This is a genomic window from Rhizobium sp. 1399 (genome assembly GCF_031455475.1).
In the GTDB taxonomy this organism is placed as follows: domain Bacteria; phylum Pseudomonadota; class Alphaproteobacteria; order Rhizobiales; family Rhizobiaceae; genus Rhizobium.
On record NZ_JAVDSU010000001.1, the window covers coordinates 384,594 to 496,109 of the forward strand.

Annotated in this window: 115 protein-coding genes, 1 tRNA gene and 1 pseudogene (2 of these 117 running past the window's edge); 48 read left to right on the forward strand and 69 right to left on the reverse strand. The window is 60.2% G+C overall.

The window, feature by feature from the left end; all coding sequences use genetic code 11:
- From J2X71_RS02075 to moaB, 4 genes are all read left to right on the forward strand, one after another.
- Window positions 1-655, forward strand: partial view of a polyprenyl synthetase family protein gene (locus J2X71_RS02075; protein ID WP_007814299.1) — the 3' portion only. It extends 362 nt beyond the left edge of the window; 655 of the gene's 1,017 nt are visible here — the last part of the coding sequence; its start codon lies beyond the left edge, outside the window; the stop codon is at window positions 653-655.
- A gap of 202 nt (window positions 656-857) precedes the next feature.
- Window positions 858-2,690, forward strand: a complete 1,833-nt coding sequence (locus J2X71_RS02080; protein ID WP_310378529.1) for a tetratricopeptide repeat protein — start codon at window positions 858-860, stop codon at window positions 2,688-2,690.
- Window positions 2,691-2,696: 6 nt separating this feature from the next.
- Window positions 2,697-3,590, forward strand: coding sequence for a 4-(cytidine 5'-diphospho)-2-C-methyl-D-erythritol kinase (locus J2X71_RS02085; RefSeq protein WP_310378531.1), 894 nt, complete (start codon window positions 2,697-2,699; stop codon window positions 3,588-3,590).
- Window positions 3,590-4,141, forward strand: a complete 552-nt coding sequence (moaB, locus tag J2X71_RS02090) for a molybdenum cofactor biosynthesis protein B (RefSeq protein WP_310380028.1) — start codon at window positions 3,590-3,592, stop codon at window positions 4,139-4,141. The genes J2X71_RS02085 and moaB overlap by 1 nt, the downstream gene beginning before the upstream one ends.
- Before the next feature lie 22 nt (window positions 4,142-4,163).
- On the opposite strand, the gene J2X71_RS02095 is transcribed toward moaB, so the two are convergent.
- Both J2X71_RS02095 and J2X71_RS02100 read right to left on the reverse strand, forming a co-directional pair.
- Window positions 4,164-4,478 (reverse strand): hypothetical protein, encoded by a 315-nt coding sequence (locus J2X71_RS02095; protein ID WP_113321858.1) that lies wholly within the window; start codon window positions 4,476-4,478, stop codon window positions 4,164-4,166.
- Between the two features lie 178 nt (window positions 4,479-4,656).
- Entirely contained in the window at window positions 4,657-5,175 is a 519-nt protein-coding gene (locus tag J2X71_RS02100; RefSeq protein WP_113321887.1) for a glycosyltransferase family 2 protein, read from the reverse strand.
- Between the two features lie 138 nt (window positions 5,176-5,313).
- Between J2X71_RS02100 and J2X71_RS02105 the strand changes: the two genes are divergently transcribed.
- Window positions 5,314-6,471, forward strand: coding sequence for a PA0069 family radical SAM protein (locus J2X71_RS02105; protein WP_310378534.1), 1,158 nt, complete (start codon window positions 5,314-5,316; stop codon window positions 6,469-6,471).
- A gap of 227 nt (window positions 6,472-6,698) precedes the next feature.
- Window positions 6,699-7,391 carry a ribonuclease HII gene (locus J2X71_RS02110; protein WP_310378536.1) on the forward strand — a complete coding sequence of 231 codons (693 nt, stop codon included), beginning with the start codon at window positions 6,699-6,701 and terminating at the stop codon, window positions 7,389-7,391.
- A gap of 236 nt (window positions 7,392-7,627) precedes the next feature.
- Here the strand turns inward: J2X71_RS02110 and J2X71_RS02115 are convergent, their stop codons facing one another.
- The 11 genes from J2X71_RS02115 to J2X71_RS02165 all read right to left on the reverse strand — a co-directional run bounded on the left by J2X71_RS02115 (window position 7,628) and on the right by J2X71_RS02165 (window position 18,755).
- A complete protein-coding gene (locus tag J2X71_RS02115; RefSeq protein ID WP_113321861.1) occupies window positions 7,628-8,119 on the reverse strand; it encodes a F0F1 ATP synthase subunit B in 492 nt (163 codons plus the stop codon).
- Between the two features lie 3 nt (window positions 8,120-8,122).
- Window positions 8,123-8,743 (reverse strand): F0F1 ATP synthase subunit B, encoded by a 621-nt coding sequence (locus J2X71_RS02120; RefSeq protein WP_310378538.1) that lies wholly within the window; start codon window positions 8,741-8,743, stop codon window positions 8,123-8,125.
- A gap of 78 nt (window positions 8,744-8,821) precedes the next feature.
- Window positions 8,822-9,049 (reverse strand): F0F1 ATP synthase subunit C, encoded by a 228-nt coding sequence (locus J2X71_RS02125; protein WP_003588243.1) that lies wholly within the window; start codon window positions 9,047-9,049, stop codon window positions 8,822-8,824.
- A 67-nt stretch (window positions 9,050-9,116) separates the two neighbouring features.
- Window positions 9,117-9,869 carry a F0F1 ATP synthase subunit A gene (locus tag J2X71_RS02130; RefSeq protein WP_037105789.1) on the reverse strand — a complete coding sequence of 251 codons (753 nt, stop codon included), beginning with the start codon at window positions 9,867-9,869 and terminating at the stop codon, window positions 9,117-9,119.
- 59 nt (window positions 9,870-9,928) lie between these two features.
- Window positions 9,929-10,267, reverse strand: coding sequence for an AtpZ/AtpI family protein (locus J2X71_RS02135; RefSeq protein ID WP_113321863.1), 339 nt, complete (start codon window positions 10,265-10,267; stop codon window positions 9,929-9,931).
- A gap of 283 nt (window positions 10,268-10,550) precedes the next feature.
- Window positions 10,551-11,729, reverse strand: coding sequence for a cell wall hydrolase (locus J2X71_RS02140; RefSeq protein WP_310378541.1), 1,179 nt, complete (start codon window positions 11,727-11,729; stop codon window positions 10,551-10,553).
- A gap of 216 nt (window positions 11,730-11,945) precedes the next feature.
- Window positions 11,946-13,844, reverse strand: coding sequence for a potassium transporter Kup (locus J2X71_RS02145; RefSeq protein WP_113321865.1), 1,899 nt, complete (start codon window positions 13,842-13,844; stop codon window positions 11,946-11,948).
- Window positions 13,845-13,862: 18 nt separating this feature from the next.
- Window positions 13,863-14,840 carry a magnesium transporter CorA family protein gene (locus J2X71_RS02150; protein ID WP_113321888.1) on the reverse strand — a complete coding sequence of 326 codons (978 nt, stop codon included), beginning with the start codon at window positions 14,838-14,840 and terminating at the stop codon, window positions 13,863-13,865.
- Window positions 14,841-15,245: 405 nt separating this feature from the next.
- Entirely contained in the window at window positions 15,246-16,397 is a 1,152-nt protein-coding gene (locus tag J2X71_RS02155) for an Mrp/NBP35 family ATP-binding protein (protein WP_310378546.1), read from the reverse strand.
- Window positions 16,398-16,950: 553 nt separating this feature from the next.
- Complete coding sequence (locus J2X71_RS02160; RefSeq protein WP_310378547.1) at window positions 16,951-17,682, reverse strand: autoinducer binding domain-containing protein; 732 nt, start codon at window positions 17,680-17,682, stop codon at window positions 16,951-16,953.
- A gap of 260 nt (window positions 17,683-17,942) precedes the next feature.
- Entirely contained in the window at window positions 17,943-18,755 is an 813-nt protein-coding gene (locus J2X71_RS02165) for an IclR family transcriptional regulator (protein WP_310380031.1), read from the reverse strand.
- 125 nt (window positions 18,756-18,880) lie between these two features.
- On the opposite strand from J2X71_RS02165, the gene J2X71_RS02170 reads away from it, so the two are divergent.
- The 5 genes from J2X71_RS02170 to J2X71_RS02190 all read left to right on the forward strand — a co-directional run bounded on the left by J2X71_RS02170 (window position 18,881) and on the right by J2X71_RS02190 (window position 22,965).
- A complete protein-coding gene (locus tag J2X71_RS02170; RefSeq protein WP_310378549.1) occupies window positions 18,881-19,651 on the forward strand; it encodes an SDR family oxidoreductase in 771 nt (256 codons plus the stop codon).
- Window positions 19,651-20,568, forward strand: coding sequence for a 2-dehydro-3-deoxygalactonokinase (locus tag J2X71_RS02175; RefSeq protein ID WP_310378551.1), 918 nt, complete (start codon window positions 19,651-19,653; stop codon window positions 20,566-20,568). The genes J2X71_RS02170 and J2X71_RS02175 overlap by 1 nt, the downstream gene beginning before the upstream one ends.
- Before the next feature lie 14 nt (window positions 20,569-20,582).
- The gene (locus J2X71_RS02180) at window positions 20,583-21,215 is read left to right on the forward strand and encodes a 2-dehydro-3-deoxy-6-phosphogalactonate aldolase (protein WP_113321870.1); all 633 of its coding nucleotides are present in this window, start codon (window positions 20,583-20,585) and stop codon (window positions 21,213-21,215) included.
- Between the two features lie 4 nt (window positions 21,216-21,219).
- Window positions 21,220-22,107, forward strand: coding sequence for an SMP-30/gluconolactonase/LRE family protein (locus J2X71_RS02185; protein ID WP_310378553.1), 888 nt, complete (start codon window positions 21,220-21,222; stop codon window positions 22,105-22,107).
- Between the two features lie 237 nt (window positions 22,108-22,344).
- Window positions 22,345-22,965 (forward strand): PRC-barrel domain-containing protein, encoded by a 621-nt coding sequence (locus J2X71_RS02190; RefSeq protein WP_310378555.1) that lies wholly within the window; start codon window positions 22,345-22,347, stop codon window positions 22,963-22,965.
- A 66-nt stretch (window positions 22,966-23,031) separates the two neighbouring features.
- Here the strand turns inward: J2X71_RS02190 and J2X71_RS02195 are convergent, their stop codons facing one another.
- Both J2X71_RS02195 and J2X71_RS02200 read right to left on the reverse strand, forming a co-directional pair.
- Entirely contained in the window at window positions 23,032-24,399 is a 1,368-nt protein-coding gene (locus J2X71_RS02195) for an EAL domain-containing protein (protein WP_310378557.1), read from the reverse strand.
- 128 nt (window positions 24,400-24,527) lie between these two features.
- Entirely contained in the window at window positions 24,528-26,243 is a 1,716-nt protein-coding gene (locus tag J2X71_RS02200; protein ID WP_310378558.1) for a response regulator, read from the reverse strand.
- 183 nt (window positions 26,244-26,426) lie between these two features.
- Here J2X71_RS02200 and mutL point away from each other — a divergent pair, with 183 nt between their 5' ends.
- Window positions 26,427-28,244 carry a DNA mismatch repair endonuclease MutL gene (gene mutL / locus J2X71_RS02205; RefSeq protein ID WP_310378560.1) on the forward strand — a complete coding sequence of 606 codons (1,818 nt, stop codon included), beginning with the start codon at window positions 26,427-26,429 and terminating at the stop codon, window positions 28,242-28,244.
- Between the two features lie 67 nt (window positions 28,245-28,311).
- The gene (locus tag J2X71_RS02210) at window positions 28,312-28,539 is read left to right on the forward strand and encodes a DUF2093 domain-containing protein (protein WP_007814243.1); all 228 of its coding nucleotides are present in this window, start codon (window positions 28,312-28,314) and stop codon (window positions 28,537-28,539) included.
- Here J2X71_RS02210 and lpxK read toward each other — a convergent pair.
- From lpxK to J2X71_RS02240, 6 genes are all read right to left on the reverse strand, one after another.
- Window positions 28,536-29,579: a tetraacyldisaccharide 4'-kinase gene (gene lpxK, locus J2X71_RS02215; RefSeq protein WP_310378563.1), complete on the reverse strand. Its 1,044-nt coding sequence runs from the start codon at window positions 29,577-29,579 to the stop codon at window positions 28,536-28,538. The genes J2X71_RS02210 and lpxK overlap by 4 nt on opposite strands.
- A 104-nt stretch (window positions 29,580-29,683) precedes the next feature.
- On the reverse strand, window positions 29,684-30,406 hold the full coding sequence (locus tag J2X71_RS02220; protein ID WP_310378565.1) for an HAD family hydrolase: 723 nt from the start codon (window positions 30,404-30,406) through the stop codon (window positions 29,684-29,686).
- Between the two features lie 9 nt (window positions 30,407-30,415).
- Window positions 30,416-31,735 carry a lipid IV(A) 3-deoxy-D-manno-octulosonic acid transferase gene (gene waaA, locus J2X71_RS02225; protein ID WP_310378567.1) on the reverse strand — a complete coding sequence of 440 codons (1,320 nt, stop codon included), beginning with the start codon at window positions 31,733-31,735 and terminating at the stop codon, window positions 30,416-30,418.
- 168 nt (window positions 31,736-31,903) lie between these two features.
- Complete coding sequence (locus tag J2X71_RS02230; protein ID WP_007814234.1) at window positions 31,904-32,152, reverse strand: DUF4170 domain-containing protein; 249 nt, start codon at window positions 32,150-32,152, stop codon at window positions 31,904-31,906.
- A gap of 61 nt (window positions 32,153-32,213) precedes the next feature.
- On the reverse strand, window positions 32,214-33,020 hold the full coding sequence (locus tag J2X71_RS02235; protein ID WP_310378569.1) for a 3'(2'),5'-bisphosphate nucleotidase CysQ: 807 nt from the start codon (window positions 33,018-33,020) through the stop codon (window positions 32,214-32,216).
- 16 nt (window positions 33,021-33,036) lie between these two features.
- The gene (locus J2X71_RS02240; protein WP_310378571.1) at window positions 33,037-34,386 is read right to left on the reverse strand and encodes a TldD/PmbA family protein; all 1,350 of its coding nucleotides are present in this window, start codon (window positions 34,384-34,386) and stop codon (window positions 33,037-33,039) included.
- Between the two features lie 114 nt (window positions 34,387-34,500).
- Between J2X71_RS02240 and J2X71_RS02245 the strand changes: the two genes are divergently transcribed.
- The gene (locus J2X71_RS02245; RefSeq protein WP_310378574.1) at window positions 34,501-36,312 is read left to right on the forward strand and encodes a monovalent cation:proton antiporter-2 (CPA2) family protein; all 1,812 of its coding nucleotides are present in this window, start codon (window positions 34,501-34,503) and stop codon (window positions 36,310-36,312) included.
- A gap of 12 nt (window positions 36,313-36,324) precedes the next feature.
- Here the strand turns inward: J2X71_RS02245 and J2X71_RS02250 are convergent, their stop codons facing one another.
- The 3 genes from J2X71_RS02250 to J2X71_RS02260 are packed head-to-tail and all read right to left on the reverse strand — an operon-like array spanning window position 36,325 to window position 39,862.
- Window positions 36,325-37,206, reverse strand: a complete 882-nt coding sequence (locus J2X71_RS02250) for a patatin-like phospholipase family protein (protein ID WP_310380033.1) — start codon at window positions 37,204-37,206, stop codon at window positions 36,325-36,327.
- Between the two features lie 18 nt (window positions 37,207-37,224).
- The gene (rsmD, locus tag J2X71_RS02255; protein ID WP_037105838.1) at window positions 37,225-37,785 is read right to left on the reverse strand and encodes a 16S rRNA (guanine(966)-N(2))-methyltransferase RsmD; all 561 of its coding nucleotides are present in this window, start codon (window positions 37,783-37,785) and stop codon (window positions 37,225-37,227) included.
- Window positions 37,766-39,862: a pseudouridine synthase gene (locus J2X71_RS02260; protein WP_310378577.1), complete on the reverse strand. Its 2,097-nt coding sequence runs from the start codon at window positions 39,860-39,862 to the stop codon at window positions 37,766-37,768. The genes rsmD and J2X71_RS02260 overlap by 20 nt, the downstream gene beginning before the upstream one ends.
- Window positions 39,863-39,952: 90 nt before the next feature.
- Between J2X71_RS02260 and J2X71_RS02265 the strand changes: the two genes are divergently transcribed.
- Both J2X71_RS02265 and J2X71_RS02270 read left to right on the forward strand, forming a co-directional pair.
- Window positions 39,953-40,390: a nucleoside deaminase gene (locus J2X71_RS02265; protein WP_310380035.1), complete on the forward strand. Its 438-nt coding sequence runs from the start codon at window positions 39,953-39,955 to the stop codon at window positions 40,388-40,390.
- Entirely contained in the window at window positions 40,387-40,692 is a 306-nt protein-coding gene (locus J2X71_RS02270; protein ID WP_310378579.1) for a hypothetical protein, read from the forward strand. The genes J2X71_RS02265 and J2X71_RS02270 overlap by 4 nt, the downstream gene beginning before the upstream one ends.
- Window positions 40,693-40,758: 66 nt before the next feature.
- Here the strand turns inward: J2X71_RS02270 and J2X71_RS02275 are convergent, their stop codons facing one another.
- Window positions 40,759-41,388 carry a hypothetical protein gene (locus J2X71_RS02275; RefSeq protein WP_113321884.1) on the reverse strand — a complete coding sequence of 210 codons (630 nt, stop codon included), beginning with the start codon at window positions 41,386-41,388 and terminating at the stop codon, window positions 40,759-40,761.
- 131 nt (window positions 41,389-41,519) lie between these two features.
- The gene (ileS, locus tag J2X71_RS02280) at window positions 41,520-44,426 is read right to left on the reverse strand and encodes an isoleucine--tRNA ligase (RefSeq protein ID WP_310378583.1); all 2,907 of its coding nucleotides are present in this window, start codon (window positions 44,424-44,426) and stop codon (window positions 41,520-41,522) included.
- A 598-nt stretch (window positions 44,427-45,024) separates the two neighbouring features.
- Here ileS and J2X71_RS02285 point away from each other — a divergent pair.
- Window positions 45,025-46,239, forward strand: a complete 1,215-nt coding sequence (locus J2X71_RS02285; protein WP_310378585.1) for an MFS transporter — start codon at window positions 45,025-45,027, stop codon at window positions 46,237-46,239.
- Between the two features lie 2 nt (window positions 46,240-46,241).
- Here the strand turns inward: J2X71_RS02285 and J2X71_RS02290 are convergent, their stop codons facing one another.
- Both J2X71_RS02290 and J2X71_RS02295 read right to left on the reverse strand, forming a co-directional pair.
- Window positions 46,242-47,225, reverse strand: a complete 984-nt coding sequence (locus J2X71_RS02290) for a bifunctional riboflavin kinase/FAD synthetase (RefSeq protein WP_310378587.1) — start codon at window positions 47,223-47,225, stop codon at window positions 46,242-46,244.
- A 14-nt stretch (window positions 47,226-47,239) separates the two neighbouring features.
- Window positions 47,240-48,088, reverse strand: coding sequence for a TIGR01459 family HAD-type hydrolase (locus tag J2X71_RS02295; RefSeq protein ID WP_310378589.1), 849 nt, complete (start codon window positions 48,086-48,088; stop codon window positions 47,240-47,242).
- Between the two features lie 307 nt (window positions 48,089-48,395).
- On the opposite strand from J2X71_RS02295, the gene groES reads away from it, so the two are divergent.
- The 4 genes from groES to J2X71_RS02315 all read left to right on the forward strand — a co-directional run bounded on the left by groES (window position 48,396) and on the right by J2X71_RS02315 (window position 52,656).
- Entirely contained in the window at window positions 48,396-48,692 is a 297-nt protein-coding gene (gene groES / locus J2X71_RS02300; RefSeq protein WP_007814205.1) for a co-chaperone GroES, read from the forward strand.
- A 55-nt stretch (window positions 48,693-48,747) separates the two neighbouring features.
- Window positions 48,748-50,385 carry a chaperonin GroEL gene (groL, locus tag J2X71_RS02305; RefSeq protein ID WP_310378591.1) on the forward strand — a complete coding sequence of 546 codons (1,638 nt, stop codon included), beginning with the start codon at window positions 48,748-48,750 and terminating at the stop codon, window positions 50,383-50,385.
- 756 nt (window positions 50,386-51,141) lie between these two features.
- Window positions 51,142-51,588, forward strand: a complete 447-nt coding sequence (locus tag J2X71_RS02310) for a hypothetical protein (RefSeq protein ID WP_310378593.1) — start codon at window positions 51,142-51,144, stop codon at window positions 51,586-51,588.
- Window positions 51,589-51,648: 60 nt separating this feature from the next.
- Entirely contained in the window at window positions 51,649-52,656 is a 1,008-nt protein-coding gene (locus tag J2X71_RS02315; protein ID WP_310378596.1) for a serine hydrolase, read from the forward strand.
- A gap of 47 nt (window positions 52,657-52,703) precedes the next feature.
- Here J2X71_RS02315 and J2X71_RS02320 read toward each other — a convergent pair whose 3' ends face one another.
- Complete coding sequence (locus tag J2X71_RS02320; protein WP_310378598.1) at window positions 52,704-53,414, reverse strand: glutathione binding-like protein; 711 nt, start codon at window positions 53,412-53,414, stop codon at window positions 52,704-52,706.
- 204 nt (window positions 53,415-53,618) lie between these two features.
- On the opposite strand from J2X71_RS02320, the gene J2X71_RS02325 reads away from it, so the two are divergent.
- Window positions 53,619-54,047: a DoxX family protein gene (locus J2X71_RS02325; RefSeq protein WP_310378600.1), complete on the forward strand. Its 429-nt coding sequence runs from the start codon at window positions 53,619-53,621 to the stop codon at window positions 54,045-54,047.
- A gap of 71 nt (window positions 54,048-54,118) precedes the next feature.
- Here J2X71_RS02325 and hisG read toward each other — a convergent pair whose 3' ends face one another.
- Genes hisG through hisS form a run of 3 tightly spaced genes read right to left on the reverse strand, consistent with a single transcriptional unit; the run spans window position 54,119 to window position 57,448 of the window.
- Complete coding sequence (gene hisG / locus J2X71_RS02330; RefSeq protein ID WP_007814195.1) at window positions 54,119-54,814, reverse strand: ATP phosphoribosyltransferase; 696 nt, start codon at window positions 54,812-54,814, stop codon at window positions 54,119-54,121.
- Window positions 54,811-55,932: an ATP phosphoribosyltransferase regulatory subunit gene (locus tag J2X71_RS02335; RefSeq protein ID WP_310378602.1), complete on the reverse strand. Its 1,122-nt coding sequence runs from the start codon at window positions 55,930-55,932 to the stop codon at window positions 54,811-54,813. The genes hisG and J2X71_RS02335 overlap by 4 nt, the downstream gene beginning before the upstream one ends.
- Window position 55,933: 1 nt before the next feature.
- Entirely contained in the window at window positions 55,934-57,448 is a 1,515-nt protein-coding gene (gene hisS, locus J2X71_RS02340; protein ID WP_113323885.1) for a histidine--tRNA ligase, read from the reverse strand.
- A 135-nt stretch (window positions 57,449-57,583) separates the two neighbouring features.
- Here hisS and J2X71_RS02345 point away from each other — a divergent pair, with 135 nt between their 5' ends.
- The 3 genes from J2X71_RS02345 (at window position 57,584) to J2X71_RS02355 (ending at window position 59,180) form a co-directional block, all read left to right on the forward strand.
- Window positions 57,584-58,342 carry a hypothetical protein gene (locus J2X71_RS02345; RefSeq protein ID WP_310378604.1) on the forward strand — a complete coding sequence of 253 codons (759 nt, stop codon included), beginning with the start codon at window positions 57,584-57,586 and terminating at the stop codon, window positions 58,340-58,342.
- 40 nt (window positions 58,343-58,382) lie between these two features.
- Entirely contained in the window at window positions 58,383-58,748 is a 366-nt protein-coding gene (locus tag J2X71_RS02350; protein ID WP_310380037.1) for a hypothetical protein, read from the forward strand.
- Between the two features lie 72 nt (window positions 58,749-58,820).
- Window positions 58,821-59,180, forward strand: coding sequence for a DUF305 domain-containing protein (locus J2X71_RS02355; RefSeq protein WP_310378606.1), 360 nt, complete (start codon window positions 58,821-58,823; stop codon window positions 59,178-59,180).
- Between the two features lie 65 nt (window positions 59,181-59,245).
- On the opposite strand, the gene J2X71_RS02360 is transcribed toward J2X71_RS02355, so the two are convergent.
- Complete coding sequence (locus J2X71_RS02360) at window positions 59,246-60,295, reverse strand: aldo/keto reductase (protein WP_310378608.1); 1,050 nt, start codon at window positions 60,293-60,295, stop codon at window positions 59,246-59,248.
- A 246-nt stretch (window positions 60,296-60,541) separates the two neighbouring features.
- Between J2X71_RS02360 and J2X71_RS02365 the strand changes: the two genes are divergently transcribed.
- Window positions 60,542-61,246: an HAD family hydrolase gene (locus J2X71_RS02365; protein WP_113323880.1), complete on the forward strand. Its 705-nt coding sequence runs from the start codon at window positions 60,542-60,544 to the stop codon at window positions 61,244-61,246.
- A 64-nt stretch (window positions 61,247-61,310) separates the two neighbouring features.
- Here the strand turns inward: J2X71_RS02365 and J2X71_RS02370 are convergent, their stop codons facing one another.
- Together J2X71_RS02370 and J2X71_RS02375 are read right to left on the reverse strand one after the other, a co-directional pair.
- On the reverse strand, window positions 61,311-61,793 hold the full coding sequence (locus tag J2X71_RS02370) for a hypothetical protein (RefSeq protein ID WP_310378611.1): 483 nt from the start codon (window positions 61,791-61,793) through the stop codon (window positions 61,311-61,313).
- Window positions 61,790-62,419, reverse strand: coding sequence for a DNA-3-methyladenine glycosylase I (locus tag J2X71_RS02375; RefSeq protein WP_310378613.1), 630 nt, complete (start codon window positions 62,417-62,419; stop codon window positions 61,790-61,792). The genes J2X71_RS02370 and J2X71_RS02375 overlap by 4 nt, the downstream gene beginning before the upstream one ends.
- Before the next feature lie 210 nt (window positions 62,420-62,629).
- Here J2X71_RS02375 and J2X71_RS02380 point away from each other — a divergent pair, with 210 nt between their 5' ends.
- The 3 genes from J2X71_RS02380 (at window position 62,630) to J2X71_RS02390 (ending at window position 64,988) form a co-directional block, all read left to right on the forward strand.
- Complete coding sequence (locus tag J2X71_RS02380) at window positions 62,630-63,379, forward strand: L,D-transpeptidase (RefSeq protein ID WP_310378615.1); 750 nt, start codon at window positions 62,630-62,632, stop codon at window positions 63,377-63,379.
- 135 nt (window positions 63,380-63,514) lie between these two features.
- Window positions 63,515-64,186: a L,D-transpeptidase gene (locus J2X71_RS02385; protein WP_113323884.1), complete on the forward strand. Its 672-nt coding sequence runs from the start codon at window positions 63,515-63,517 to the stop codon at window positions 64,184-64,186.
- Between the two features lie 121 nt (window positions 64,187-64,307).
- The gene (locus tag J2X71_RS02390; protein ID WP_310378617.1) at window positions 64,308-64,988 is read left to right on the forward strand and encodes an outer membrane beta-barrel protein; all 681 of its coding nucleotides are present in this window, start codon (window positions 64,308-64,310) and stop codon (window positions 64,986-64,988) included.
- Between the two features lie 78 nt (window positions 64,989-65,066).
- Here J2X71_RS02390 and J2X71_RS02395 read toward each other — a convergent pair whose 3' ends face one another.
- From J2X71_RS02395 to J2X71_RS02410, 4 genes are read right to left on the reverse strand one after another with little or no spacing between them, the layout of a single operon-like run.
- Entirely contained in the window at window positions 65,067-65,507 is a 441-nt protein-coding gene (locus J2X71_RS02395) for a hypothetical protein (protein ID WP_310378619.1), read from the reverse strand.
- A gap of 51 nt (window positions 65,508-65,558) precedes the next feature.
- On the reverse strand, window positions 65,559-66,869 hold the full coding sequence (gene glcF / locus J2X71_RS02400) for a glycolate oxidase subunit GlcF (protein WP_310378621.1): 1,311 nt from the start codon (window positions 66,867-66,869) through the stop codon (window positions 65,559-65,561).
- Between the two features lies 1 nt (window position 66,870).
- Window positions 66,871-68,076, reverse strand: a complete 1,206-nt coding sequence (locus J2X71_RS02405; protein ID WP_310378623.1) for an FAD-binding protein — start codon at window positions 68,074-68,076, stop codon at window positions 66,871-66,873.
- Window positions 68,073-69,512 (reverse strand): FAD-linked oxidase C-terminal domain-containing protein, encoded by a 1,440-nt coding sequence (locus J2X71_RS02410; RefSeq protein ID WP_310378625.1) that lies wholly within the window; start codon window positions 69,510-69,512, stop codon window positions 68,073-68,075. The genes J2X71_RS02405 and J2X71_RS02410 overlap by 4 nt, the downstream gene beginning before the upstream one ends.
- Window positions 69,513-69,648: 136 nt before the next feature.
- Here J2X71_RS02410 and J2X71_RS02415 point away from each other — a divergent pair, with 136 nt between their 5' ends.
- Window positions 69,649-70,545: a LysR family transcriptional regulator gene (locus J2X71_RS02415; protein ID WP_310378627.1), complete on the forward strand. Its 897-nt coding sequence runs from the start codon at window positions 69,649-69,651 to the stop codon at window positions 70,543-70,545.
- An 18-nt stretch (window positions 70,546-70,563) separates the two neighbouring features.
- Here the strand turns inward: J2X71_RS02415 and J2X71_RS02420 are convergent, their stop codons facing one another.
- Window positions 70,564-71,415: a LysR family transcriptional regulator gene (locus J2X71_RS02420; protein ID WP_310378629.1), complete on the reverse strand. Its 852-nt coding sequence runs from the start codon at window positions 71,413-71,415 to the stop codon at window positions 70,564-70,566.
- A 104-nt stretch (window positions 71,416-71,519) separates the two neighbouring features.
- Here J2X71_RS02420 and J2X71_RS02425 point away from each other — a divergent pair, with 104 nt between their 5' ends.
- Window positions 71,520-72,506: a zinc-dependent alcohol dehydrogenase family protein gene (locus J2X71_RS02425; RefSeq protein ID WP_310378631.1), complete on the forward strand. Its 987-nt coding sequence runs from the start codon at window positions 71,520-71,522 to the stop codon at window positions 72,504-72,506.
- Window positions 72,507-72,627: 121 nt separating this feature from the next.
- On the opposite strand, the gene J2X71_RS02430 is transcribed toward J2X71_RS02425, so the two are convergent.
- Window positions 72,628-73,785, reverse strand: coding sequence for an adenosylhomocysteinase (locus J2X71_RS02430; RefSeq protein ID WP_310378633.1), 1,158 nt, complete (start codon window positions 73,783-73,785; stop codon window positions 72,628-72,630).
- 91 nt (window positions 73,786-73,876) lie between these two features.
- Window positions 73,877-74,755 carry a LysR substrate-binding domain-containing protein gene (locus J2X71_RS02435; protein ID WP_310378635.1) on the reverse strand — a complete coding sequence of 293 codons (879 nt, stop codon included), beginning with the start codon at window positions 74,753-74,755 and terminating at the stop codon, window positions 73,877-73,879.
- A gap of 269 nt (window positions 74,756-75,024) precedes the next feature.
- Here J2X71_RS02435 and J2X71_RS02440 point away from each other — a divergent pair, with 269 nt between their 5' ends.
- From J2X71_RS02440 to J2X71_RS02460, 5 genes are all read left to right on the forward strand, one after another.
- The gene (locus tag J2X71_RS02440; RefSeq protein WP_007819215.1) at window positions 75,025-75,537 is read left to right on the forward strand and encodes an NUDIX hydrolase; all 513 of its coding nucleotides are present in this window, start codon (window positions 75,025-75,027) and stop codon (window positions 75,535-75,537) included.
- A gap of 62 nt (window positions 75,538-75,599) precedes the next feature.
- Window positions 75,600-77,096, forward strand: coding sequence for an inorganic phosphate transporter (locus J2X71_RS02445; RefSeq protein WP_113324146.1), 1,497 nt, complete (start codon window positions 75,600-75,602; stop codon window positions 77,094-77,096).
- Window positions 77,097-77,110: 14 nt separating this feature from the next.
- Window positions 77,111-77,848: a 16S rRNA (uracil(1498)-N(3))-methyltransferase gene (locus J2X71_RS02450; protein ID WP_310378638.1), complete on the forward strand. Its 738-nt coding sequence runs from the start codon at window positions 77,111-77,113 to the stop codon at window positions 77,846-77,848.
- 144 nt (window positions 77,849-77,992) lie between these two features.
- Window positions 77,993-79,366: a glutamate--cysteine ligase gene (locus tag J2X71_RS02455; RefSeq protein ID WP_310378640.1), complete on the forward strand. Its 1,374-nt coding sequence runs from the start codon at window positions 77,993-77,995 to the stop codon at window positions 79,364-79,366.
- Between the two features lie 95 nt (window positions 79,367-79,461).
- Window positions 79,462-80,334, forward strand: coding sequence for a DUF937 domain-containing protein (locus J2X71_RS02460; RefSeq protein WP_310378642.1), 873 nt, complete (start codon window positions 79,462-79,464; stop codon window positions 80,332-80,334).
- Window positions 80,335-80,420: 86 nt separating this feature from the next.
- Here the strand turns inward: J2X71_RS02460 and J2X71_RS02465 are convergent, their stop codons facing one another.
- A complete protein-coding gene (locus tag J2X71_RS02465) occupies window positions 80,421-80,720 on the reverse strand; it encodes a DUF1127 domain-containing protein (protein WP_310378644.1) in 300 nt (99 codons plus the stop codon).
- A gap of 206 nt (window positions 80,721-80,926) precedes the next feature.
- On the opposite strand from J2X71_RS02465, the gene J2X71_RS02470 reads away from it, so the two are divergent.
- The gene (locus J2X71_RS02470) at window positions 80,927-81,886 is read left to right on the forward strand and encodes a LysR substrate-binding domain-containing protein (protein WP_113325684.1); all 960 of its coding nucleotides are present in this window, start codon (window positions 80,927-80,929) and stop codon (window positions 81,884-81,886) included.
- A 6-nt stretch (window positions 81,887-81,892) separates the two neighbouring features.
- On the opposite strand, the gene J2X71_RS02475 is transcribed toward J2X71_RS02470, so the two are convergent.
- The 4 genes from J2X71_RS02475 to J2X71_RS02490 form a co-directional block, all read right to left on the reverse strand.
- Window positions 81,893-82,534, reverse strand: coding sequence for a TetR/AcrR family transcriptional regulator (locus tag J2X71_RS02475; protein WP_310378648.1), 642 nt, complete (start codon window positions 82,532-82,534; stop codon window positions 81,893-81,895).
- A gap of 260 nt (window positions 82,535-82,794) precedes the next feature.
- Complete coding sequence (locus tag J2X71_RS02480) at window positions 82,795-83,670, reverse strand: dienelactone hydrolase family protein (protein WP_310378650.1); 876 nt, start codon at window positions 83,668-83,670, stop codon at window positions 82,795-82,797.
- Between the two features lie 116 nt (window positions 83,671-83,786).
- The gene (locus J2X71_RS02485; RefSeq protein ID WP_310380039.1) at window positions 83,787-84,203 is read right to left on the reverse strand and encodes an MAPEG family protein; all 417 of its coding nucleotides are present in this window, start codon (window positions 84,201-84,203) and stop codon (window positions 83,787-83,789) included.
- 100 nt (window positions 84,204-84,303) lie between these two features.
- Window positions 84,304-85,077 (reverse strand): SDR family oxidoreductase, encoded by a 774-nt coding sequence (locus tag J2X71_RS02490; protein ID WP_310378652.1) that lies wholly within the window; start codon window positions 85,075-85,077, stop codon window positions 84,304-84,306.
- A gap of 97 nt (window positions 85,078-85,174) precedes the next feature.
- On the opposite strand from J2X71_RS02490, the gene J2X71_RS02495 reads away from it, so the two are divergent.
- Entirely contained in the window at window positions 85,175-86,092 is a 918-nt protein-coding gene (locus tag J2X71_RS02495; RefSeq protein WP_310378653.1) for a LysR family transcriptional regulator, read from the forward strand.
- Between the two features lie 67 nt (window positions 86,093-86,159).
- Here the strand turns inward: J2X71_RS02495 and J2X71_RS02500 are convergent, their stop codons facing one another.
- The 3 genes from J2X71_RS02500 to J2X71_RS02510 form a co-directional block, all read right to left on the reverse strand.
- Window positions 86,160-86,708: a hypothetical protein gene (locus J2X71_RS02500; RefSeq protein WP_310378656.1), complete on the reverse strand. Its 549-nt coding sequence runs from the start codon at window positions 86,706-86,708 to the stop codon at window positions 86,160-86,162.
- A gap of 2 nt (window positions 86,709-86,710) precedes the next feature.
- Window positions 86,711-88,195, reverse strand: coding sequence for an IMP dehydrogenase (gene guaB, locus J2X71_RS02505; RefSeq protein WP_310378657.1), 1,485 nt, complete (start codon window positions 88,193-88,195; stop codon window positions 86,711-86,713).
- 175 nt (window positions 88,196-88,370) lie between these two features.
- Window positions 88,371-89,363, reverse strand: a complete 993-nt coding sequence (locus tag J2X71_RS02510) for an MBL fold metallo-hydrolase (RefSeq protein WP_310378659.1) — start codon at window positions 89,361-89,363, stop codon at window positions 88,371-88,373.
- 249 nt (window positions 89,364-89,612) lie between these two features.
- On the opposite strand from J2X71_RS02510, the gene J2X71_RS02515 reads away from it, so the two are divergent.
- Entirely contained in the window at window positions 89,613-91,037 is a 1,425-nt protein-coding gene (locus J2X71_RS02515; protein ID WP_310378661.1) for a DHA2 family efflux MFS transporter permease subunit, read from the forward strand.
- A gap of 64 nt (window positions 91,038-91,101) precedes the next feature.
- Here J2X71_RS02515 and J2X71_RS02520 read toward each other — a convergent pair whose 3' ends face one another.
- From J2X71_RS02520 to J2X71_RS02535, 4 genes are all read right to left on the reverse strand, one after another.
- Entirely contained in the window at window positions 91,102-91,815 is a 714-nt protein-coding gene (locus J2X71_RS02520; RefSeq protein ID WP_310378663.1) for a hypothetical protein, read from the reverse strand.
- Window positions 91,816-92,366: 551 nt separating this feature from the next.
- Entirely contained in the window at window positions 92,367-92,765 is a 399-nt protein-coding gene (locus J2X71_RS02525) for a VOC family protein (protein WP_310378665.1), read from the reverse strand.
- Window positions 92,766-92,821: 56 nt separating this feature from the next.
- Window positions 92,822-93,541: an RlmE family RNA methyltransferase gene (locus J2X71_RS02530; RefSeq protein WP_113324850.1), complete on the reverse strand. Its 720-nt coding sequence runs from the start codon at window positions 93,539-93,541 to the stop codon at window positions 92,822-92,824.
- Between the two features lie 2 nt (window positions 93,542-93,543).
- Window positions 93,544-95,097 carry a Ppx/GppA phosphatase family protein gene (locus tag J2X71_RS02535; protein ID WP_310378668.1) on the reverse strand — a complete coding sequence of 518 codons (1,554 nt, stop codon included), beginning with the start codon at window positions 95,095-95,097 and terminating at the stop codon, window positions 93,544-93,546.
- Window positions 95,098-95,343: 246 nt separating this feature from the next.
- On the opposite strand from J2X71_RS02535, the gene J2X71_RS02540 reads away from it, so the two are divergent.
- Window positions 95,344-95,417, forward strand: a tRNA-Gln gene (locus J2X71_RS02540).
- Between the two features lie 59 nt (window positions 95,418-95,476).
- Here J2X71_RS02540 and J2X71_RS02545 read toward each other — a convergent pair.
- The 5 genes from J2X71_RS02545 to J2X71_RS02565 all read right to left on the reverse strand — a co-directional run bounded on the left by J2X71_RS02545 (window position 95,477) and on the right by J2X71_RS02565 (window position 97,204).
- Window positions 95,477-96,106: a tyrosine-type recombinase/integrase gene (locus J2X71_RS02545; RefSeq protein WP_310378670.1), complete on the reverse strand. Its 630-nt coding sequence runs from the start codon at window positions 96,104-96,106 to the stop codon at window positions 95,477-95,479.
- Between the two features lie 171 nt (window positions 96,107-96,277).
- Complete coding sequence (locus J2X71_RS02550; RefSeq protein ID WP_310378672.1) at window positions 96,278-96,514, reverse strand: hypothetical protein; 237 nt, start codon at window positions 96,512-96,514, stop codon at window positions 96,278-96,280.
- Window positions 96,501-96,692, reverse strand: coding sequence for a hypothetical protein (locus J2X71_RS02555; protein WP_310378674.1), 192 nt, complete (start codon window positions 96,690-96,692; stop codon window positions 96,501-96,503). Before J2X71_RS02555 ends, J2X71_RS02550 begins: the two co-directional genes overlap by 14 nt.
- Window positions 96,689-96,991: a hypothetical protein gene (locus J2X71_RS02560; RefSeq protein ID WP_310378676.1), complete on the reverse strand. Its 303-nt coding sequence runs from the start codon at window positions 96,989-96,991 to the stop codon at window positions 96,689-96,691. Before J2X71_RS02560 ends, J2X71_RS02555 begins: the two co-directional genes overlap by 4 nt.
- Before the next feature lie 39 nt (window positions 96,992-97,030).
- Window positions 97,031-97,204, reverse strand: coding sequence for a hypothetical protein (locus J2X71_RS02565; protein ID WP_310378679.1), 174 nt, complete (start codon window positions 97,202-97,204; stop codon window positions 97,031-97,033).
- 107 nt (window positions 97,205-97,311) lie between these two features.
- Between J2X71_RS02565 and J2X71_RS02570 the strand changes: the two genes are divergently transcribed.
- The 3 genes from J2X71_RS02570 (at window position 97,312) to J2X71_RS02580 (ending at window position 98,999) form a co-directional block, all read left to right on the forward strand.
- A complete protein-coding gene (locus tag J2X71_RS02570; protein WP_310378681.1) occupies window positions 97,312-97,752 on the forward strand; it encodes a hypothetical protein in 441 nt (146 codons plus the stop codon).
- A 101-nt stretch (window positions 97,753-97,853) separates the two neighbouring features.
- Entirely contained in the window at window positions 97,854-98,804 is a 951-nt protein-coding gene (locus J2X71_RS02575; protein WP_310378683.1) for a DUF2971 domain-containing protein, read from the forward strand.
- Between the two features lie 60 nt (window positions 98,805-98,864).
- A complete protein-coding gene (locus J2X71_RS02580; protein WP_310378685.1) occupies window positions 98,865-98,999 on the forward strand; it encodes a hypothetical protein in 135 nt (44 codons plus the stop codon).
- 685 nt (window positions 99,000-99,684) lie between these two features.
- On the opposite strand, the pseudogene J2X71_RS02585 reads toward J2X71_RS02580, so the two are convergent.
- From J2X71_RS02585 to J2X71_RS02615, 7 genes and pseudogenes are all read right to left on the reverse strand, one after another.
- Window positions 99,685-100,322 (reverse strand): annotated as a pseudogene (locus J2X71_RS02585) (IS630 family transposase); the annotation flags it as partial.
- Between the two features lie 141 nt (window positions 100,323-100,463).
- Window positions 100,464-100,976 (reverse strand): hypothetical protein, encoded by a 513-nt coding sequence (locus tag J2X71_RS02590; RefSeq protein WP_310378687.1) that lies wholly within the window; start codon window positions 100,974-100,976, stop codon window positions 100,464-100,466.
- 43 nt (window positions 100,977-101,019) lie between these two features.
- Complete coding sequence (locus J2X71_RS02595) at window positions 101,020-101,925, reverse strand: hypothetical protein (protein ID WP_310378689.1); 906 nt, start codon at window positions 101,923-101,925, stop codon at window positions 101,020-101,022.
- Window positions 101,926-102,248: 323 nt separating this feature from the next.
- Complete coding sequence (locus J2X71_RS02600) at window positions 102,249-103,520, reverse strand: phage major capsid protein (protein ID WP_310378691.1); 1,272 nt, start codon at window positions 103,518-103,520, stop codon at window positions 102,249-102,251.
- A gap of 217 nt (window positions 103,521-103,737) precedes the next feature.
- Complete coding sequence (locus J2X71_RS02605; protein ID WP_310378693.1) at window positions 103,738-104,019, reverse strand: hypothetical protein; 282 nt, start codon at window positions 104,017-104,019, stop codon at window positions 103,738-103,740.
- Between the two features lie 298 nt (window positions 104,020-104,317).
- Window positions 104,318-105,166, reverse strand: a complete 849-nt coding sequence (locus J2X71_RS02610; protein ID WP_310378694.1) for a hypothetical protein — start codon at window positions 105,164-105,166, stop codon at window positions 104,318-104,320.
- Window positions 105,166-105,375, reverse strand: coding sequence for a hypothetical protein (locus tag J2X71_RS02615; RefSeq protein ID WP_310378696.1), 210 nt, complete (start codon window positions 105,373-105,375; stop codon window positions 105,166-105,168). Before J2X71_RS02615 ends, J2X71_RS02610 begins: the two co-directional genes overlap by 1 nt.
- A gap of 447 nt (window positions 105,376-105,822) precedes the next feature.
- Here J2X71_RS02615 and J2X71_RS02620 point away from each other — a divergent pair, with 447 nt between their 5' ends.
- Both J2X71_RS02620 and J2X71_RS02625 read left to right on the forward strand, forming a co-directional pair.
- Window positions 105,823-106,419: a TetR/AcrR family transcriptional regulator gene (locus J2X71_RS02620; RefSeq protein ID WP_310378698.1), complete on the forward strand. Its 597-nt coding sequence runs from the start codon at window positions 105,823-105,825 to the stop codon at window positions 106,417-106,419.
- Between the two features lie 27 nt (window positions 106,420-106,446).
- Entirely contained in the window at window positions 106,447-107,475 is a 1,029-nt protein-coding gene (locus J2X71_RS02625; RefSeq protein WP_310378700.1) for an NAD-dependent epimerase/dehydratase family protein, read from the forward strand.
- Here J2X71_RS02625 and J2X71_RS02630 read toward each other — a convergent pair.
- Window positions 107,466-107,861, reverse strand: a complete 396-nt coding sequence (locus tag J2X71_RS02630; protein WP_310378702.1) for a MerR family transcriptional regulator — start codon at window positions 107,859-107,861, stop codon at window positions 107,466-107,468. The genes J2X71_RS02625 and J2X71_RS02630 overlap by 10 nt on opposite strands.
- 70 nt (window positions 107,862-107,931) lie before the next feature.
- Between J2X71_RS02630 and J2X71_RS02635 the strand changes: the two genes are divergently transcribed.
- The 3 genes from J2X71_RS02635 (at window position 107,932) to J2X71_RS02645 (ending at window position 110,517) form a co-directional block, all read left to right on the forward strand.
- Window positions 107,932-108,915, forward strand: coding sequence for an aldo/keto reductase (locus J2X71_RS02635; RefSeq protein ID WP_310378704.1), 984 nt, complete (start codon window positions 107,932-107,934; stop codon window positions 108,913-108,915).
- 149 nt (window positions 108,916-109,064) lie between these two features.
- Complete coding sequence (locus J2X71_RS02640) at window positions 109,065-109,625, forward strand: hypothetical protein (protein ID WP_310378707.1); 561 nt, start codon at window positions 109,065-109,067, stop codon at window positions 109,623-109,625.
- Window positions 109,626-109,866: 241 nt separating this feature from the next.
- A complete protein-coding gene (locus tag J2X71_RS02645; RefSeq protein ID WP_310378708.1) occupies window positions 109,867-110,517 on the forward strand; it encodes a hypothetical protein in 651 nt (216 codons plus the stop codon).
- Window positions 110,518-110,548: 31 nt separating this feature from the next.
- On the opposite strand, the gene J2X71_RS02650 is transcribed toward J2X71_RS02645, so the two are convergent.
- Window positions 110,549-111,343 (reverse strand): anti-sigma factor, encoded by a 795-nt coding sequence (locus J2X71_RS02650; protein WP_310378710.1) that lies wholly within the window; start codon window positions 111,341-111,343, stop codon window positions 110,549-110,551.
- Window positions 111,340-111,516 carry the 3' portion of an RNA polymerase sigma factor gene (locus tag J2X71_RS02655; RefSeq protein WP_310378712.1) on the reverse strand. It continues 429 nt past the right edge of the window, so 177 of the gene's 606 nt are visible here — the last part of the coding sequence; the start codon falls outside the window, past its right edge; its stop codon occupies window positions 111,340-111,342. Before J2X71_RS02655 ends, J2X71_RS02650 begins: the two co-directional genes overlap by 4 nt.

Sequence of the window (111,516 nt, forward strand, 5' to 3'; positions counted from 1 at the left end):
AAGCGTTCTCGTCGGCGACTTCCTGCTCGGCCAGGCCTTCCGCATGATGGTCGAAGTCGGCTCGCTGGAGGCACTCGACGTGCTTTCCTCTGCCGCTTGCGTCATCGCCGAAGGCGAGGTGCTGCAGCTTTCCGTCGCCAAGAACATGGAAACGACCGAGGACGATTACCTCTCTGTCATCCGCGCCAAGACGGCCGCTCTCTTTGCCGCTGCTGCAGAAGTCGGACCCATCGTTGCCGAGACCAGCAAATCCAACCGCAACGCGCTGAAATCCTACGGCATGAATCTCGGCCTCGCTTTCCAGCTCGTCGACGACGCGCTCGATTACGGCGGAAAGGCTGCCGATCTCGGCAAGAATGTCGGCGACGACTTCCGCGAAGGCAAGATCACCCTTCCGGTCATCCTGGCCTATCGCCGTGGCACGCAGGACGAGCGCGCTTTCTGGCGCGATGCGATCGAAGGCGGTAACAGCAGCGATGCCAATCTGGAAAAGGCGCTCGGCCTGATCACCAAATACGGCACGCTGAACGACACGATCCAGCGGGCCGTCCACTACGGCACGATCGCACGGGATGCGCTGGCGCCGCTGCCGGACAGCCCCTGGAAATCGGCCCTGATAGAAGTCATCGATTTCTGCATCGAGCGCGTGAACTGACGCGTGCCTCCGCGAGGGCCATGTCTTTGCAGCAAAGCCGCCGCACGCCTTTGCGCGGCGGCGCTCTAATCAAACGTCCTTGAACGTGGGCTGAATTTCTTGCAGGGCCGCTTCAAAAAAGCCATCCTGTTGTGAATCAGTGTTTGCAACTGATTTTGCGGTTGGCCCATTGAGTCGGCCGTCCCTGAAGAAAGGTTTTCTAATGCGGCAGAGATTTGTCACCCGTCTCCTTTCGAGCGCAGCCCTGGCGGCGGTGCTTTCGCTCGGCGGGATCGGCGGTGTGAACGCCGAAGACGCGGCCAAGGCGGATGATGCCGGCAAGACCGTGACTTTCGATCCAGACAGCGTATCCACCTTCTCGGGCGCGTTTCTCGCTGCCCGCACGGCCGATGTGGATCACGACTATCCGACCGCGATCGAGCTCTACAAGAAAGCTCTGCAGATCGAGCCAGGCAATCCTGAAATCCGCCAGCGCCTGATGATCTCGCTGCTGCTCAACGGCGATATCAAGGACGGCGTGAAATATGCCAACGACCTGAAGGGTGACCCGACCGTCGAGCGGATCACCACGATCGTGCGTGGCATGGACGCGATGCGCCGCGGCGAGTTCAAGACGGCGGAATCGATCCTGAAATATGACGGACCGAACGATCTCGACCGCATGATGAACGACCTTCTGCTGGCCTGGGCGCGGGTCGGCGCCGGCCGCGGCAAGGAAGGGCTCACCATGGTTGAGAAGATGAAGGGACCGGATTGGGTTCGCATCTTCCAGAACTACAATGCCGGGGCGATCGCGATCGTCAACGGCGACGTCAAATCCGCCCGCCAACATCTCAATGATGCCGTGCTGGACAAGGAAGGCGGCGCGACTGCGCCAGACACCTTCATGCGCGCCATCATGGCGCTCGCCCGCCTCGAAGCCTCGCAGGGCAACAAGCAGAAGGCGCTCGACGCTGTTTCTGTCGGCGACAATCTGCTGCCGAACTACACGCCGCTGAACGCGCTGCGCGACAGCATCGAAAAGGGCGAGAAGCAGGAGCAGCAGGTCAAGAGCGCCGAAGAGGGTGCGGCTGGCGTGCTCTTCTCGGTCGGCGGCGCGCTGAACCGCGATGGCGCCGAGGACATTGTCTCGCTCTATCTGCAGACGGCCAATGCACTCGATCCGAACAGTGCCGACACGCTGGTGCTGCTCGGCGGCATTGCCGAAAAGCAGAACCAGATGGACCGAGCGATTGCGCTTTACCAGAAGGTGCCGGCGAATTCGCCGATGCGCCGCATCTCCGAGCTGCAGTTGGGCCTCGCGCTCGCCCAAGGCGGCAAGGTGGACGAAGCCCGCAAGCACCTGCAGGCGCTGATCGCTTCCGACCCGACCGATATCAGAAGCTACCTCGCCTATGGCAGCGTGCTTTCCGATGCCAAGGATTATCAGGCGATGGCCGATAATTACGACAAGGCTGTCGAAGTGATCGGGCCGCTGCCGGGCCGCGCCGACTGGAGCGTCTTCTTCCAGCGCGGCATCGCCTATGAGCGGCTCAAGAAGTGGGACCAGGCGGAGCCGAACTTCCGCAAGGCGCTGGACCTCAATCCCAATCAACCGCAGGTTCTGAATTATCTCGGCTATTCCTGGATCGACATGAACCGCAACCTCGATGAGGGCCTTGATATGATCAAGAAGGCCGTCGAGCTGCGTCCTGACGACGGTTATATCATTGACTCGCTCGGCTGGGCCTATTTCCGCCTCAACCGTTACAACGATGCTGTCGATGAGCTGGAACGCGCGGCGCAGATCAAGGCTGGCGACGCGACGATCAACGACCATCTCGGCGATGCCTACTGGCGGGTCGGCCGCAAGCTGGAAGCCGTCTATCAATGGAACCGGGCGCTCGCCTCCGAACCCGAGGAAGCCCAGGTCCCGAAGATAAAGGAAAAGGTCGCCAACGGCCTGCCTGCACAGGATGACGACTCCAAGACCGTCGACAAGAAGCAGCCGGACCCGCAGCCGGTGACGCCGCCGCCGGTCGACAAGAAATCCTGAGGCCACATGCCTGACACGGGCATGCCACTTTCCGTGACAGGCGATTTCGCCGTCACCGAAGATGCCTGCGCAAAAATCAATCTGGCCCTGCATGTGACGGGCCAGAGGCCTGACGGCTATCACCTTCTTGAAATGCTTGTGACATTTGCGCGCCATGGCGACCGGCTGGGCTTTGCGCCAGCCGATACCGATGATTTCACGCTTTCCGGCCAGTTCGCCGATGTGCTTGCCGATGACCCCGGCACCAATCTGGTACTGAAGGCGCGTGACCTGTTGCGGGAAGCGGCAGGCGGTGCTCTACCCGTGCGTATCCATCTGGAAAAGAATCTGCCGGTCGCTTCCGGAATCGGAGGCGGCTCTGCCGATGCGGCAGCGACGCTGCGCGGGCTGATGCGCCTATGGGACGTGACGCTTCCCGCTGAGACCGTTGCCGCCCTCGCGCTGAAGCTTGGGGCCGACGTGCCGATGTGCCTGAAAAGTACACCGCTGATCGCACGCGGTATCGGCGAAAAGATAGAGACGGCAGATGCCCTGCCCTCCTTCGCCATGGTGCTTGCCAATCCGCTGAAAGGCGTTTCCACGCCCGAGATCTTCCGGCGGCTTGTCACCAAGAATAATCCTCCGCTGGTCCTGAAGAAGACACCGCACTGGATGGAAGCCATACGGGCGACACGCAATGATCTTGAGATGCCGGCGCGGGAGCTGGTTCCCGAAATCGCCGAGATTTCAGACATGCTCGCGGCAGAAGGCGCGCTTTTCACCCGCATGTCCGGCTCTGGCGCGACCTGCTTCGGCATCTTCGAGACACCCGTTGCTGCGCTGCGCGCCGCTGAGCGTCTTCACGCGGGCCGCCCGGACTGGTATTTCCAGTCGACGGAGACTTTCGCAGGAGGTGCATGATGGCAGGCCTGGACGAAAAACGAGCTTTTATCCCCCTCGGCATTGCGGTTCTGACCGTTTCGGATACGCGCAAGCTGGCGGACGACAAGTCCGGCGACACGCTGGTGGCACGGATTGCGGAAGCCGGACATCAGCTGATCGACCGCGACATCGTGCCTGACGACCGCGAGAGGATCACCGCGCGCGTGCGCGCCTGGACTGAAGCCAAGGAGATCGACGTCGTCATCACCACGGGCGGGACCGGCTTCACCGGCCGCGACGTGACGCCCGACGCACTAGAACAGCTCTTCGAAAAGCGGATGGACGGGTTTTCGGCCGTGTTCCACCGCATTTCCTACGACAAGATCGGCACCTCTACGATCCAGTCCCGCGCTACGGCAGGTGTTGCCAACGCCACCTTCATCTTCGTGTTGCCGGGCTCGCCCGGCGCCTGCAAAGATGCGTGGGACGGTATCTTGAAGGCGCAGCTCGACTATCGCCATATGCCCTGCAATTTCGTGGAGATCATGCCGCGGCTGGACGAACACCTCAAGCGCGGCGCGACGAAATAGACTGCCTACAACAGCAGCATCGCTATGTCGCGAGGCCCGGCAGGGCGGGCATCGTTTCCCAGCTATCACCGGACAGCAGCACGCAGCTTATCCCGTGAACGTCCGTGACGACGAGCGTCCAGGTGCCGCTTTCGGCGGCATAGACTTCGAGAATGGCGTTCTGGTTAATCAGTCCGACTGCAGTGAGCTTTTCACCAAAGTTGCTGTCCAGGAAATTGACGATCTCGGATCGGCCTGCGCAACTGCGCATCATCTGCGATGCTGCCGGATGCGGATGCGCGATCACCAATGTCGTCAATATGACGGCCAGCAGGCCGTGGACCATATTGCGTAGCATGACGCACCTCCTTTCGCCGGAAACCCGGCAGAAGAGGAGATTCTCGCTGACCTGTTCTGCCGTTCACCGGCATTCCATGGCCATCCGTTACGAAGCGAGGCGCTTCGGTGGCGCCATACCCGAATTATAGCGCGAAATCCTATTGGGCGCCATCTTTTCGCAATGTCGAAGAGTGCAGCTATCGTGCGGCGCGGGCGACCCAGGAGGGAATCAATTCGCTGGAGAGTTGGCGCGGCTTCTGCGCCTTGACGAATTCGGTAAGGCGCATGCCGCTCTTTGCAGCTGAAATGGCGAGTTTCTTCGGCATGAGCAGACCGAGTTCCAGTGGTGGCCTGGCACGGCCGACGCGCTGGAAAAAGGGGCGTCGATAGCCGCGCGAGGCGGTGAAGCGCGCAGGCACCTTATTCAAGGCTACGTATTCCGCGACTTCGTCGATCCAGCCTGCCTGCGGTCTTGCGCCCGGTTCGACGAAGAGCAGCCATTCACCGCGAGCGGAACGGATGATGTCCTTGATATCCCACTGCGAATGGAAACGGCAGCCGGCGGCATCCGCCACCCGCGAGGTGCCGTCGCGGGAGCCGTGATCGAGCACGACCACGTCGCTGACGAGGCCCTCGACGGCGCCCGCCACCAATACCGATAGAGTCTGGGCCAGCTCAGGTTCCTGATCCTGGCATTCAAGAACGACAGTCAACATTGCCTGTTTATAGAGCGCCGCACAAAATTTTGCCAGCACCACTTTCCCCACTTTGTTCTTGCATTGTTCTCTTTTTGCGGATAGGAATATAATCATTAAAACGAGCGGGATCGAGCGTTTCCGCCGCTGGAGAATCCGATGAGACCACAGTCCCTTGCAGGGCAGGCCGCATTTGCGCCTGCCAATACGGCAGATATTGCCGACGCGATGATCGCGGCCTCGGGGCTGCGCATCGAGGTTGACCGGCGGCGTGGCCGCGGTGCGGGGCTTAATCCCAGCGGCCGCTTCGAGTCAACGCAGCGCGAGACCTTCGATGATGGCTGGCAGACGCTCGAGGAACTGCCGCCCTTCAAGACGGATGTGCAGATCGAGAAGCCGCGCACGGCGATCACCCGCAACGAGTCCCCCGACCTTTCCTTCGATCGGTCGATCAATCCCTATCGCGGCTGCGAGCATGGCTGCATCTATTGTTTCGCCCGGCCGACGCATGCCTATATGGGCCTCTCGGCGGGACTGGATTTCGAAAGCAAGCTGTTTGCCAAGCCGGACGCGCCGAAGCTTCTGGAGCGCGAGCTCGCCAAGCCTGGCTACAAGGTCCGCGTCATCGCGATCGGCACCAACACCGATCCCTACCAGCCGATCGAGAAGGAATGGCGCATCATGCGGCAGATCCTCGAAGTGCTGAACAAGGCGAACCACCCCGTTGCGATCGTCACCAAGTCGGCGATGATCCTGCGCGATCTCGATATCCTCACCGAGATGGCGGCGAAGAACATCGTGCGTGTCGGCATTTCGGTTACGACGCTCGACCGCAAGCTCGCGCGGCTGATGGAACCACGCGCCTCGACGCCGACGCGCAGGCTGGAGGCGGTCCGCGGGCTTTCCGAGGCCGGTGTGCGCACGTCAGTGATGGCGGCGCCGATCATCCCGGCGCTCAACGATCACGAGCTGGAGCGCATTCTGGATGCCGCGAAGGCGGCAGGCGCAGAAGAGGCAAGCTATGTGCTGCTGCGGCTGCCGCTGGAGGTGAGCCCGCTGTTCCGCGACTGGCTGCTGCAGAACTATCCTGACCGTTATCGCCACGTCATGTCGCTGGTGCGCTCAATGCGCGGCGGTAAGGATTATGATGCCGAGTTCGGCAAGCGCATGAAGGGCGCCGGGCCTTACGCCTGGCAGATCGCCCGCCGCTTCGAGATGGCAGCAAAGCGGTTGGGGCTAACTAGGCGAAGCCTTGCCCTGCGCGACGATCTCTTCGTACCGCCAAATGGCAGCGGCGTGCAACTTTCGTTGCTCTGACTGGTTGTTTTACGCAATTCCGGACGCAAAGCCGCTGCGCACTTTTGATGGAATTGCTTTTGTTAACGAGCTTGCGTGAGGCGTGAAGAAGACCTGCCCTGCGTCTTCTGTCTTGCGCAATTCCTGCGGATGGCCCTGACCGCACCATCCGCCGGACCGCCCCCGGTCGTCGCCGCCCTGATCCGGGGGCTTGCAGGAAATCGGGTTGGCGTGCGAGTTTCAACCGCATGAAACGTCGCACGTCACCCGATTCTCCTCTGCTCTTTGAAGAGGTACCCCTCGTGCCGGATTTCCGGCTGGAGCTGAAAGCCCGCAAGGCTGGCCACTGGCCTGTCGCGGGCGCCGACGAGGCAGGGCGCGGACCGCTTGCAGGCCCTGTCGTGGCTGCAGCCGTGATCCTCGATCCCAAGCGCATTCCCGAGGGCCTCAACGATTCCAAGCAGCTTTCGGCGCAGAGACGCGAGGAGCTGTTCGTCCAAATTCTTGCGACCGCCACAGTCTCCATCGCCTCGTCCAGTTCCACACGCATCGACGAAACCGATATCCGCAAAGCAAGCCTCGACGCCATGCGCCGCGCAATCTGCGGCCTTTCCATCCCGGCAAGCTATGTGCTGACGGACGGACTGGACGTGCCTGTTGGCCTCGACTGCCCCGGGCAGGCCGTGGTGAAGGGTGACGCGCGATCCGTTTCTATCGCCGCCGCCTCCATAGTGGCGAAGGTGACGCGCGACCGAATGATGGCGCGCGCGCATCTGGTGTTTCCCGAATATGGTTTTGCCGCTCATGTCGGATATGGCACAGCACAGCATCGCTCCGGCATCGAGAAGCACGGGCCGTGCTCGCTGCACCGGATGAGCTTCCGGCCACTCCGCAAGGACGGCGTCGTGGAAGAGCTGAATGGGGAGATGCTGGAGGAGTAAGCTCCAGCGCGGGATCCGCTCCGTTTCCCCGCAAGCCCTGGGGATGGGGAAGTGTCAGAGACACTCGATTGCTGTACCGGCATCGAGGGTTTCTGCAGGAGCTTCCGAAAAGGGTGATCCGTTGCTTTCGGCGCAGCCCATCACAGTTTCAGACATCACACTAAGCACAACAGCATCCGCCGAAAACGGAAAAGCCCCGCTGAGGCAGGGCTTTTCTAATCCTATAGAGCAGCAGCTCAGTTCAGGCGGGTCTTCACTTCGCCGACGGCCTGGCCGAAAAGTTCGGACTGGACCTTGGCATCCGCCTGCTTGCCGATGACGGCTTCGGCGGCTGCGATGGCGAGATCGACGGCAGCAGAGCGAACAGCCTTTATCGCGTCGGCTTCAGCCTGCTTGATCTTCTGCTCGGAAAGAGCCGTGCGGTTAGAGACGAATTCTTCCGTCTTCTTCTTCGCCTCGGCGGTCAGCATTTCAGCTTCGCGCTCGGCAGCGGCCACGATGTGCGCTGCTTCAGCTTCAGCTTCCTTGCGCTTGCGCTGATATTCCGCGAGCAGGTGCTGGGCTTCCTCGCGCAGACGCTTGGCTTCCGCCAGCTCGTTGCGGATCTGGTCGGCGCGGTCGTCAAGCGACTTCGCCATCATGCCCGGAACCTTCAGGTAGACGATCAGCGCCAAGAAGAGAACGAGGCCAACGAAGGCGAAGAAAGTTGCATCAAAAGCAAATTCCATCGATCAAGCCTCCTTTTTGGCGGCTGCAACGGCAGCGGCGACATCAGACTGGGCAGTGGAGCCGCCGATGAGCTGTTCGACAACAGCTGCTGCGGTTTCCTCGGCGATGGCACCCACATCGGCAAAAGCCTTTGCCTTCACATCGGCGATACGGGCCTCGGCAGCCTTCAGCTTTTCGTTGAGGCTAGCCTCGACTGCGCGACGATCACCCTCGGCCTTTACCTTGGCAGCATCGCGAGCGGCAGTGCCGATCGAGTTTGCCTTGGCACGGGCAGCGGCGAGTTCGCCTTCGTAAGTTGTGACAGCGGCATCGGCCTCAGCCTTCAGGCGGCCAGCTTCTTCGACATCCTGCGAGATGCGGTTGTGACGCTGCTCGAGGATCGCGCCGATGCGCGGTGCGATGACCTTTTGCATGAGCAGGTAGAAAATGACGAACGTAATCACCAGCCAGAGAAGCTGGGATGCGTAGGTCGACGAATCGAAAGGCGGGAAAGGCCCACGCGCGTGGCCGCCTTCGGCAACGCCGGTCTCGGTATGGACCTCGCCGGCAGCCGGAGCGGCATGCGCATCCGTCGCGGTTCCCGCCGGTGCCTCTTCAGCGTAGGCCGGGGTCACAAAGTACATGCTCACCTCCAGGTGTACTGCAAATGCAAAGGATCACGGCTCGCTGTTCGCAGGCCGTGATCCATCAATCCACCGATATTAAACGGCGAAGAGGAGGAGAAGAGCGACGAGCAGCGAGAAGATGCCCAGAGCTTCCGTAACGGCGAAGCCGAATACCAGACGGCCGAACTGGCTGTCAGCAGCAGACGGATTGCGCAGAGCGCCGGAGAGGTAGCTGCCGAAGATATTGCCGAGGCCGAGAGCCGTACCGGCCATACCAAAGCAAGCCAGACCTGCACCGATGAACTTTGCTGCTTCCGCTTCCATGTTGAACTCCTTTGAAATGGTTGTTGCGGCGAATGACTGACGCCCTTTGACGTCGATGTCGTTATCCTTAGTGCCCGCCCGGATGGATCGCGTCATTGAGGTACATGCAAGTCAGCACCGCAAAGACGTAAGCCTGGAGGAAGGCAACGAGGAACTCGAGACCGGTCAGGGCGACGGTCATGATGAGAGGAAGAACGGCTCCGCCGACACCGACAGCACCGAGGGCTCCAAGCGAGGCGACGAAGCCTGCGAACACCTTCAGCGTGATGTGACCAGCGAGCATGTTTGCGAAAAGACGAACCGACAATGAAATCGGACGAGACAGGAAGGAAATGATCTCGATCGAGACAACCAGCGGCAACAGAATGCCCGGCACGCCCGAGGGCACGAAGACATTAAAGAAGTGGAAGCCGTGCTTATAGAAGCCGTAGACCAGAACCGTGCCGATGACGAGGATCGCCAACGCGAAGGTGACGATGATCTGGCTGGTAATCGTGAAGAAATACGGGAACATGCCGAGCAGGTTTGCCGTCAGCACGAACATGAAGAGCGAGAAGACCAGCGGGAAGAACTGCATTCCCTTGGTGCCCGCACCTTCCTTCAGCATGCCGGCAATGAACTCGTAGGACATTTCGGCGAGTGACTGCGAACGGCCCGGAACAATGGCGCGATTCGTGGTCGAGAAATAAAGGAAGCCAGCAGCGACGGCAGCCGAAGCCACCATGAAGAGAGATGCGTTGGTGAACGAGAAATCAATCCCGCCGATCTCGATCGGCACAATCTTGAAGATCTGGAACTGATGGGTCGGATCGTTTGACACCGGTTGCTCTCTCTCTTTGGCCCGCCCAAAAGGCGGAAATTGCACTGGGCCAGACGGCCCTATTTATCAGCGTTTTGGCGATCCAGGGGTTGGGCGACCTTCCCCGCAGCGCGCAAAACATTCAAAACGCCGGCACAGAATCCAAGAAGCAGAAGAACAATCAACCCCCAAGGCGTCGTGCCAACAAAATGGTCGAAGAGCCAGCCGAGTACAGCACCGACGACGATGGCGGAAATGAATTCGCTCGAGAGCTTCATCGCCTGGGCATAACCTTTACGGCTCTGCTCGGCACTGGCCTCTCGCGCCTCTTCCTTCCTGTCATCGACATGTCTGGAGGCTAGTTCCGCTTCCAGCTGCCGACGGCGCTGCTCAAGACTTTCTTCGCGGTCATCCGCCATCGTGCTCTCCTCCGCTCCCGTCGCCCGCAATCCCGCTACCCCGGTTTTCCGAACCACGGACGCAAAGGTTAAAGAACCCTCCGGCCCGTTCTGAAGTCGCGCGCAACATAGTTTTAGGGATTAGCATAGTCAAGGCGTAGAGAGCTTGTGTCCAGCCATAAAATAACCGCAAAAAATCAAAGATTTAAGCGGAATTTGGCCACTCGCACCCGATTTCATCGAAAGAATCCGTCTTCGAACGGCGCCGGGCAGCGAAAAATCGGCAATCGGCCACCCTTTTGCCTCAGCTCCAGCCACCACCATAAGTGCGGTAGAAGACATGCATGCCGATACGGCCGACCTTTTCCATGCTCCTGGCCCAATTCGGCCGGACGTAGACGGCATGGTAATGCGTGGCCGACCCCACTTGCGGCAGCCAGATCTTGCCGGCGGTCACGGCCATGGCAACATCGCGGGCGACGCGCCAATGATACTGCGAATTCACACGATCCTTGATGTTGTCGCAGGCAAAGGAGAACTGGCAGCGATTGCGCCAGTCTTCGTTCTGGTAGACGACGCCGCAAATAGTCTTGGGATAGGCTGGGTTGCGGACGCGGTTGAGAATGACCTGAGCGACGGCCGCCTGCCCCTTCACGGATTCGCCGCGCGCCTCGAAATAGATGCCTGAAGCCAGGCACTGCTGCTCGCGGGCTGAGAAGACGCTGGGCGGCAGGATGCTCGCAGCCCAGGCATGATCCTTCGGGCCGATCTGCGGCGCGAAACGGCCTTCATCCTTGTCGGTCAGGATGGAATCGAAAGGCGACTGGCGGGAATAATCCGGTGCGGCAGGCGCATAGGCCGTCGCCAGCACATCCGCCTTATTGCTGGTCACGAGGCTCGCCAGAATTGCCGGTACAGCAGTGTCCCCTTGTGGCGCCGGCTGCGTCTTGTAGAAGGCCGTGGCGATCTCGATCTCCTTGCCCTCGATCGACGGCTTCACGAAGGCGGACTTGTCCTTGAGATCGAAAACCGGGCGGAAGAGGAGCCTGGTGCGCTCAAGGATGGAGCCGGCCGAGAAATCCTTCGGCGGCTGCACCTTTTCCACTGCAATGACCCGGCCCTTCTTGGCATTGCGATTGACGCGATCCTCGTCCGGGGTGCCGTCATTGCCCTTCTCACCAGAGACGAAGGCAACCTTGCGGCCGTCGGGCAGCACCATGCCCGCACCGGCGGCGATCGAGCCGGTAAAAGCGGGATCGGCAAAGGCGAGTTCTGCCTGGTGGATGGAGCCTGCGGGCGAATTGGTCAGAACCATGCGCCAGCTTTCGCGATCATTGTCGAGACCGGCGAGCATGGTGGCAAGATCGGCATGGGAGGCGACGCTCGGGAAGATCAGCCATCCGGCCACGCCGAAGATCGCGGGAGAGACCCAATTCTGGGGCAAGAGACGCAGCTTGCTGCGGAAGCGGCCATTTCGACGCAACGCGGACTCCGGGCATGGGACGCGGGAACAGTCCCAAGAAAATCTCGCATTAACCTTGATAGCTGGTTAACGACCTGTCCCGGAATATGCCCATGAGGATTTCTGCATATTCCAATGCGGCTGACATTTTCGTGAGATGGAGCATCTCGCCCCGTTCATTCCCGGCCGGCCACAGAAATGGGAGAGGACGAGATGGCGCCCTCTCCTTGCTTCCCGTCAAATGATGACGTGCGAACCCAATTCCACCACGCGGTTGGCCGGCAGGCGGAAGTAGTCGGAGGGGTTGGCGGCCGCATTGGCGAGCGCGATGTAGAGGCGGTCCTGCCAGTAGGGCATGCCGGACTTGGCATCAGGCACCAGCTTGCGGCGGCCGAGATAAAAGGAGGTCGTCATAATGTCGAACTTCAGGCCGGTCTTGCGCAGCGCCGCCAGCGCCTGAGAAACGTTCTGCGATTCCATGAAGCCGAAGAGCAGTTCCACGCGCGAGAAGCGTTCGGAGATCTGCTCAACCTTGTAGCGTTCCTGCGGCGAGACGCGCGGCTTGTTGACCGTGCGGATTGTCAGAATGACGTTGCGATCATGGAGCACGTGATTGTGCTTGAGATTGTGCAACAGTGCGGCGGGTGCCGAATCCGGATCGCTGGTCAGGAAGATCGCGGTACCCGGAACATGGGCCGGCGAATGCTCGCTCTTGCGCTCGATTGAGCTCACGAACGAGGCAAGCGGAATATCCGTATGACGGGTCTTTTCCGTCAGGATCGCCGTGCCGCGACGCCAGGTCCACATAATGACGGTGAAGGCCGTCGCAATCAGGATCGGGATATAGCCGCCGTCATGGATCTTCAGGAGGTTGGCGCCCAAGAAGATCAGTTCGAGAAGGACGAGCGGCAGCAGCGCAATGATGGCAACCGGAAGCGACCAGTTCCAACGGACGCGGACGAATTCGAAGGCCATGATCGAGGTGACGACCATCGCGCCGGTGACCGAGATGCCGTAGGCGGTCGCCAGCGAATCCGAGGTCTTGAAGCCGAGCACGAGGAAGATGACGCCGAAGAACAGCACCGCGTTGACCGAAGGCACAAAGATCTGCCCGGTATTGGTCTCTGACGTGAAGAGAATTTCCATGCGCGGCAGGAAGCCGAGGTTGATTCCCTGGCGTACGAGCGAGAAGGCGCCCGTAATGACGGCCTGGCTGGCGATGATCGTGGCGCAGGTCGCGAGGATAACGACCGGCAACAGCGCCCACTGCGGATACATGAGATAGAAGGGGTCGGACATCGTTGCCGGATTGCCGAGAACGAGCGCGCCCTGCCCCAGATAGTTCAGCGTGAGCGACGGGAAGACCAGCGCGAACCATGCCCACTGGATCGGGCGGCGGCCGAAATGGCCGAGGTCTGCGTAGAGGGCTTCCGCGCCTGTCACCGTCAGGAAGACAGCGCCGAGAACGACGACGCCATAGAAACCCTCGTGCAGCAGGAAGCTGATGGCATAATAGGGGTTGAAGGCGGCGAGGATGCCGTAGTCATCGGAAATATGAGCGATGCCGGCGGCGGCCATGACGAGGAACCAAAGCGCCGTGATGGGGCCGAAGAATCGTGCGACCGCCCCCGTGCCATGCGACTGCACGACGAAGAGCAGTGCCAGAATCGCCACCGATATGGGCACGATATATTCCGACAGCTGCGGCGTGACGAGCTTGATACCTTCGACCGCTGACAGAACCGAGAGCGCCGGGGTGATCATCGCGTCGCCGAGGAAGAGTGCCGCGCCCATCAGGCCGAGCAGCATCAAAAGCGCTGTGTGGCCATTGGCGGTTTTCATCAGGAGGGCAAGCAGCGACAGCGTGCCACCTTCGCCGTCGTTGTCGGCGCGCAGCAGAAAGAGCACGTATTTGATGGTGACGATGATCGTCAGCGCCCAGATCATCAGGGAAATGAGGCTGATGACCTCGAAACGGGTGAGACCATCATGGGCGACCGGCTTCAGCGCTTCGCGGAAGGCATAAAGCGGGCTCGTGCCGATATCCCCGTAAACGACACCTACGGAGCCTAGCGCAAGATAAAAGAGCTTGCGCGGCGTAAGGTTGCGTTCTTGAGAATGGCTTTCTTCAGACATGAAGTAATTACAGGCTCCTCAGAGCCAGCCTTTCCAGCGGAAAAAGAAGAAGGGAATGACGGCGGAGATCACCATGAGGCCCAGCGAGTAAGGATAACCCGCGGCCAGGTGCAACTCCGGCATAAACTCGAAATTCATGCCATAGATGGAGGCGACCAGCGTCGGCGGCAAAAACACGACCGAAGCGATCGAAAAAATCTTGATGATGGCATTCTGCTCGATGTTGATGAGGCCGAGCGAGGCGTCGAGCAGGAAGGTAATGTTGCCGGCGACGAAGGACGCATGTTCCGAAAGGGACTGGATGTCGCGCGAAATCGTCCGGCAAAGTTCCTTGGTTTCCTGATCGTGCTGCACGACAGGGATCGTATAGAAGAAGGTGAGAAGGCGCGAGAGCGAGCCGAGACTGTCGCGCAGCTTGCTGATCATGCGGTGATGGCCGGCAATGTCCTTCAGCTTCTCTTCCAGATAGTTCGACGGCTTGCGCACCTTCTTGGCGCGGTCACCGAACACGTGCACCGACAGGATGTCCAGGCGGGACACCGACATTTCCAGAACTTCGGCGGTGCGATCGACGATCGTTTCCAGGAGCTTGGCAAGAAGGGCGGCGCCGCTGCGCCACTGCTCCGGTATGCGATGCAGCGCGGCGATGAAGAGTGCGAAGGACTTCGGATGAGCGTAGCGGATGGTCACCAGCTTGTCGCCGGCAAGAATGAAGGCGACATCCGTCAGGGTCGGCGCTTCCGTTTCCGCTTTCCATATCAGCGAAGCGGTCATGTATACGGCGTTATTTTCGACATAGAGGCGGGCTGACGGCTCAATCGCCCTGAGATCGTCGCGGGTCGGCACTTCGATGCCAAGGATCGTTTCGACATGCAGTTCCTCCTCGCGAGTCGGCTCGACCATGTCGATCCATACCACATCCGCCGGAAACTCCGGAGGATTGGCAAGATCACGGATCTCGACCGACTTGCAGTTGGAACAGTATGCGGTGATCACAGCCCGCATCTCCGGCGCCGGCAGCGCCCAGCCGTCGTAGCCCTTTTCATCGAAAGTCCTTCCATGCCTACGCGAGCGCGGTGACGCCAGGGCGCACTTGCCATCGATCGTAACGGAAGCGGATAAAGAAAGTTCATACAACTCCGGTCATGTCCGGCCTTATCGGCCGGGTTGCTCCACCGCATCGCAGTCACCAATCCTTCGATCGACAAGTCAACTCCGAATATGCAGGGAGGCCGGAACCTTCATCGACAGGCGGCCATCACAGAGCATTTGCAGACGCGCCATCATGACGCCGGCGCGCATATGAAGCAAAGCCGGAAAATAATCAAGACATCTTACGTGAACTGCGCCCTTTCATCTCATTTCCCCCACAATTCGAGGTGAGCGGCCAAGTGATTCGCACTATTCGAAGACGATCGCGGGGGCTTCGCGCTGCGGCTTTTCACCGAGCTGTTCCCAGACCTTGGCAGCGATGGCACGGTAGATGCCGGCAACGACGCCATTCGGATCGGAGGCAACAAGCGGCGTTCCGGCATCCGAAGTCTCGCGGATGTTCATGGTCAGCGGCACTTCGCCGAGGAAGGGCACACCGATACGCTCGGCCTCCCTGCGGGCGCCGCCGTGGCCGAAGATATCGTAACGAGTGCCAGTATCGGGCGCGACGAAATAGCTCATGTTCTCGACAATGCCGAGAACCGGCACTTCGACCTTGCGGAACATGTTGAGGCCCTTGCGGGCATCGATCAGCGCCAGATCCTGCGGCGTGGAGACGATCACGGCGCCGGCGAGCGGCACCTGCTGGGCCATGGTGAGTTGGGCGTCACCGGTGCCGGGCGGCATGTCGACGACGAGAACGTCGAGCTCGCCCCAGGCGACTTCGCGCAGCATCTGCAGGAGGGCGGACTGGACCATCGGTCCGCGCCAGATCATCGCGGTTTCCTCATCGACGAGGAAGCCCATGGACATGACCTTGAGGCCGTAATTCTCCATGGGATTGATGATGCGGCCGTCGATCTGGGTCGGGCGGCCGGAAATCTTCAGGAGGCGTGGCATCGAGGGGCCGTAGATATCGGCATCGAGAATGCCGACGCGAAGACCATTCGCCTGCAGGCCGAGTGCCAGATTGACCGCCGTCGTCGACTTGCCGACGCCGCCCTTGCCCGATGCGACGGCGATAATGGCGCCGATGCCGGGAACGCCGATCTTGGCGGTGCGCGGCTGCTGTTGCGGGGCGTGGGAGTGGCCGTGATGGGCGTGGTCAGCCTGCGGAGCGGGGCGCGCTGCGGGCGCATTTGCGGCGGCCTTCTTGTCTGCCGTCAGCGCCACGAGCGCACCTTTCACGCCTGGCATTTCCTTGATCACACGCTCGGCAGCCAGCCGCAGCGGCTCCAGTTCCTTGGCGCGTTCCGCCGGCACGGTGATCGAGAAATAGACCTTGCCATCGGAGATGAAGACATCGGAAACCATGCCGAGTTCGACGATGTTGTGCTCCAGATCCGGCCCGCGCACGGTCTTCAGCGTTTCCAGAACCCGTTCCTTGGTGACCTCGGTCATTCCGCCCTCACTGCTTTTTCGTCTTCAGTAAATAGTGGAGGCCAGCAGCTTCGCCAAACAAAATCGGGCGGCAGGCACATCTTGCGTTAAAGGAAAGGCAGCGCGTTCTCTCTCCGTTGCGGTCATCAAGTCCGCTGGGCTCTCGCCCTGATGACCGCAACGGACTCCCCGAGAACCGGCGCAATTCGGGGCGAAGTAGAGCAAGCGGAAAAAAAGGCCAGAAAAAAATGAACGATATCGTCCGGTTTCGGAACAGGGCAAAAGGTGGTTGCCCAAACGCAACAACCGCCGCCGATATCGGAACGCCGGGAGAAAAGCGGCAGCGATATCAGACGGCGGCGTGTCGGTCGCGCCGTTGAGCTGGCGCTGTTTTCAAAGTCCCCTCTGGACCTCTGCTGATAACGATGCACGAAGTATGCCAACTGCGGAATCCGGTGAAAAGGATGATAATTGTTCAGTCCAGGGCCACCAGCAAAGGGAATGGCGCTCACATATTGAGCAAGGCGGCAGCGACTGACGATATTTTAGGCCGGCAATGCCTGCTAATCGGAGCCTACTTGATGAGGCCGATGCGTAGCGCCTTGGCGACGGCCTGCGTGCGGTTGACCGTATCAAGCTTCTTGGTGGCGCGGTTCAGGTAGTGATTGACCGTATGCTCCGAGAGATCGAGGATTTCGGCGATCTCGGCACTGGTCTTTCCCGCCGCAGTCCAGTTGAGGCAATCGATCTCGCGGTCGGTCAGCGTATCGGTCATGCGCGTATCGAGATTGCGGATCTCGGCCAGCCGGTCGAAGACATGGATCGCGATATAGCTGAGTTCGCGCATCTCTACCGGGGTGAAAGGCTCGCGATCACCAGCGAAGGAGACTGCACCGCGCGCGCCTGACGGTTCGTGCGTCGGAAAATAGGCGCAGCGCATCATCCTGAAGCGTTCGAAAAGGGTTGCAACGACACCTGTCTTGCCGTCGTCGCGGGGCCAGTTGGTGCGCGACGTATCGTAGAAGAAAGGCAGGGTCGACGTGCGCAGCCGCCGCAGGACCGGGCTGTTCACCATCAGCCCTTCCTGATCGTAGATGGACAGCAGTTCAGCGGGCCAGCTGGTGATGATCGTATTGCCCTGAAGATCGAAGGAGGTAATCGGCGGCAGGTTCAAAACCATGAACGCCCGGCTGCGATAGGCCTCCGTCACCCGCTTCATGAAGCGGAAAATGTCGAACTGCGTCTTTAGACTGGCGACCTCCTGGACATAGGCGTCCTCCACCGAAGTTTGCGGTAAGCTTGCCATCAGATTTTTTCGCCTTCAACCGGGCTTTGGGTAAACCTCTGGCAGCCTGTGCGGAAAAACGGTCAGGTACAGGGTGGGTTACACAACGCCCGTCAGATCAATAGGATTCAGCCTCGGCATGCAGCGCGTTCGGCCGGTGAATTGTCGATGATTTCGCGGACGACCCCAGTTGGCGTGATTCGCCGTCAAATCTCAATAACGCACTCATCATAAGCATGCTATGTATACGACGTCCAGCAATGACCGCCGCCAAATCGGTTTCAACGCCTCGGCCCGAGGCGGATGCGCATTTCATCCATGATTTTCCGTGCTGTCATCTGAACCGGAACGGCCCATTCCTGAAGAAGTTCCATCGAGAGCCGGTAAGCGGGACCGGTGACAGAGACCCCGCCGATGAAGGAGCGGTCGTCCGACCAGATGGGGGCGGCGACACAGCGGATGCCCGCCTCGTGCTCCTCGCGATCGAAAGCATAGCCGGTCGCGGCGATTTCTCCGATCTCCGCCAGCAGGCTTTCAGCGCTCACATGCGTCGCCGAGGTGAAGCGGTTAAAATGCAGACCGGGTAGCAGTTCACCGATTTTGTCGAGTGGGAGCACCGAAAGGGCCGCCTTGCCGACACCGGTGCAATAACAGGGCGAAGCATTGCCGATCTGTGAATACATGCGCACCGGCTGGTGCCCTTCGACCTTGTCGAGATAGATGATGGAGGAGCCGCGCAGCACACCGAGATGGACGGTCTCTCCCGTCTCACGATGAAGGGCGGCCAGATGCGGCGCGGCAATCAGGCGGAATTCGTTGCGCGCCCAGCTTCGTGAGGCGAAGTCGAGCAGCCGGAGGCCAGGCGCATAACGGCCTTCAGCGTCAAACTCAAGGAGCCCTTCCTCCACGAGATGGCCGAGCTGTCGGTGCAGCGTGCCACGCGGCTGATTGGCAAGTGCGAGGATATCGGTGAAACGCAAGGGAGCATCGGCATGGGTGACGAGATCGAGCAGCACCATAAGCTTGCCGAGCGTGCCGGTGTCACGCGGCACGCTAGTATCACCCGACGCGCCTTTGTCATCCGCCTGCGCCATGCTGTCGCCGCTGGAGCTCATTGCCTTTCCTACTCTTGACAGGAAAGGCAGCCTAGTCGGATAATTCCATATAGTCAAATTAAGTTCCAAATAATGGAATAATTAGCATACCCGGAGGAGAGACGATGAGCGCTATGTCTGCACAATTCCCCGAATTCCGGGATCGCACGGTGTTGGTGAGCGGCGGAGGTTCCGGCATCGGCGCTGCCCTCGTCGAAGGTTTCGCAAGGCAGGGTGCAAAGGTTTCCTTCCTGGACATCGCCAAGGCGGAAAGCCGGGAATTGGCGGAACGGCTTTCTGGAGAGACTGCGCATCCCGTCAGCTTCTACCACACCGACCTGCGCGATATCGATGCCATCAGGCGCGCGGTGAACGAGGCTGTCAAAAAGTCCGGGCCGATCCGGGTGCTCGTCAACAACGCCGCCTGGGATGACCGGCACGAATTCGACGATGTAACCGAGGACTATTGGGACAATAATCAGGCGGTCAATCTGCGCCATGTCTTCTTTACCTCGCAGGCGGTCGCCCCTTCGATGCGGGCAGCGGGCGGCGGAGCGATCATCAATATGTCGTCGATTGCCTTCAAACTGAACATGGGCGTCTTTCCCGCCTATGCCGCCGCCAAGGCGGCAGTCGTCGGCCTCACGAAGAGCATGGCCGGAAGGCTTGGCCCTGAGAATATCCGCGTCAACTGCATCCTGCCGGGCATGGTGGTGACCGAGCGGCAGATGAAGCTATGGCTGACAGAGGAAAGCATTGCCCGCTCCGTGCAGGGGCAATGCCTGAAGATCGTATTGAAGCCTGACGCGATTGTCGGTCCGGCTCTGTTTCTTGCATCCGACTGCGCAGCCGGCATGACCGCGCAGTCCCTTATCGTCGATGGAGGTGTTCTCTAATGGCAAATCCCGCTTATGTCGCGGTGGACTGGGGCACCAGCAGTTTCCGGCTCTGGCTTATCGCTGCCGATGGAGCCGTTCTTGCCGAACGTCGTAGCGGCGAAGGCATGACGACGGCCGCCAAGACTGGTTTTTCCCAGGTTCTCGAAGGACATCTTGCAGCAGTCGAAGCGACAGATGACCTTCCGGTCATCGTCTGCGGCATGGCAGGCGCGCGGCAAGGCTGGGTGGAGGCGGGTTATATAGACGTGCCGGCTTCGCTTTCCTCTATTCTATCAGCTGCGGTCTCCGTGCCCGGCGAAAGCCGCGACATACGCATCCTACCGGGCCTTGCCCAGCGCGATGTAGCGACGCCGGATGTCATGCGCGGCGAGGAAACGCAGCTTCTCGGCGCGCTCGGGCCTGACAGTCAGGGTACGCAGGCCGTCTGCATGCCGGGCACGCATTCCAAATGGGTGCATGTCAAGGATGGCAAGGTTACCGGTTTCTCCACTTTCATGACCGGTGAGCTGTTCGACGCCATCACCAAACATACGATCCTCATGCATGCCGTTGCCGGCGCCGAGGACCAGCCGGCCGACACCGACGCCTTCGAAGCGGCGGTTGCAGCCGCCTTCCAGCGGCCGGCGCTCGCGTCGAACCTGATTTTCACCGCCCGCTCCGGCCAGCTTCTGCACGGTATTTCGGCTGCCGCTGCCCAAGCCAAGCTCTCGGGTACGCTGATCGGCCTCGAAATCGCCGGCGCGCTGCAGAATGCCGGAAAGGATACGGCCATTACCCTTGTCGCTTCCGGACGCCTGCAGGCGCTTTACGAGCAGGCCTTCCGCACGCTCTCCCTTTCCTTCACCGCCATCGATGCCGATGTCGCCGTTCGCGGTGGGCTTTCGGCCGCTGCCCGGGCCATCTGGCCGAACTGAGAAAGATACCTCCCATGAACCGTATCCCCTTCCCCGCCATGAAGCGTCCGCTGATTGCCATTCTGCGCGGCATCAAGCCCGAGGAAACCCAAGCCGTGGTCGGCGCGCTGATCGAAAATGGTCTGACGGCAATCGAAATCCCGCTGAATTCGCCCGAGCCCTTCAAGTCTATCGAGATCGCCGCCAAGATGGCGCCTGACAATGTGCTGATAGGCGCCGGCACTGTGCTGACCACCGGGGCCGTCGACAGCCTGCATGCGGCCGGCGGCAAGCTGCTGGTGACACCGAATGTCGAGCCCGACGTCATCATTCGCGCCCGCGACTACGGCATGGTGACCATGCCCGGTGTCTTCACGCCCACAGAAGCGCTGCAGGCAGCTCGCGCGGGTGCGACCGGCCTCAAGTTCTTCCCCGCCAGCGTTTTGGGACCGTCAGGCATCACCGCGATCCGCGCCATCCTGCCGCCGGAGCTGGTAATTGCGGCGGTCGGCGGTGTGTCGGACAAGAACTTCTCCGACTACACCAAGGCCGGCATTCTGGCCTTCGGTCTCGGCACCAGCATTTACAAGCCTGGAATGACTGATGCAGAGGTTGCCGAGCGCGCCAAGGCAACCATCTTAGCCTATGACGCAGCCATAGGAGCATAGGCATATGACTGATATTTATGAATTCGAGGGCAAAACACTTTGTAATACCAATTCGGTTCTCGGTGAAGGCCCCACCTACGATCCCGGCACTAACACGGTCTGGTGGTTCAATATTCTTGGCAAGGAACTGCACGAACTCGATCTTTCGACCGATGAAAAGAAGGTACATTCGCTGCCGATGATGGCAAGCGTGCTCGCCCGCATCGATGCCGGCCGCCAGTTGCTGGCGACCGAAGAGGGGCTGTTCGTGCGCGACGTCGCCAGCGGCAACCTGACTTTCTATGCTGCGCTCGAAAACGATAGACCGGAAAACCGCTCCAATGACGGACGCACGCATCCCTCGGGCGCACTCTGGATCGGCACGATGAGCAAGCGCGCCGAGAACCAGGCCGGCGCGATCTATCACGTAGCTGCCGGCAAGGTAACCAAGCTCTTCAGTGGCATCAGCATCCCGAACTCCATCTGCTTTTCGCCCGACGGCACGGTCGGCTATTTCACCGACACGCGCCTCAGCCGCCTGATGCGTGTGATGGTCGATCCGCAGACCGGCCTTCCCTCCGGCGAGCCGATCGTCATGGTCGACAGCATGGATGAGCCGGGCGGCCTGGACGGATCGGTCTGCGATGCCGACGGCTATATCTGGAACGCCCGTTGGGGCGCTGGCGTCGTCGATCGCTACAGCCCGGATGGCTTGCGCATCGCCCGCTACAAGGTACCGGCTGCACAGCCTTCATGCCCAGCCTTCATCGGCGTCAACGCCGACCGGCTGGCGGTGACCACCGCCTGGGAAGGGCTGGATGAGGATGCCCGCTCCACGCAGCCGAGCGCCGGCGCCCTGCTCGAACTCGGCGTTGCCGTGAAGGGCGTTTTCGATCCCGCCTATGTGATCTGAAGCACGAACTGCGGGCAGAGCCGGCAGTCTCGAGGGCGCTCCAATCCGGGGCGCCTTTTTGCTTTTGCGGGCCTATCTCCCGGTAAAGGTTCCGTAAAAACCGTAAAATTTTCCGTGTCTTCGTCCGGAACCAATAAGCAAATCGGTCATTTCACTCTTGAACCGGCGCGGCAGGAATGCCTGAAAAACGGGCGCTGCCACGCCAGGGATCACTCAAGGAACGAAGGTAGGTTCGAAATGACACGCAAACTTCTGACGACCGTTGCCGCTGGCGCACTGTTTGCCACGGCTTTCGCACCGGCGGCATTTTCGCAGACGGCTCCGCAGCCGGCGAACCCTGCTGCCCCGACCCAGTCTGCGCCCGCCGACCCGGCCCCGGCAGAGCCGGTCAAGCCGATGGCGCCCGCAGGTGATGCCGCACAGGCTCCGGCCCCGGCACCGAGCACTGATACGGCTCAGGCAGGTGGCGACAGCTATCTGACGCAGCAGGCCGCGGACCAGATCAGCGCCAACACGTATATCGGCCAATCGGTCTATAACGGCAACAATGAGAGCATCGGCAGCGTCAATGACCTGATCATGAAGAAGGACGGCGGCCTTGTTGCAGCCGTGATCGGTGTCGGCGGCTTCCTGGGCATTGGCGAAAAAAATGTCGCCGTTCCGATGGAGAAGGTAACCGTTGCGCAGAATACGCAGGACGGCTCCGTCAAGCTGACGACCACCGAAACCGCCGAATCCCTGAAGGCAGCTCCGGAATTCAAGACGCTGGCTATGCAGTCAGCTGAAAAGGCTCCGGCAGCAACCGGCACTGCCCTGCCGACGGACAATACGTCGACAGGTTCGACGACGAACAAGTAATCCGTACGGAGAGTAGAGCGTAAGCGATGGCGTCCCATGGGCGCCATCGTTTCTTTGCTTCTGCCGCTATGCGCTCGCGCGTTCGGTTGCGCTTGTGTCGTAATAATAGTTCTCGTGCAGGAAGCGCAGTGTAGCGATGCCATCGGCCGGCCGGCCGAAATGGTAGCCCTGGCCCATACCGCAGCCGAGCATGCGCAGCTTGACCGCTTCCGAATAATCCTCGATGCCCTCGGCCACGACTTCCAGGTCGAGACCTTCGCACATGGCCAGGATCGCCTTGATGATGTGCTCGGAGGCACGGTCAGAATTGATGCGCGAGACGAAGGCCCGGTCGATCTTGATCTTGTCGAAGATGAAATCGCGCAGGCGCCCGAGGCTCGACTGGCCCGTGCCGAAATCGTCAAGCGAGATGCGCACGCCTGCAGCTCTCAGATCGGCAATGATCCGGTGCGCTGTGTCGGCAGAGCTCATGACAGCCGTCTCGGTGATCTCAAGCTCAAGACGATGCGGGTCGAAGCCGACGCGGCCGAGGATCGACAGAATGCTGCTGCTCGTGCCCGGATCCATGAGCTGGGCTGAAGACAGATTAAAGGACAAGAAGAGTTCTCGCGGCCAGGAGAGCGCCGCTTCCGCAGCCTTGCGCAGCAATGCTTCCGACAGGGCATCGATGAAACCGCGCTCTTCGGCGAGGGGCACGAAGACGCCGGGGGAGACGAAGCCGAGGTCGGGATCGTTCCAACGGGCAAGTGCCTCGAAGCCCACCACCTGATTGTTGGCGAGCGAGACGATCGGCTGGAAATGCACGTCGATCGCATCGGAAATGATGGCGTTTCGAAGCGCTTGTTCGAGTTGGGTCGCCCGTTTCATCTCCTGCGCGATCTCGCGCGAATAAACGGTGATCTGCCCACGGCCGCGGCGCTTGGAACGATAGAGTGCTGTTTCGGCACTCTTCAGCAGTTCCTCGCAATCCTCGCCGGCAAAGGGATAGATCGCAAAGCCGAAGGAGGCGGAAAGGCGCACATTGCGGTCGCCGAGATCGTAGGGCGCCGACAGCACCTCGCGGATCATCTGGCCGAACTTTTCCGCACTGGCGCGCTCGAAGATCAGCGGCAGGACGAAGGCGAACTCGTCGCCGTCATGACGGGTGACCACCGCACCATCCGGAATGCAGGCTTTCAGACGATGAGCGACCTGGCACAGGATTTCGTCACCGGCGGCGGAGCCGAAGAGATCGTTGATCGGCTTGAAGCTGTCGAGATTGGCGATACCGATGGTGAAGGGCGCCGGATCGCTGGCCCGCTCGGCAGAAATCTGTATCACCTTGTCCCGCATGCGATTGCGGTTTCCCAATCCGGTCAGCGGATCAGTATAGGCCATCGCCTGGAGTTCGTTTTGACTCACAGTCATGAATGGTATTTCCGCAGACACCATCACTCCAAACCCAGGGTTTTCCTCCACACCTTGGTGAAGAATGACGGCCAAATCTTAACAATTCGATAGTAAATCGGCGGAACTACAACCCGAAGCATTCCCAAATTCTGGGGAGTTGACGGGTATTCTATTCAGATTTGAGCCTTGATCGGCTCATCTATCAGGTGCTTCTGAAATACCGTTTCCAGGATGTCAGGGCTGACCGGTTTCATGATGACGTCATCCATGCCGGCCTTGGCGCATTCCGCTCGATCGCGCTCGAATGCCTGTGTCAGCACGCCGATAATCGGGGTCCGCGTGCCCTGCCCCTCTTCCATCTGGCGAATGAGGCGCGAGGCTTCAAAGCCATTGAAGACCGGAAGCGAAATATCCATCAGCACGATCTGTGGCCGGTGTTCGGCCCAGAGACGAACGACCTCTTCGCCGGTCGCTGCGATCCGATGGCGATAACCGAGACCTTCGAGGATCTGCGTGAAGACGATCTGGTTGATGTCGTTATCCTCGGCGACAAGAACCTGCAGGCCTACGGTTTCTTCAGTCGTGGTGATTTCCCAGTCACCTTCAGTGCCGCCGCCGCGTCCGCTGCGATTGAAGTGGCGGGCGATCTGGAAGGTCAGCTCGTTGGCGATCTGGAAGCCATCCATGACGAGGGCCGGAATGCCGTATTGTTCGGTGAGCTCCAGGCAACGCATGCCCATCTGGTTATCGATGATCAGAAGATCGAGCGAGATGCCGGAGGAGCTGGCAATCTCGAGGAAACGTTCCTCCTCGTCCTCGCCGCGGACCGAGCAGGCTTCGAAGCCGTATTTGGCGAGCGTGCGCAACGCGGCAGCCTCGGCGGCGAGATCCGAGGTGACGACGAGGATCTTTCGGCCGGAGAAGTTTTCCGGAACGATCGCCTCCATCGCCGCCGGCTCGCGGCGCTGCGATGCGCTCGGCACCGGCACATAGGCGCGGCGGTAGGTCTGGTTGCTGGAAGTGGTGATCTCGGAGGCCCGATTGAATTCGTCGAGATCGTCGCCGTCGCGCGGCAGGTCTTGCATGGTCGAGACGAGAAAATAACGTCCAGGCTTACCGATCCTGTGCTTGCGGCTGACGATGTCGCGCTCGGTGCCGTCGCGGGCAATTTGGCGCTGGCGCGAGACCGACATTTCACCGGTTTCCAGTACGTGGCGGTCGCTTTCCTCGAAGCGCTTGGCAATGTCAGGCGAAAACAGATCCCCGCTCTTGCGGCCGAGAACCTCGTCCGGCGTCGTCTGGTACTTCTCGCAGAAGGCCTTGTTGACGGCGACGTAGGCGAGGTTGCGATCCTTGACGAAGAGCGGGAACGGCAGATGGTCGAGAATGTCCTCGGTGAGCTGTACGCGCTCGAGATCGTAGCGCCACTGTTCCTCGCGCTTACGCGCTTCGGAAATATCGGAGATGATGGTCACGCCGTAGCCGTTCGGCAGCCGGCGCTTCAAAAAGCGCACCCAGCGGTCGGCGCCGTGGCGTTCGACGGATTCGAAACGTTCGCGCCAATGGGAGGCGATACGCTGAGACAACCAGTCCTCGCGGCTGAGCGAACCCGCCTCGCGCAAGAGGGTCTGCTCGCGGATGCCGGTATCGTAGACCGCACCGAGGAAATCACGAAGCCGGGCGCCCGGCCGCAGCACATCCTCGGGCACCGGAAAGAATTCCATGACCTGACGGCTGGCAAAGATAAGAAGATCGTTGCGATCATAGATGACGAATGCAGCAGAAAGACTGTCGCATGCGGCGTCGAAAAGCACCGTCTGAAGGTCAGCCTCAGGCGGCAACGCGTCACTCGCAGATGATGTGTCCGCCTTTTCGAAGCCGGCACTCATTCATTCACATCCCACATCTGTCCGATTTTCGCAGTTTCGGAGGTATATGAATAAAATGCCGTTTTTGTCTTAAGAGCCGCTTAACAGTAGTGACCCCCAAATCTGGGGGAGAAGCCTCCAGTGTCCTCTGACGGGCTGATGAAAACCCTTTCCTCCCGGCCGCGAATCCTCGAAAATAGGGATATGGCCATCAGACAGCTCTCCGAAACGCTCATCAACCAGATCGCCGCCGGTGAAGTCATCGAACGGCCGGCGAGTGCTGCAAAAGAACTGATCGAAAACGCGCTCGACGCAGGCGCGACCCGTATCGACATCGCAACCGCCGGCGGCGGCAAGGCGCTGCTGCGCGTCAGCGACAACGGTGCCGGCATGGATGCCGCCGATCTGGAACTTGCCGTCAAGCGGCACTGCACCTCGAAAATATCGGAGACGCTCGACGATATCCGCACGCTCGGCTTCCGGGGCGAAGCATTGCCGTCCATCGGTTCGGTGGCGCGGCTCAGCATCTCAAGCCGCAGGCGTGACAGCACGGCCGGCAACGAAATTTCCGTTGCCGGCGGCAAGATCGTGCATCTGCGCCCGGCAGCCGGCAATCCGGGAACGGTCGTCGAAGTGCGCGACCTGTTTTTCGCCACGCCGGCGCGGCTGAAATTCCTGAAGACGGAGAAGGCGGAAGCGGCGGCAATCACCGAGATCGTCAAGCGCATGGCGATCGCCTTTCCGGGTGTGCGCTTCGTGCTGTCAGGCCCCGACCGTTCGACGCTGGAATTTCCGGCAACCGGCGAGGATCATCTGGCGCGTATGGCGCAGATACTCGGCAAGGACTTCCGCGACAATGCCATCGCCATCGACGCCGAACGCGAGGATGTACAGCTGACCGGCTTTGCCGGCGTGCCGACCTTCAACCGGGGCAATTCGGCCCATCAATATGCTTTCGTCAACGGCCGCCCCGTGCAGGACAAACTCATCCTATCAGCGATCCGCGGCGCCTATGCCGAAACGATCCCGGCCGGCCGTTATCCCGTCGCGGTGCTGTCGATCACGCTCGATCCGGCGCTGGTGGACGTCAATGTGCATCCGGCGAAATCCGACGTCCGCTTCCGCGATCCGGGACTGGTGCGCGGGCTGATCGTCGGCGCAATCCGCGAAGCACTTGCCCGTGACGGCAGCCGGGCGACAACGACTGGCGCAAGCGACATGCTGCGCGCCTTCCGCCCCGGCTTCCAGGCTGCACCACAGCGGCCGCAGGCACCATGGTCGGCGGCAACCTCCCCATCCCGGCCGTATCAGCCGAGTGCCGGTTTCGGTGAAAGGCCGCAGGCTTCCTTCGACGGGCTCGTCCATCCGACGGCCCGTTCCGAATCGGCTTTCCAGCCCGCACCACAGCCTCATGCCGCTGCCGCCGCCGAACCTTTGGCGCGCTATCCGCTTGGTGCTGCCCGGGCGCAGATTCACGAAAACTATATCGTCGCCCAGACCGATGACGGCATCGTCATCGTCGATCAGCACGCGGCTCACGAACGGCTGGTCTTCGAAGCCATGCGTAAGGCCTTACACTCCAAGAGGCTCGCCTCGCAGGTGCTGCTGATCCCCGAAATCGTCGACATTCCCGAAGAGGATTGCGACCGGCTGATCGCGCATGCCGAGGAATTTTGCGAGCTTGGCCTTGCGATCGAACGCTTCGGGCCGGGCGCCATTGCCGTGCGCGAGACGCCGGCCATGCTCGGCGAAGTGAATGCGCAGGGCCTCATCCGCCAGCTTGCCGATGAGATCGCCGAATGGGATACGGCCCCCGGTCTCACCACCAAGCTCGAATATGTGGCGGCGACCATGGCCTGCCATGGCTCGGTGCGATCAGGGCGACGGCTGCGGCCGGAAGAAATGAATGCGCTTTTGCGCCAAATGGAAGTGACCCCAGGCTCCGGCCAGTGCAATCACGGACGCCCGACCTATATCGAACTCAAGCTTGCCGATATCGAGCGGCTCTTCGGCCGGAGCTGAAAAAGCTGGCAAAACGGCTTCTCGGGGAGTATGGCAGACAGATGACAGACTGCAGGGAATGGAGCGCATGAACTTGTTCGAAGGACACGGAAACCGCGAGGCGAAGATCCGTTATCTCGACGGCGATTTCCAGATTCTATCGCCCGGCTCCTATGTCGTCTGCGCACTGACAGGCAAACACGTCCCGCTTGACGAACTTCGCTACTGGAGCGTGGCGCGACAGGAGCCCTATGTCGATGTCGCCTCCGCACTGGAAGCCGACCGGCGCGCCGGTGTTCTGCCGACCCAGCGCTAAGTTTTTGCCTTTCCCTCCTTGAGCCTTCGCTCACGGCAGGCTTCAAAGGCTCGGTCGATCATGAGACCTGGGGCAAGCGGGTCGGTGAAGGCCATTTCCACCTCGACGACATGGCAGCGGGCCGCAAGCTGCTCCGCCTTGCCGTGATGACCGGCGAGACGCACGAAATCCTTCGACGTCGTGACGATCGTCAGGTTCTGCTGGTCTGCGGTCATCAGAAGACCGTCGATCTCCTCCTCGCTCAAATGCTCGTGATCGCCGAAGGAGGTCGCGACCTTGATGGTTGCTCCAAGCGAACGGACCGTGCGGAAGAATTTTTCCGGATCGGCAATACCGGCAAAGGCGAGTACCTTGAGGCCTTCCAGAGAATTCTTGCCGGACACTTTCAGCGCGGCGGTGAAATAGGGCTTGGCAGCACGTGCCGCGATGCGGACGATACGGTCAGCCGCATTCCCGTCTCCGACCTTCAGAAGCGCGGTCGCCTGGCGAAGTTGCAGGCGAACCGGCGCGCGCACCGGGCCACCCGGCACGATATGGCCGTTGCCGAGACCGCGCGTCGCATCGATCACCAGAAGCGCGTAGTCGATTGCGAGCCGCGCACTCTGGAAACCATCGTCCATGATAATGAAATCGGCACCTTCTTCGACGAGCCTCACAGCACCATCGACACGCCTGCGGGAGATCACCGTCAGGGCTTCCTGCGCCAGCAACAGCGGCTCGTCACCGACAGCGACTGCGCGGTGGTGGGTAGGATCGACGACGGTGGTGACATCCAGCAAGCCGCCGTGACCGCGGCTTAAGAAACCGGGCTTGAGACCCTTGGCTTTGGCGGCACGGGCAATGGCAATTGCCGTCGGCGTCTTACCGGCGCCGCCGACCGTGAAATTACCGACGCAGATGACGGGGATCGGAACCGAGGCGCGGCGCGCATGGACCATGCGGTAGCCCGCCACGCGACCATAAAGGAAAGAAAGGGGCGACAGAGCCCATGCCTGCCAACTTGCCCGCCTCCACCAGAAAGGCGGCGCTTCGGATATCATGATGCCGTCCCGTTTCCCTTGCCCTCACCCCCAGGCGAGGTCTCACAAAATCGACCGGGGCGGATTGAGAAGCCAAAACGCGTGAAAATGCAAGTCTTTGCGCGTCAGGCCAGCTGCAGATCCGGCAGCAGGGCTTCGATGTGGGTGATGTCATCTAAAACATGATCGGCGGCGGCGGAGAGTGATTCACGCGAGCCGGTACCGGTCAGAACCGCGATCGTCAGGCCGGTTTTTGCATTCCTGCCCATATGGAGATCGTGGTTGTTATCACCAACCATGGCGATTTCTTCTGGCTGCAGACCCGTCGCAGCACAGAAGCCGAGCACCATGCCTGGCTCAGGCTTGCTGCCGAAGCCGCTGTCGTAGCCGGCGATGTAGTCGACATAGTCGGAAATGCCGAAGCGCTGGGCCGTTTGGCGGATCGAGCGCTCATTGTCGCTGGAGGCGATGCCGAGCTTGAAGCCGCGCTTGTGCAGGCGGCCAAAGAAGGCTGCGAGATCGGTGACCGGCACAGAGAATTCTGCGGCATTGGCAAAGAGATTGTCGAGCTTGATCGTCAGCTCGATCACATCGAGTTTCGAGCCGGCGGCGACGAGGCCTTCCGCGATCTGGTGGGTATTGCCAGCAGCAAGCAGGCTGTCGGGAACGATATGGCCCGTGACGGGGTCCATGCCGCATGCGGCAAGCAGGTGATCGGCGAGCGCCGCGTCGCCTTCGGCGGCGATGCGGGCAAGCTCGCGGTTTACTGGCAGCCAGCTTTCATCATAGTCGAGCAGCGTACCGTCCTTGTCGAAGAGGATGCCCCTGATCTTCGCCTCTGCCGACATGACCGCTCCTCAGGCCTGCGCCACGGCCTTCGGCAGCAGACGCGCCTTCACCGTCAGCGGATTGATATAGGGCTCCAGCCCCTTCAACGTGGCGCTGAGCGCGCCGCGCATTTCATGCACGGCCGCGATACCGGCCTGGATCATCTTGCCGCGCGCCTCGTCATTGGTCAGCAGGTAATGCACGCCCTTCGCCAGCATCTCGGTATCACGCACCATGCGGGCGCTGCCGCTGCGGGCGAGCTTCTGATAGGCCTCGCGGAAATTCTGCACATTGCCGCCCGACAGGATGGCACAGCCGAGCATGGCCGGCTCGAGCGGGTTCTGGCCGCCTTCGGCAAAGAGCGAGCGGCCGACGAAGGCGACTTCCGTCAGGCGTAGATAAAGGCCCATTTCGCCGATCGTATCACCAAGGAAGATATCGACATCCGGGGTCAGAACATCGTCACGCGTACGGCGGGCGACCTTCAGCCCCTGCTTGACGAGGGCTGCCTCGATCTCGTCAGCGCGCTCGGGATGGCGCGGCACGATAATGGTCAGCTGCTTGTCACGGTCGCGCAGCGCCCGATGGACGATGCCGGCGGCATTTTCCTCGCCGTCGAAGGTGGAGATCGCCGCCCATGTCTTGCGGTCGCCGATCTGCTTCTTATAGCGGGCGAAAACAGCGCTGTCATAGGGCGGAGCGTCGGTATCGACCTTCAGGTTGCCTGAGGTGATGACCGGTACAGCGCCGAGATCGCGGAAACGCTCTGCATCCAGATCTGACTGGGCAATGACGAGCGCCAGATTTTCGAAGAGCGCCTCGGCAAGCGACGGGCGGCGGCGCCAGCGGGCGAACGAGCGGTCGGACATGCGGGCATTGACGAGGATCTGCGGAATGCGGCGACGACCAAGTTCAAGCACGGTCGCGGGCCAGATTTCGGATTCGGCAATGATGGCGCAATCCGGCTGCCAGTAGTCGAGGAAACGGCCGACAGCAGGTTTCAGGTCGAGCGGCACATATTGATGGATCGCGTCATTGCCGAGACGTTCAGCTGCAAGCCTTGCCGAGGTGATGGTGCCCGTCGTCAGGATGACATGGATGTCGCGGCGGCGGATTTCACGGATCAGGGGAATGACAGCGTTGGTTTCGCCAACGCTTGCGGCATGAAACCAGACAAGCGGGCCTTGTGGCCGATTGGCGCTCGCATAGCCGAAGCGCTCCAAACGGCGGGCGCGGTCTTCCTTGCCCTTGGCCGTGCGGTAGGTGATGTAGAGGCCGACGACCGGCGACGCCACAGTTCCCGCCAGACGGTACGCGTTCAGACCGATCCGCGCCATCCGGGAGCTCATTCGGCAGACCTCCGACCTATGCAGATCGACATCAATCCAATTCCCTAATTATCGTTGCGGCCGCAATGACCGATCAATTTGTTCAGAATGCGTCGATCAAGGGCAAGGAACCGATGCGCAAAGGCCTCCGCTGCGGACAGCGGAGGGCCAGCGGCTTGCTGCTAGGGCTCACTTGCTCCCAGTCGTATCCTGCGGATCGAGCAGACGATGCATGTGGACGATGAAATAGCGCATATGCGCATTGTCGACCGTCTGCTGCGCCTTGGCCTTCCAGGCCGTCAGTGCCGTGGCATAGTCGGGGAAAATACCGACAATATCGAGATCCCCAAGATCCCGGAACTGGATGCCTTCAAGGTTTTCGAGTTCGCCACCGAAGACGAGGTGCAGGAGCTGCTTTTTACCGCCGGAGTCCGTCATTTTTATTCTCTTTCTGCCTATTCTCCTCCGGCCCTTCATCTGAGGGATTTTGACGAAAACGTCAACCGTCTCTTAGCTGAGTGAACAAGTCCAGATATTCACGGAGACGCGGGACAGGCGAAGCGCAGAGCGCCTCGTGGCTGACTTTCTCTCTATTATAGGTTGTCGGGTGACCCGAGAGGTCGACGAGACCACCGCCGGCACGTTCGAGAATAAGATCGGCTGCCGCAATATCCCAGTCGTGGGCATTCCGCCCGACAAACGTCGTGTCCAGCCGGCCATCGGCCACCATGGCGATGCGGTAGGCGAGCGAGGGGATATATTTGACGCGCTCGCTGCGTTCGCGAACCGCCGCCGGCAGAATCTTGAACAGCTCCTCGCTGACAGCAAGCTGGCTGAGATCGGCTTCGCCGCGCGTGGAGACGGAAATCGGCTCGCCGTTTTTCAGCGCAGGGCCGCCTTCCGTCGCTTCGTAGAGTTCATCGAGCGCCGGCGCATAAAGCGCGCCCGCAACGGGACGGCCGCGATGGACGATGCCGACGCTGACGCACCAGAGATCCTTGCCGGCGAGGAATGCCCGTGTGCCATCGATCGGATCGACGATGAACAGCGTCTCGTGTTCCAGACGGCCGGCATCGTCGTCGGTCTCTTCCGACAGCCAGCCATAGTCCGGCCGCGCCCCGCGCAGGATGGTTTCAAGCGTTTCATTGGCGGCGAAATCGGCGGCGCTGACGGGCGAGCGTTCCTCATTCTTCCACCAGACTTCCGGTGACTTGTTGAAGAAGCCAAGTGCGACGGCGCCCGCCTGTCTTGCAGCATCGGCGATCAGTGCGAGATCGCTCTGCCAGCGGTTGTCCGTGTCGCTCATCGCGTCGATCCGTTCGTCAGCGGCCGGCAAGCGTCATGCCTTCAATGGCGAAGGTCGGAGCCGCCACACCGAATTTACGGTCGATGTCGTTGGCGAGCGTCAGCCGCATGAACATGTCCTTGAGGTTGGAGGCGATCGTCACCTCCGATACCGGGAAGGTGAGTTCGCCGTTTTCGATCCAGAAACCAGTCGCGCCCCGGCTGTATTCGCCGGTTATCATGTTGACGCCCTGGCCGATCAGCTCGGTCACATAGAAACCGTTGCCAACGCTGCGGATCAGCTCTTCGGGCGAGATGTCGCCCGGCTCCAGCGCCAGATTGGTGGAGGCGGGCGTAACCGATGTGCCGCCGCGCACGCCGCGGCCATTGGTTTCCAGACCGCCGATCTCGTTTGCGGTGGAGGTCGACAGGAACCAGTGCTTGAGTACCCCGTCCTCGATCATGACCAGCCGCTCGCCGGAAACGCCCTCACCATCGAAGGGACGGGAGGACGGGCCGCGCACGATCAGGGGGTCGTCGGTGATCGACAGGCCCGCTTTCAGCACCTGCTGGCCCATCTTGTCGCGCAGGAAACTCGTCTTGCGGGCAACCGACGCACCATTGATGGCGCCGGCAATATGGCCGACGAAACCACGAGCGATGCGGGGATCGAAGATGACGGTAATACCCTTGCCGGTCGGCACCTGCCGGGGATTAACGCGTTTGATGGCGCGCTCGCCGGCCCTGCGGCCGATCTCGGCGGCATCGTCCAGTTCGGAATAATAGAGGCGGCTGTCAAAATCATAGTCGCGCTCCATCCCGGTGCCTTCGCCGGCGATGACGCTGACGGAGTTGCCAAAGCGCGATGCCATATAGCTGCCTTCGAAGCCATGCGAGGTGGCGAGCACCAGCCCGCCCATTCCGGCAGAGGCGCCAGCGCCGGAGGAATTGGTGACACCTTTCACTGCAAGAGCCGCCGCTTCGGCGGCAAGAGCCGCTTCCCGCAACTGATCGGCGCCGACTTCGGTCGTGTCGAGAAGCTGCAGGTCGGGATAGGTTTTTGCGAGCCTGTTCTCATCGGCGAGGCAGGCAAACGGATCTTCCGGCGAGACCTTGGCCATGGCGACAGCGCGTTCAGCCAGCGCCTGCAGGTCGAAACCCGGATTGGCGGAAACGCTTGCCACCCGTTTGCCGACGAAGACGCGCAGCGAAAAGTCGTCGCTCTCGGAGGACTCCGTGCCTTCGACCTTGCCCAGGCGTACGCTAACCGATTGAGCGCGCGAGCGAACGACGACAGCGTCGGCGGCATCAGCACCTGCCTTTTTCGCCAGATCGATCAGTTGACTTGCACGGGAAAGAAGTGTCGAGGAATCGATTTCAGAGGACATGATTTGGCCTTTCCTTCCCGTTCCATTTATTGTGCACTCCCGAAAGCATCAAGGCCGTGGATGCCGATTCTTTTCCTGGCTGCCTGCTTGCCCCGCCATCGAAAGAAATGAAGCATGTCCGCACCCAACGCTCTTTTCACCGAAACGATCCTGCTGCTCGGCGGCGCGGTCGTCGCCGCACCGATCTTCAAGAAGCTCGGGCTCGGCACGGTTCTCGGCTATCTGGCGGCGGGTATCGTCATCGGGCCGATCTTTCATGGCATTACCGATGGCGAGCAGATCCTTGATGTCGCCGAACTTGGCGTCGTCTTCCTGCTGTTCATCATCGGGCTTGAATTAAAGCCCACTCGCCTCTGGCAGATGCGGCGTGACATCTTCGGTCTTGGCACCGCGCAGGTGGTGGTGACGGGCCTGGTGCTGACAGCGCTTGCCTGGTTTTCCGGCGTGCTCGAATGGCGCGGCAGCATCGTCGCCGGCTTCGGGCTGGCGCTTTCTTCCACAGCATTCGCCATGCAGATCCTCGAAGGCGACGGCGATGTCAATACCCGCTACGGGCAGCGCTCCTTCTCTATGCTGCTGTTTCAGGATCTGGCGATCGTCCCGCTTCTGGCCGTCGTCACCATCCTCGACGGCGACAAGGGCAGCGGCAATCCGCTTGTCGATTTCGGCATTTCCGTCGCGGCGGTCGGTGCTATGATCATCATGGGCCGATACCTGCTGACGCCCCTCTTCCAGATCATTGCGCGCACCGGCGCGCGCGAAGCGATGATCGCGGCCGCGCTCTTCGTCGTGATGGGATCGGCAAGCCTGATGCAGTTTGCCGGGCTCTCGATGGCGATGGGCGCTTTCCTGTCCGGCGTCATGCTGGCAGAATCCTCCTACAGGCATGAGCTGGAAGCCGATATCGAACCGTTCCGCGGCGTGCTTCTCGCTATCTTCTTCATTGCCGTCGGGCTGTCGTTACAGCTTCAGGTGCTGCTCGACAACGTGCTCTTCATCATTATCGCCGTGCCTATTATCATGGCTGTGAAAGCACTCATCATCTATGTGCTCTGCCGCGTGGCGCACTCCTCACATAACGATGCAGTACGCATCGCCTTCCTGCTGCCGCAGGGGGGCGAATTCGGCTTCGTCCTCTTCACCACGGCTGCCGTCGCGGGGCTGATGTCCAACAGTACAGCTTCGCTGCTCGTTGCGATCGTCACCCTTTCCATGGCGCTGACGCCGCTGGGTGCCGCCCTTTCCAAACGGATGCTGTCGGGAGAGGAGCATGAAGAACTCGACGAGGATTTCGAGGGCGCCGGCGCAGACGTGCTGATGGTCGGTTTCTCGCGTTTCGGCCAGATCGCCGCGCAGATCCTGCTCGCCGGCGGCCGGAGCGTGACCGTCATCGATTTTTCCGCCGACCGCATCCGGCAGGCATCCTCCTTCGGTTTCCGCATCTATTTCGGCGATGGCACCCGTAAGGATGTGCTGCGTTCGGCCGGCATTGATAGGGCCAAGATCGTGCTCGTCTGCACCCAGAAGAGGGAGATTACCGACAAGATCGTCGAACTGATCCAGGCCGACTACCCGCAAACGACGCTCTTCGTGCGCTCCTATGACCGCATTCACTCCATCGAACTGCGCAACAAGGGCGTCGATTACGAGCTGCGCGAAACGCTGGAATCCGGTCTGCTCTTCGGCCGGCGCACACTGGAGGCGCTCGGTGTCGCCGAAGTCGATGCCTATGAGATCGGCGAGGACATTCGCAAGCGCGACGAAGCGCGGCTGGTGCTGCAGGTTTCGGAGGGCCTGCAAGCGGGACAGGACCTGCTGTTTTCGAAGCCGATCCATCCGGAGCCGCTGGTCAAGCCCAAGCGTACGCCCGGTCCCTTCGACAACGATCCGCTGGCAAATACGGCCGATGTGACGGCGGACGCCTGAAGCGATACCGGTTTACCGCTTCAGCCGCGCCTCGATTTCCCGATCGAGCGCATATTTCAGCTCGTCCTTGACGCCAACCGACATGGCAAGCACATCGCGCGCCTTCAGGAAATCCATGACGCCCGTGCGGCCGACGATAGGGCGCAGGAAGATATGCGGCCGCAGGAGCTTCAGCTTCAGGGAAATCGCCGCCTGCATCATCAGCTGGCCGGAGCCGAAGATGCTTTCCATCCGGTTCGGGATATGGGTGCCGTCGCCTTCGGGCGCGCCGACGACATCGATGCCGATGACGATATCGGCGATGTCCATCAGGCATTCGTAAGGAACGGGATTGGCAATGCCGCCATCGATCATCACCCGACCGTGCAGCCTGACCGGCATGAAGACCGCAGGAATAGCCGATGATGCGGCAAGTGCCGGAAAAAGCTGGCCTTCTTCGACGATGACCTCGGCCTGGCCGTAATAGTCGGTGGTGATCACTTTCATCGGCACCAGCAGATCTTCGAAGCGCGCCGGAAGCTCTGAGGGCAGGAAGGCTTTCAGGATGCGTTCGAGATTGAACTGGCCGATGCGGATGCCCTTGGCCACGGCATCGCGTACGGTCGTCGGGCGCAGCCCCCAGATACGGCTGACGACGGCTGCCTTGTTGCCGACTGTTGCCAGCGCATGTTCGCGGATCTCCGCACCCGACATGCCGGCCGCCATACCGGCGCCCATAATGGCGCCGATGGAGGAACCAGAGATCGCCACCGGGCGGATGCCGAGTTCATCCAGCGTTTCGATGATGTGGATATGCGAGAGGCCGCGTGCGCCACCGCCGCCAAAGGCGACGGCAACCGTCGGTAGGTCGCTGATCGCAGGCGATTTCGGACTGATGATTTCCGCCTGCACGATCTGCCCCCAACGCGCCCGCTACTGCGGCTGATACCGGAAGAAATGTACTCTTGTATCGCCGAATATTCGGCTTTCGAGGAAAACATAGGAAGGATGAACCGAAACGGCAACATCCGCGCGTTCTTCCAGAACGGTAATCGCGCCAGGCTTGAGCCAGCCGCCTTCGGCCGCCGCCGCAAGCGCCTTTTCGCCGAGTCCCCGGCCATAGGGCGGATCGGCAAAGAGCATGTCGAAAGGCTCGAGATTGCCGATGCTGCCGAGATCGGTCGCATCACGGCGCAGGATTCGCGTCCTACCATGCAGGCCGAGCGCATCGATGTTTTCCCAGAGAAGCGCCCTGCCCTCCACGCTGTTTTCAACGAAGAGCGCATGACGGCAGCCGCGCGAGACGGCTTCGAGGCCGACCGCGCCCGTACCGGCGAAAAGATCGAGTATCCGGGTGCCGTCGATGCATTCCGGATAGGCATGGCTCAGAATGTTGAACAGGCTCTCACGCGTCCGGTCCGCAGTCGGCCGGATGTCGTTAGATTTTGGTACGGCAAGCGGCCGTCCGCGAAACTCACCGCCGACGATCCGCACCGCGTGTCATTCCCTTGCCTTTCGCACCACCTCTGGACGGCCCGCCCGAAGGCTTGCCACCACCGCCCGGTCGATCGCCCTTCGGCTTGCCGGAAAAATTCTTTGGCCCGCGGGGTTTGTCACCGAAGGGCTTGTCGCCTTGGGGACGTTCCGAGCGGCCCTCGCTGCCATAGTTTCTGGCCGGACGTGAAGCACGTTCACCTCCGTCTTCGCGCGGTCGATCGCGGAAGGAACGCGGACGTTCTTCCCCCTCGGTACGCGGACGACGTTCGCCACGCGGCTTGTCGCCGAAAGGTTTGTCGCCGCGCGGGCGCTCGGAGCGGCCTTCGCCGCCGAAAATTCGGGCCGGACGCGAAGCACGTTCGCCTCCGTCCTCACGCGGCCGGTCGCGGAAGGAACGCGGACGTTCTTCCCCTTCCGTGCGCGGACGACGTTCGCCACGCGGCTTGTCGCCAAAGGGTTTATCGCCGCGAGGACGATCGGAGCGGCTTTCGCCGCCGAAGCTTCTGGCTGGGCGCGCAGAACGCTCGCCGCGCGGCTTGTCGCCAAAGGGCTTGTCGCCGCGGGGGCGTTCGGAGCGGCCTTCGCCGCCAAAGCTTCTGGCCGGACGCGAAGAACGCTCGCCACCCTCTTCGCGCGGACGGTCGCGGAAGGAACGCGGGCGCTCCTCTCCGTCCGTACGAGGACGACGTTCACCACGCGGCTTGTCGCCGAAGGAACGCTTGCGGCCGAAACCTTCATCCTCATCGCGCTTGCTGGACGTCTCGCTCGAACGGATCCACTCGCCATCCTCTTCGTGGACGCGATTGATCTGCGGGCGCAGGCGATCGGCTGCAGGATCGAAGCGCTGCTCCTTCACTGGGGCCGTTTCACCGCGACGGCGTGCGGTCTGAGCATTCTTGGCAGCCTTGGCGGCGGCCTTCTCGCCGAGCGGACGGGCACCGGGCGCCATCCACACATTGGCGTTGCGGCGGCTGCCGAGGGCCGGACGCTTCGGCCGGTCATCTTCGCTGCGGCGGTCATCCCGTCGTTCGTCCCGCTTATCATCACGACGGTCGTCGCGCTTGGTATCGAGGCGGCTCAACGCCCGTTCGCGCTTGTCTTCCTCGCGACGCGGACGCTCGCGGCGCTCCGGCGCCGGTTCCTCGGGCTCTTCGGCGGCAACGGCCGGGGCATTGTAGAGCGGCGCATCGAAATTCGCCTTGGCATCCTCGATGAGGCGCGGACCGAGCTGGTCGCGCAGCGTGCGGCCGCGCACCTCGACCACGTGACCTTCGGGCAATTCGCCAAGCTGGAAGGGGCCGTAGGAGATGCGGATCAGGCGGTTGACCTCAAGACCAAGCGCGCCGAGCACGTTCTTGATTTCGCGGTTCTTGCCTTCGCGCAGGCCCATGGTGATCCAGACATTGGACCCCTGCGTGCGATCGAGCGTCGCTTCGATGGAGCCGTAGAGAACGCCGTCGACGGCAATGCCATCCTTCAGCTTGTCCAGCGCATCCTGATCGATATCGCCGTGGGCGCGGACGCGGTAGCGACGCAGCCAGCCGGTGGTCGGCAGTTCCAGCGCACGGGCCAGACCGCCGTCATTGGTGAGCAGCAGCAGGCCTTCTGTGTTGATGTCGAGACGACCGATCGACATGACACGCGGAAGTTCTTCCGGCAGATTGTCGAAGACGGTCGGGCGTCCCTCGGGATCGGAATTCGTCGTCACAAGTCCCTGCGGCTTGTGGTAGAGCCACAGGCGCGTGCGCTCGATGCCGCGGATCGGCACGCCATCGACTTCGATCTTGTCTTCGAGCGTGACGTTGACGACGGGCGTGTCCAGGAGCTTGCCGTTCAGCGTGACGCGGCCGTCCATGATCATGCGTTCGATATCGCGACGGGAGGCGACGCCAGCGCGCGCCATCACCTTGGAGATGCGTTCCGCCTTGGCATCGCCATCCGCTTCGTTAGCAGCGACTTTCGCGGCAGCAGCCTTCAACGGCTTCTCGCTGCCGGTCTTCGGGCCGCTTCTGGACCGGGCTTCGCGCGCGGGGGCCTTGGTGCCGGGGCGTTTTGGCTTGTCTTTGGGTGTCATTTGTTGTTTGCCTGCCTTTTCGGCCTGTCTATCAGGTCATGCACCTGCGGTTAAGTGGAAATTCTTGCGAACGTGAAGACAAATCGATTTATGGAGATGGCGCTCGAGGAAGCCCGCGCTGCCGGGGAGCGCGGCGAAGTGCCGATCGGCGCCGTCGTCGTCGTCGATGGCTCGGCAGTCGCCGCCTCCGGAAACCGCACGCGGGAGCTCAACGACGTCACCGCCCATGCCGAGATCGCCGCCATTCGCATGGCCTGCGAAAAGCTTGGCCAGGAACGGCTTGCCGGCGCCGACCTCTATGTCACGCTGGAGCCTTGCACCATGTGTGCGGCGGCCATTTCCTTCGCCCGCATCCGCAGGCTCTATTACGGTGCGGAAGACCCGAAGGGCGGGGCGGTCGATAGTGGCGTGCGCTTCTATACCCAGCCGACCTGCCATCATGTGCCGGAGGTCTATTCCGGCTTCAACGAGACCGAGTCGGCGGATATGCTGAGGGCATTCTTTTCCGAAAGAAGAGACGTGCCATGATCCTTGCCATTGGAATCATCATCGTCATGGGCGTGCTTGCCGCCTACGCCAACCGGACAGTTGCGCCCGGCGTGGCGAAGCTGCCGATGCAATGGTCACTGAAAGGGAGCGTGAACTGGACGGCGCCGCGGACGATCGCTTTCGCCTTCATTCCAGGGCTTGCAGCTATCATCATGGCCGCGATCCTGCTCAGCGACCAAGTGCGCAATGCCGATATTGCCTTGATGGGTGGCGTCTTTCTCGCGTGCCAGCTTCTGCATATCACGCTGACGCAACGCTGGTTTAACGCGTCGCGCCGCTAAGCATTTCCGTTTTGCTTCTACGCAATTCCGGACGCAAAACCGCTGCGCACTCTTGCTGAATTGCTTTTACTGAAGGATCTGCCACCACTTGGTGCCGCTATTGGCGACCGCTGCATCCTTCTTGCGCTGCTTCGCCTTCTTCTGCTCCGGCGTGCCGAGGTCATCGAGCTTGGCAGGATCGTCGACGGCGCGATATTCGGTCGGCGGATCGGAAATGTAGCGGCGCTGGTCGATATAGGCGCCCTTCTGCAGGGCACGGGCTTCGCGATAGGCCTTGGTCTGGGCTTCGGACGTCTGGCGGCCGCCCTCGATGGCGGAGCTGGCGAGCGGCGAACGATAGCTCGGATTGTCCGAATTCTCGTCGGCTTCCTTCACGAGGCGTGCGCGGGCCTCTTCCGGGGATTCAACCCACTCAGGATTGTCCTTGTTGGCGACATTCTGCTGCGGCGCGACGAGCGTTTCCTTCTGCGCGGGCGCAGGCATGACCAGCGTCGGGCGCGGCGTATATTTCACACCGGTGTTCTTCGGGCCGGGACCGGTCAGCGAAACGGACTGGCCGAGGTCGTCGGCAAGCTGTTCCATGGCGGTCTTGTCGGTACCGTAGGTCGGGCTGCTGGCGCAGCCGGACATCGTGGAGCTTGCCGCCAGAACAAGAGACAGGCAGGCGCCCAAACGGAACCAATGCGTCGCTAACATGAAAACCCTTCCCGCATGCCGGAATCAGTACTGCCCACCGGACAATCGTCCCCCTGACGCAAAAATCCGGCCATTTTCAGGCAGCTTTTACCGGATGAACGCCATAAAGGCAATTCACCCGGCAAATATCTTCAGGCACGGATGCCGAGTTCGCGGAGTGCCGCTGCGTCACGCGCCGAAACGTCGGGATAATCAGGATCGGAACCGACATCGGTGGTGATGCGCCAGGAACGGGCACATTTTACGCCTTCGGCAAGCTTCGGAACGACGGCGACTTCAGGCACTTCCGGCAGACGGAAAGCCTCAGCCGGGCCGGCGTCCGCCTTGATGGTGATGCCGGAGGTGATGCAGACCTCGCTGAAATCCTGGCCCTCAAGTGCCTTGCGCAGTTCCGCGTCGGCAACATATACGACGGGGGCTGCTTCCAACGACGAGCCGATGCGCTTGTCCTTGCGCTCGATTTCGAGAGCGCCGGTAACGACGCTGCGGATCGCGCGGATCTGCTTCCACTTTTCGGCCAGAGCATCGTTGCGCCATTCCTTGGCGACGGGAGCAAAGTGCTCCAGATGCACGGAGACGGCCGAAGGATTGCGCGAGAGCCATGCTTCTTCCGTGGTGAAAGGCAGCATCGGAGCAAGCCAGGTCACCATGCAATCGAAGATCATGCGGATGACATAGAGTGCCGAACGACGGCGAAGGCTGGAGGGCGCATCGCAATAGAGCGCATCCTTGCGGACGTCGAAATAGAAGGCCGAAAGCTCGACATTCGAGAAATCGATGAGCGCACGGGCGATCTTCTTGAACTCGAAGCTGTCGTAGCCATCGCGCACGAGCTGATCGAGCTCGGAGAGGCGATGCAGCATCAGCTGTTCCAGTTCGGGCAGATCGGCAAGCGCGATAACCTCGCCCCTGTCATGCGCCAGCGTGCCGAGCATCCAGCGGATGGTGTTGCGCAGCTTGCGATAGGCGTCGACATTGGTCTGGATGATCGTCTTGCCGAGACGCTGATCTTCCCAATAGTCCGTGGTCATGACCCAGAGGCGCAGGATATCGGCGCCGGCATCCTTCATCACGTCCTGCGGAGAGACGACGTTGCCCTTCGACTTCGACATCTTCTCGCCCTTCTCATCCATAGTGAAACCATGGGTGATAACGGCGTTGTAAGGCGCGCGGCCACGCGTCGCAGCTGATTCCAGCAGCGAGGAATGGAACCAGCCGCGATGCTGGTCGGAACCTTCCAGATAGACATCGGCCGGCCATTTCAGGTCGGGCCGGTCTTCCAGCGTGAAGGTGTGCGTGGAGCCCGAGTCGAACCAGACGTCGAGGATATCCATGACCTGCGACCACTTGGCCGGGTCATGCTCGTTGCCGAGGAAACGTTCCTTGGCGCCTTCGGCAAACCAGGCATCGGCGCCTTCGGCGTCGAAAGCATCGAGGATGCGCTGGTTGACGGCATCGTCCTGCAGCACCTCGCCCTGCTCGTCGACGAAGACGCAGATCGGCACGCCCCAGGCGCGCTGGCGGGACAGTACCCAGTCCGGGCGCTGCTCGATCATGGCGCGGAGACGGTTCTGGCCGGCAGCCGGCACGAAGCGGGTATCGTCGATTGCCTTCAGGGCGCGGGTGCGCAGCGTCGTGCCGTCCGCCAGGGTCTTGTCCATATAGACGAACCACTGCGGCGTGTTGCGGAAGATCACCGGCTTCTTGGAGCGCCAGGAATGCGGATACTGATGCTTCAGGCGGCCGCGGGCAAAGAGCGCGTTGCGCTCGATCAGCGCCTTGATGACGCGGTCGTTGGCATCGCCCTTCTTGCCGTTGTCGTCGATGACGCGTGCGCCTTCGAAGCCGGGCGCATCGGCGGTATAGAAGCCGCCGTCGTCAACCGGGAACGGGATCTTGGTCTCAATACCGCGTCCCTCGATTTCTCGGGCATGCGCCATCCAGACATCAAAGTCTTCGCGGCCGTGGCTCGGCGACGTGTGAACGAAACCCGTACCGGTATCGTCGGTGACGTGATCGCCTTCGAGTAGCGGTACCAGAAATTCGTAGCCGCCTCCGAGGCCATGCAGCGGATGGGCGCAGGTGATGCCGGCGAGATCGGCAGCCGTGACGTCGGCGAGACGCTTATACTGCAGCTTTGCCTTGGCGAAGGATTCTTCGGCGAGCTTGTCGGCGAAGATCATCTTCTCGCCCGGGCGCGGGCCAAAATCGTTCTCAGCAGCCGTTACCTCATAAAGGCCGTAAGCAACACGCGAGGAATAGGCGATCGCCCGGTTACCAGGGATCGTCCAGGGCGTGGTGGTCCAGATGACGACGGAAGCATCCTTGAGGCTATCAGGGCCCTTCGCGACTGGGAACTTCACCCAGATCGTGTCGCTCTCATAGTCGTGGTATTCAACTTCGGCTTCCGCCAGTGCAGTGCGCTCTACGACCGACCACATGATCGGCTTGGAGCCACGGTAAAGCTGGCCGCTCCTGGCGATCTTCAGAAGCTCGCCGGCGATCCGGCTTTCCGCATGAAAGTTCATCGTCAGATACGGGTTTTCGAAATCGCCGACGATACCGAGGCGCTGGAACTCGCCGCCCTGGATGGCGATCCACTTTTCGGCATAGGCGCGGCATTCGCGGCGGAATTCGATCATCGCCGACGGCTCGGTCAGGTCAGGCTTGGCCTTGCCCTTGGCGCGGTAGTTTTCTTCCTCGATCTTCCATTCGATCGGCAGGCCGTGGCAATCCCAGCCGGGAACGTAGTTGGAGTCGTAACCGCGCATCTGGAAGGAGCGGGTGATGACGTCCTTGAGGATCTTGTTCAGCGCGTGGCCGATATGGATGTTGCCATTGGCATAGGGCGGGCCGTCGTGCAGGACGAACTTTTCGCGGCCGGCGGCCGACGCACGCAGCTTCTTGTAGAGGTCCATCTGTTGCCAGCGGGCAACGAGTTCCGGCTCCTTCTGCGGCAGGCCGGCGCGCATGGGGAAATCCGTCTCGGGCAGATAGAGGGTCTTCGAGTAATCGATCTTTTCGGCTGTGTCGGTCATGTGTGACAATCGCTTCTGGCGGCCCGACAAGGGCACGCGGATATGAAATCTGTGGTGACGGAAAGCGCTCGCGCAAGCCAAGCGCCGAAAACCCGGACCTTCCGGCCGCTCAGCGCGCGCGGAAGACCGGGCCGATAATTCGTATCGAATGCGCCAGCCGGAATTTACTCATTGCGCCGGTTCATAAGCGCTTTTCAGCGGAAAAGGAAGAGGGATTTCAGTCTCCCAGCCTCACGAAAAGCCGCAGGCCGGATGCCTGCCGCTTCGCTCCAACGAGATTCAGGAACTACGCTCAGGCTCTCGCAGCTCCCCGTGCCGGCGCTGGCAGATTGACGATGACGGCAACGAGGGCGTTCACTGTCTCACCGTTCCAGAACCCTTGTCCATGTCGAGATTGCCTTTCGGCGCCTGGGCACGGTCAACGCGCGGGCGATCGGTTGGCAAACGCCTGGGACAGGCGATGGCTGCAGTTTTGCTGGTCCCAATGCAAAAAATCCCAAAACCCCTGTCGAATTCCCCGTTGCCCGAACGTCTTTGACTCGCAGGCATGGGAAATTCATCATGCCTATCAAACCCGCCCGCAAGGAGTGATGTGGATATGAGCAGTTCCTATCGTTGGGTAATCGTCGCGGCCGGCGCACTGATGACGTGCGTTGCTCTCGGCGCCATGTTTTCTCTCGCAATCTTCCAGCAACCAATCGCCGACGCGACCGGCTGGTCGCATGCCGGCATCGCCAGCGCCATGACGCTGAATTTCATCGTCATGGGCGTAGGCGGCTTCTTCTGGGGTGCTGCCAGCGACCGATACGGACCGCGCCCGGTGGTGCTGATCGGCTCCGTCATCCTCGGGCTGGCGCTGATGCTTGCCAGCCGCGCGGAAACGCTTCTGCAGTTCCAGCTGACCTACGGCGTGCTGGTCGGGCTTTCGGCCAGTGCCTTTTTCGCACCGATGATCGCCGCGACGACGGAGTGGTTCGACGAGAACCGCGGCCTTGCCGTCTCCTTGGTTTCGGCGGGTATGGGTGTTGCACCGATGACGATCTCGCCCTTCGCGCGCTGGCTGATCACCACCTATGAATGGCGCCCGGCGATGATGATCATCGGTATCGGAGCGCTCATCCTGATGATCCCGGCAGCACTTCTCGTGCGTCGGCGGCCGTCGCCACCGCAGGATGCGCATGAGGCCATAGTGTCAGCCGATGGCAGCGCCCCCAATCTGTGGAAGGTTTTCCGCTCCCCGCAGTTCATCGTGCTCGGGCTGACCTTTTTCGCCTGCTGTGCCGCCCATTCCGGACCGATCTTCCATATGGTGAGCTACGCAACGTTCTGCGGCGTTGCGCCGATGGCTGCCGTCAGCATCTACAGTGTCGAGGGTCTTGCCGGTCTCGGCGGGCGTCTGCTCTATGGCACGCTGGCGGACCGGATCGGCGTGAAGCCGGTCATCATCGCAGGCCTGCTGGTGCAGGCGGCGGCCCTTGCCACCTATCTTGCCGTCAGCAAGCTCGGGGACTTCTATGCGCTCGCCGTCATCTTCGGCAGCGCCTATGGCGGGGTGATGCCGCTCTATGCCGTGCTGGCGCGTGAATATTTCGGCCCGCGCGTCATCGGCACGGTGTTCGGGGCGGCGACAATGCTCTCCAGCATCGGCATGGCCTTCGGCCCGCTGATCGGCGGCTGGATCTACGATACCTATGCCAACTATTCGTGGCTCTTCATCGGCTCCGCGCTGGTCGGGCTCGGTGCGGCGGCAATTGCACTCGCTTTCCCGCCTTTGCCGCGCCGGAAATCACAGCCCGCGCTCGGCACGGCCTGAGGTCAATCGAAACAGAGCTTGCGGTCGAGCTCGCCGAGCGGTCTCACTCCTGCCAGCAGTGCCCTCGCCTCCTCCTCGTCGCGCTTGATCTGCGCGACGAGCGGATCGAGCCCATCGAATTTTAGTTCGGGGCGCAGATAGCCGAAGAAGGAGACCGAACAGGTCTGGCCGTAGAGATCACCGCTGAAATCGAAAAGATAGGTTTCGAGCAACGGCACGCCGTTTTCTGTCACCGTTGGACGCCGGCCGTAGCTTGCCACCGCATCATAGAGCCCGCCGTTTTCGAGGCGGAAACGAACGGCGTAAATGCCGGCTGCAAGTTCCGCTTCCGGCGGCAACTGCATGTTGGCGGTCGGGAAGCCGAGCTGGCGGCCGAGCTTCTCTCCGTCGATGACCTTCGACTGGACCGTATAATGATAGCCGAGCATGGCGGCGACCGAGGAGACATCGCCTTCCTTCAGCAGCGCGCGGATATGGCTCGATGAGACGACATCGGTATTCTCGTCGCGGAAGGCGTCGATCAGTGTGACGCCGAAACCATACCTGTTACCGGCATCCATCAGGAAGGCAGGCCCACCTTCGCGGCCGCGGCCGAAATGGAAATCGAAGCCGGTCACCACCTCGGACGCGCCAAGCCAGTCCTTCAGGATGGAATGGATGAACTCTTCCGCCGAGCGCTGCGAGAACTCGTAATCGAAGGGATATTCGATGACCGCGTTGAAGCCGAGCTCTTCCAGGATGCGCGCCTTGAACGGTGCGGGCGTCAGGCGGAAGACCGGCGCATCCGGCTTGAAGACGGTGCGCGGATGCGGCTCGAAGGTCAGTACCAGGGCGGGGATACCGCGCTCTTTTGCGATATCGAGAGCCCGGTTCAGCACCGATTGATGGCCGCGATGGACGCCGTCGAAATTGCCGATGGCGATGACACCGCCCTTCAAATGCTCGGGCAGCGGATCACGGGTTTCATTGCGGTGGAAAACGGTCATCGGCTTCAATTCTCTTATGCGAGGCGCGGCATCCACCACTTCGGCGCTGCCTTTTCCCGTTCGAGATAGGCGTGCAGGATCGCCTCGTCGGTCTCACCGTGCAGCGTATATTCCTTAGCGTGAATACCGCCGCTGATGTAAAGAAGGTCGAGGCCATAATTCAAGGCGCCGCGAACATCCGTCGGCATGCCGTCGCCGATCGCCAGCACACGGTTAACAGGGAAATCACCACGGACCTCGCGGGCAGCGGCAAGTGTGGCCTCATAGATCGGCCGGTGTGGCTTGCCTGCGATCCGGGTGGAACCTCCGAGTTGCTCATAATAGGCGGCCATGGCGCCGGCGCAGGGAATGATGCGGTGACCGCGCTCGACCACGAGGTCGGGATTGGCGCAGATCATCGGCACATTGCGGGCTTTGAAATCCAGCAGCATGTCCGTGTAGTCCTCGGGCGTCTGCGTCTCGTCGTCGAAAAAGCCGGTGCAGACGACGGAAGTGGCGTCGCCGGCGGCAGCGCGCTCGATATCGAGGCCTTCAAGGATCGGATTGTCGCGCTCCGGGCCGAGCAGGAAGACCTGCCGTGGGCCTTCGGCAATCAGCGCACGGGTGACATCGCCCGAAGTGACGATGCGATCATAGGCGTCGTCGGGTACGCCGATCTGGCGGAGTTGCTCGACGACCTGCCAGGAGACGCGCGGCGAATTGGTAATGAGAACGACAGTGAGGCCAGCGGCACGGGCGGCCTGGAGCGCTTCCCCGGCCTTCGGAAAGGGATCGACGCCGTTGTGCACGACGCCCCAGACATCGCAGAGCACCGCATCGTATCGATCGGTGATTTCGGAGAAGTTCGCAATCCGCTTTGCCATTCCGCTTTCCTGCTTCGCTTTCAGTCACCGGTGACATTGCAAAGGCGGGCTTCAATGGCAAGGCATTTTCTGCGTCAGGCGAAGAACGCCGGAGGTTCAAAGCTGGACGGGAGCGAAGCTCGGTAACCACGCCGGACAAATCCCGCCTGTCTCCACAATTCCGGCACAAAAATCCGTGATGGCTCTTCTTGACTCCTTCTGGAGCCATCCCTAAATGCACGGCGGTAGCACTCACGGGAGTTGAGTGCTAACACCTTCATTGTGGACCAACCCGGTCCGCGAATGTCATTTGATCGAGGGATTAGCAATGGCAAGCACCAATTTCCGCCCGCTTCACGATCGCGTCGTCGTCCGTCGCGTTGAATCCGAAGCGAAGACCAAGGGTGGCATCATCATCCCGGACACCGCCAAGGAAAAGCCGCAGGAAGGCGAAATCGTCGCTGTCGGTTCCGGCGCTCGTGACGAATCCGGCAAGGTCGTTCCGCTGGACGTCAAGGCCGGCGACCGCATTCTGTTCGGCAAGTGGTCGGGCACGGAAGTCAAGATCGACGGCGAAGACCTTCTGATCATGAAGGAAGCCGACATCATGGGCATTATCGGCTAATCGGCCGATTGTCTTTCATCGAAATCGCTGACACCCCTTTTCAGGAGTTCTCAAAATGGCAGCTAAAGAAGTAAAGTTCGGCCGCAGCGCGCGCGAAAAGATGCTGCGCGGCGTCGACGTCCTCGCTGACGCAGTGAAGGTCACGCTTGGTCCAAAAGGCCGCAACGTCGTTATCGACAAGTCCTTCGGCGCTCCACGCATCACCAAGGACGGTGTTTCTGTCGCCAAGGAAATCGAACTCGAAGACAAGTTCGAAAACATGGGCGCCCAGATGGTCCGCGAAGTTGCTTCGAAGACCAACGACATTGCCGGCGACGGCACCACGACCGCCACGGTTCTCGCACAGGCCATCGTTCGCGAAGGCAACAAGGCCGTTGCAGCCGGCATGAACCCGATGGACCTGAAGCGCGGCATCGACCTCGCCGTTGCTGAAGTCGTCAAGGATCTCCAGGCCAAGGCCAAGAAGATCTCCACGTCGGAAGAAGTTGCCCAGGTCGGCACGATCTCCGCAAACGGCGACAAGCAGGTCGGTCTCGACATTGCTGAAGCCATGCAGAAGGTCGGCAACGAAGGTGTTATCACCGTCGAAGAAGCCAAGACCGCTGAAACCGAGCTCGAAGTCGTCGAAGGCATGCAGTTCGACCGCGGCTACCTGAGCCCGTACTTCGTCACCAACCCGGAAAAGATGGTTGCTGACCTCGAAGACGCCTTCATCCTGCTGCACGAAAAGAAGCTCTCGAACCTGCAGTCCATGCTCCCGGTTCTCGAAGCTGTCGTTCAGACCGGCAAGCCGCTCCTCATCATCGCTGAAGACGTCGAAGGCGAAGCTCTTGCGACCCTCGTCGTCAACAAGCTGCGCGGCGGCCTGAAGATTGCCGCTGTCAAGGCTCCGGGCTTCGGCGATCGCCGCAAGGCCATGCTGGAAGACATCGCTATCCTCACGGGCGGCACTGTCATCTCCGAAGACCTCGGCATCAAGCTCGAGTCTGTCACCCTCGACATGCTCGGCCGTTCCAAGAAGGTTTCGATCTCCAAGGAAAACACGACGATCGTCGACGGCGCCGGCGCCAAGTCCGACATCGAAGGCCGTGTTGCCCAGATCAAGGCCCAGATCGAAGAAACCACCTCTGACTACGACCGCGAAAAGCTGCAGGAACGTCTTGCCAAGCTCGCTGGCGGCGTTGCCGTCATCCGCGTCGGCGGTTCGACGGAAGTCGAAGTGAAGGAAAAGAAGGACCGCATCGACGACGCTCTCAACGCGACGCGCGCTGCTGTTCAGGAAGGTATCGTCCCGGGCGGCGGTATTGCTCTCCTGCGCTCCTCCACGAAGATCAAGGCCAAGGGTGAAAACCAGGATCAGGAAGCCGGCGTCAACATCGTTCGCCGCGCCCTGCAGTCGCTGGTCCGCCAGATCGCAGAAAACGCTGGTGACGAAGCTTCGATCGTTGTCGGCAAGGTCCTCGACAAGAACGAAGACAACTACGGCTACAACGCCCAGACGTCCGAATATGGCGACATGATCGCCATGGGCATCGTCGACCCGGTCAAGGTTGTCCGTACGGCTCTGCAGAACGCAGCTTCGGTTGCTTCGCTGCTGATCACCACGGAAGCCATGATCGCCGAGCTGCCGAAGAAGGACGCTCCGGCAATGCCAGGCGGCATGGGCGGCATGGGCGGTATGGACATGATGTGATAGGCCAACGGCCTTTCACAGCATCGTCCATGAAACCGCCCATCATCATCCAAGATGGTTCAGCGCGTCGAGCGCGCTGAACTGGCGGTATGGACATGATGTGATGGGCGTAAGCCATCCCTGATATCCATTCCGGTCTCCGGAATAGAAAGGGCGGTCTTCGGGCCGCCCTTTTTTATTCAGTCGATTCGAAAATAACCGCGGCTTAAGCTACGACTTAAGGCGCGGTTTTTGGTCCGAAACTTTCGCGAGGCTTGCGCACTTAGCATTTTCCCCTTCAATGAAATTCGGTCTCAGAGCTGTCTAATTTACGAAAACCGCATGCTATGGTGTGTGTGAAACCGTTTCCACAACGCATAAATGAGACTTTTGAACACAAAACTAGCGGATAACGCGCAATCCGGGCAAAATCCAATCATAACGTCAACCTAACGCCCCGGAAAAAGCCGTTGCCGTTTGCGCAAAAGCTCCTATAAATCCGCGCTGCAATTGACGTTCGCCCCGGAACAATTCTCGCCACAGACGAGAACGGACACGCCAAAGGCCATGCGTGAACATTCGGGATTCCGAAGGTCTCCGCGAACATACGAGATTAAATCTTGCGGGAGACATTCGAGCGGCGACCATCAAATGCGCAGCCGAACAGCTGTTCCCGCAAGGTGAAAGCACAGGCATGATGCCTGGCGCTATGTGATCCTGTTTCTTTGTGTTTGCCGAGCGTGTGGCAGGGGAGCCACACCCAAACTGGGGAACGCCTTGTTTAAGATCGCCAAAGCCAATGCTGCCGCACCCTTGATGCCCGGCTCGCTGGACTACAACAATCATAATCACGACATGTTGGCGCAGTTTTCCGTCTCCGAAAGCTGGATCGGAGACTTTTCGACTGGAGTCATCAGGCTCGGCGAGTGGAGCGCGATGCTGCACGGTCTCTCGGCGCAGGAATGCGGCCTGTTGAGCCTGGTGCGCTGTTACGATCCCAAGGACCGCAACCACGTTCTGCAGCTCTTCGAGCAGGCTGCGACGCTTTCCTCATCCTTCTGCTTTTCGACGACCATCATCATGCCGAACGGCTTTCGCCAGCCGCTCTTCTGCATGGGCGAATCCAACGGGCTGGAAGAAAAGTACAGCGGCAGCATGGTCGGCGTTTTCGTCTTCCCGCGCTTCAAGCTGGAAGGTGCCAGCCAGATCGCCAGCCGGCAGTAAGCGCGCTTTAAACGTGGGCTTGCTCCTCGTGCTGCCGACAGGATCAATCCGGAGAGCCTCATGGGCAGGGAAAGCGCATCTCCGACCGATGCGGGTCACATCTTTCCCGGGATACGATGGGAGGATGCCGCCAGCGAAAGTTCCGGCTGGTCGCCGACTGGCCTTGCCGCACTTTCCCTTAGATTGAGTGAGAGCGAATCCACCGCATTCATGATCGTCCAGGCGGGACGGCTGGTCTATCAGTGGGGCGATCTTACGCTCAAATCCAGCGTCGCCTCGGTGCGGAAAAGCCTGATCAACGTGTTATACGGCATCTTCATCGCCGAGGGCCGGATCAACGCGAATGCGACGCTCGCAGATCTTGATATTGACGACACCGAGCCCCTGACGCCGGCAGAGCGGCAGGCAACCGTCATGAACCTGCTGATGGCCCGATCCGGTGTCTATCTGCCTTCGGTCTACGACACGGAGAAGGGACGCCCGGCGAGAGGAAGCCATCCGCCGGGAACGCACTGGTTCTACAATAACTGGGATTTCAACGTCCTCGGCACGATCATCCAGCGCGCAACAGACCAAAATCTGTTTGACGCCTTCGTGTCGCGGCTCGTCCTTCCGCTCCAGATGGAAGATTATGCGCCGGGAGACGGCTGGTTCCAGCATGGTCCTCAATCATTGCACCCGGTCTATAAGATCAGTATGTCGGCCCGCGATCTTGCGCGGGTTGGGCTGCTTTATCTGCGTTCCGGCTGCTGGGGAGACAAGCAGATCGTTCTCGAAAGCTGGGTCAGCGACAGCACCGCCATTCATTCAGAAGTCGGCGCCGGGCATGGTTATGGCTATCTCTGGTGGGCCACAGAAGCGCACGCCGGGGGCGACAGCATGGCGACACATGTGCCGATGTTCTACGCCAGTGGATGGGGTGGTCAGTATCTGATCGTGCTGCCGACGCTCGATCTTGTCATCGTTCACAGATCCGCCTCGTCCAAAGGGAGCGGCAGCGGTGCCAGCCATGTCCAGATGGGCGCAGTATTGCGCCTCGCGCTAGCTGCGATGAATGGGCAAGGTTAGGCCGACCCAAGACCGGCCTAACGTTCAATCCAAAATCGGGCCAAAGCTCAGGCCGGCTTGACCGGAATGTTGAGGCCCTTCTCGCTCGCCGGGCGGGCGATGCAGCGCTGCAGCCAGTCCATGACGGCGGGGAATTTCGCATAGTCCAGCACTTCACGGCCGCCATAGAAGATATCGGCGCCGCGGATCCACGGGAAGGTGGTGATGTCGGCGATGGTGTATTCGTCGCCCGTGATCCACTGGCGGCCCTGCAGGCGGCTTTCCAGCACGCCCAGCAGGCGCTTGGCCTCATCGCGGTAGCGCTCCACCGGGTAGGAATTGTTGGCGACCTTGTCGGCGGCGAATTTGTAGAAATGGCCAAACTGGCCGAACATCGGCCCAATGCCGGCCATCTGGAAAAAGACCCACTGGATGGTTTCATAGCGGCCCGCGGCATCCGCCGGGATCAGCTTGCCGGTCTTTTCCGCCAGATAGAGCAGGATGGCGCCGGATTCGAAGAGCCCGATCGGCTTTCCATCCGGGCCATTGGGATCTACGATCGCTGGGATACGGCCGTTTGGGTTCAGCGATACGAATTCCGCCGTCTTCTGATCCGTCATCGCGAAGGACACATAATGGGGCTCATAGGGCAGAGCGAGCTCCTCCAGCGCCACTGAAATCTTCACGCCATTCGGCGTCTGAAGCGAATAAAGCTGGATAATGTCGGGGTTTTTCGTCGGCCAGCGGCTGGTGATCGGAAATGCGGAAAGATCTGCCATCGGTTTCTCCTTGGGTGAGGCGGCGACCATAAAAGACAGCCGCCATGCAAGGCAAGCCAACCGATCGTTTCATATTAGTGAACAAACTGTCCGCTGACGTTTATCTTTCCCCAACGTCAGAAAAAGGCGAAATAGAGGGCATCCGAGGTCCAACACGGTGCCGGGGCATCAAGACCTCAAGAGCCATTCAACGGAGCAACGTTCATGTCGAATACGAATAACGCCCTCATCCTTCTCGCCCGCATTCTTCTGTCCTTCATGTTCATCCTTGCCGGCTTCGGCAAGGTGACCGATGCTGCCGGTACTGCCGGCATGATCGCCGGTGCCGGCCTGCCGGCAGCAACCCTCCTGGCCTATGTTGCAGGCCTCTTCGAACTGCTGGCCGGCCTTGCGGTTCTCACGGGCTTCCAGGTCCGCATTGTCGGCTGGCTGCTCGCCGGCTTTTGTGTCTTCACGGCCGTTGTCTTCCATCTGCCCTACGCAAGTGGCACCGAACTCGTGAATATCCTCAACCAGATCATGGTCATGAAGAACATCACACTGGCCGGCGCATACATCCTGCTCGCCACCGTCGGTGCCGGTGCCTATTCGATCGACGCACGCCGCGGCCTGCAGGCCGTTGCCGCCCGCTAATCCCATTTCCTCCCAAACACAAAAACCCGCCGTCTCTCCTGACGGCGGGTTTTGCATGTTCAACAACGTGATCAGAGAACCGAGCGGACAGCCTCGACGATCGCCGTCACCGTGGGCGTATCGGCATGGGCATCCTTGCGGGCGCGCACGAGGCAGGCTTCCGAACGCAGGATGACGCCATCGGAGAGCACCTTGAGGTGATTGGCGCGCAGTGTGGAGCCGGTAGAGGTGATATCAACGATGATATCGGCCGAGCCCGAGGCAGGAGCACCCTCCGTGGCGCCGAGGCTTTCGACGATGCGGTAAAGCTGGATGCCGTGCTGGCTGGAGAAGAACTGCTGAGTCAGGCGCCAGTATTTCGTGGCGATTGCCAGACGACGGCCATGACGGGCGCGGAAGTCGGCAGCGACATCCACGAGGTCCGCCATCGTGTCGACGTCCAGCCAGATTTCCGGCACGGCGACGACGACATCGGCATGGCCGAAGCCGAGGCGGGCGCAGAATTCCACCCGCTTGTCGGCTTCCGCCAGTCCCTCGCGCACGAGGTCTTCGCCGGTGACGCCGAAATCGATGGAGCCGTTGCCGAGTTCGCGAGAAATTTCCGAGGCCGAGAGGAAGGCGATTTCCACATCGTCCCAGCCTTCGACGCGGCCGCGATAGGAGCGGTCATTGCCGACGGCATAAATTTTCAGGCCAGCGCGCTCGAAGATATCAGAGCAGTCGTCCTTCATGCGGCCCTTGGAGGGAAGCGCAATGGTGATCGTCATGCGGCTGCCCTTTCGGTTTCGATACGGTCGAGCCAGAGGGAGAAGCCTACGGCGGGAATACGGTCCTTGGCGCCGAGGAAGGTCATCAGCCTGTCGAAACGACCGCCACCGGCCAGAACCGCCGACGAGCCCTCGACCATCACCTCGAAGACGAGGCCGGTATAATAATCAAGCGGGCGGCCGAAAGCGGCGCGGTATTCGATGAGCGAGAGATCGACGCCGGCATTGGAGAGTGCAGCGACACGGCCATCGAAGCGGGCCAACGCATTGCCGAGCTTCAGCCCCGCCGCGTCGGCGAAATGCGAGAGTGCTGCCGAAGCATTGACCAGCGGTACGTTGAGCGACAGGAACTTTTCCAGCACCTGGAAGGCCGCATCATCGAGACGGGTCTCGGAGAGGACGAGCTTTTCCTTGAGCCGCCGGGCGATCTCCTGCGGCGAGCGGCTGGCATTGGTGGAATAGCCGGTCGCCTGCATCGTCTCGTCGATATAGGAAATCAGCGCCGTTTCATCCTCGAGGCCGACAAGGCCTGCGACATGATCGTCGAGGCCGGTGACGAATTGCGGGCTCACGAGACCCGCCAGCAGGCTCTCAAGCTGGATCATATTGCCGAAGGCATGGATCAGCCGCTTCTGCCAACCGAGCGGCAGGCCAAGAGCCTGCACGACGGCCTCGAATACGGCCTGATCGCCGATCGTGACGGCGAGCTGCCGGCCTGGTAGCAGGCGAGAGAGAATGCCAACGGCATCGCCGATTGCGCGGGCATCGGCGCTGGCGAGATTGATATCGCCGAGATCTTCGATGCCGGCCTGATAGAACTCGTTGCTGCCGTCGCGGCGCTGGCGGAAGACTTCGCCGAGATAGGAATAGCGCTTCGGCGTGCCCGTTGCGCTCTCGATATGGCGCAGACAGACGGGGATGGTGAATTCCGGGCGCAGGCAGAGGCTGGCGCCGGTTTCGCTTTCCGTCATGAAGATACGCCGGCGAAGATCTTCGCCGGCGATATCGAGAAAGGGTTCGGCCGGCTGGATGACCGGTGTGTCGATACGCTCCGCCTTGCGGGCGGAAAATTCGTCTAGAAGCTCGCCGGAGAAATCAGGAAGGTTGATCAGGGCCATATCAGCCCGCCCTCTTCCGGTCCTCCGCCTGGGCGGCGAGGATTTCCTTCACCTTGGCGATCAGATCGGCTTCCGCAACGGTTTCCTGTGCCACGCGCGCCTCGCGCCAGGTCGTATTGTCCTCGATCTCGCCGGAGAGGCGCTTGCCTTCGATCAGATCCTTGATCTGCACGACGCCCTGCGCACGCTCGTCGCCGCCCTGGATGATGGCGATCGGGCAACCGCGGCGGTCGGCATATTTCAGCTGATTGCCGAATTTCTTCCAGTTGCCCTGGAACATCTCGGCGCGGATGCCGGCGGCACGAAGCTCCTGCGTGAAGCGCTGGTAGCGGCCCATCGCCCCGACATCGCCGTCCATGACGGTGACCAGCACCGGCTCGATAATATCCTGCTGGCCGAGCTTGCCAAGGTTCTTCAGCGCCGTCATCAGGCGCGAGACGCCGATCGAGAAGCCAGTGGCCGGCACCGGCTGGCCCATGAAGCGGGAGACGAGACCGTCATAGCGGCCGCCGCCGCCGACGGAGCCGAAGACAACCTTTTCGCCCTTTTCGTTGGTGACGTCGAAGAGCAGTTCAGCCTCATAGACCGGGCCGGTATAATATTCGAGGCCGCGGACAACAGAGGGATCGATCTTGATGCGGTCGGACTGATAGCCGGCGCTGGTGACGAGCGCGCCGATGAAATTCAGCTCCTCGACGCCTTCGACGCCCTTCCCGGTGCCGGCGACTAGCTCTGCCAGCTGGGCGGCACTTTCAGCATAATCCTTGATGCCGACGAAGAAGAGAACCTTCTCGATCTGGCTCTGGTCAAGGCCGGCACCCTTGGTGAAGTCGCCGGATTCATCCTTGCGGCCGGGGCCGAGCAGCAGGGCCACACCTTCCGGGCCGAACTTGTCGAGCTTGTCGATCGCGCGCAGCACATTGAGGCGCTGGCCGGCCTTGTCGTCGCCGCCGAGGCCGATCGCTTCCAGCACGCCGTCCAGAACCTTGCGGTTGTTGACGCGGATGACATAGTCGCCGCGCTTGATGCCGAGAGCTTCCAGCGTATCGGACATCATCATGCACATTTCGGCATCGGCCTGAACGCCCGGTGCGCCGACAGTATCGGCATCGAACTGCATAAACTGGCGGAAGCGGCCCGGACCCGGCTTCTCGTTGCGGAAAACGTAGCCGGCGCGATAGGTGCGGTAGGGAAGCTGGATCTCGTTGAAATTCTCGGCGACATGACGGGCGAGCGGCGCCGTCAGGTCGTAACGCAGCGACATCCACTGCTCGTCATCGTCCTGCAGCGAGAAGACGCCCTCGTTCGGGCGGTCGCTGTCCGGCAGGAACTTGCCGAGCGCATCGGTATATTCAAGCAGCGGCGTTTCGACCGGATCGAAACCATAATGCTCGTAGACCTCGCGGATCTTCGCGGTCATTTCGTTGACGGCGCGGAGATCGGCTGCTGAGCGGTCGACGAAGCCGCGCGGAAGGCGGGCCTTGAGCTTTTGCGGTTTCTTCTGCTTGTCGTTCATTTCGGGGAAATTCCACATATGTGACAGTGGCGGTTTCCTAGCGGATTGGGCGGGTAGCGGCAAGGGCAAGGGCCTTGATATGGCGACCAGAATCGATGGAACGATGCGGAAAGAACCTGTTATCAGGATATAGCCATGATCGCGGAAGCGCTTCAGTATCTCGCCACAGCAGCGCTTACGGGCAGCGCGCACCGCCGCTTCGTGCGCTATTCGGTCAATCTGTGGTCGCGCGCCGGCCGCTGCAGCCGCGATTGGGCGGCCCATGAGGCCAACAGCAAGAAGGCCATTTCCGCCGCGATATCAGGCCTGTCGCAGCGGCGGACCGCTGTCGTGCTCGGGTCCGGATTGCTCCGGGACGTGCCGATCGAGGAACTGGCTGACAGTTTCGATACGGTGGTGCTCGTCGATCTCGTACATCTGGCATCGGTGCGCCTGCGGCTGAGGGGCAAGCGCTATCGGAACGTGCGGCTGATCGAACGCGATCTCTCGGGCTATGGCGATCTCAAGGCAGGACAAGATCCCGAGCCGCTCGGCTTCCTGCGCAGCGTGCCCTATCTCGACTTCGTCGTTTCCGCCAACCTGCTCTCGCAGATCGGCCGGGGCGTCAAACGACAATATGAGGCGGAAGCTCCATCCGGGATGCCTGACGATACCGTTGAGAGGCTGATAGCGGCGCATATCGAGGGACTTGCAGCGCAGCCCTGCCGCACCTGCCTGGTGACCGATATCTCCTACATGGTCATCGACCGGACTGGCAAAGTACATGAGGAAGCCGACCTGCTGCATGGCGTGGCGCCGCCCGAGGCGAAGGCCGGCTGGGATTGGCCCGTCGCACCGCTTGGCGAAGAAAGCCGTGACTACCAGATCGTTCACAAGGTCATTGCTGCCTGGTGAGCGGCTTGGCTTTTCGCCTGGGCTTGCCTATGTTTCTCGCATGCGCGCATTGGCTCTCATGACGATGTTTTTCGGCTGGCTGGTCTACAGCACCCTGTCGGCATGGGCTGGCTGCCCGACCTGCGCATCGATGAGCACTGCGGTTCAGACCGAAGCCAGCATGACGCATCATCACATGGAGGGCATGGCCATGCCCGACATGGCGGCTAAGGCCGATTCTGCGAAAGACCCTTGCTCCACAGGCGTTGCCCATATGCCGCTTTGCGCCGCCTGCATGGTGCTGCCGCCGGCCGATCTGCTTGCCGATGGCGGCAAGCATGTTTTCGCCTATCCGTCTCCTGCGCTCGACCGGGCGCTCAGGGACAACAGGCCCACACCACAGGCGCCGCCTCCCCGCTTCGTCTGACGATCCCTTTTTGCAGAACGGCAGCGATGCGCTGCCATCAGACCCTATTGTCAGACAGAGGAAGGAATACTCATGTCTCTGAAAATCATCGCCCTTTCCGCCAGCATCGCCGTTGCCGCACCCGTCTTTGCCGAGGACATGCCGACCATGGATATGTCCAAGCACATGGGCGGCCACGGCCCGTCCAGCCAGGCTTTCACGGAGGCCAATGACAGGATGCACAAGGATATGATGATCAAACTGAGCGGCGATACCGATGTGGATTTCGTCCGCAGCATGATCCCTCACCATCAGGGAGCGATCGACATGGCAAAGATCGAGCTGCAGTACGGAAAGGATCCGGAAATCCGCAAACTTGCCGAGAGTGTCATCAAGGCGCAGGAGGCTGAAATCGCCGAGATGAATGCCTGGCTGAAGGCGCACGCCAAATAAGTCGGCAGCAAAGAATAAGGGCCACCGTCGGAACGGCGGCCCTCTTCAATCAGTCCTTTGCTTGATCAGGCTTTGGGCTCGAAATCGACCGGGCGGCGGCCGGCGGCCTGGCGGGAAAGCATCCAGCCCGGATATTCCGGAGCAAGGGCGCTGACCTCATCGAGTTTTTTGATCTCCTCGGCATCGAGCTTCAGCTTGACGGCAGCAAGGTTCTGGTCGAGCTGATCGACGCGCTTGGCGCCGATGATGACGGTCGTGACGAAGGGCTTCGCGAGGATATAGGCAAGCGCCACCGTGGCGACGCTGACGCCATGCTTTTCGGCGATTTCGCGCATGACGGCAACGCAGCCCCAGGCCCGATCCTTGTCGACAGGCGGGAAGTCGAAATTGGCGCGGCGGCCTTCACCATTGCCCGGTGCGCCCGGACCGTATTTGCCCGAGAGCAGGCCGCCAGCGAGCGGCGACCAGACCATGAGGCCGAGCTTTTCTTCCTGCAGCAGCGGCACGATATCGCGTTCGAGGTCACGGCCGGCAATCGAATAATAGGCCTGGACGGTCTCAAAACGGGCATAGTCCTTACGCTCGGAAATGCCGAGCGCCTTGGCGATGCGCCATGCCTGCCAGTTGGACACGCCGACGTAGCGGACCAGGCCGCGGGAGACGAGATCGTCGAGCGCGCGAAGCGTCTCGTCGATCGGCGTGACCGGATCGGTGGCATGGATCTGGTAGAGATCGATATGATCCGTCTGCAAGCGCTTGAGGCTTGCCTCGACGGAATCCATGATATGGCCGCGCGAGGCGCCGCGGTCGTTCGGCTTGTCGCCCATAACGCCATAGACCTTGGTGGCGATGACGACATCCTTGCGCGGCACGCCAAGGTTCTTCAGTGCCTGGCCGAGCAGCCGCTCGGATTCACCAAACGAATAGACGTCTGCGGTATCGATGAAATTGACGCCGGCATCCAGTGAACGCTGGACGATCTCATCGGCCGCCTTCTGGTCGACATCGGCAATGGCGCCCCAGGGGGTGCCTTGCTTGGCCTCCCCGAATGTCATGGTTCCAAGGCAGATTTCAGATACGAAAAGTCCGGTATTTCCGAGTTGATTGTAACGCATGTCGAGAAATTCCCTTGTGTCTGCCGCAATAGGGGCTTGCGGACTGCTGAACTCTATTTTTTGATTATTGGCCTGCGCGTAACAGGCACAGCCGGGGCTGGCTGCAAGGTGAGGCACTCTTCATGTAGGTCGCCGGCCCGCGTTTTTCAACGGAACACGGCCCCGTGGAGACGCCCTTGTCTCGACACAGGCTGGGAATAGATTGCCCGCCTTATATCGACAGGGCGTATTTCTAGAGGTGCGTATATGACCGCCCGACCATTGACGACGATCGGTTTCGATGCCGATGACACACTCTGGCAGAACGAACATTATTACAGACTGACGGAAGAGCATTTTACCCGGCTTCTCGCTGATTTCGCCGAGGGCGCGAAGATTTCCGAGCGGCTTCTCGAAGCCGAAAAACGCAACCTCGCCCATTACGGTTTCGGCATCAAAGGCTTCACGCTGTCGATGATCGAAACGGCGATCGAAATCACCGAGGGCAAGGTGCCGGCGAGTGTAATCGCCAAGATCCTCGATACCGGACGCGACCTTCTGTCCCATCCGGTCGAAACCCTGCCGCATGTGCGCGACACACTGGAAACGCTTGCGGGAAAATATCTGCTGGTGGTGATCACCAAGGGTGATCTCTTCGATCAGGAGCGCAAGCTCGCCCAGTCTGGACTTGGCGACTATTTCGATGCTGTCGAAATCGTCTCCGACAAGACGGCCGTCACCTATCGGCGCATCTTCTCCAAGGTCGGCGACGGGCCGGAGCGGGCGATGATGGTCGGCAATTCGCTGAAGTCCGATATCGTGCCGGCCATTGCCGCCGGCAGCTACGGTGTCTTCGTGCCCCACGAGCTCACCTGGGTCCTGGAGCGGGTCGAGGAGCCGAAAGACGCGCCGCGCTTCCGCAGGATTGTCCATCTCGGCGAATTGCGCGGGCTGATCGACGGGCTTGGCTAAAGCATCCTTACGCAATTCCGGACGCAAAACCGCTGCACAGTTTTGCTAAAATTGCTCTCGGTTATTACCGCTTCGGAAAAAGCGACGGCCGCTCCTCCTGTTGAGGCGCCGGCTTCACCGGCTGAGGAGCCGCGGCAAGCGGTTCGATCAGGATGCTGTAGGGCGCGCCCAGCCCGCGGCGCGGCGAGACCTTGGAATAGTAAGGGCGCAGCAGCCAGGTAGCGTTTTCCTTGACGGTCGTCTCGTAGCTGGTGCCGTCCTCGTCCGTCCCGAAAAAGGCTTCGTCATCGGGTTTCGACAGATCGAAGATCGCGAGATAGGCGAATTTGCTCTTTGTCTCGAAGCTGATCTTCACATGCTGGTCGACGCGCACGGGCAGCGTATAGACGTGGCTGTTGCCGAACTTGGTCCAACCCTTCAATTGCATGGTCACGGCGGGGAACTGCAGCTTTTCGATTTTCTCGCCCGGGTCGAGTTGCGGCGTCTGCGCAATGGCTGCGGAGGCGGACAGGAAAAGTGCTGTGGCAAACACAAGAAGCGGCTTCATGGGCGCGCCAATGCTGCGCGCATTGCCTCCACTTCAGCGCGACAGAAGCAGCCTTCGAGATGATCGTTGACGAGACCCATAGCCTGCATGAAGGCATAAACTGTGGTCGGTCCGACAAAGGTCCAGCCGCGCTTCTTCAAATCCTTGGAAATCCTGACTGACGTGGCGGTGGTCGGATTGGCGACGATATGCTGGCGGTCGACGACGGCAGGACGATCTTCCTGGCGCGGCTCATAGTTCCAGAAGTAGCGGGCGAGAGTGCCGAATTCGCTCCTGAGATCGATTGCGCGACGCGCATTGTTGATCGTCGATACGATCTTGCCGCGATGGCGGATGATGCCGGCGTCAGCAAGGCAGCGAGCGATATCCTCGTCGCCGAAGCGCGCCACCTTCTCGAAATCGAAGCCGGCGAAAGCGGCGCGGAAATTCTCGCGCTTGCGCAGGATCGTCAGCCAGGAAAGACCGGACTGAAAGCCTTCGAGACAGATCTTTTCGAAGAGCCTGATGTCATCGGTGACCGGCCTGCCCCACTCCTCATCGTGGTAGCGCAGGTAGTCGGGCAGATTCGCATGCCAGTGGCAGCGGCTCTTGCCATCCTCGCCGATGATGATGCCGGTTTCGCTCATATTTTCTTCTCGTTTTGCGGCTGCGAATCCGGCTTTACCATTTGCAAACCTTCTTTCCAAACCGAACGGTAACCCTGACGAAAAGTTTATTCCGTCCGTCGCCTTTTAATGAATCCGTATTTACCATTCGCTGGCGAACGCGGTGGCAGCATGACCGCAGGCGGACAATTCCGCCAGCGCATTTTCGGTCATTTGTAGAGAGTTCGTCCGATGATGAAACCCCTTGTCCTTGCCGCAGCCATGCTCGGCATTCTGTCCACGGCCGCCCTTGCAGACGACCGCTACGCCTCCCGTCCGCCCGTGGTGTTGAGCCCCGATCTCACCGCCCCCTGGATCAACCAGCTCGGCGGCGGTTCGGTTCGTCCCGTCGTCTACCAGCGGCCGGTCGTCGTACAGCAGCGCGGCCTTTTCCAGCGCCGGACGTACATCCAGCGCGCGCCGCAGCCGGCACCGCAGACCGTGTCGGCCATCCGTCCCGGCGTCCCCGTCATCCGTGGGCAGGTCGAGCCGCAGTTCCTGCCGCAGATCGTCGATTACGATACGAAGGAAAGGCCCGGCACGCTTATCATCGACACCAACAACCGCTTCCTCTACCTCGTCGTGGATGGCGGCAAGGCCCGCCGCTACGGCGTCGGCGTCGGCAAGCCCGGCTTCGAATGGGCAGGCGCCCACAAGATCACCCGCAAGGCGGAGTGGCCGGATTGGACGCCACCCTCGGAAATGGTGAGCCGCGAAGCCGCCAAGGGCCATTATCTTCCCGCCCGCATGGATGGCGGCCCGGAAAATCCGCTCGGCGCCCGTGCCATGTATCTCGGTTCCACGCTCTACCGCATTCACGGCACCAATGCGCCCTGGACGATCGGCAGCGCCGTCTCCTCCGGCTGTATCCGCATGCGCAACGAGGACGTGGTCGACCTTTATGATCGCGTCAACATCGGCACCCGCGTCATCGTGATGTAAAGGCCAAATAACGCCAGCGGACGGCAAGAACAGCCGCCCGCTTGACAACAAAAAACCGTGTCCCTCAGCTCTCCGACTTGAAATTCAAACCGATTTGACTAGCCTCTACGCGGTCTGAAGGAGAGGGTATCGAAAATGAAGCAGTTTTTTAGGCTCGCAGCGGCGGCTGCCGTTGCGCTGTCCTGTACAGTTGTGACCGTCAGCGCGGAACCGGTCATGACGGCTACGGACGCCGTGCGCGGCGTCAAGCAGACCCGCGAGATCAAGCCACAGTTCCGCAAGCGTGTCGTCCGTCTTGCCACCAGCGAAAAGCCCGGCACCATTATCGTCGACACCAACAACAAGTTTCTCTACCTCGTCGAAGGCAATAACCGCGCCACGCGCTACGGCATCGGCGTCGGCCGCGACGGTTTCGGCTGGTCGGGTGTCGTGACGGTCGGCCGCATGGCCGAGTGGCCGAGCTGGACGCCGCCGGCTGAGATGCGCGCCCGCGAGGCCCGCGAAGGTCACAATCTTCCCGCCGTTCAGCCCGGCGGCCCTGATAATCCGCTCGGTGCGCGCGCCATGTATCTCTACAAGGGCGGCCGCGACACGATCTTCCGCATTCACGGCACGAACCAGCCCTGGACGATCGGCCTCAACATGTCCTCAGGCTGCATCCGCATGATGAATAACGACGTCTCGCATCTTTACAGCCGCGTCTCCGTCGGCACCAAGGTCATCGTCGTCGGTCCCGGCAACAAGCAGGGCAATGTCGCCTTCCAAGACAAGGGCATCGATATCCTGCGCACCATGTTTGGCGGTTGAGCCACACTTTCAACAAAAAAATAAAGGCGCACCTCGTGCGCCTTTTTGTTTGTTAAGATTGTGACACAGAACCCTGCCACAGAATCGACCTGATCACCTTTCGGTACTTCGGGGATATTCAATGGCATATGCATTGCGTCTTTCCACCATGCTTCTGGCAGGCATTGCGTTTTCCGCACTTGCGTCGGTGGCTGGCACAGCTTCGGCCGAGGATCTGGAATTTTCTATCTATGGCGGTTACCAGACGGCGCCGCATAGCCACGTCGATGTTTCCGACGGCACCTCCTTCAGCGCCGGCTGGGAGGGCAAGTCGTTCGGCAGCCCGCCCTATTACGGCGGCCGCGTTACCTGGTGGCTGGGCGACTTCAACCTGCCGAACTGGGGCGTGTCGCTCGACTATACCCATGACAAGGTCTATGCCGATGACGAGACCATGGCACGCTCGCCGGGCTGGACGCATTTCGAATTCACCGACGGCCTGAACCTCCTGACGGTCAACGGCCTCTACCGCTTCAAGGACCCGGCCCGCCGCTGGACCCCCTATCTCGGCGCCGGTGTCGGGGTAAACATTCCGCACGTCGAAGTCACCCGTCCCCAGGGCACGACCTTCGACTATGAATTCGGCGGCGTGATCTTCCAGGCGCAGGCTGGCGTCGACTTCCGCGTCACCGACAACTGGTCGACCTTCGTGGAATACAAGGGCACCTATTCGCGCGTCGACGTTCCGATCGACAGCGGCGACCGCCTGAAGACGAACATCGTCACAAACGCCGTCAACGTCGGTATTTCCTACCACTGGTAATCTGGAGCAATTCCAGCAAAAGCGTACAGCGGTCTTGCGTCCGGAATTATGTAAAAACAAAGAGATAGAAATGCGGGACTATTTGGTGCCGCAGCTAACCTTGCCATCGACGACGAAGAAGCTTGTGCTGCCTTCGATGCGCAAAGCATAAGTGCCGCTGAAATTCGGCGAAGCCTTGCCGTGCTCGCCGGCGAGAACCGCGAGATCTAGAGACTCGCTTTCAGCGTCAGTACCGTCCGTCGTGAAAACTTCCAGGCGCAGATCGCCATCGCGCGACCAGCGGTTTGTCAAATCCTTCGATTCGAGGATCCGCTTGCCGAAGTTTTTGGATTTATTGGCGTCCTTGAGCATCAGCGCGCCACGGAAATGGATCAGCTTGTGACCGCCTCCATCTTCAAAAGCGCTTTCGAGCGTGAAGCGCACATCCTTGTCGTCTGCAGAACAGAAATAGCGACTGTCGGCGCGCGCCGCACCAGCCGCGCCGAGCAATACGGCAAGCACCGTCAATCCACGCCACATAGCCAGAACTCCTGAGATCGGCCCTTGAGATCGGCCAATGAATCGATGCTCTCAGGCTAGCGGCAAATCCCTTAATTTTTCAGGCACAGCACCGCCATAAGCCCAGTCCAGAAGCTCGACGGTGTGCAGGATCGGCGTGGCCATGCCTGAACCGATCTGGGTGATACAGCCGATATTGCCGGTGGCGATGATAGTGGCCTTGGTCGCCTCGATATTCTTGACCTTGCGGGCCTTGAGGGTAGCGGAAATATCCGGCTGCAGGATGTTGTAGGTGCCGGCCGAGCCGCAGCAGAGATGGCCCTCGGCCGGATCGCGAACGGTAAAACCTGCCGCCTTGAGCAGATGCTTTGGCGCCATGGTGATCTTCTGCCCATGCTGCATGGAACAGGCTGAGTGATAGGCAACGGTGATGCCTTTCGGCATGTGGGCGGGCAGATCGAGGCCGGCCAGATATTCTGTGACGTCCTTGGCAAGGGCAGAAACCTGCGCCGCCTTGCCGGCATAGGCCGGGTCAAGGCGCAGCATGTGGCCATAGTCCTTGATGGTCGTGCCGCAGCCGGAGGCGGTGATGATGATCGCGTCGAGGCCGCCAGCCTCGATCTCGCGGGTCCAGACATCGACATTGACACGGGCCGAGGCGAGAGCCTGCTCTTCGCGCCCCATATGATGGACGAGAGCGCCGCAGCAGGCCTCGCCCTCGGGGACAACCACCTCCACGCCCAATCGTGTCAGCAGCCGGATGGTCGCCTCGTTGATGGCGGGATCGAGAACGGGCTGGGCGCAGCCGGTGAGGATCGCGACGCGGCCGCGGCGTTCGGCCTGCGGCTCATGCCGGCCAGGCCGGGCAAAAGGCGACGGCGCCGGAATGCTTGATGGCGCAAGCGCCAGCATGGCTGCAAACGGCTTCAGTGCTGCCCCGCGCATCAAGCCGGCAAAGGGACGACCGATGCGCGCAAGCGCAAGTGCTGCACGAAAACGGCCGGGATAGGGCAGCACCGCCGCCAGAATGGCGCGCGTCAGCCGGTTCATGAACGGCCGCTTATAGGTCTTTTCGATGTGAACCCGGGCATGGTCGACGAGATGCATATAGTCGACGCCGGAAGGACAGGTCGTGGTGCAGGCAAGGCAGGAGAGACAGCGGTCGATATGGGTGACGACCTGCGTATCCGCCGCGCGACCGTTTTCCAGCATGTCCTTGATGAGATAGATGCGACCGCGCGGGCTGTCGAGTTCGTTGCCGAGCGTAACATAGGTTGGACAGGTGGCGGTGCAAAAGCCGCAGTGGACGCATTTGCGCAGGATCTGCTCGGATTCGGCCACATGCGGATCGGCAAGCTGGGCAAGGGTGAAGTTGGTCTGCATTTCAGTGTCCCGCCATCTTCCCCGGGTTGAAGATCCCCGACGGATCGAACTTTTCTTTCACGCGGCGCGAAAGCAGTGCCACTGCGTCTTCCTCGGGATGGAAGGCTGACGTCGCCGCTCTTGCCTGAGCCGAGGCGCGGATGAGCGTCGCATGGCCGCCACCGAGCGCCTTGATGAAGCGGCGGACCAGATCAGCTTCCGGATCGGCTTCCATGCGCGTCCAGACTAGACCACCCTGCCAATCGTAGAAAGCATCGACACCGGCTTCCAGCCGCAGGGCCGCAACAAGCTGATGGCCAATGCCCGGTGCGACCGAAGCACGCCAAACAGGTCGGGCGGTGCCATCGGCATAGGGCGCCACATCGCGGACTTCCTGCCAGAGCTGGCGGCTGGCGGCCCGATCCAGGCTCGCGACCTGCCCGAAGGGCGCCATCGCCGACAGAAGCTTTGCCACGCGCGATTCCACCGAGCCGGGTAGGCCTTCGATGCGCAGCACCGTCGCCTCGCCCTCGGGCAGGTTGCCGCCGATAAATTTCCAGGTCACCGTCAAAGGCAGGTGAGCAGCACCCGAGGCCTCCACCGGCAAAGCCATGGCCGCTGCCATAGCATTTGCGGCCTCGGCATCGTTGAGACCGGAGATGACGACAGTCTCCTCCGTCTTCGCACGCGGCGGCACACGGAAAGTCACCTCGGTCAGGAAGCCGAGCGTTCCGTGCGAGCCGGCGAGCAGCTTGACCAGATCGAGGCCCGTGACATTTTTCATCACGCGGCCACCTGCCTTGATGATCTCGCCTTTACCGTTGACGAAGCGGATGCCGAGCAGGCTGTCACGAGCAGCCCCCGCCACGAAGCGGCGCGGGCCGGAGACATTGGCGGCAAAGACGCCGCCGATCGTCGGTTCGCCCGAGGTGCCCATCACGGCGCGATGATCCATGGGTTCGAAAGCCAGCATCTGGTTGTTTTCGGCAAGGGCCGCCTCGACTTCGGCGATTGGTGTACCCGCCTTTGCTGTCATCACCATCTCACCGGGATTGTAGGAGACGATGCCGGACAGGCCAGTCGAGCGCAGGCGATCCTCCGCGTCGACCGCATTACCGAAACCAGAACGCGTATCGCCGCCGCTGATGGCGAGCGCACGACTCTCTTGCGCATGCGCGCGGATGATTGCTGCGGCTTCTTCTTCGCTTGCAGGCACCAGATCGATCATGCGGTAGGACGCCCCTCGAGCGGGAAGACCTTGGAAGGGTTCAGCAGCCATTGCGGATCGAAGGCGGCGCGCGCCGCCATCTGCTGGGCAAGATCGGCCTCGGAATATTGATGACGCATCAGATCGCGTTTCTCGATGCCGACGCCATGCTCGCCGGTCAGGCAGCCGCCGGCGTCGACGCAGAGCTTCAGGATATCGTCGCCGGCCGCTTCGGCCTTGGCGGCATCCTCGGGGTCATTGGCATTGAAGAGGATCAGTGGGTGCATGTTGCCGTCGCCGGCATGGAAGACATTGGCAACGCGCAGGCCGTAACCGGCGACGATCTCGGACGTCCGCTGCAGCACATGCGAAAGCTGGCTCAGCGGCACGGTACCATCCATGCAGATGTAATCGGCAATGCGGCCGGTGGCGCCGAAGGCGGACTTGCGCCCTTTCCAGATCAGCGCCGCCTCGGTTGCCGACTGGCATTCGCGCACCGTCTTGACGCAGTGTTTGCGGGCGATGTCGACGATGCTTTTCAGCATGTCGTCCATTTCCGCTTCCGATCCCTCGACCTCGACGATCAGGAGCGCGCCGACATCAAGCGGGTAGCCGGCATGGGCGAAGGCCTCGCAAATCTCGATCGCCGGCTTGTCCATGAATTCGATGGCAACGGGAATGATGCCGGCGGCGATGACGTCGGCGACACAGCGGCCTGCCTCTTCGGAGCTTTCGAAACCGAAAAGCACCGGCCGGGCGCCTTCCGGCTTGGCGATCAGGCGTACCGTCGCTTCGGTGACGATACCGAGCTGGCCCTCATGACCGCAGACGAGGCCGAGCAGATCGTAGCCCGCCGCATCCAGAGCCTTACCGCCGAGCTCGATCACCGTGCCGTCGGTCAACACCATCTTGACGCCGAGCAGATTGTTGGTCGTGACACCATATTTCAGACAGTGCGCACCACCGGAATTCATGCCGATATTGCCGCCGATCGTGCAGGCCAGCTGCGAGCTCGGGTCGGGCGCATAGAAGAAACCGTCCGCCGAGACGGCTTCGGAAATGTTGAGATTGGTGACCCCGGCCTGAACCACGGCGCAGCGATTGGCGAAGTCGATCTCCAGGATGCGGTTCATCTTCGACAGGCCGAGCACGACGGCATCTTCCTGCGGGATGGCGCCGCCCGAAAGCGAGGTGCCGGCTCCACGAGGGACGACCGGAATGCCGTAGCGATGACAGTATTTCATGATGGCTGCCACCTCCGCGGTCGAGCGCGGCAAGGCAACGGCGAGCGGCAGGCGGCGGTAGGAGACGAATGCATCTGTCTCGAAGGGCACGAGTTCGCGCGCTTCGTGGATCAGGCATTCCGGCGGCAGGAGATCGACGAGATCGGCAACAATTTCCTTGCGGCGCGCAAGAACGTCGGGGCGCGGAGCGAGGAACGAAATGGCGTCGGACATGGCGTTCTCCCTCGGCCAACATGACGGAAACCAGTGACAAATCCTCCTTGTAACCGGTTCTTTCGGCTTAGCACTTTCCCGAAACCGGCGCAAATGTTAAGCACTTATGCCAAAAGGGAAAAAGTTATAAAAGCTTATGACCAATCTGGGTGATCTCGAAATCTTTGCCAAGGTCGTTTCAACCGGCAGCATGTCGCTCGCCGGCCGCGCGCTCGGCTTTTCCCCTGCCGTCGTCTCCAAGCGCATCAAGCGGCTGGAGGACCGGCTCGGCACGCGGCTCCTGCAGCGCACGACACGGCAGATTTCGCTCACCGAATCCGGCCAGGGTTTTTACGATCGCGTTCTCGGCATCCTGGCAGGGCTCGAGGAGGCGGAATTCTATATTTCCGGGCGTTCGGCGCAGATGCACGGCACGCTGAAGATCTCGGCGCCCACCTCCTTCGGCCGCATGCATATCGCCCCGCATCTCAAGGCTTTCATGGAAGCCCATCCGGAGCTGGCGATCAATCTGGTGCTGACCGACGAGTTCAGCGATATCGTCGGCGGCGGCTTCGATCTCGCCATCCGGATCGCGGAGCTGACCGATTCCAGCCTTGTCGCCCGTCGGCTGGCGCCTGTGCGTCGGGTGCTCTGCGCCTCGCCCGATTATGTTGCAGCCAATGGCATGCCCAAACATATCGAAGAGTTGAAGCAGCACCGCTGTCTGCCGGCCCATAACAATGATGTCTGGCGGCTGGACGGGCCGGATGGGGCCTTCAGCCTGCGGCCCGAAGGCATGCTGATCACCAATTCCAGTGAGGTGATCCGCGAAACAGTCATTGCCGGCCTCGGCATTGCGCTGCGTTCCACCTGGGACATCGGCGAAGAGCTGAAGAACGGCAAGCTCGTGCAGGTGCTGCCGGCCTACGAGGGTTCGCACAACGTTACGCTCTCGGCGGTCTACCCAAGCCGGCAGTTTCTGCCGGCCAAGGTTCGGTTGTTCATCGATTTTCTGGCCGAGCTCTACGGCCCTGTTCCGTACTGGGAGCGCTGAGCTCGGGCGAGCAGGCGACTAATCCGCCAGCCGCTCGATGACGAGATCGAGCAGCGCCCGAAGCCGCGCCAGCCGTCTCATATCGCGATGATAGCCGACCCAGGTATCGCGGCCGGGCGGCGCTTCGCCGAGATCGACGGGCTCGATGGCTGGGATGGCATCGCCGAGCGGGCACGGCAGGACGGCAAGGCCGGCGCCGTTGGCGCAGAGGGTCGCCTGCACATCTCTGTTATTGCTGCGCATGGCGATATCAGCCTTCGGCAGCAGACGCTTCAGCCAGCTGACATCGGGCATGCCGCCGAAGGCCTCATCCATGGTGACGAGCCGGGCGCCGGCCCCATCACCGGCCTCGGGATGTGGCAGGCCGCGGCGGATATAGAGGCGGTAATCGATATGCAGCAGCTTGCGGGATATGACCTCCGTCTCGGTGAATGGCGCGATGCGGAAGACGATATCGGCCTCGCGGCGCGCGAGGCTCATGAGGCGGCTATCGGTCAGGAGTTCGATGACGACTTTCGGATAGGCGGCCGAGAACTCCGCCAAGACAGGTGAAAGCACATGCGCGCCGAACCAGTCGGACGAGGACAGGCGCAGAAGGCCGTCGAGCTGCCTGTTCTGGCCGGCAAGCTCGCGCTCCAGTCCGAGCGCTTCCTCTTCCATACGTTCTGCATGGGCAAAGACGGTCGTACCCTCATCCGTCAGGATGAAACCATCGGCGGTACGCTGAAAGAGCGTCTGGCCGAGCGAGGTTTCGAGCGCCCGCAGGCGTCGACCCATAGTCGGCTGCGTCAGGCGGAGGCTGCGTGCAGCGGCGCCTAGGGTTCCGAGCCGCGCGATGGCGAGAAAGAGTTTGAGATCGCTCCATTCCAAGGGTTTAGCCTCAAACAAAAATGCATGACCTACATGCGTTATCTTTGATTTTCATTCAGAATTCAATGCGGCATTCTGCGTCCAACAGATCAAGGAGAAGTTCCATGAGCAGCATGAAAGCAGCGCTCGTCGAAGCGCAGAATGCCGAATTCACCATTGCCGATATTGCAAAGCCCGTCGCGGAAGCCGGTCAGATTCTCGTGCGCATCAAGGCCGCTGCGCTCAATCCGCTGGATACGAAGATCCGGGCCGGCGAGGCCGCCCATGCACGCCATCCCCTGCCCGCCATTCTCGGCATCGACATGGCAGGGATCGTCGAGGCGGTTGGCCCTGGCGTGATCAGTTTTCGCGTCGGTGACGAAATCTATGGCATGACGGGTGGTGTCGGCGGGTTGCAGGGATCGCTAGCGGAATTTGCCGCCGTCGATGCCGATCTCATTGCGCTGAAGCCGCGCAATCTCACCCTGCGCCAGGCGGCCGCCCTACCGTTGATCGCCATCACCGCCTGGGAAGGTCTGGAAGAACGCACTCAGGTGAAGGCCGGGCAGAAGGTGCTGGTCATCGGTGGTGGTGGCGGCGTCGGCCATATCGTTGTGCAGATGGCAGTCGTTGCCGGTGCCGAGGTCTATGCCGTCGATAGCAGTTCGAAGGCCGCATACATCCTCAGTATTGGTGCAACGCCGATCGACTATACGAAGGAGACGACTGAAGATTTTGTCGCCCGATATACCGACGGGAAAGGATTCGACATCGTCTACGATACGATCGGCGGAAGGGGCCTCGAAGCTGCCTTCCAGGCCGTCACCAAGTTCGGCCATGTTGTCAGCAGCCTCGGCTGGGGCACGCATTCGCTGGCGCCGCTTTCCTTCAAGGGCGCCAGCTATTCCGGCGTCTTCACGCTGGCACCGCTGCTGACCGGCGAAGACCGCGCCCACCATGGCGAAGTCCTCAAGCAGGTCGCACAGCGTGTCGAAGCCGGAATGATGATGCCAAATCTCGATCCGCGGCAGTTTTCGCTCGCAGACGTGGGAGAAGCCTATCGGCTGCTCGAAAGCCGTCAGGCCGAAGGCAAGGTCGTCGTGGAAATCTGACGCTCTGTCCGTTCGTTTCCCGCAATTGCGGACGCAAAATCGCTACGCACTTTTACTGGAATTGCTTTCTTGCTTACGCAATTCCACACGCAAAACCGCTATACACTTTTGCTGAATTGCTTTAGCGCGCCAGATCGAGATAGGCGCTCGCGACCATTGCGTCGATATCCGCGGGCACCGGCACGATGCAGGATTCGGTGCCGACACTGCGCTTTGCGACCCGCTCCAGGCAGCGGGCCTGCAGGGTGAAGCCGAGGTCCATGGATTCGACAGAGTTCCCGAGCGGGCGTGGGCCGGCGAGATTGGCCATATGACCGCCGCCGAGCACGTGGAAGGACCGACCGTCCTTCAGGTGGAAGGTCTCGATAAAATCGGCCTCGTACCGATCGATATCAACGACATCGGGATGGCTGCGGAAGGCTGCGACATCGATCTCATGCGGGAAATGCCCCCCGTTCATGAGGATCGCACCGTCCTTGATCAGCGGCAGATCGGTGACAGTGACAATGCCGGGAAAACCCGTGACAGTGGCGATCACGTCCGCCGAGCGGATCGCCTGTTCGCGGAGCGGCGTGATGAAGCCGTCCAGATGCGCCTCCAGGCTGGTAACAGGATCGATATCGACGACGCTTACCGTCGAGAAGGCGTTGCGGAAGGCGGCCGCCGTGCCCTTGCCGCAGGCGCCGTAACCGAAGACGGTCACACGCTTGCCATTGGTGGAGCGGTTGGTGAAGCGCATGTAGCTTTCGAACAGGCTTTGGCCGACGGCATGCCTGTTTTCGGCGAATTGCTTGATCGGGCTGTCGTTGATGACGAGGATCGGCATGGCGAGCCGGTCGCGCATCGGCAGCAGGCGGGTTCGGCCGGAGGTCGTTTCTTCCGTGCCGCCGAGCAGATCGGCGTAGGGCCTCTCGGCTGCGATCGCGAAGAGATCACCACCATTGTCCAGCAAGAGATCGGGCTTTTCGGCAACGACGGCTTCAAGGCTCCGGTGATGGGCGACGGGATCGGTCGTCTGGGTTGCGAAGACAGTGATGCCCTGCGCGCGCAGGAATTCCACGGTTGCCGGCTGTGTACTGTTCAGGTTGCCGGTGCAGATCAGGCGCGCCCCACCGGCCCGCAGGGTCATCAGCAGAGCGACCGTCTTCGGTTCCAGATGGATGCCGGTGCCGATCGAAAGACCGGCAAAGGGGCGCGTCTTTTCGAATTCCGTAGCCGTTGCCTTCAGCAGGCGGCAGCTATTCCCGATCCAGTCTATGCGTGTCGCAGGTTTTTCCATCTCATGCCCTTTCGTTCCCGTCTGTTCTAGCGAGGCAAAGATAGGGCGGGCATGGAGATATTTCTGATGAAAGGGCAGAAAAACTGCCCTTTCAGGACGCGCCGCCCGAGCGCCGCAGCCAGTTGCGGAGCGCTGCGAAGGCCGGCCGTTTCGCATCCGATGTCCGGCAGCAGAGGCTGTAACCAGCCGGCCGGCGGATGAAGCCGTAAGGGGCGGCCAGAATGCCGCGGGCGAGATCGTCCTCGATCGAAGCTTTCGGCGCCAGCGCAACGCCGAGGCCCGCACGGGCAGCGCCCACTGCCAGAAGAAGATCCTCAAATTCTCGAAGACGGGAAAAGGCAACAGGGGGCGTACCGCTTTCTGCAAACCATTCTGTCCAGAGTTTCGGCGCGCTGCGGCTGACAAGGATGTTTGCTTCCGCCAAGGCCGCGGCGTCGCCTGCAAGTCTGCCGGCCATTGCGGGCGTTGCAACCGGGCCGAATTCATCCTCCATGAAGCGTGTTTCGGTGATACCGGCAGAAGATCTGATCTCGCCGCCCATGATCACGGCGTCGAAATCCGGATGTTGCGACAAGGGTTCGACTACCGTCATCGGCACGATATCGATCTCGATATTGCCAAGGCTTGCCTGCATGTCGGCCGCTCGCGGCATCAGCCACCAGATGGCGAAAGCCGACGGCACGCCAAGGCGGATGCGCTGCCTGCCCGCCTCTTCGAATTCATCGGCGGCGCGTTTCAATATGGTCAGGGCAGCACCGGCAGCCTCGGCAAAGGCGCTTGCCTTCTCGGTCGGAACCAGCCTGCGGCCGTCACGCACGAAGAGCTTGCTGGCGAGGTGATCTTCGAGCGTCGATATCTGCTGGCGCACGGCGCCGCGCACCACGCCCAGCTCTTCGGCCGCCTTCAAAATGCTACCGTGACGACAGACAGCTTCAAAGGCGCGGATCGCGTTGAGGGGTGGGAGTCGCATGGTTACCACATTGTAGAAAATCACGGTGGATCAGAAGATCTCGCCATTGAATGAAAGGCAAGGTCGGGCCATATTGTACAGCTGTGCAAAACGACGCATTCGGGACAGGAAATGGCGAGATTTCCGAACCTGCCTGGTCTCGATTTTTCCTATGTACAGTGGATAAAATAGTTTTTCGGTTCGTTTTGCACGTATGGATCGCGCAAGCTTTTCATATCATACTAATATAATAACGACTCAGCCTAACGAACGTAAAGGTGACCCGACAATTGACCCTTCTTGCCCGCCTGGCTTCTGATGTGCAACTCATGTTTCGGCGTCCGCCGCGACAGCAATATGCTGCGCTCTGTTACCGGGTCAAAAAGAAGACGGGTGAGCTCGAAGTTCTGCTGATGACCAGCCGCGATACCGGGCGCTGGGTGATCCCCAAGGGCTGGCCGATGAACCGCAAATGTGCCTATGAAGTTGCGGCACAGGAAGCCCTGGAAGAGGCTGGCGTACGCGGCACGGTGGAGACCGAAACGCTCGGCGACTATACCTACCCCAAAGTTTTGCGCGACGGCATGAAGGTGACCTGCAAGGTCCAGGTCTATGCCCTCGAAGTGACTGGTGTGGCGAAGAATTTCAAAGAAAAGGGCGAGCGGACCGTCGAGTGGGTTTCCTGCGACGAAGCGGTCAAGCGCGTCCAGGAACCCGAACTGCGTAACCTGTTCCTCGCCTTTAAACGGCGCATGGCTGAAAAACTTTCTGGCGGCATTCCGAAACAAATTCCGGCGGAATAAGTCTTGCCATCTTGTGCCGCTAGAAAAGGCGGCGCAAAAGCAGGACTTAGCCAGGAAACAGAATGCCGCAACGCAACGCCGTCCTTACGAAACGCACGCTTGATAAGGATCTCGACAAGGTCACCCATGTCGAGGATGCGGCCAAATATGTCTCGCGACGGCTGGTGGCGCCCGGGCTTGGCTTGATCTTTCTCGGCCTGGCGATGCTTTTTGCCGGTGTCTATGTGTTTGACAGGCCCGGCGCGGTGCTGGTGATTGCGGCTGCAGCACTTGCCGCCTACATGGCGATGAATATCGGCGCCAATGACGTGACCAACAATGTCGGCGCAGCGGTTGGTGCACGCGCCATCACCATGAAACAGGCGCTCATCATCGCCGCGATCTTCGAGGTGCTGGGCGCGACGATTGCCGGCGGCGAGGTCGTCAAGACAATTTCGTCCAGTATAGTCGATACGGTTCAGGTCCCGCCGGCAACACTCGGCTGGATCATGATGGCGGCGCTCACGGCTGCCGCACTCTGGATCAACCTCGCCACCTGGATGAATGCGCCGGTTTCGACGACGCATGCGATCGTCGGTGCTGTGATCGGTGCCGGCGTGGGAGCGGTCGGATTCGAGCCGGTCAATTGGCGGGTCATGCTGGAAATCACCGCGAGCTGGATAACCTCGCCGTTGATCGGCGGGCTGGTCGCCGCGGGGCTCCTCTATCTGGTCAAGACCCTCATCCTCTATCGCGAGGACAAGATCGCCGCCGCCAGGCAATGGGTTCCCATCATGATCGCCGTGATGGCCGGCGGTTTCATGGCCTATATGGTGCTGCAGCTCGCGCCGCGGGGCCGATACTCGTCGCTGACGATCCTCCTGATCGGCATCGGGATCGGTCTCGTCAGCTGGCTCGTGGTGCGGCCGGTCGTCTTGCGGCAGGCAGAGAATCTCGAAAACCGCAACAGCTCGCTTCGCACACTGTTCCACTTTCCGCTGATCGGTTCGGCCGCCCTGCTCTCTTTCGCGCATGGCGCAAACGATGTCTCCAATGCGGTCGGTCCGCTTTCGGCGATCGTTCACTCTGCCGGTATTGCCGACAACAGCATGATCGGCCACCCGCCGCTCTGGGTGATGCTGATCGGCGCCTTTGGAATCTCGGTCGGCCTTTTGCTTTTCGGGCCGCGCCTTATCCGGCTCGTCGGTGAGGAGATCACCAAGCTCAATCCGACGCGCGCCTATTGTGTAGCGCTCTCGACCGCCTTCACGGTCATCGTCGCCTCCTGGCTCGGCCTGCCGGTGAGCACCACCCATATCGCCGTCGGCTCGGTGTTCGGCGTCGGCTTTTTCCGCGAGTGGTACACGCGCAATTCGAAGCGCCGTATCGAATTCATACGCCGCAAGACTGAAAGCTTCGAGATCGACGAACCGGAGCCGAACGTTCATGAAGCCCGACGGCGTTATCTGGTTCGCCGGTCGCATTTCATGACGATCGTCGGGGCGTGGGTCATTACAGTGCCGGTCTCGGCCGCGCTTGCGGCGGTGATTTATTGGGCTATGTTCGCGCTCTTCATGTGAGTCAGGGTCTTAAGATGCGCGCCAATTTCCGCATGCAGCGGCTTTTCATCAATGCTCCCTTGTCAACAGGTGCCGCCGTCGAGGCCAATTCGGAGCAGTTCAACTATCTCGCCAATGTCCTGCGCATGGAAGAGGGTGCGGAAATTCTGCTCTTCAACGGCCGCGACGGCGAATGGAAGGCGAGCCTCACCTTCCCCACCCGCAAGCGCATCCTGCTCACGGCGACGGAAGAGACCAGGCTGCAGCCTGCCCCATCCGACCTGCACTATCTCTTTGCGCCGCTGAAGGTCGGTCGCATGGATTATCTGGTGCAGAAGGCGGTGGAAATGGGCGCCGGTTTTTTGCAGCCGGTCATGACCCAGCATGTGCAAGGCAAGATCACCAATCTCGACAAGATCCGCGCCAATGTCATCGAAGCGGCGGAACAGTGCGGCATCCTGGGCATTCCCGATGTGGCCGAGCCCGTGCGGCTTGCCGATCTGCTCGACCGCTGGCCTGCGGACCGGCGCATCATCTATTGCGATGAGGGCGACGCAGGGCAGAACCCGCTGCCGCTGCTTTCTAAAGTGACTGAACGGAAGATTGCGCTGCTGGTCGGCCCTGAAGGCGGCTTTTCGGAGGAGGAACGAACGCGCCTGCACAGCCTCGATTTCGTGACCGCTATCCCCCTCGGGCCGCGCATCCTGCGCGCCGACACGGCAGCGGTCGCGGCTATGGCAGTGATACAGGCTGCCATCGGCGACTGGAATTAACCGCCGGAGGCCGATTGAAAGGAAAGTGCTGCTATTTTTTTGATGACCTGTTGAAACAATTTCACTTGCAACTTAGCTGGCTTGGGCACTAATCACCCTTCCAATTGCCCCGGCCCCGGCGCCTTCCCGAATACAGGTACTTTCATGGCTCGCGACACCACCGACCAGACGCCGATCTCTTCGGTTCAGGAGCTGACCGACTATCTTGCCGCCGGCAATAAGCCGAAGGACCGGTTCCGCATCGGCACGGAACATGAGAAGTTCGTCTTCTTCCGCAAAGACAACAGCCCGGTTCCCTATTTCGGCGAAGCCAGCATTTCGGCGCTGCTGAAGGGCCTGCAGGCCAAGAGCGGCTGGGAGCCGATCACGGACGGCGACAATATCATCGGTCTTGGCGAGCAGAGCGGCATGGGCGCCATCTCGATCGAGCCCGGCGGCCAGTTCGAGCTCTCGGGCGCACCGCTTGAAAACATTCACCAGACCTGCAAGGAATCCAACCAGCATCTGGCGCAGGTGCGCGAGATCGCAGAGCCCATGGGCATCGGTTTCCTCGGCATCGGCGGCAGCCCGAAATGGACCTATGCGGAAACCCCGCATATGCCGAAGTCGCGCTACGAAATCATGACCAGCTACATGCCCGACGTGGGCACCCGTGGTCTCGACATGATGTATCGCACCTGTACGATCCAGGTGAACCTCGATTTCTCCTCGGAAGACGATATGCGCCGCAAGATGCGCGTCTCGATGAAGCTGCAATCGCTGGCGACCGCGCTCTTCGCTTCCTCTCCCTTCACCGAAGGCAAGCCGAACGGCATGCTCTCCTGGCGCGGCGATGTCTGGCGCGACGTGGACAACAGGCGCAGCGGCCTCCTGGACTTCACCTTCCGCGACGATTTCGGCTTCAAGGATTATGCCGAATGGGCGCTCGACGTACCCATGTATTTCGTCATGCGCGACGGGCACTATCACAGGGCGACCCACGTCACATTCCGCCAGTTCATGAACGGCGCGCTGAAAGGCGAGATCGCCGCCTATGAGCCGACGATGGGCGACTGGACGAATCATCTTTCGACGCTCTTCCCGGATGTGCGCCTGAAGCGCTTCCTGGAAATGCGCGGCGCGGATGGCGGGCCGTGGCGGCGCATCTGTGCCCTACCGGCCTTCTGGGTCGGCCTGCTCTATGATGACGCCGCTCTCCAGGCCGCCGACGAACTGACCAAGGACTGGGGTTTTGCAGAAGTGAATACGCTGCGCAACGCGGTGCCGGAAGAAGGTCTCAAGGCCGAGTTCCGCGGACATGCGCTGATCGACACGGCGCGCGAGGTCGTCAATATTTCCCGCGCCGGCCTGAAAGCACGCAACAGGCTGAATGGCGACGGCGTCGACGAGAGCATCTTCCTGGCACCACTCGACGAGGTTCTGGCCAAGAAGGCGACGCTCGCAGAGGATCTGCTGGCGCTCTATCACGGCCGCTGGAACGACTCGGTCGAGCCGGTCTTCCAGGAATATCAATACTAAGAGGCAAGCCGCCCCTTCCAAAAAGCCGTTTGCACAATCCCATTTCGAGCTATAGTGGCGCGAATATGCGCCGCTATTCCGGGAAAGGGACTTTCATGCTGCCACTCTTCGACATGATGATGCAGGCGCAGAACGGGGCGGCGATGGACGCCGTTGCCAAGCAGTTCAACCTCGCGCAGGAACAGGCAACAAAGGCGATGGCCGCACTGACGCCGGCCTTTTCCGCCGGCCTCAAGCGCAGCACCAGCAACCCCTATGATTTCGTCGGCCTTATGCAGGCCGTGGCGTCGGGCAATTATGCCAAATATTTCGAGGACATGAACAGGGCCTTTACCCCTGAAGGCATTTCCGACGGCAACAATATCCTCGCCCAGCTTTTCGGCTCCAAAGAGGTCTCGCGCGCCATTGCCGCGCAGGCGGCGCAGATGACCGGCATCGGCCAGGAAATCTACAAGCAGATGCTGCCGGTCATGGCGGGCACGCTGATGGGCGGGTTGTTTAAGCAATCGATGGGGCAGATGGCGACACCGGTCAATCCCTTCGTCAATACCGCCATGGGCGAGACGATCCAGCAATGGCTTGAGAGCACCGGTTTTGCGCCGAAGCCGAAGGCAGCACCCGAGCCCAGCATTTTCGATAATCCGTTCACACAGGCCATGCAGCTGATGTTCAGCGTGCCGAAACCGGAAGCGGCGCCGCAGCCTGCCAATCCTTTCCTCGACAACCCCTTTGCCAAGGCATTCCAGGAAATGATGGCCGGTTTCCAGCAACCGACAGCGAAGGCTCCGGAGCCGCCGAAGGAAGAACCGAAAGCCGGCGACAGCTATACTGAGATGCTGAACGCCATGTTCGACAGCGGTCTCGAAGTGCAGAAAAGCTATCAGAAGAACCTTGAAGCCATCTTCGAGGCCTATCGGCCCAAATCCGCGCCCTCCCCCGAAGATCCCGCTCCCGCCGCCAAGAAATAAAAAAACCCGGAGATGGCTTGGGAAAGCCGATCACCGGGTTAAGCAGCAGGGCTATTGGCTATCACCCTGCGGGGAAACGCGTGCGTTCAGTCCCTGTAGGGGCGCATGACCGCAATACGCCAGCGGCGCTTGGCCGCCTGCGTCAGATGCTCCGACGGATCTTCAAAGAAGGTCGAAGCGAGAAATGCAGAGGTCACATCGGCCCGCGTCAGGCCGATATCCTGCAGTTGATAATCATCGAGATCGTGCAGCCCATTCACCTGCGAGCGATTGCGCACAATGCGAAGGGCGGTTGCCAGCGGCGCAAGGCCAGCCATAAGACGCTGCATGAACGTCGGGGCGAGCTTGCCGCAGTCGAGTTCTAGTGTCTGTTCATGAGTGCGCATCGAACTCTCCTTTCTTCGGGGCGCAGAACAGCCCGCCCCGCCTGCGAGGTCGTGCAGGAAGGGTCAGCTGGTCACAGGCTGGACAGGCAGGGTGTCTGTCCTTCACTTTGCTTGATTTGCATCCCGAAGATGCCAAAGACCTATTGATCAGTCCAACGAATGTTTCTAATGATTAACATCAGAGATCTTTATGGATGGACAAGATCATGTCGGCGCCGCTTGATATCGACCAATTGCAGACTTTCATCGCAATCGTGGACTCCGGCAGCTTCACCAAGGCGGCCGACAAGGTCTACAAGACACAGTCCGCCGTCTCCATGCAGATGCGGCGCCTGGAAGAACGCATCGGCAAGCAGCTCTTCATCAAGGACGGCCGCGGCAACCGGCTGACGGTCGAAGGCGAAAAGCTGCTCAATTACGCGCGCCGCATCATCCGCCTGAACAATGAGGCGATCGCCGCCTTCGACGACAACAGGCTGGAAGGCACGTTGCGCATCGGCACGCCCGATGATTATGCCGATCGCTATATGCCCGAGATCATCGGCCGCTTTGCCAAGACACATCCGAATGTCGAGCTCTATATCGTCTGCGAACCTTCGGTCGACCTTGCCGAACGCATGCACAAGGGCGAGCTCGATATCGCACTTGTGACCCACAATCCGCGCGAGCGCATTTCGGATGTGGTGCGGACAGAGCCGCTCTGCTGGGTGAGCTCGGCCAACCATCCGATCCGCGACGATGCGCCGGTGCCGCTTGCCGTCGGCCGGCGCGACTGCCAGTGGCGCCAGCTCGCCTGCTCGGCGCTCGATGCCGTCGGGCGCGAATATCAGGTTCTGTTCACCAGCTGGTCCTGCACCGTGGTCGCCTCCGCGGTGCTCGCCGGCATGGCGGTCTCGGTCATGCCGGAATCAGCACTTCGGACAGGCATGAAGGTCTTGAGCCAGGCAGACGGCTTCCCGGCGCTGCCGCCAGTGCAGATCGGCATCATGAAGCGGCCCGGCGTTTCATTGTCGCTGATGAACGCGATTACGGCACATATCACCGCCTGCCTCGACAATATCACGCCGACCGTCATCGAAGATGGGCTGGAGCAGGATGGGAAGACAGGCTACGCCCGTCACTATCCGCGGCTCAAGGCGGCGGCGAGCATGATGCCGAGCTGGTAGGTCGTCTCAAGCTGCCGAAGCGGAGGTCGGAGCAAATAGGGAAGCGCGGACCACGCGCTTCCACTCATCGAGAATGCGCTCGCCAAAGCCATCCTCGCTCAAGACCGCAAGGCGGATCGCCGCGCCGATCAGGTGGCTGAAAAGGTAAGTGCGCGCTTTCATCTGCTCATCGCAGAATTCCGGCGCCAGACGGCGCACGGCCTCCTGGAAGATCTCGGCGACCTGGCCGCTATGCTCGATGTTCAGGCGCAGGAGATCCTGATCTGTCTCCGTGCCCATCCAGACGCCGAGATAGGCGGCATCGTTGCGGTATTCGGCATAATACCAGTCGATCATCGCCGAGATCAGGTCGAGCGCTTCATCGAGGGATCGAACATCCGCGAACATCTCCGCCGTCTTCTGCTGGATCGCCTGCGCATGGCGGTCGAACAGCGCTTTGACGATCGCCGCCTTTTCCGGGAAATACTGATAGACCGAACCGATCGGAACTTTTGCGGCGACGGCAAGTTCGGTCATCCGCATGGCGCTGACGCCCTTTTCGGCGATGATGGTGGCTGCCGCGTTGAGGATGAGATCCAGCCGCTGGATGCTTCGCTCCTGTTTCGGCTTCCTGCGAAGAGCAATACGATCCGAAATGTCCGCGCCCATGTGGTTCCCATCTGTCTCGTTATTGAGCGGCGGAAATGATGTCTCATACCGGCGCGTCGGGCGGATATGACATGCAGGTATTCATCCGTCGTAAAGGGAAATGGTCGGATTTTAGGCAATGGCAAGAGCGCAGGGGCAAAGGGGCGTTACGCCCCGTTTTGGCCTGTGTAAAAGACACTCTTAACACTTCATTCAGCAAGGCAGGCTGAGCACTTGTCACCCTGCCTTTTTCGCCTTGCGGCGCACTATCCAGGCCCGGGTCAGGCGAGGTTCTGCTTCAGAAACTCGACCGTGCGGCCCCAGGCGAGATCGGCTGCCGCCTTGTCATAGCGGGCAGCGGATGTGTCGTTGTTGAAGGCGTGGTTGACCCCCTCATAGACGTAGATCTCAAATTTTTTACCATTCTCCTCGAGCGCCTTCTTGTAAGAGTCGATGCCGGCATTGATGCGATCGTCGAGGCCGGCATAGTGGAGCAGCAGCGCCGCCTTGATGTTGGGAACGTCAGAGGCCGGCGGCTGTGCACCGTAATAGGCCACGCCTGCCTTTAGCTCGGGTGACTTGACCGCGAGGTTGTTGACCGCGCCGCCGCCCCAGCAAAAGCCGATCGCGCCGACATTGCCGTTCGCAGCCTCGAGCTTGGAGAGGTAGACGACGGTCGCCTCGCCGTTCGCGACGGTTGTGGCCGCATCGAGCTTGCTGAACATATCGCGCGCCTGATCCTCGTTTTCAGGTGTGCCACCCTGCGGCGAAAGGAAATCCGGCGCGAGCGCCACGAAGCCTTCGAGCGCCATGCGGCGGGCGACATCGCGGATATGCGGATTGAGGCCGCGGTTCTCATGGATGACGATGACGGCGCCGAGTTTGCCGGACGCATTCTTCGGCTGCACCAGATAACCCTTCATGTCGCCGCCGCTGCCGGGATAGGTAATATCCTTAGCGGTCAGGCGATCGTCGTTTTCAGCGACGACCTCGGCGGCTGCCTTGTTGGCGGCCAAGAGCGGCGCGATTGCCGCGGCAGCGGTTGCCGTGCCGGCAAGCTTCGTGAGCTTGTCCATGAAGCTGCGGCGATCCAGCGTCAGGTGCGTATATTCATCATAGGCATTGATCATTGCCTGCGTAATGACGGGCTTTTCCATAACAGTCCTCCTCAGTTCCCACCCCATGCCCAATCGGCAAGGGGGAACTTAGGTCAGCAGCCGGTAACGCAGGAACAAAACTGTGTTACCGGCTTATCTGGAGGAAATCGCCCGGATCAGGAGAACAGCATCCAGCCGGCAAGCCAGGCCCACATGGCCCCCAGCACGACAAAACCGGCGGCAAAAAGCGGGCTGCGATAGCGCAGATCGTTGCTGGTGATATGCACATAGGCATGGACATACCGCAGGGCGACGAAAAGCCAGGCAAGCACGACGGCCACCAGATTATCCGCCTCGGTGATATAAAGAAGAATGCTGCAAGCATAGAAGAGCACCGGCAGCTCGAACTGGTTGGCGAGGTTGTTCTTGACGAAAAGGCATTCGGGCGGTTCGTCACGGTTCTCGCGATAGCCGGATTTCTTCATCCGCCCCTCACGAACCGCCTTGCCACGGCGCAGACCAAGCACTCCGTAAAGGATGTAGACCAACAGGACGTGGGCAAGCAGAGGCCAGAACATCTCAAAGCCGGTCATCATCATTCCTCTTACTTCGGCGACGGCGGGAGCAGTAGCGGAAAGACCGGACAGATACCAGAGCCATGACGGCCCGCCGTGGAGCGGGCCGTCTTCAGGGTCAGACTTGAGCGATACCGCCATCGACGAAGATTTCGGCACCGGTGATGAAGCTCGAATCCTCTGACGCGAGGAAGAGCGCCGCAGCGGCGATTTCTTCGGGGCGGCCGACGCGACCCATCGGAACCTGTGATGCCATATAGTCCAGCAGGCCCTGCTGCTGTGCCTTGTCCTGGCCCGCAAGTTCAACGAGACCTGTCGTTTCGGTCGGACCAGGGCTCAGCGTGTTGATGCGGATGCCGCGGTCCTTCAGGTCGAGGATCCAGTTACGGGAGAAGTTGCGGATCGCTGCCTTGGAGGCGGCATAGACGCTGAAGGCCGGCGTGCCCGATACCCCCGCCGTGGAGCCGGTCAGGATGACAGAGGAACCGTGTCCGAGCAGCGGCAGCGCCTTCTGCACCGTAAACAGCACGCCCTTCACATTACGACCGAAGGTATCGTCATACTGTTCTTCGGTGATTGCGCCGAGCGGCGCAAACGAGCCGCCACCGGCATTGACGAAGAGTACGTCGATGCGACCGGCCTCTGCCTTCACCTGCTGATAGAGGCGATCGAGATCGGCAAGCTTTGCCGAGTCCGCCTGGATGCCGATGACATTGCCGCCGATCTCGGCGACAGCCGCATCAAGAACCTCCTTGCGGCGGCCGGTGATGAAGAGGCGTGCGCCTTCCGTTGCGAAGCGCTTTGCGGTGGCAAGGCCGATGCCCGACGTGGCGCCTGTGATGACCGCGATCTTTCCGTTCAGTCTCCGTGTCCCATTCAGTGTCTGGTTCATTGTCGTCGTCTCCTGTTCTGTTCGACTGAACTGAAGATGTGGACGGGCCTTTTGTTTCTGAATAGAAAGAAATGAAAGATATCATTGCAGGAATGAAATGATGGGTTTTCCGGATTTCGAGGGCCTCGCCATGTTCGCCAAAGTGGCGGAGGAGCGCTCCTTCGCCCGCGCGGCCAAGACGCTCGGCGTTTCCGTACCGACGGTGTCGCGGGCGGTCAGCCGGCTGGAGGACCGGCTCGGTGCGCGGCTCTTCAACCGCACTTCCCGGCAGCTGGCACTCACCGATTTCGGGCTGCGGCTCGTCGACCGCGCCCAACGCCTCTATGCGGAGGCGGAAGCGGCCGAGAATGCGGCGCGCGAACTTTCCAGCCAGCCCCGCGGGCTGATCCGTCTCGCCGTACCGATGGTCTTCGGGCGGCAATGGCTGGCGCCGATCCTGCCTGACTTCTTCGAACTCTATCCCGATATCTCCATCGACATGCATATGAGTGATGCCGTGGTCGATCTCGTGGGCGAAGGCTTCGATGCGGCACTGCGTATCGCGGTGCTGCCCGATTCCTCCCTCGTGGCGAAGAGGCTGACACCTGTCGCGCCGTTCATTCTCGCAGCCCCCTCCTATCTCGAAAGATACGGCTGTCCACGGCACCCGCGAGACCTCGCGGCCCATCATTGCCTCGGTTACGCCTACCGGCCGCGGCAGGATGTCTGGCGCTTCAGCAACAAGGCGGGGGAAGAGGAGATCGTGGTGCCGACCGGACCGCTGAGGGCAACCAATTCGGAGGCGTTGATCCCGATGGCATTGCGCGGTCTCGGCATCGTCGAACTGCCGGAATTCATGGCTTACGAATACCTGAGCGACGGACGCCTGAAGGCGATCCTGACGGACTGGACCTTGCCAAAGGGCGCCCTTTATTTCGTTACGCCGTCAGCGCGTGCCCGGCCGGCGAAGGTGGAAGCACTCGGAGATTTCCTCGCGTCAAAGCTTTCACAGCCGGTGTGGCGCTGGCCGCGATAAGCAATTCCAGCAAAAGTGTGCAGCGGTTTTGCGTCCGGAATTGCGCAAAAGGAACTGCTGCAAGCATTCAGTTTTCGCGCGTTTGGTGGAGAATTGCGCCTCTCGCGATCAGAATGGCGCAGATCGCAAGGCTTGCGAATTTCAGCTTCGTCATCCACGGCAGGATCTGCGCGGCAAAGCCTGCCGCAACACTGTCGCTGAAGGCAACAAGGCTTGAGATGTTTTCTGCGTAATCGGCGAAGCCGTAAATGAAGGGCAGGACATAAGTAATCCGGCCGAGCAGGCGGGGCGCTTGCCGGCCGCGCCATGTCTCGATCGGGCCGAGCCGCAGGAAAATCAGGAATAGAAGGGCTGTCAGCAGAGCCGGAAAGATCAGCTCCGGGCCGAAATACATGGCTCGGAGAATGCGGCTTGCCGTCACGTTCTGATCGAGCAGCGTCTGCATATGGAAGACGGCGGACTCGTCATAGCCTACAAAATAGGTATCGAGCACCGCCTGCCCCGTCTCATGCTGGAAGGGCACGGTGTAGCCGAAGGTGGTCCAGCCGAGGACGATGAGGCAGAGGGCTGCGAGCAGCGCGATGATCCAGAGCGGAATCGAGCTGCCCGCCTTCATTATCAGACGCCGACGCCCGGATAGTTCGGGCTTTCGCGGGTGATCGTCACATCATGCGGATGACTTTCGCGCAGGCCGGCGCTGGAGATACGCACGAAGGTGGCGCGCTCCTGGAACTCCTTGATGTCCTTGCCGCCGACATAGCCCATGGCAGCCTTGAGGCCGCCCGCGAGCTGATGCAGGACGCCGGAGACCGGGCCCTTGTATGGCACCTGTCCCTCGATGCCCTCAGGCACGAGCTTCAGCGTGTCGCGCACTTCCGCCTGGAAGTAGCGGTCTGCCGAACCACGCGCCATGGCACCGACGGAGCCCATGCCGCGATAGGCTTTGAAGGAGCGGCCCTGGTAGAGATAGACTTCGCCGGGGCTTTCATCGGTACCGGCAAGCAGCGAGCCGATCATGACGGCGGATGCACCGGACGCGATGGCCTTGGCCACGTCGCCCGAGAACTTGATGCCGCCATCGGCGATGACCGGAATGCCCTGCGCATTCGCCGCCTCGACCGCCGACATGATCGCAGCAAGCTGCGGAACACCGACGCCGGCGACGACACGCGTCGTGCAGATCGAGCCCGGACCAATACCGACCTTGACGGCGTCAGCGCCGGAATCGATCAGCGCCTTGGTGCCGTCATAGGTCGCGACATTGCCGGCCATGATGCGAACGGAGTTGGAGAGCTTCTTGACGCGGGCAACGGCTTCCAGAACGCGAGCCGAATGACCATGGGCCGTATCGACGACGAGCAGGTCGACGCCGGCATCGATCAGCCGTTCGGCACGCTCGAAACCATCGTCACCGACGCCGACGGCAGCGGCAGCACGCAGGCGGCCCTGCGCATCCTTGGAGGCGTTCGGGTTCAGTTGTGCCTTTTCGATATCCTTGACGGTGATCAGGCCGACGCAACGGCCCTCACCATCGACGACCAGCAGCTTCTCGATGCGGTGAGAGTGCAGCAGGCGCTTGGCCTCCTGCTGATCTACGTTTTCCTTGACCGTCACCAGATTCTGATGGGTCATGAGTTCGTAGATCTTCTGGGTCGGGTCGGATGCAAAGCGGACGTCGCGGTTGGTGACGATGCCGACGAGGCGGCCGGATTTCTCGACAACCGGGATGCCGGAGATGCCGTGCATCTTCATCAGCGCTAGGGCATCGGCGAGCGTAGCGTCCGGGCCGATGGTCACGGGATTGACGACCATGCCGCTTTCGAACTTCTTGACCTGACGAACCTGCTCGGCCTGCTCAACGGGAGTGAGGTTCTTATGAATGACCCCAAGGCCGCCGGCCTGCGCCATCGCAATCGCCAGACGGCCTTCGGTGACCGTGTCCATCGCTGCTGATATGATCGGGATATTCAGCTCGAAGTCGGGTGCGAGGCGCGTTGCGACACTCGTCTGACCCGGCAGGACTTCGGAATGACCGGGTTGCAGCAGCACGTCATCGAAGGTGAGTGCGTCGAGTCCGGTTGGCGTTTCAATGATGCGAGCCATGGCCAAATTCCTTCAAGAAAGAAAAATGCGTTCCACCCGGTACGAATCGTCCGCACCGGCGGTGTGCATGAGTTTATGGAAGTTGGCGAGGGCTGGTAACACGTCTATGACAGGAAGGAAATAGCAAAAAAGCCCGGCACGTGGCCGGGCTTGGTATGGCAGCCATGCGTCTCGTTCAAATGTCGAACTGATAGGTCTTCGGCACGAAGCGGTAACCGGTCTCCTGCTTTTCGACAAAACCGACTGACGGGAACGGCATGTGGTAGCCAAGGAAGGCGATCTTCTCGGTGGCGATCATGTCGAACACCTTCTTGCGGGTTGCGGCCGCCTGCGCCTTGTCCATGTCGAAACGCACCTCCCAGTCCGGACGCTGCAGCGACAGGATGTAATGGTTTGCCGTATCACCCGTCATGACCAGCCGCTTGCCCTCGGATTCGACATGAAAGACCATGTGGCCGGGCGTATGGCCGGTTGCGAGCATCGCGGTCAGACCGGGCGCGATCGTATCACCTTCCTTGACGAAGGTCGCCTTTTCGGCGAGCGGCACGACATTGGCGAGCACCGCCTTGTGGCCGCCTTCGGCAGGCGTGCCTTCCCGCGCCTTATCCGACCAGAAATCGTATTCGGCCTGGCCGATGACATAGCGGGCATTCTTGAAGGCCGGAGCACCACCTTCCATCAGACCGCCAATATGGTCCCCGTGCAGGTGCGTCAGGGCCACGACGGTGACGTCGTCAGGTGAATAACCTGCCGCCTTCAGCCCGGCGGTGAAATGGCCCAAGCCGCGTTCGCGGCCGGCCGCACCGAAGCCGGTATCGACGACGATGACGTCGGAACCCGTATCGACTACCGCGGGTGCATAGCTGTTTGCGAACTTGTCGGTCGGCAGGAAATTGGCGGCGAGAAGCGCCTGGACGGTTTGCGGGTCCTGGTTGGAACCGAAGGTCTCATAGGGCTTTTCGAGCACGTTGAAACCGTCGCGGACGGCAGTGAACTTGAAGGAGCCGAGCTTGAACTGATTGATCTGCGGCTGCGGGGTAACTTCCATATTGCCTGTTTCTCCAGTTGCGGCCGCATAGGCCGTTCCTCTCAGGATGACCGGCGCGGCGAGCAGACCGAGGCCTGCGGCAAAAAGCGCGCGTCGCTTTATTCCATGAAAAATCGTCATATATCCATCCTCGACACTGTGCGGTGCGTCGCCGCACGACCCCCGATATTCCAGCCGGATTGATACAGGATTTCTGGCCCCGGCCGGGTAAGCATATGTCAATCTTGAGAGGCGAAAGTGTCGGTCGTCTCACGCAGTCGTGATCCAAACGTGTAATGGAAACCGATTGAGGGATTGGCACAGCCCATAACTGGGACTACACAGCACGGGCTTCCCAAGCCCCATCCGCATCCATCAAGGCATTCGCCTATGAACCGCATCGTCCCGCTGATCCTTGCCGTTGCTCTCTTCATGGAACAGATGGACTCGACTGTAATCGCAACGGCCTTGCCGGCGATTGCGGCCGATCTGCATGTCGGACCGATCACGCTGAAACTGGCGCTGACCTCTTATATGGTGGCGCTTGCAGTGTTCATTCCGATCAGCGGCTGGATGGCGGACCGGTTCGGCGCAAAGAATATATTCCGGCTGGCGATCTGTGTTTTCGTCGTCGGCTCCATCTTCTGTGCCTTCTCCTCCAATCTCATCGAATTTGTCTTTGCGCGCTTCCTGCAGGGCATGGGCGGCGCGATGATGACGCCCGTTGGACGCCTCGTGCTGGTACGGACGACGCAGAAGAGCGAACTGGTCTCAGCCATGGCACTGCTGACGATCCCGGCCCTCGTCGGCCCGCTTGCCGGCCCGCCGCTTGGCGGCTTCATCACCACCTATTTCAGCTGGCACTGGATCTTCCTGATCAACGTGCCTGTCGGCATCATCGGCGTGTGGCTTGCGACAATCTACCTGCCGGAAATAGAGGCGACAGCCCCGCCGAAGCTCGATTTCAATGGTTTTATCCTGACCAGCCTTGCGGCTGCAGGCGTCGTCTTCGGCCTGTCGGTCGTCAGCCTTCCGGCCCTGCCGCCGATCATCGGTATTACGGCCACCGCCATCGGCATCATCTGCGGCGTGCTCTATGTGCGCCACGCCAGGCGCTACCCGACGCCGATCCTCGACCTCAACCTGTTCAAGAATTCGACCTTCCGCGCTTCGACGAGCGGCGGCACATTGTTTCGCATCTGTGTTGGCGCCATGCCATTTCTGACGCCGCTGATGCTGCAGCTCGGATTTGGCCTTACGCCCTTTCAATCGGGCCTCATTACGTTTGCCGGCGCGATCGGGGCCATCACCACGAAGTTCATCGCTCGGCGCGTCTATAAGGCGATCGGCTTCCGCACCACGCTTCTCTGCGCCGGTGCGGTGACGACGGTCGTGACCGCTGTGACCGGCCTCTTCACGCCGGAGACGCCACATCTTGTCATCATCGGTGTGCTGCTGCTTGGCGGCTTCTCCCGCTCCTTCATGTTCACCGGCGTCAATGCGCTGGCCTTTGCAGATATCGACGATGCGCAGGCAAGCCAGGCGACATCCATGGCCTCGGTGATGCAGCAGATCAGCCTGGCGCTCGGTGTTGCCCTTGCCGCCTCGATCCTGGAAACCTCCATCTATTTCCGGGGAGCCGAGCTGCAGGTGATCGATTTCCACATCGCTTTCTTCGTGATTGCCGGCCTGACGGTGCTTGCCACCATCCCCTTTGCCCGCATGGCCAAGGATGCCGGCGCCTCCGTCTCCGGCCACCGCGCCAAGCACCTGGCACCCGCGACGATCGCAGCCGAGCAGCAGCCGGTCAAATAAGGCAAAAGGCCCAGATCCACGTTTGATCTGGGCCTCTTCGTAGGTATCGGAATTGTAGCCGGCCTCAAAAGCCAAACGCACCCCGCCACTTGTCGATCCAAGCCCCCAAGTCGTTCGTGGCTTTGCCAAAATTGCTGTTGTTCAGAGCTGCGGATGCCGCCTTCAAGGCGTCGGTATCGGTTCCATCCGAGCTGTTGATGACCTCCGCCGCCTCGATCACCGCGGAATGGGCCGCCTGCAATCCTGCCATAAGGGTATTACTGGTGCTGTTTCCATTCTTGTCTTCGATGTTCGAGATGATCTTGCCACCGTTTCCAAGCTTGAAGCCGATCACGAATTCGCCGTCACCGAACTTGGATCTGTTGTCCCGGATCAGGCGCTGAATGGCGTTGGCCATCGCATTGTCATCGCTGATGCTGGGATTCTTCGCCTTTTCGGCTTTAACCAGCGAGGCAAATTTGTCCCCATCGTCATTGATGAGCTTCTTGATGACGTCGGTAACACCGGCATCGCTGGTTTTGAAGTCGTCCGAATCCAGGAAATCGAGCGCGCTCGACACAATCCCGTCGTTGCTCTCTTTGACGTCGAGCAACGCGCTGTTGATTGTCGATGAGGCCTGGGTCTTTACGGCGCTTGTTTGACTGGAAACGCCGTTAGCGATGGCTGCGATACTGTCGGCAGCCGATTTCCCGGCTTGCTGTTTGTTGGGAAGCAAGGATGCGTTCGTCTGCTGCAGGATGAGCAGTGCCGCGTGGTTCGCTGAAGAGATCGCGGTCATTATCGTTCCTCTGGTGCCAGAACTTCCTCCATCGGAATTCTCAACACGGAAGGGCTTGCGGCATCATGCGTGAGCGACTGAAATGCAAAATACTCGATAACACAACTTTGGATTTTACGAATTAACAAAAAACTAACCTCGCGTGCAAGATCTTGAAGCCAGTAGTGGTAACCGGACGATACAATCTCGGGCGTGTTTCAACCTTAAATTCTCATAGCGCACATTAGGATTGGCTATTTAGCGCCAGACCGGCAGTTATGATCCCGCCGTCGCTTATTCATAATCAATGACTTAGGGCATATTTTGCCACATGGTTGCGTCACTGGATTTCCTCTTTTCTTGATGTGAGAAGAGAAAAAGAGAGTTAGGGCCTCCAGAACTGGCGGGTAGCAAGAGAGAGCGCCTCGTCCAAGCCATTGAAAATGAATAAGTTTTTTTCGAAGCATCTGATAACGTCAGGAACGATGCGCCAGACGCATGTTTGCCGGCACACGGTCTCACCAAACTTTCTTATTCACAATCAATAACTTAGCGAAAAAGAAACTAGCCGCTCAGTCAAAGGGCGGTTCTTCCGCCTTCTCGCAGACGGCGCATAGCTTGTTGCCGTCGAGATCCCTGACATAGGCTGCGTAGAAATGCGCGTGATAGGAGCGCAGTCCCGGTTCGCCTTCATCGATAGCGCCGGCAGCAATTGCTGCCGCATGGAAGGCATCGACCGCCGCCCGCGTTTCCGCCTCGAAGGCGATCATGGAGCCGTTCCCATTCGTCGCCCGACGCCTGTTGAAAGGGGTTACGACCCAGAAACGGCAGCGTGTGTCGCCATCGGCGGCATAGCCGATCTCCTCCTCCGAATTGCGCTGGCGCCGGTAGCCGAGCACCGGCAGAACGGCATCATAGAAATGCCGGGCGCGATAGAGATCGTTGGTTCCGAGTGTAACGTAAAGAAGCATGGGATCGGTGGGTATCCAGTCCTGGGAAATCATCATCCGCAGGACTGGCGCAAAGATCAAGCGTCCTCTGGCTCCGCCTCGACCTTGCGGCCTTTGAAACCCTTCGCCAGCAGGAACATCTCCACCGATTCGGCGCGCGATGAGGCGGGTTTGACGTGCACGACCTGACGGAAGTGCTGCTTCAGCATGGCAAGCAGATCCCGCTCCGTGCCGCCCTGGAAGGTCTTTGCGAGGAAGTGTCCACCCTCGCCCAGCACTTCGATCGCGAAGTGGGCTGCGACCTCACAAAGGTGCATGGTGCGCAGGTGATCGGTGCGGTGATGGCCGGTCGTGGGTGCCGCCATATCCGAGAGCACCAGATCCGGCGTGCCGCCAACGGCTTCCATCAGCTTTTCCGGAGCTGTGGGATCAAGGAAATCGAGCTGCAGTACCGTGACGCCGGGTAGCTGCGTCATTTCCAGAAAGTCGATTGCTGCAACGCGGACATCCTCGTCCGTCGACCCCGTCACCTTCGCGGCGATCTGTGACCAGCTTCCGGGAGCGGCCCCGAGGTCAATGATGCGCCTAGCGCCCTTCAGGATGTGGTGCTTCTCATCGATCTCCAGCAGCTTGAAAGCCGCGCGGGCTCGATAGCCCTCGAGCTGGGCACGCTGCACATAGGGATCGTTGATATGGCGCTCCAGCCACTGGCGCGAAGAGGCCTTCATCTTCTTTTTCTTGACGCGCTGGCCGAGCTTGCGGCCGGTGCGGTTTCCCGCGATCGTTGGCTTGGTCATGCCTACCCCTTGTTTCCCCGCTGGCCGCGGCGGTTGCGATGCCGCCGCCAGACGCCGTCATCGGCCATCATGTCGGTGAGCAGGCCTTCCCTCAAGCCACGATCGGCAACACGCATGCGCGGGCTCGGCCAACGGCGGCGGATCGCCTCCAGAATGGCACAGCCCGCAAGTACCAGGTCAGCGCGATCCGGCCCGATGCAGGGATTGGCGGCGCGGCTTTCGAAATTCCAGGAAAGTAGCTTTGCCTGCATGGCGGAGACTTCGTCATCGGACAGCCATATGCCATCGACCTTGCGGCGGTCATAACGCGGCAAGTCGAGATGCACGCCGGCAAGCGTCGTCACCGTGCCCGAGGTGCCGATCAGATGGAAATCGCCATCCTCGGCAATCTCGATCTCCGGGCAATCGAAACTCGACAGCATGCCCGCAACCTCGCTCACCATGCCCTCGAAAACATCAGGCGTCACATCGCGGCCGCCATGGCGCTCCGAGAGAGTGACGACGCCGACGGGCAGCGAGGTCCAGTGGGTGATGTGATTGGCAAGGCGGGCGAAGCGGTTATCACCGATGCGGATGACGGCAATTTCCGAGGACCCGCCGCCGATATCGAAAAGCACGACTGAGCGCGCCTCGCGCCCGACCAGCGAGGAGCAACCGGAAACGGCAAGCCGCGCTTCGGTTTCCCGATCGATGATTTCAAGCTCCAGTCCAGTCTCGACCACGACGCGCTGCAGGAATTCCTCGCCATTGGCCGCCTGACGGCAGGCCTCGGTCGCAATCAGCCGCATGCGGCGGATCTCGCGGCTCCGGAGCTTGGAGGCGCAGATTCTGAGCGCATCGACAGCCCTCTCCATCGCCTCGTCGGACAACCTGCCGCTGGCGGCAAGCCCTTCGCCAAGGCGTACGATGCGGGAAAAGGCATCGACGACGCGGAACTGGCCGGGACGCGTCGGCTGAGCGATCAGCAGGCGGCAATTGTTGGTGCCGAGATCGAGCGCGGCATAGAGCTCGTCCGGCCAGGGATGTTCGCCCCCTGCCCGTTCGTCTTCATGACCTGGCTGACGGCTCCTGCGATTTGCCGCTTCGGCATCCTGCACCTCGCGCAGCACAGGGCGCGACGGCGCTTCAGCGCGATGTTCGGTCCTTGCAGATGGAGGCGCTTGCACAGGAGCCAGCGGCCTGCCCTGCAGACCCCGCTTGCTGCGATGCTTGCGTCGGTTACGTCGGCTGGAGGGCGAATCGCCCTCGGGGCGCGGACCATGGCCGTGAGCGACAGCCTGAACTACAGGCTGCAACTGGACGACAGTATCGGGCTGAGATGCGCCACGCCCTCCACGACGGCGGCGTTTCCGCTTGCGGGCCGGGCTTTCCGTGTCTTCCTTCGGGCGCGCTGCCTCCCCGGCATGGCCGGAGAGATCATGCGAAGCGGGATGAGCAGCGCTGCGGGATTGCCCGCCACGCTTGCCCTTGCGGCGCCTGGACTTCTTGCCGTCCTTGCGCCCTGCCGCCGACGCCCCGTCAAATTGCGGCCTTGCGCCGCCTTCGGGGTCTTCCACGTTCGTTTTCCATCGCGCCGCGCAAGTCCAGAAAGGTATGCAGCAGGCGCTCATTCGATTTTTGCGTTGGCGCGAAGATATCAGCGACCGATGAAATCACCAAATTCTTTTTGATTCCAGATTTTAGCCACCCGATTTTCACGCCGCGTGGAGGGATCGAATTTTTTCAAAACGGGTATTTGCAATCCGCCCGGTTTTGGTTATAAGCGCCGCACAGCAGCCAAGCCATGCTTCGGCAGCGTCTGCTGGGGAATAGTTCAATGGTAGAACGACGGACTCTGACTCCGTTAATCTTGGTTCGAGTCCAGGTTCCCCAGCCATTTGATTTTGCTCACGTTTTTCCCTCGTAAAAACAGAACATTGTGTGTCGGTTGGAAACTCAGTTGGGAGATTTTGTTCTCGCTTCGAGCTTCCGGATCGCCTCGACCGCCATTGCCACATCGCGGTTGAGGTAGTTCGAATCGAGGATTGAGCGCACATCGCGAAGTGTATGACCGGTGATGGTCGCAATTTGAGCTTCGGTGCATCCGGCAATAGCCAGGCGCGTCACCGCCGTTCCGCGCAGATCGTTGAACGTCACATCGGAGATGCCTGCCGCACGGCATGCCCTGCCCCACACAGTCCGAAAACCGTCCGGACTCCAAGGGTTTCCCTCACTCGTCAGCAGCACGTTCCCGGCCTTTTGCCGCAGCGGATCAAGCATCCCCTTGAGGGGTGCGCCGACCGGGATTGTCACATGCACGCCGGTCTTGCCTTGGCGGAGTCGAATGAATTCGCCGTCATACTGCATCCACTTCAGCTTGAGCAGATCTCCCTGCCGTTGCCCAGTCCACAGAGCGAGGATCAAGGGCAGGTGCAGGTGGGCGGGAGCAGAGGCAAGGAATGCGGCTTCCTGCTGATCGCTCCATACGAATTCGTTGCGCGTCGCGCGGTAGGTCCGCCCGCCCTTCTCGCAGGGGTTCACGTCGATCTCGCCGCGCCCCTTCGCCCAAGCCAGGATGAGGGCCAAAACCTGCCAATAATAATCCCCCTGCCGACGCGACTTGCGGGCATGTTCATCTCGCTTGTCGATGAAAATCGACCGCGTGCGGCGATCGGAGAGGGCAGCGAGCGGGAACGTGCCAAATTCGGCCTCGATACGCTTGATCTGCTTGATGTAGTCCTTTTGAGTGCGCGCCGCCTAATCGTCGAAGTCGGAGCTGCGCTGGTAGCCGTCGAGAAGGGATTGCAACGTGCCGGCGCGGGGTTTCACCTTTGCCAGCACTGCTTCGTCATATGCCCGGTCGAATTCCGGATCTCCCGGCTTGCCCGGAAGTCGAGGGCCGCCCTTGAAGGCGTAGTAGTAAGTAACCCTCGTCCCGTCAGCCAGCTTCTTGCGCACAAGGTTGACGCCCTTGTAGGTCTTAATTGCGCGCATTTGATTTCAGCCAATTGTCCAGAGGATTGGTACTGGACGTTGCAGTCTCTTCCGCCGAGACGACAACGATTTTTCCGTTTTCGATCTCGACCCGGCCTACCGTGACCCCGCCAGCCGCCACCGCCTGAACGGCGCGCGTGATGTCGATTTTTCGGAATGTCGAACGTTGCGCCTTCATGCTGCACTCCCTCGCGCCGCATCCGCTTTGAGCTTTTTCGAACGATGCAAATCCTGATGATCGACGATCTCCATTGCTTGCAGCATCAATCTTGAACTAGCGTCGAGCGCTGCAGAACATTCAGCGATGAAGCCGTGATCAAGCGCCTCGAGCTCAACCTGATCCAGCAGACAGCGGGAAATAACTACGGCGATCGCACGCGCCTCTAGGCCGATCGTTAACGCATCGCGCAATAAAGTTTTGTCAGGCGACGAGACTATTGCGCCCCGGCCACCATCTGGTTTATCGTCAGTCTGCATTTGATACCTTTCTGGTGTTAGAAAAGCCGACGCTGGTTCCTAGGCCACTGCGTCGGCTTTTTTCGTCTCGTCCTTCTGCATACCCATCATCACCAGTCGACGAATTGTTTCCGCCCGGGTTCTGATGCGATTCCGAAAGCTGTAATCATCAAGCTGTTTGAGCAAATCCGGGTCGAACATGATCGGCACCCGTTCCGTTAACTGCTTCGACATGCGATTAATCCTATTAACTTAGGTAACTTGCACAAGTTAATATGAACGTGAAAAATCTTGCGTCAACTGAAAAGTTGTGCAACTTGGACAAAAACAGGGGAGCGAAGGTGAGCGACGATCGAGAACTAAAGGATCAGCGTATCCCGATCATGATGACGGGCTCCGAAGTGACCGCCATTGACGACTGGTCTTTCAAAAACCGCATTCGCTCACGCGGTGAAGCGATTAGAAGGCTATGCCAAATCGGCCTTGTATTTGACGATCATCGCAAAGAATACGTAGAAAAGTTTAGAGACATCATGGACTCAGTGGTCGAGATGAACGATCTCACCAAAAAGGCCGGAGAAGTTGATCCCGGCTCTGTGACTGAATTCGAAAAATCGCTTATGCTCGCTAGTCTCAATATACTTCAAGTAGTGAGCAGAATGGTACCTTTAGTCAGGACCACTACAGGACTAGCCAATAATTTTAAAGTCGACAAAGACGTCGAGGAAATTATTCGAGAAACGAAAGAAATTCTTTCCGTAGGACTTTCCAAGAAAAAATAGTCAGCAAACGAAAACTTGCCGCTTGCTTATCTGCGTTGCCGATCTTGCGAAACGGAAACTTCCCTGAGCGAGAGTTATCACTTAAGATTGGAGGGGAAAACTTGTCAGACGACGAAATTGGCCCGGAAGGACTTGAGCAGCAGGAAAGCGAACCTCTCGATCCCAGCACGGCTTTCAAAAACTTCTACAAGCCAGTCGTCGAAAGAATTTTTGACGAGACTAAAATCCCCGATTCTTTGTTTCACTACACGAGTGCGGCTGGGTTGCTCGGGATTTTAGGCCAGCACAAGCTCTGGTTTTCTGATGCTGCTTTCATGAATGACGGATCGGAAGCGCTTCACGGGCTCCGTGTGATGAGCCACGTCATCGACGAATTCATGAAAGACCAACCGGACGAATTCAAAGAGGCGGCCGATCGTCTCAAAACCGAGGTTTCCGATGCGATGCGGAAGTTTCAGCCTTTGATCTTTTGCATGAGCGCGAGGGACAACTTGCTGAACCAATGGCGCGACTACGGGAAAGATGTCGTGCCTTACTGTATCGAATTCCAGGCTCCTGCGCTCCAGCAGTGGAGCGATTTTACGTTTCCAGTTTTCCTTACGAAGATCGTTTACGACGTAGAATTTCAACAGTCTTTAACGCTCCAATTAGTGGAAGCGATTTTCAAGCGAGCCTTAGAGATCAAGGGCGAGCGCCAGCACTTCGAGGAGGAGGAAGCAGCCCAGCTCATTAGGGGCGCGGCCCTGGAGATTGTGGCATTGATCACCCGTTTCAAAAATCCCGCTTTCGAAGCCGAGGAAGAGTGGCGCCTAGTGACCTTTCGATCGGAGATCGTGCCACAAGTCACCCGTAAGTTCCGCACGAGTTCGCTTGGCGTGGTTCCGTACTACGAGTGGGAAAAGGTTCGGAATCCAAAGATGCTGCCTGTCAAAGGAGTGACTGTCGGCCCTTCTCCCTATGCGCAAGTCTCTGATCTAGCCCTCAAGCAATTTTTGGATGACCAAGGATACGAAGCAGAAACATACTATTCCACAATCCCAATCCGCCGATAAAGTGACGCTGCATTTGAAGGCTACTACCGCGATTTCCGCGAAAAGAAGCTCGATCGGAAGATGAAGCATGCAGAAGGTTTGCTGGATGAGCACCTTCAAAAACTGAGCAAGTCCGGCGCTGAGCTGTTCGGCCTCGTCTACGCTCCGGGCAACGAAGCGATGACGATTCCGGCTCAAATCCTCAAAGCGAGGTAATCCCTGAAATGGAATTCATTCGAAGTATCATTTCTAATTAAACTATAATTTAGCCCTTCTTGAATTAGCCATGCTCAATACTTATCTGTCGGATTGCTGTCGGTGGGCGCGCCGGCAAGATGATACCGCGCCTCGGCAACGCAATTGGCGCGAAATGTGGAAAGGAGGTTGCTATGAGTTGACGACACAGTTTGCATATTTGCTGATCATCGTAGGATATACTCTACTCGCACTCAGCCATTAATTTTAGAATAGCCATATTTGGCGTTTAACCCTTTATATGTTCAACCCTCAACACCCACTGAAGTCCGGCCGGCTTCGGTGGGTTTTATTATTCGGCAGCTCGAGCACATTCGGAAGCCCTGCTCTTGACGATCCTTTACCCTTAAAGAAAAAGCGTTCTTGACTGGAACGCTTTCTCTAAAAAATGTCGGTGTCTCAGACATTTAAGGGTGCGCATATGCGACCGTATTGAACGGATCGATTTTCCGGCCTACGTCGTCCGGCCATTCGAGAACACGGACGGTTCCCACTGCGGCTGCATCAACGATGCGTTTAATCGATGTACCCACCGACAGCATAGCCGATCAGCCAGAGCACATAGACGGTATATTTGGCCGAGGCCTATGCTGCGCGCTCAACGAAATATCTCCTTTGCCTTTGACCAACATCAGAATCCGGAAAGCACGTTTTTTACGTGAGTGCTAGAGTTCATCGGGCGGTCGAGGACCATCGGGGCTGTCATGCCGGAAAGCCTGAGCGCGCTTGTAAAGGTCGTGGTTTTCCAGTGTCCGTGGGGAACGGCCGACCGGCAGCGTTGTCCGCATAGGGATCGCCCGCGCAGCCGCGCCATCTTCGTGGAAAGACCGGTCTCATCGATAAAAACCAACTTGGCGGGATCGAGATCGAGCTGGCCATCAAACCATTCCTGACGCCGGCTCAAAAGGTCGGCTCGCTCCTGCTCCAGTGCATGTGCGGTCTTTTTTCAAAGGTCCAGCCCCGCTTGCGAAGCCACACGTCAAGAGCACTACGGCCGATCGATACGGATTTATCCGTGCTCAAGCGCAGAACCATCTCGTTGAGCGTGATGTCCTTCTCCACATCGATCAGGCCGATGATAAATGCCTCATGCGCATCCAGCCTAGAGCCAGAACATCGGCCTTGTTTGCCTGCGGTCAATTGACCCTGTCGCGCATTGGCGATCCAGGCAATCGCCGTCGAAATCCCAATCCCAAACCGCGCCACCGCCGAGCGTGCAGACATTCCGTCTGCAGAAGCCGCCAGAACACTGCTGCGAAGATCATCGCTTAATGCACGTGACATCCCTATCTCCCTGATTCGAAGGCAGGGAATCACGGCAAACAGCGACAGTCATCTCAATTCCGATTCCGCGTTCTGCGGACGTGCTCTACACACCCTTAGCTCGACGGATTGCCTAATTGGCCAATTAGACGTTGGCGCATTTCATAGGTTGGTCGGGCGGGAATCCTGAGTTGGCTGCTCGTACTCCCTGGAAAAGACGATGCTCGCCCGCTTTATAACCATCAGGATGGTAAGCAGAAAATGCACGTACAATGCGGCGGCAAGCGCTGAACCTATAAGTCGGGGCGGCCCGACAAAGAACAAAATCAACGTCACAGTTACCGTCACAACCGAAAGCAGAATAAGGTATGATACGTTGTCGTTCAGCTCTTTGATTAGTGTCTTTCTCATCCCCTGTCGCGCCGTGAAGTCTTTGATCTTTTTCGGATCATCCGGTGCCGAAATCTCCCTTAGAGAAACAGAATAGAGCGCCACCTGCACGCTCAGTAGCAGTGCCGCAAAAATTGAAAAAACAGAGATGGAAAGCTCCAAGGCCTTATCTGGTACTTCCCATTTCATGATGTACATCAGCACGCCGAGGGCGAGTGGCGAAACGAGAAACGTGAGTAAGTCTGCCGCTTGGTAACGGCCGGCATCATCACGCAAAGTCTGCATGTGTGATACAATTATCGTTGAGACATTTATTTTTTGCATGACATCACGTGTGTATGCTCCCGTAGAAATCTTCCATTAAGCTGTCTACTTCGGTTTGAATGCTGTGTAGCGTGGGGTGTCCGCTACCGTCTCGCTTAACGTTCTCGGAAACGTCAATAAGGCCAGCATCCATCCCCGAGCCATATACGCCCACAACTCGCCTTTTCCCGCCGATTTTCACGTCAGCTTTTACGCCCTCGTAAGAGTGCCCATCGAAAAAGACGAAGCCGTTGTCGCCGGGACCGACGAGTTTGCCGAGATCCTTGTAAGATGAAATCATACCGCCTCGCCGTTTCGCGCGCACAGTGACCTCATAGTCCACTTCGTCCATCTGCTTTCCCAATACTCGGTCAAATCTATCGCTGCCGACACGAGGCTTCATGAAAGTCACCGATTTAACGGGCGCATCGGCCAAAAACGATGAACTTGGCGCAACGATAATGAAGGACAGTTGAAAGTCTGGATAGCGGTTTGCAAAATCGGCAATCATTGCGGACCGGACGTAGTTGATGCACGATCTGCCCTGAAACGACTGGAACGCCATCAGCGCGTATTTCGATGCGCTCGGAGCCCACATTTGGAAATAGAGCGGAATTTCTTCCAAGTCCGTTGCTTCGCGCTTATACTTTTGCTTTCGGGTTCTCACGTCCTTGAACTTGCTCTCGAAGCCATGAGTGCCGTAGTTGATATAACCATGGACGACGCGGATAGACGGCGTTGCAATCGGCTCAAAAAACCAGGTTCGTTGTGTCGCAACTTCGACCGTCGGCTCTATCCTTCGAGCTACGAAATCCGACACGTAATCCAGAAAATCGCAGGGCGTACATCCCGCGCCCATTTCTAGCGGTGTTTTCTCGCCTTTCTTCCGTATGGATATCCGATAGAAACGCAGCCCTATGGTGAATGACATTTACACTGATTCTCCGACCTTGAGTGCAGCAAAACTAACGATTCAATGACAGATTGCAAACTACTTTACCGTCACTCTCCATGTTTCGCGGCGGTCGCGGATGCCAAAATCATTAGAGTAACTTGACGTCTGAGCGGCACATTTAAAGCAATTCTTCTAGATTGTTCACGTCGTCCGACGTTGGCGAATTCATTTCCGCAAGGCGGTAAAGTACTGTTGGTTTGCCGGTGCCTATTTTGCCGACCGTCATGCCCCCGCCCAAGCTGACGCCGGCGCCGATAAGACCGGTACCGGCGCACTGCATTTGCGGAAACGGCTTTTGGTCAGTCCTCAAGGACCGAGAAGCTGCCTTTAATGAGCGCGGCCGCGCGCTTCACGGCAAAGGCCAAACGCTCCTCCGCTCGGATCGTGAGCATGTTCTTGATGTAGTTGTCTCGGTCTTCGCTGGAGACGGTGACTTCCGGGTCAAGGCGGTCGTAGATCTGCGCTGCGGTTTCAAACGCGCCTACGAGGAAATCACCCTGGACGATGTTGTTCGTCCAGACGACAGGAAGACCCCAAAGGGTGCCGAAACCACCCGCAAGAGGACTGTTAGCGATGTAGTTATGGCCGGCGTCCTTTATGCCCACCATGTCCAAATAGTCGCGGGTATTGATGATAATGCCAGAGGCGGGGAGATCAGCCTCTTCCGCCTGGCTCATCGCATGCCGGATGACGTCAAGCTTTGTATCATCTGTGGTGACGCGATCTTCATCGAACGCGGTTGCCTGCGGTATCATGCCATGAAGATTTTCGCCCGCACCATCGCCATAGAGGAGCTGTTGCTCTTCCTTGTTGGCGAGACCATAGCGGAGCGAGGAATCTACCAGTGTAATAAGCTGAGGCGCATCGTCCATGATCTGCCGAGAGGCTGGAATCCAGTGCGCAATCGTTCGAACTGTCGTGTTCTTCAACTCATATTCGAGCGAGGATTCCGGCTTGAGAGCCCCTTCCGCAACTGGTGCCGCGTTGTTGACTGACACCTTTTCACGGAAATACTCAACCAGATTGGAGCCGGTTCTCCCGACGCCAACAAGGGCTCGGACAGTCAGTCGACGTCGCGGCAGCATAACCCCATTCGGATCACGGTCCGTACGCACCAGAGCTCCACCGGTAACTGTGGTAAGGGCATTGCCCACAGCTGGGATATGTGCCTTTCCCTTGCACCCGGTCGACATGAAAGCGTGATACTCTTGCGAGTTGGTGACGGCCGCGCCCCACGAAACGGAGTTGTCGCCAGAGCTTGCACCCAGCGACTGGGAGCCGCCGCCGCCACGGCGGCTGGCAAGCCGTTGCTCAACATCGAACTGACGCTGCCGAATTTCGGCGAATTTTTCATCCTGCTCGTCGATGCGATTTCGCAACTCCGAACCGATCTCGCCAACGCGATTGTTCACGTCTCCGAGTAGCCGGGTAAGCTGGCGCTGTTCACTGCGGGAAAGGCCTGCGCCTCCCTCTTCCGATGCGGAATTTTGAGGAGCACCGTCGATCCCGGCGGGCGCCCGACCTTGGGTCAACGCGTCCAGATCGACGCGCGGCATAACATTGCTTTTCATGAGATTAGCCTCTGTTGAGGCGGGATCGGGACATGTTCGCGCGTCACCAATCGCCGCCGTTGTTAAACGGTGGGTCGCCACGCTAAACGTGGTCAACAAATCGATTGGGTCGGCAGCGCGAAGCAATGCCGGTTATCCAAGCGAGGCAAGCGCAAGGCGTTACCTCTCGCAGCGCGAAGCATGCGTAGTGACTGGATAGAGCGATGCAGCACAGAGGTCAATGCCTCCTCGCATGTGTGTCGGCTTCACCCGTGATGCCGTGGAAAACGCCACCCTCGATTTTGTCGGCCAGGAGCCGGAACGCTGCGGCGGTGTGTGGGGAACCGTTCATGGTGCAGGCTTGAGCGGCGGCGTAGGTAAGCATGCGATCCAGCACTAACGGAATGTCCGCGCCGGCTTTCTTGACCATCATCGATGCAGCTCGCTCGACAATCAAATCACACATCGCCTTTTGGCGAGCTGCCGCATTCTCTTCGGTTTTCGGTTTTTCGTTTTCCATCTCAAAACTCCTTTGATTGGTGGTTTTTTGCCTTCAATTTCAACTTCACGCGCAGAAAGGGTGGACGCCGGTAGCCAGTCGAAGGCCATCTGACTTTCGACCCGCCCTCCCCCGTTTGGTCTGGACACGTTGCGGCAGGTAGCCGAGCAATATTTTGGTTTCCGTCCAGCCTTGCCGATCGGCGCGTCAAAGGGCTTCCTGCAACGGTCGCAGATGATTGCTTTACGAGCTGCTGCCCGCATTTCGGTACGTCTCCGACGCCATTCAATGTGGCACTTGTGGGCCATCCTTAGCCACCTCAATGCAAGCCAGCGCTGGACGCTGCGACAACGTCTAATCGGTGTCGCGTCATACGCCTCTGGATCTCGCGAAGCCCCGCTCCGGCGCACTTCAACTCAGCGCGGATTGCCCGGTTCAAGCCATCGCCTTCCCCCAAATCGGCAAGGAAGGCCCAAGCCTGCGCACGGAGGTCTGGCGGCAACGAATTGATCGATGCATTCACGGCTGCCGATGCCGTCTTCCAATCCATTCTACGTTCTGGATAACCAGTGGTTGCAGGGTCCGCTAAAGATCGTTTTTTCTGATCGCTTCCCGCTTGCTCACTCTTCGAAAGCCCAACACGGTCAGAAGCAAACTCTACGGGTCTTGAGAGGCTCATGAGTTCTATATCTGAGTTCTTATAATGAGTTTGCCGGACATTCTTGCCCGGTTGTTTGGGCTTCAAATGTCCGGTTGTTTGGACAGGAATGTCCGGTCGCTCTTCCTCGATACCGGACATTCTTGACCGGTTGTCTTCGCCTGATGGAGCCGAACCGGTCACCATTCGGTGCTCCCAATCAGAGACGATTGCCCGGAACTTTGACCATATCGGCACGTAGCGAGCCCTGCCGGAATAACCGCCATGGCTATCCTTCATGAACAGGCCATGCACTTCACACAGAGAGTTTGTCGCTCTCCTGACGGTTTTTTCGTCGAGGGCAAGCATCGTAGCGAGGCGATCTATACCGGGGTCGCACTGCTGGGTTCTGACGTTAAAGTGGCTGATGATCGCGCCGGCAACCATCCTTTCGGCATTGGTTAAGCCGTGCGCCAGGCACAGTGCTTTTTGTGCTATGGCGATATCGTTCTTTTCGCGCTGTTCGCTCATCAGCTAGCATGCCCGCCATAGCGAAGAGCGTGGGCGCGTTTCGTCGCCTCGATCGCCCCGAGGTTCTTCAGGCCGAATTTGCTCTTTAGGAAAGGAATGACCGGTCCAACGACAGAATCGCGGTTAAGAGCCAGCCAGCGCGCTGCTTGCTCTACCAAATCGCCGCCATTTTCAGTTGGAAATTCTGCCGCAAGGCTTTGATTTTCCATCGCACGATTTCTCCACATTTGGAGAAATTCGAAAGCAATATCAAAAATCTGCCGGGGACTCTGACTCCGTTAATCTTGGTTCGAGTCCAGGTTCCCCAGCCAAATTTTCTGCTAAGATCCCCTTAGATTTCGCTGCATTTGTAGATTTGTGCAATCGGCGAAACGCTTATGGTTTTCCGGCGACGACGCAATCTTACAGTCACATAAAAAATGACTGAGGATCCTCCTCCATTGCTCATCGCCCAAGTCCAGTCATTCACCGATCACCTCCGCAACCGCTGACATCATCCAGCCTTTTACGGCGTCACAGGCAGCAGACTTCCGATGCCGCGGCCAAACGAGATGGAAGTTGGATCCCGGCCGTATTTTCCCATGTCCCGGCAATACGCCCTCGCAGTCTTGACACTATCGAAGTTCATTATTTATAACCATCTGGTTGGAAATAAAATGGATGGTTTCATGGGCAGGAAGCGGGTTATTGATCAACAGGCTGTTCTCGATGCCGCCGAACGCGTCGTCGGGCGCGACGGCGCCGCAAATCTGACGATCGACGCCGTCGCGAAGGAAGCGGGCGTCAACAAGGCAAGCGTACTCTACGACCACAGGTCCAAGCAGGCGCTGATCGAAGCCGTCGTCGACCGTGCCTTCGAGCGCGACAACGCCCGTCATGTCGGGATGGAGGAACGGATCGACGACCCCAAGAATCGAGCCATCCGCGGCCGAATCCTCGCGGCCGCCGGACCGCCACCGGAGGAATTCCGGGCAGTTGCCCTCAACCTCAGCGCCGCTCTGGCACTGGATGCGGGACTGCGAGGGAAGATGCAGGACAACCAGGCGCGGACGATCGCCCGCATTCACGAGACATCGCAATGGCCGCGCGGGGCGTTGCTGGCCTATCTGGCGCTTGAAGGGCTGAAATTCCTCGAGCATCTCGATTTCCACCATTTCACGCGCGAAGAGCGCGACAGGGTTCTTCGCGAAATCAACTGGCTCGTCACAACCGATCCAGGAGAGGTCGATCTCACCGTCAATCCGGCGAACTGACCCTCCCAAACACATCAGGTAAATGGCATGACCGACAGCAGTATTGCCGCACAAGCCGCGGCCACGGGCAAACTCGTCCCGTTCCAACGCATATTCCTGACAGGAGGAAGCGGCTATGTCGGCCGCAACCTGATCCGCCATTTCATTGCCCGCGGGGTCGCGGTCACAACACTGGTGCGCAGCGACGTGTCGGCTGAACGCGTCCAGGCGCTGGGCGCAACCTTGTTCCGAGGCGACATCTTTGATGGTGGTCTCGCGACCGGAATGGCCGGTTGCGATGCCCTGATCCATGCCGCTGCCGATACCGACCATGGCCCTGCCAAGGAGAGGCAGCGGCGCGTAAACGAGGATGGCACGCGCGCCGTTCTCGATGCCACCCGCGCCGCCGGCATCCGCAAAGTGATCCATCTCAGCACGGAATCCGTTCTCGCCACTGGCAAGCCGCTGGTCAACGTGAACGAAACCATGCCTCTACCCGTGAAGCCGGCGGGCGGGTATTCCCGCACAAAAGCGGCGGCGGAGCGCATTGCGCTTGCCGCCACCGGGTCTGACCTTGCCGTCGTGGTCCTGCGCCCGCGTTTCGTCTGGGGCCGCGACGATACGACAGCACTTCCCGCACTCACGGAAGCGGTTCGCTCCGGCAAATTTGCCTGGATCAGCGGCGGCAGATATCTGACCTCGACCACCCACATCGCCAATCTTTGTGCAGCCGTCGAGTTGGCGCTCCTCCATGGACGCAGCGGCGAGGTCTACTTCATCTCGGATGGGGAGCCCGTGCAATTCCGGACTATCGTATCGGCACTGCTGGAAACACAGGGACTGGCTGTCCCCGATAAGACAGTTCCGCGCACAGTCGTCCGGAGCGTGGCCGCGATCGGCGACCTGCTAGCCACGATCTCTGGCGGCAGAATCGTTCCGCCGCTGACGCTGCAGTCCTATGCCACCTCAGCCGTTGAGGTTTCGCTCGATATCAGCAAAGCCCGGCATGAACTTAGGTATTCTCCGGTGATCTCGCGGGAACAGGGACTGGAAGAGCTACGATCAGCTCAGCACTGATAGGCCTCGAGGCGGGGGGCGCCGTCCGGCTTGCCAGCCTTGATCCAGTCCACCTTGCCACGAAGAAATGACAAGGCCGCATCCAGGGCGGCCTTTCGCTCCTCCAGCCTTTCGATCTGGGACTGCAGGACCTCGGTCGTCCGTTCCGGCGAGTGCTCCCCCGCGCGATATTCCTCGTTGAGCGCCAGTATCTCGCCGAGAGAATATCCCAGTGTCTGCTGCAGGCGGATCATCCTGGCAGCCGTAACGTCTTCCGACCGGAACATCTGGTACGGGTTCGATCCGCCCTTGGAACTACGATCGGGCTTCAACAGCCCCTTGGCGATGTAGAAGCGGATCGTATCGACCGGAAGATTAGTGGCTCTGGCAAATTCCGAGATCAGCATGATTCAACCCTTGACCATGGACTATACTCAATACTTATAAGAGGTGCTTGTCGAAATGTGGAGATCCAATATGACAAGCGAAATCACAATCATCCCTCAGGTCCAGCTTGGCCAAGATGGCCCCTTGATCGGCGCCCAGGGGCTGGGTTGCATGGGCATGAGCGAATTCTACGGCCCGACGGACGAGATCGAATCCCGTGCCACGCTCGAGTGCGCGCTGGAACTTGGTGTGACCATGTTCGATAGCGCCGACATGTATGGTGTCGGTGCGAACGAGGAATTCCTGGCACCCTTCATTGCCGCCAACCGCGACAAGGTCGTCATCGCCACCAAGTTCGGCTACACGCGCACGCCCGAGAACCCGAATGACTGGAGCATCGACAACCGCCCCGAGTTCATCCGGGCCGCCGTAGACCGCTCGCTTAAGCGGCTCGGTGTGGATGTCATCGATCTCTACTACATGCATCGCCGGATCGATGCCGTGCCGCTGGAGGATTCCATCGGTGCGATGGCCGATCTTGTTGAGACAGGAAAAGTGAAATGGCTCGGCCTGTCCGCGGTCAGTGCCGCCGAGCTGCGCGCCGCTCATGTCATTCATCCGATCGCGGCGCTACAATCGGAATGGTCGATCTTCACTCGCGATATCGAAACGGATGTACTGCCGACTGCCGCCGAACTTGGCGTTACTATCGTGCCCTATTCGCCTTTGGGCCGCGGAATGCTGACCGGACAGGCGTTCGCGGGCGCACTGGCGGGTGACGACGCCCGCCAGAACTTCCCGCGCTTTTCTGCTGAAAACCGTGAGGCCAACATGCGGCTAGTTGCCAAGATCGAGGAGATCGCGGCTGGCAAGGATACCACGCCCGCCCAGCTCGCACTGGCGTGGCTTTATGCCCAGTCCGGCACACTGAACGCAAAGACGGTTCCGATCCCCGGAACACGCAAGCGCAACCGGTTGGTAGAAAACGTTGCCGCGGCCTCGATCAGCCTCTCGACGGAGGAAATGGCTATGCTGGAGCCGCTTGCTGCAGCGGTGCAGGGTGTTGCTGTATGAGGCATTTCGATATGTGGTCAAGGGGTCGCGCACTCGACCCGAAGCGGAAATTGTTGCCGCTTAATCCTCCAGTTGACTGGATCCCCGGTAGCAAAACCTCAACCTTCCCCCCGTAGAATCACCCCAACTCTTTGGAGGCAATTCGAGCCATGAAGACCTTTTCTGCGATATTGCTGGCGGCACTTCTCATTCCGGCGACGGCCCAGAGCGAGACGGCCCGGGGGAGCGAGACGGAATGGATGGGCGATGCGCGGCAGTGGTCTGTCGGGTTCGTCGCGGAAAAACCGTCCTATTGCCGGCTGGTTTGGAACAATGAGCTCGGAAAGACGCTCGAATTCCGCCAGAACCTCGACACCGTCATGTGGCTCGTCTCGAAAGACGGCTGGGATATTCCCGAGGGCACCACGACCAAGGTAACGCTTGTCGGATATTCCGGCACCAAGGCTGTTCCGGCCGAGGCCTTCGACAGCAAGACGCTTCGCATCCTGCCGGCCTCTGAGAAGACGGGTGTGGCGCAGATCAAGAAGATGCTCAAGAATTCCTTTATCGGCACGCCGGATATGGAACTGGATTTTGCCGGAAATGAAGAGCCTTGGATCGTGCCGCTGTCGCGGCTGCAACAGATGTATACGACCTACGTCAATTGCCTAAACCGCCTCGTCCCCGCCAATCAGGCCAGCCAGGTTTCGGACAAGACCCAGCCGTTCTAACGCGTGTTGCGACCTTTCAGATTCGCTTGCCGCGATTTACCTCCTCATTTGCGCATGTCGTAATCGCAAAACCGCCGAACACTTTTGCGCGACATGCTTTCGGCTCCCGCTTTGTGCGTCGCCACGCCGCAGCGCTACGCCACAAATTCGGCCTGCGCCACAATGATGATCCTAGCCGTGCCCGCTGCACTTCATTCGCGCGGGCAATTGGATTTGTGTTCTTCCCGTTCAGGAGGCCATTGTGCAGAGGCTTCGTATCGCATTTCTCATGAGCGCCGTGGCAATCGCCGCCGCCGAGTTTGTCGGCCCGGCGGAGGCTCAGACCGTCGCCCACAAATCAACCGATACCCATGTGCTCGTCGTGCGACTGCCGGATGGTTCGCTCGAGCACATTCGTTATGCCGGTGACCAACCGCCGCAAATCCGGTTCGACAGTCAGCCGGATTCCCGCCTTTTCGATCCGTTCTGGCCTTCCGCTCCCTTTGCCGATCTGGATCTGATATCCGCGGCGATGGACCGCGAGGCTGCTGCGATGATGCAACAGGCCGACAGCATGATGCAGGCGTCGCCGGGAAATCTGACTGATGTCGGCCTCAAGAGGCTGCCGGCCGGCATGCAGGGCTATTCGATGGTTTCGACCATGTCCGGCAACGGCGTCTGCACCCGCAGCGTCCGTTATTTCAGCGGCGCTGACGGCAAGCCGCAAATCGAGAGCAGCACGTCAGGGAATTGCTCAGCCGGCAAGGCGGCGGGCGCACCGTTGCCCATCAAGGCGCCGCGGCCGGCCCTGAAGCCGAAAACCTCTGGTGTCATCGAGGTCAACGCCCGGCCGCCGGTAACAGATGGCAGCGTATCACAGGCAAATCTCCGGCTTGCGAGCGCGGTGAACTGATGGATTACGGCCCCGATGTCGTCAGTTGCAATCAGACGGAAATCTTGCTCCGTACCGCGTCGGCGATCTCAGTCATGCGGTCGACCGGCGCGTGGCCGATGAGCATGAAGGCGTGGGTGGCGTTCGCCCAGTAGACCACATTCATGCCCTTGCGGCCTTCGATATCTGGGGCCTTGGGGCCGCCGTCGGAGGCGACGATGCAGAGCGCCATGGGGCCGGTTTCGGGATCCAGATAGGCGATCTGGGCGAGCGGCTTGCCATCATATTGCAGGATCTGGGCGCGCTTGAAATCGATATCCGGCAGGGCGACCTGCTCTGGCGAGAGCTGGAGGCGGAGGTCGCCATCCAGACTGGCGAGCTGCGCTGCCTGCACATCTCTGGGCGGGACGGGACCGGCGAGCGTCTCCGGCGTATAGAGCGAGATATATTCGGCAACGACGGCGCGCCATTCGCTGTTTTCGTCCTTGCCCGAGAGCCCCGTGCCGAGACCGATCACGGCGCGGTCGACGGCGATGCCGGCAACCACCGAAGCAGCAAGCGCGCCGAGAAAGCCTCGACGACTCACGAAGGCAGCCGGTCTTGCAGGCTGGACGGCGGGAATGGCCGACAGCATGGCTTCGAGCTTTGCCCGCGGAGCGGCGTCGAGCAGCGGGGCAAAGGCTTGCTTGTAAGGCAGGCTTGCACGCGCCAGGAATTCCAGCCGTTCGGCGACAGCTTCGTCGGCCTCGACCGTAGCCTCGATGCGGGCGGCCTCTTCGGGCCCAAGTTCACCATCGATGAAGGCGGTCAGTTCCTCGTCGGAGGGCATTATGTGCTTCGTGCTCATTCAAATCCCCCTGCCGATACGGTTTCGGAGAGCTTCGCGCGGGCGGCTGCCAGCCGGCTCATCACGGTGCCGATCGGAACATCCAGTATGGCGGCGACCTCGCGATAGGAAAGCCCTTCCACATAGGCGAGGAAAACCGCCGATCGCTGCGCGTCCGGCAGCGCATTCACCTG

Coding starts and splice junctions, on each gene's coding strand:
- J2X71_RS02415 (WP_310378627.1), top strand. CDS start 69,649: ATGACCAATCTGGGTGATCTCGAAATCTTTGCCAAGGTCGTTTCAACC.
- J2X71_RS02410 (WP_310378625.1), bottom strand. CDS start 69,512: ATGTCCGACGCCATTTCGTTCCTCGCTCCGCGCCCCGACGTTCTTGCG.
- J2X71_RS02530 (WP_113324850.1), bottom strand. CDS start 93,541: ATGACCAAGCCAACGATCGCGGGAAACCGCACCGGCCGCAAGCTCGGC.
- J2X71_RS02495 (WP_310378653.1), top strand. CDS start 85,175: ATGATGGGTTTTCCGGATTTCGAGGGCCTCGCCATGTTCGCCAAAGTG.
- J2X71_RS02490 (WP_310378652.1), bottom strand. CDS start 85,077: ATGAACCAGACACTGAATGGGACACGGAGACTGAACGGAAAGATCGCG.
- J2X71_RS02485 (WP_310380039.1), bottom strand. CDS start 84,203: ATGACCGGCTTTGAGATGTTCTGGCCTCTGCTTGCCCACGTCCTGTTG.
- hisG (WP_007814195.1), bottom strand. CDS start 54,814: ATGACGATCACCATTGCGCTTCCCTCCAAGGGCCGCATGAAGGACGAC.
- J2X71_RS02390 (WP_310378617.1), top strand. CDS start 64,308: ATGGCATATGCATTGCGTCTTTCCACCATGCTTCTGGCAGGCATTGCG.
- J2X71_RS02555 (WP_310378674.1), bottom strand. CDS start 96,692: ATGAAGGCGCAACGTTCGACATTCCGAAAAATCGACATCACGCGCGCC.
- lpxK (WP_310378563.1), bottom strand. CDS start 29,579: ATGATATCCGAAGCGCCGCCTTTCTGGTGGAGGCGGGCAAGTTGGCAG.
- J2X71_RS02155 (WP_310378546.1), bottom strand. CDS start 16,397: ATGACCGAGGTCACCAAGGAACGGGTTCTGGAAACGCTGAAGACCGTG.
- J2X71_RS02335 (WP_310378602.1), bottom strand. CDS start 55,932: ATGGCCCTGATCAACCTTCCTGATTTCTCCGGCGAGCTTCTAGACGAA.
- J2X71_RS02100 (WP_113321887.1), bottom strand. CDS start 5,175: ATGTTGACTGTCGTTCTTGAATGCCAGGATCAGGAACCTGAGCTGGCC.
- J2X71_RS02355 (WP_310378606.1), top strand. CDS start 58,821: ATGTCTCTGAAAATCATCGCCCTTTCCGCCAGCATCGCCGTTGCCGCA.
- J2X71_RS02165 (WP_310380031.1), bottom strand. CDS start 18,755: ATGGCGCAGGCGGATGACAAAGGCGCGTCGGGTGATACTAGCGTGCCG.
- J2X71_RS02260 (WP_310378577.1), bottom strand. CDS start 39,862: ATGACACCCAAAGACAAGCCAAAACGCCCCGGCACCAAGGCCCCCGCG.
- J2X71_RS02480 (WP_310378650.1), bottom strand. CDS start 83,670: ATGGAAAAGCCCGTCATTACGCAGGCAATGATCAATGCCTATGATGAA.
- J2X71_RS02405 (WP_310378623.1), bottom strand. CDS start 68,076: ATGATCGATCTGGTGCCTGCAAGCGAAGAAGAAGCCGCAGCAATCATC.
- J2X71_RS02580 (WP_310378685.1), top strand. CDS start 98,865: ATGAAGCATGCAGAAGGTTTGCTGGATGAGCACCTTCAAAAACTGAGC.
- J2X71_RS02120 (WP_310378538.1), bottom strand. CDS start 8,743: ATGTACTTTGTGACCCCGGCCTACGCTGAAGAGGCACCGGCGGGAACC.
- J2X71_RS02285 (WP_310378585.1), top strand. CDS start 45,025: ATGAGCAGTTCCTATCGTTGGGTAATCGTCGCGGCCGGCGCACTGATG.
- J2X71_RS02510 (WP_310378659.1), bottom strand. CDS start 89,363: ATGACGATTTTTCATGGAATAAAGCGACGCGCGCTTTTTGCCGCAGGC.
- J2X71_RS02270 (WP_310378579.1), top strand. CDS start 40,387: ATGATCCTTGCCATTGGAATCATCATCGTCATGGGCGTGCTTGCCGCC.
- J2X71_RS02455 (WP_310378640.1), top strand. CDS start 77,993: ATGGCTCGCGACACCACCGACCAGACGCCGATCTCTTCGGTTCAGGAG.
- J2X71_RS02115 (WP_113321861.1), bottom strand. CDS start 8,119: ATGGAATTTGCTTTTGATGCAACTTTCTTCGCCTTCGTTGGCCTCGTT.
- J2X71_RS02105 (WP_310378534.1), top strand. CDS start 5,314: ATGAGACCACAGTCCCTTGCAGGGCAGGCCGCATTTGCGCCTGCCAAT.
- J2X71_RS02180 (WP_113321870.1), top strand. CDS start 20,583: ATGAACCGTATCCCCTTCCCCGCCATGAAGCGTCCGCTGATTGCCATT.
- J2X71_RS02370 (WP_310378611.1), bottom strand. CDS start 61,793: ATGAAGCCGCTTCTTGTGTTTGCCACAGCACTTTTCCTGTCCGCCTCC.
- J2X71_RS02620 (WP_310378698.1), top strand. CDS start 105,823: ATGGATGGTTTCATGGGCAGGAAGCGGGTTATTGATCAACAGGCTGTT.
- J2X71_RS02290 (WP_310378587.1), bottom strand. CDS start 47,225: ATGACCGTTTTCCACCGCAATGAAACCCGTGATCCGCTGCCCGAGCAT.
- J2X71_RS02190 (WP_310378555.1), top strand. CDS start 22,345: ATGACACGCAAACTTCTGACGACCGTTGCCGCTGGCGCACTGTTTGCC.
- J2X71_RS02200 (WP_310378558.1), bottom strand. CDS start 26,243: ATGAGTGCCGGCTTCGAAAAGGCGGACACATCATCTGCGAGTGACGCG.
- J2X71_RS02425 (WP_310378631.1), top strand. CDS start 71,520: ATGAGCAGCATGAAAGCAGCGCTCGTCGAAGCGCAGAATGCCGAATTC.
- J2X71_RS02615 (WP_310378696.1), bottom strand. CDS start 105,375: ATGGAAAATCAAAGCCTTGCGGCAGAATTTCCAACTGAAAATGGCGGC.
- J2X71_RS02170 (WP_310378549.1), top strand. CDS start 18,881: ATGAGCGCTATGTCTGCACAATTCCCCGAATTCCGGGATCGCACGGTG.
- J2X71_RS02640 (WP_310378707.1), top strand. CDS start 109,065: ATGAAGACCTTTTCTGCGATATTGCTGGCGGCACTTCTCATTCCGGCG.
- J2X71_RS02320 (WP_310378598.1), bottom strand. CDS start 53,414: ATGGCAGATCTTTCCGCATTTCCGATCACCAGCCGCTGGCCGACGAAA.
- J2X71_RS02135 (WP_113321863.1), bottom strand. CDS start 10,267: ATGGCGGATGACCGCGAAGAAAGTCTTGAGCAGCGCCGTCGGCAGCTG.
- J2X71_RS02600 (WP_310378691.1), bottom strand. CDS start 103,520: ATGAAAAGCAATGTTATGCCGCGCGTCGATCTGGACGCGTTGACCCAA.
- J2X71_RS02085 (WP_310378531.1), top strand. CDS start 2,697: ATGCCTGACACGGGCATGCCACTTTCCGTGACAGGCGATTTCGCCGTC.
- J2X71_RS02315 (WP_310378596.1), top strand. CDS start 51,649: ATGGGCAGGGAAAGCGCATCTCCGACCGATGCGGGTCACATCTTTCCC.
- J2X71_RS02295 (WP_310378589.1), bottom strand. CDS start 48,088: ATGGCAAAGCGGATTGCGAACTTCTCCGAAATCACCGATCGATACGAT.
- mutL (WP_310378560.1), top strand. CDS start 26,427: ATGGCCATCAGACAGCTCTCCGAAACGCTCATCAACCAGATCGCCGCC.
- J2X71_RS02265 (WP_310380035.1), top strand. CDS start 39,953: ATGGAGATGGCGCTCGAGGAAGCCCGCGCTGCCGGGGAGCGCGGCGAA.
- J2X71_RS02385 (WP_113323884.1), top strand. CDS start 63,515: ATGAAGCAGTTTTTTAGGCTCGCAGCGGCGGCTGCCGTTGCGCTGTCC.
- J2X71_RS02240 (WP_310378571.1), bottom strand. CDS start 34,386: ATGTCCTCTGAAATCGATTCCTCGACACTTCTTTCCCGTGCAAGTCAA.
- J2X71_RS02630 (WP_310378702.1), bottom strand. CDS start 107,861: ATGCTGATCTCGGAATTTGCCAGAGCCACTAATCTTCCGGTCGATACG.
- J2X71_RS02235 (WP_310378569.1), bottom strand. CDS start 33,020: ATGAGCGACACGGACAACCGCTGGCAGAGCGATCTCGCACTGATCGCC.
- J2X71_RS02430 (WP_310378633.1), bottom strand. CDS start 73,785: ATGGAAAAACCTGCGACACGCATAGACTGGATCGGGAATAGCTGCCGC.
- J2X71_RS02230 (WP_007814234.1), bottom strand. CDS start 32,152: ATGACGGACTCCGGCGGTAAAAAGCAGCTCCTGCACCTCGTCTTCGGT.
- J2X71_RS02350 (WP_310380037.1), top strand. CDS start 58,383: ATGCGCGCATTGGCTCTCATGACGATGTTTTTCGGCTGGCTGGTCTAC.
- J2X71_RS02550 (WP_310378672.1), bottom strand. CDS start 96,514: ATGCGCGCAATTAAGACCTACAAGGGCGTCAACCTTGTGCGCAAGAAG.
- J2X71_RS02110 (WP_310378536.1), top strand. CDS start 6,699: ATGAAACGTCGCACGTCACCCGATTCTCCTCTGCTCTTTGAAGAGGTA.
- J2X71_RS02445 (WP_113324146.1), top strand. CDS start 75,600: ATGCCGCAACGCAACGCCGTCCTTACGAAACGCACGCTTGATAAGGAT.
- J2X71_RS02380 (WP_310378615.1), top strand. CDS start 62,630: ATGATGAAACCCCTTGTCCTTGCCGCAGCCATGCTCGGCATTCTGTCC.
- J2X71_RS02475 (WP_310378648.1), bottom strand. CDS start 82,534: ATGGGCGCGGACATTTCGGATCGTATTGCTCTTCGCAGGAAGCCGAAA.
- J2X71_RS02220 (WP_310378565.1), bottom strand. CDS start 30,406: ATGTCGGCAGAGGCGAAGATCAGGGGCATCCTCTTCGACAAGGACGGT.
- J2X71_RS02565 (WP_310378679.1), bottom strand. CDS start 97,204: ATGTCGAAGCAGTTAACGGAACGGGTGCCGATCATGTTCGACCCGGAT.
- J2X71_RS02360 (WP_310378608.1), bottom strand. CDS start 60,295: ATGCGTTACAATCAACTCGGAAATACCGGACTTTTCGTATCTGAAATC.
- J2X71_RS02160 (WP_310378547.1), bottom strand. CDS start 17,682: ATGGCAAGCTTACCGCAAACTTCGGTGGAGGACGCCTATGTCCAGGAG.
- J2X71_RS02210 (WP_007814243.1), top strand. CDS start 28,312: ATGAACTTGTTCGAAGGACACGGAAACCGCGAGGCGAAGATCCGTTAT.
- J2X71_RS02275 (WP_113321884.1), bottom strand. CDS start 41,388: ATGTTAGCGACGCATTGGTTCCGTTTGGGCGCCTGCCTGTCTCTTGTT.
- J2X71_RS02185 (WP_310378553.1), top strand. CDS start 21,220: ATGACTGATATTTATGAATTCGAGGGCAAAACACTTTGTAATACCAAT.
- groL (WP_310378591.1), top strand. CDS start 48,748: ATGGCAGCTAAAGAAGTAAAGTTCGGCCGCAGCGCGCGCGAAAAGATG.
- J2X71_RS02635 (WP_310378704.1), top strand. CDS start 107,932: ATGACAAGCGAAATCACAATCATCCCTCAGGTCCAGCTTGGCCAAGAT.
- J2X71_RS02605 (WP_310378693.1), bottom strand. CDS start 104,019: ATGGAAAACGAAAAACCGAAAACCGAAGAGAATGCGGCAGCTCGCCAA.
- J2X71_RS02595 (WP_310378689.1), bottom strand. CDS start 101,925: ATGTCATTCACCATAGGGCTGCGTTTCTATCGGATATCCATACGGAAG.
- J2X71_RS02325 (WP_310378600.1), top strand. CDS start 53,619: ATGTCGAATACGAATAACGCCCTCATCCTTCTCGCCCGCATTCTTCTG.
- J2X71_RS02175 (WP_310378551.1), top strand. CDS start 19,651: ATGGCAAATCCCGCTTATGTCGCGGTGGACTGGGGCACCAGCAGTTTC.
- J2X71_RS02375 (WP_310378613.1), bottom strand. CDS start 62,419: ATGAGCGAAACCGGCATCATCATCGGCGAGGATGGCAAGAGCCGCTGC.
- J2X71_RS02625 (WP_310378700.1), top strand. CDS start 106,447: ATGACCGACAGCAGTATTGCCGCACAAGCCGCGGCCACGGGCAAACTC.
- moaB (WP_310380028.1), top strand. CDS start 3,590: ATGGCAGGCCTGGACGAAAAACGAGCTTTTATCCCCCTCGGCATTGCG.
- J2X71_RS02435 (WP_310378635.1), bottom strand. CDS start 74,755: ATGCGACTCCCACCCCTCAACGCGATCCGCGCCTTTGAAGCTGTCTGT.
- J2X71_RS02460 (WP_310378642.1), top strand. CDS start 79,462: ATGCTGCCACTCTTCGACATGATGATGCAGGCGCAGAACGGGGCGGCG.
- J2X71_RS02245 (WP_310378574.1), top strand. CDS start 34,501: ATGTCCGCACCCAACGCTCTTTTCACCGAAACGATCCTGCTGCTCGGC.
- J2X71_RS02365 (WP_113323880.1), top strand. CDS start 60,542: ATGACCGCCCGACCATTGACGACGATCGGTTTCGATGCCGATGACACA.
- hisS (WP_113323885.1), bottom strand. CDS start 57,448: ATGAACGACAAGCAGAAGAAACCGCAAAAGCTCAAGGCCCGCCTTCCG.
- J2X71_RS02650 (WP_310378710.1), bottom strand. CDS start 111,343: ATGAGCACGAAGCACATAATGCCCTCCGACGAGGAACTGACCGCCTTC.
- J2X71_RS02515 (WP_310378661.1), top strand. CDS start 89,613: ATGAACCGCATCGTCCCGCTGATCCTTGCCGTTGCTCTCTTCATGGAA.
- J2X71_RS02080 (WP_310378529.1), top strand. CDS start 858: ATGCGGCAGAGATTTGTCACCCGTCTCCTTTCGAGCGCAGCCCTGGCG.
- glcF (WP_310378621.1), bottom strand. CDS start 66,869: ATGCAGACCAACTTCACCCTTGCCCAGCTTGCCGATCCGCATGTGGCC.
- groES (WP_007814205.1), top strand. CDS start 48,396: ATGGCAAGCACCAATTTCCGCCCGCTTCACGATCGCGTCGTCGTCCGT.
- J2X71_RS02560 (WP_310378676.1), bottom strand. CDS start 96,991: ATGCAGACTGACGATAAACCAGATGGTGGCCGGGGCGCAATAGTCTCG.
- J2X71_RS02610 (WP_310378694.1), bottom strand. CDS start 105,166: ATGAGCGAACAGCGCGAAAAGAACGATATCGCCATAGCACAAAAAGCA.
- J2X71_RS02345 (WP_310378604.1), top strand. CDS start 57,584: ATGATCGCGGAAGCGCTTCAGTATCTCGCCACAGCAGCGCTTACGGGC.
- J2X71_RS02450 (WP_310378638.1), top strand. CDS start 77,111: ATGCGCGCCAATTTCCGCATGCAGCGGCTTTTCATCAATGCTCCCTTG.
- J2X71_RS02465 (WP_310378644.1), bottom strand. CDS start 80,720: ATGCGCACTCATGAACAGACACTAGAACTCGACTGCGGCAAGCTCGCC.
- J2X71_RS02470 (WP_113325684.1), top strand. CDS start 80,927: ATGTCGGCGCCGCTTGATATCGACCAATTGCAGACTTTCATCGCAATC.
- J2X71_RS02395 (WP_310378619.1), bottom strand. CDS start 65,507: ATGTGGCGTGGATTGACGGTGCTTGCCGTATTGCTCGGCGCGGCTGGT.
- J2X71_RS02095 (WP_113321858.1), bottom strand. CDS start 4,478: ATGCTACGCAATATGGTCCACGGCCTGCTGGCCGTCATATTGACGACA.
- J2X71_RS02145 (WP_113321865.1), bottom strand. CDS start 13,844: ATGTCTGAAGAAAGCCATTCTCAAGAACGCAACCTTACGCCGCGCAAG.
- waaA (WP_310378567.1), bottom strand. CDS start 31,735: ATGAGCTCCCGGATGGCGCGGATCGGTCTGAACGCGTACCGTCTGGCG.
- guaB (WP_310378657.1), bottom strand. CDS start 88,195: ATGGCTCGCATCATTGAAACGCCAACCGGACTCGACGCACTCACCTTC.
- J2X71_RS02520 (WP_310378663.1), bottom strand. CDS start 91,815: ATGACCGCGATCTCTTCAGCGAACCACGCGGCACTGCTCATCCTGCAG.
- J2X71_RS02590 (WP_310378687.1), bottom strand. CDS start 100,976: ATGCAGACTTTGCGTGATGATGCCGGCCGTTACCAAGCGGCAGACTTA.
- ileS (WP_310378583.1), bottom strand. CDS start 44,426: ATGACCGACACAGCCGAAAAGATCGATTACTCGAAGACCCTCTATCTG.
- J2X71_RS02500 (WP_310378656.1), bottom strand. CDS start 86,708: ATGAAGGCGGGCAGCTCGATTCCGCTCTGGATCATCGCGCTGCTCGCA.
- J2X71_RS02125 (WP_003588243.1), bottom strand. CDS start 9,049: ATGGAAGCGGAAGCAGCAAAGTTCATCGGTGCAGGTCTGGCTTGCTTT.
- J2X71_RS02525 (WP_310378665.1), bottom strand. CDS start 92,765: ATGCTTCTTTACGTTACACTCGGAACCAACGATCTCTATCGCGCCCGG.